Annotated in this window: 111 protein-coding genes, 1 tRNA gene and 3 pseudogenes (2 of these 115 cut by a window edge); 23 read left to right on the forward strand and 92 right to left on the reverse strand. The window is 43.5% G+C overall.

Annotated features, from left to right (window positions below):
- The 6 genes and pseudogenes from sacB to NSQ09_RS02105 form a co-directional block, all read left to right on the forward strand.
- On the forward strand, positions 1-198 hold the final stretch of the coding sequence (sacB, locus tag NSQ09_RS02080; protein ID WP_001022105.1) for a levansucrase. The gene continues 1,224 nt to the left of window position 1, outside the view; only the last 198 of its 1,422 coding nucleotides appear in the window; the start codon falls outside the window, past its left edge; it ends in the stop codon at positions 196-198.
- 73 nt (positions 199-271) lie between these two features.
- Positions 272-1,822 (forward strand): 2,6-beta-fructan 6-levanbiohydrolase, encoded by a 1,551-nt coding sequence (levB, locus tag NSQ09_RS02085; RefSeq protein WP_341030501.1) that lies wholly within the window; start codon positions 272-274, stop codon positions 1,820-1,822.
- Between the two features lie 107 nt (positions 1,823-1,929).
- Positions 1,930-3,493: pseudogene (gene aspP, locus NSQ09_RS02090) on the forward strand (aspartate/proton symporter AspP).
- Between the two features lie 94 nt (positions 3,494-3,587).
- Positions 3,588-4,172, forward strand: coding sequence for a TetR family transcriptional regulator (locus NSQ09_RS02095; protein WP_003228226.1), 585 nt, complete (start codon positions 3,588-3,590; stop codon positions 4,170-4,172).
- An 82-nt stretch (positions 4,173-4,254) separates the two neighbouring features.
- Positions 4,255-4,590 (forward strand): SMR family transporter, encoded by a 336-nt coding sequence (locus NSQ09_RS02100; RefSeq protein ID WP_014480966.1) that lies wholly within the window; start codon positions 4,255-4,257, stop codon positions 4,588-4,590.
- On the forward strand, positions 4,590-4,910 hold the full coding sequence (locus NSQ09_RS02105) for a QacE family quaternary ammonium compound efflux SMR transporter (protein ID WP_003228222.1): 321 nt from the start codon (positions 4,590-4,592) through the stop codon (positions 4,908-4,910). Before NSQ09_RS02100 ends, NSQ09_RS02105 begins: the two co-directional genes overlap by 1 nt.
- A gap of 35 nt (positions 4,911-4,945) precedes the next feature.
- Here the strand turns inward: NSQ09_RS02105 and NSQ09_RS02110 are convergent.
- Both NSQ09_RS02110 and NSQ09_RS02115 read right to left on the reverse strand, forming a co-directional pair.
- Positions 4,946-5,454: pseudogene (locus NSQ09_RS02110) on the reverse strand (DUF3231 family protein).
- Positions 5,455-5,612: 158 nt separating this feature from the next.
- Positions 5,613-5,688 (reverse strand) — tRNA-Arg (locus tag NSQ09_RS02115).
- 269 nt (positions 5,689-5,957) lie between these two features.
- On the opposite strand from NSQ09_RS02115, the gene clpP reads away from it, so the two are divergent.
- A complete protein-coding gene (clpP, locus tag NSQ09_RS02120; RefSeq protein WP_003228214.1) occupies positions 5,958-6,551 on the forward strand; it encodes an ATP-dependent Clp endopeptidase proteolytic subunit ClpP in 594 nt (197 codons plus the stop codon).
- 62 nt (positions 6,552-6,613) lie between these two features.
- On the opposite strand, the gene pgmB is transcribed toward clpP, so the two are convergent.
- From pgmB to NSQ09_RS02170, 10 genes are all read right to left on the reverse strand, one after another.
- Positions 6,614-7,288, reverse strand: coding sequence for a beta-phosphoglucomutase (pgmB, locus tag NSQ09_RS02125; RefSeq protein ID WP_017695258.1), 675 nt, complete (start codon positions 7,286-7,288; stop codon positions 6,614-6,616).
- A complete protein-coding gene (malL, locus tag NSQ09_RS02130; protein WP_041055123.1) occupies positions 7,285-8,970 on the reverse strand; it encodes an oligo-1,6-glucosidase in 1,686 nt (561 codons plus the stop codon). Before malL ends, pgmB begins: the two co-directional genes overlap by 4 nt.
- Entirely contained in the window at positions 8,963-11,236 is a 2,274-nt protein-coding gene (gene mdxK / locus NSQ09_RS02135) for a glycoside hydrolase family 65 protein (protein ID WP_213382063.1), read from the reverse strand. Before mdxK ends, malL begins: the two co-directional genes overlap by 8 nt.
- Positions 11,214-12,098 (reverse strand): DUF1189 domain-containing protein, encoded by an 885-nt coding sequence (locus NSQ09_RS02140; protein ID WP_341030503.1) that lies wholly within the window; start codon positions 12,096-12,098, stop codon positions 11,214-11,216. Before NSQ09_RS02140 ends, mdxK begins: the two co-directional genes overlap by 23 nt.
- 5 nt (positions 12,099-12,103) lie before the next feature.
- Complete coding sequence (mdxG, locus tag NSQ09_RS02145; protein ID WP_015251161.1) at positions 12,104-12,940, reverse strand: maltodextrin ABC transporter permease MdxG; 837 nt, start codon at positions 12,938-12,940, stop codon at positions 12,104-12,106.
- Positions 12,941-14,248, reverse strand: a complete 1,308-nt coding sequence (gene mdxF / locus NSQ09_RS02150) for a maltodextrin ABC transporter permease MdxF (protein WP_014478063.1) — start codon at positions 14,246-14,248, stop codon at positions 12,941-12,943.
- A gap of 40 nt (positions 14,249-14,288) precedes the next feature.
- The gene (mdxE, locus tag NSQ09_RS02155) at positions 14,289-15,542 is read right to left on the reverse strand and encodes a maltodextrin ABC transporter substrate-binding protein MdxE (protein WP_017695263.1); all 1,254 of its coding nucleotides are present in this window, start codon (positions 15,540-15,542) and stop codon (positions 14,289-14,291) included.
- Positions 15,543-15,637: 95 nt separating this feature from the next.
- Positions 15,638-17,407 (reverse strand): maltogenic alpha-amylase, encoded by a 1,770-nt coding sequence (mdxD, locus tag NSQ09_RS02160; protein ID WP_129137955.1) that lies wholly within the window; start codon positions 17,405-17,407, stop codon positions 15,638-15,640.
- Positions 17,408-17,519: 112 nt separating this feature from the next.
- Positions 17,520-18,470: a LacI family DNA-binding transcriptional regulator gene (locus NSQ09_RS02165; protein WP_041333265.1), complete on the reverse strand. Its 951-nt coding sequence runs from the start codon at positions 18,468-18,470 to the stop codon at positions 17,520-17,522.
- 204 nt (positions 18,471-18,674) lie between these two features.
- Positions 18,675-19,250: an LOG family protein gene (locus NSQ09_RS02170; RefSeq protein ID WP_033883475.1), complete on the reverse strand. Its 576-nt coding sequence runs from the start codon at positions 19,248-19,250 to the stop codon at positions 18,675-18,677.
- Positions 19,251-19,366: 116 nt separating this feature from the next.
- Here NSQ09_RS02170 and NSQ09_RS02175 point away from each other — a divergent pair, with 116 nt between their 5' ends.
- Both NSQ09_RS02175 and NSQ09_RS02180 read left to right on the forward strand, forming a co-directional pair.
- Positions 19,367-19,687: a MazG nucleotide pyrophosphohydrolase domain-containing protein gene (locus NSQ09_RS02175; RefSeq protein WP_015251156.1), complete on the forward strand. Its 321-nt coding sequence runs from the start codon at positions 19,367-19,369 to the stop codon at positions 19,685-19,687.
- 121 nt (positions 19,688-19,808) lie between these two features.
- The gene (locus NSQ09_RS02180; RefSeq protein ID WP_014478984.1) at positions 19,809-21,161 is read left to right on the forward strand and encodes an IS1182 family transposase; all 1,353 of its coding nucleotides are present in this window, start codon (positions 19,809-19,811) and stop codon (positions 21,159-21,161) included.
- 126 nt (positions 21,162-21,287) lie between these two features.
- Here NSQ09_RS02180 and NSQ09_RS02185 read toward each other — a convergent pair whose 3' ends face one another.
- Positions 21,288-22,880 carry a SulP family inorganic anion transporter gene (locus tag NSQ09_RS02185; RefSeq protein ID WP_017695267.1) on the reverse strand — a complete coding sequence of 531 codons (1,593 nt, stop codon included), beginning with the start codon at positions 22,878-22,880 and terminating at the stop codon, positions 21,288-21,290.
- Positions 22,881-22,898: 18 nt separating this feature from the next.
- A complete protein-coding gene (locus NSQ09_RS02190; protein ID WP_213382022.1) occupies positions 22,899-23,492 on the reverse strand; it encodes a beta-class carbonic anhydrase in 594 nt (197 codons plus the stop codon).
- A gap of 382 nt (positions 23,493-23,874) precedes the next feature.
- On the opposite strand from NSQ09_RS02190, the gene NSQ09_RS02195 reads away from it, so the two are divergent.
- A complete protein-coding gene (locus NSQ09_RS02195; RefSeq protein ID WP_341030508.1) occupies positions 23,875-24,852 on the forward strand; it encodes a 2-hydroxyacid dehydrogenase in 978 nt (325 codons plus the stop codon).
- A 37-nt stretch (positions 24,853-24,889) separates the two neighbouring features.
- Here NSQ09_RS02195 and psdB read toward each other — a convergent pair whose 3' ends face one another.
- From psdB to psdR, 4 genes are all read right to left on the reverse strand, one after another.
- Complete coding sequence (gene psdB / locus NSQ09_RS02200) at positions 24,890-26,830, reverse strand: lantibiotic ABC transporter permease PsdB (protein ID WP_026113625.1); 1,941 nt, start codon at positions 26,828-26,830, stop codon at positions 24,890-24,892.
- Positions 26,805-27,584 carry a lantibiotic ABC transporter ATP-binding protein PsdA gene (gene psdA / locus NSQ09_RS02205; RefSeq protein ID WP_017695271.1) on the reverse strand — a complete coding sequence of 260 codons (780 nt, stop codon included), beginning with the start codon at positions 27,582-27,584 and terminating at the stop codon, positions 26,805-26,807. Before psdA ends, psdB begins: the two co-directional genes overlap by 26 nt.
- Before the next feature lie 82 nt (positions 27,585-27,666).
- The gene (gene psdS / locus NSQ09_RS02210) at positions 27,667-28,737 is read right to left on the reverse strand and encodes a two-component sensor histidine kinase PsdS (RefSeq protein ID WP_017695272.1); all 1,071 of its coding nucleotides are present in this window, start codon (positions 28,735-28,737) and stop codon (positions 27,667-27,669) included.
- Positions 28,731-29,444, reverse strand: coding sequence for a two-component system response regulator PsdR (psdR, locus tag NSQ09_RS02215; protein WP_017695273.1), 714 nt, complete (start codon positions 29,442-29,444; stop codon positions 28,731-28,733). The genes psdS and psdR overlap by 7 nt, the downstream gene beginning before the upstream one ends.
- A gap of 146 nt (positions 29,445-29,590) precedes the next feature.
- Between psdR and NSQ09_RS02220 the strand changes: the two genes are divergently transcribed.
- Positions 29,591-29,800 carry a hypothetical protein gene (locus NSQ09_RS02220; RefSeq protein WP_017695274.1) on the forward strand — a complete coding sequence of 70 codons (210 nt, stop codon included), beginning with the start codon at positions 29,591-29,593 and terminating at the stop codon, positions 29,798-29,800.
- A gap of 35 nt (positions 29,801-29,835) precedes the next feature.
- Here NSQ09_RS02220 and NSQ09_RS02225 read toward each other — a convergent pair whose 3' ends face one another.
- From NSQ09_RS02225 to NSQ09_RS02325, 21 genes are all read right to left on the reverse strand, one after another.
- Positions 29,836-30,600 carry an arylamine N-acetyltransferase family protein gene (locus NSQ09_RS02225; protein WP_015251150.1) on the reverse strand — a complete coding sequence of 255 codons (765 nt, stop codon included), beginning with the start codon at positions 30,598-30,600 and terminating at the stop codon, positions 29,836-29,838.
- Positions 30,601-30,858 (reverse strand): HPr family phosphocarrier protein, encoded by a 258-nt coding sequence (locus tag NSQ09_RS02230; RefSeq protein WP_003219835.1) that lies wholly within the window; start codon positions 30,856-30,858, stop codon positions 30,601-30,603.
- Positions 30,859-30,881: 23 nt separating this feature from the next.
- Positions 30,882-31,832, reverse strand: coding sequence for a DNA-binding protein WhiA (gene whiA / locus NSQ09_RS02235; RefSeq protein ID WP_003228147.1), 951 nt, complete (start codon positions 31,830-31,832; stop codon positions 30,882-30,884).
- Between the two features lie 22 nt (positions 31,833-31,854).
- Positions 31,855-32,808: a gluconeogenesis morphogenetic factor gene (gene mgfK / locus NSQ09_RS02240; RefSeq protein ID WP_003244450.1), complete on the reverse strand. Its 954-nt coding sequence runs from the start codon at positions 32,806-32,808 to the stop codon at positions 31,855-31,857.
- Position 32,809: 1 nt separating this feature from the next.
- The gene (gene rapZ / locus NSQ09_RS02245; protein WP_003243903.1) at positions 32,810-33,697 is read right to left on the reverse strand and encodes an RNase adapter RapZ; all 888 of its coding nucleotides are present in this window, start codon (positions 33,695-33,697) and stop codon (positions 32,810-32,812) included.
- 24 nt (positions 33,698-33,721) lie between these two features.
- Positions 33,722-34,198: an 8-oxo-dGTP diphosphatase gene (locus NSQ09_RS02250; RefSeq protein WP_014481002.1), complete on the reverse strand. Its 477-nt coding sequence runs from the start codon at positions 34,196-34,198 to the stop codon at positions 33,722-33,724.
- Between the two features lie 318 nt (positions 34,199-34,516).
- The gene (gene trxB, locus NSQ09_RS02255) at positions 34,517-35,467 is read right to left on the reverse strand and encodes a thioredoxin-disulfide reductase (RefSeq protein WP_017695275.1); all 951 of its coding nucleotides are present in this window, start codon (positions 35,465-35,467) and stop codon (positions 34,517-34,519) included.
- A gap of 205 nt (positions 35,468-35,672) precedes the next feature.
- The gene (gene cwlO / locus NSQ09_RS02260; RefSeq protein WP_014481004.1) at positions 35,673-37,082 is read right to left on the reverse strand and encodes a peptidoglycan DL-endopeptidase CwlO; all 1,410 of its coding nucleotides are present in this window, start codon (positions 37,080-37,082) and stop codon (positions 35,673-35,675) included.
- Between the two features lie 380 nt (positions 37,083-37,462).
- Positions 37,463-38,917: a tetratricopeptide repeat protein gene (locus tag NSQ09_RS02265; protein ID WP_122894759.1), complete on the reverse strand. Its 1,455-nt coding sequence runs from the start codon at positions 38,915-38,917 to the stop codon at positions 37,463-37,465.
- 125 nt (positions 38,918-39,042) lie between these two features.
- Positions 39,043-40,812 (reverse strand): multidrug resistance ABC transporter ATP-binding protein/permease BmrA, encoded by a 1,770-nt coding sequence (gene bmrA / locus NSQ09_RS02270; RefSeq protein WP_341030511.1) that lies wholly within the window; start codon positions 40,810-40,812, stop codon positions 39,043-39,045.
- A gap of 166 nt (positions 40,813-40,978) precedes the next feature.
- Entirely contained in the window at positions 40,979-41,332 is a 354-nt protein-coding gene (locus tag NSQ09_RS02275) for a hypothetical protein (protein WP_014481007.1), read from the reverse strand.
- Between the two features lie 14 nt (positions 41,333-41,346).
- Complete coding sequence (locus tag NSQ09_RS02280) at positions 41,347-43,257, reverse strand: DUF6792 domain-containing protein (protein WP_341030512.1); 1,911 nt, start codon at positions 43,255-43,257, stop codon at positions 41,347-41,349.
- 1 nt (position 43,258) lies between these two features.
- Positions 43,259-43,984, reverse strand: coding sequence for a hypothetical protein (locus NSQ09_RS02285; RefSeq protein ID WP_041338853.1), 726 nt, complete (start codon positions 43,982-43,984; stop codon positions 43,259-43,261).
- A 244-nt stretch (positions 43,985-44,228) separates the two neighbouring features.
- Positions 44,229-44,858 carry a bifunctional phosphoribosyl-AMP cyclohydrolase/phosphoribosyl-ATP diphosphatase HisIE gene (hisIE, locus tag NSQ09_RS02290; RefSeq protein WP_015251143.1) on the reverse strand — a complete coding sequence of 210 codons (630 nt, stop codon included), beginning with the start codon at positions 44,856-44,858 and terminating at the stop codon, positions 44,229-44,231.
- Positions 44,855-45,613 (reverse strand): imidazole glycerol phosphate synthase subunit HisF, encoded by a 759-nt coding sequence (gene hisF, locus NSQ09_RS02295; protein ID WP_015384749.1) that lies wholly within the window; start codon positions 45,611-45,613, stop codon positions 44,855-44,857. The genes hisIE and hisF overlap by 4 nt, the downstream gene beginning before the upstream one ends.
- Positions 45,610-46,347, reverse strand: coding sequence for a 1-(5-phosphoribosyl)-5-[(5-phosphoribosylamino)methylideneamino]imidazole-4-carboxamide isomerase (gene hisA, locus NSQ09_RS02300; protein WP_017695280.1), 738 nt, complete (start codon positions 46,345-46,347; stop codon positions 45,610-45,612). Before hisA ends, hisF begins: the two co-directional genes overlap by 4 nt.
- Positions 46,344-46,982, reverse strand: a complete 639-nt coding sequence (gene hisH, locus NSQ09_RS02305) for an imidazole glycerol phosphate synthase subunit HisH (RefSeq protein ID WP_015251140.1) — start codon at positions 46,980-46,982, stop codon at positions 46,344-46,346. The genes hisA and hisH overlap by 4 nt, the downstream gene beginning before the upstream one ends.
- On the reverse strand, positions 46,983-47,567 hold the full coding sequence (gene hisB / locus NSQ09_RS02310; RefSeq protein WP_041333294.1) for an imidazoleglycerol-phosphate dehydratase HisB: 585 nt from the start codon (positions 47,565-47,567) through the stop codon (positions 46,983-46,985).
- Entirely contained in the window at positions 47,564-48,847 is a 1,284-nt protein-coding gene (hisD, locus tag NSQ09_RS02315) for a histidinol dehydrogenase (protein ID WP_041351748.1), read from the reverse strand. The genes hisB and hisD overlap by 4 nt, the downstream gene beginning before the upstream one ends.
- Positions 48,844-49,485 carry an ATP phosphoribosyltransferase gene (gene hisG / locus NSQ09_RS02320; protein ID WP_015251138.1) on the reverse strand — a complete coding sequence of 214 codons (642 nt, stop codon included), beginning with the start codon at positions 49,483-49,485 and terminating at the stop codon, positions 48,844-48,846. The genes hisD and hisG overlap by 4 nt, the downstream gene beginning before the upstream one ends.
- Entirely contained in the window at positions 49,478-50,653 is a 1,176-nt protein-coding gene (locus NSQ09_RS02325; RefSeq protein ID WP_014481016.1) for an ATP phosphoribosyltransferase regulatory subunit, read from the reverse strand. Before NSQ09_RS02325 ends, hisG begins: the two co-directional genes overlap by 8 nt.
- Before the next feature lie 250 nt (positions 50,654-50,903).
- Between NSQ09_RS02325 and NSQ09_RS02330 the strand changes: the two genes are divergently transcribed.
- Together NSQ09_RS02330 and pelC are read left to right on the forward strand one after the other, a co-directional pair.
- On the forward strand, positions 50,904-51,656 hold the full coding sequence (locus tag NSQ09_RS02330; RefSeq protein WP_326233806.1) for a C39 family peptidase: 753 nt from the start codon (positions 50,904-50,906) through the stop codon (positions 51,654-51,656).
- Positions 51,657-51,896: 240 nt separating this feature from the next.
- Entirely contained in the window at positions 51,897-52,562 is a 666-nt protein-coding gene (pelC, locus tag NSQ09_RS02335) for a pectate/pectin lyase PelC (protein WP_015251135.1), read from the forward strand.
- A gap of 19 nt (positions 52,563-52,581) precedes the next feature.
- On the opposite strand, the gene hprF is transcribed toward pelC, so the two are convergent.
- Genes hprF through hprK form a run of 5 tightly spaced genes read right to left on the reverse strand, consistent with a single transcriptional unit; the run spans position 52,582 to position 56,468 of the window.
- Entirely contained in the window at positions 52,582-53,100 is a 519-nt protein-coding gene (gene hprF / locus NSQ09_RS02340; RefSeq protein WP_003228107.1) for a heptaprenylglyceryl phosphate O-acetyltransferase, read from the reverse strand.
- A 3-nt stretch (positions 53,101-53,103) separates the two neighbouring features.
- Entirely contained in the window at positions 53,104-53,754 is a 651-nt protein-coding gene (gene ppaX, locus NSQ09_RS02345) for a pyrophosphatase PpaX (RefSeq protein ID WP_014481021.1), read from the reverse strand.
- On the reverse strand, positions 53,751-54,689 hold the full coding sequence (locus NSQ09_RS02350) for a nucleoside recognition domain-containing protein (RefSeq protein WP_017695286.1): 939 nt from the start codon (positions 54,687-54,689) through the stop codon (positions 53,751-53,753). Before NSQ09_RS02350 ends, ppaX begins: the two co-directional genes overlap by 4 nt.
- Positions 54,690-54,712: 23 nt before the next feature.
- Entirely contained in the window at positions 54,713-55,522 is an 810-nt protein-coding gene (lgt, locus tag NSQ09_RS02355) for a prolipoprotein diacylglyceryl transferase (RefSeq protein WP_029725975.1), read from the reverse strand.
- A 13-nt stretch (positions 55,523-55,535) separates the two neighbouring features.
- On the reverse strand, positions 55,536-56,468 hold the full coding sequence (hprK, locus tag NSQ09_RS02360) for an HPr(Ser) kinase/phosphatase (RefSeq protein ID WP_003228097.1): 933 nt from the start codon (positions 56,466-56,468) through the stop codon (positions 55,536-55,538).
- A gap of 181 nt (positions 56,469-56,649) precedes the next feature.
- Between hprK and nagA the strand changes: the two genes are divergently transcribed.
- From nagA to nagR, 3 genes are read left to right on the forward strand one after another with little or no spacing between them, the layout of a single operon-like run.
- Complete coding sequence (gene nagA, locus NSQ09_RS02365) at positions 56,650-57,840, forward strand: N-acetylglucosamine-6-phosphate deacetylase (RefSeq protein ID WP_029725976.1); 1,191 nt, start codon at positions 56,650-56,652, stop codon at positions 57,838-57,840.
- On the forward strand, positions 57,837-58,565 hold the full coding sequence (gene nagB, locus NSQ09_RS02370) for a glucosamine-6-phosphate deaminase (RefSeq protein WP_029725977.1): 729 nt from the start codon (positions 57,837-57,839) through the stop codon (positions 58,563-58,565). Before nagA ends, nagB begins: the two co-directional genes overlap by 4 nt.
- A 17-nt stretch (positions 58,566-58,582) precedes the next feature.
- A complete protein-coding gene (nagR, locus tag NSQ09_RS02375) occupies positions 58,583-59,314 on the forward strand; it encodes an N-acetylglucosamine utilization transcriptional regulator NagR (RefSeq protein WP_029725978.1) in 732 nt (243 codons plus the stop codon).
- Between the two features lie 21 nt (positions 59,315-59,335).
- Here the strand turns inward: nagR and NSQ09_RS02380 are convergent, their stop codons facing one another.
- Positions 59,336-63,205, reverse strand: a complete 3,870-nt coding sequence (locus NSQ09_RS02380; protein WP_341030517.1) for a metallophosphoesterase — start codon at positions 63,203-63,205, stop codon at positions 59,336-59,338.
- Positions 63,206-63,271: 66 nt separating this feature from the next.
- Between NSQ09_RS02380 and NSQ09_RS23060 the strand changes: the two are divergent.
- Positions 63,272-63,383: pseudogene (locus NSQ09_RS23060) on the forward strand (MarR family transcriptional regulator); the annotation flags it as partial.
- A gap of 17 nt (positions 63,384-63,400) precedes the next feature.
- Here the strand turns inward: NSQ09_RS23060 and NSQ09_RS02385 are convergent.
- From NSQ09_RS02385 to yvlA, 4 genes are read right to left on the reverse strand one after another with little or no spacing between them, the layout of a single operon-like run.
- Positions 63,401-63,760 (reverse strand): phage holin family protein, encoded by a 360-nt coding sequence (locus tag NSQ09_RS02385; protein WP_003228066.1) that lies wholly within the window; start codon positions 63,758-63,760, stop codon positions 63,401-63,403.
- 1 nt (position 63,761) lies between these two features.
- Positions 63,762-63,959 (reverse strand): PspC domain-containing protein, encoded by a 198-nt coding sequence (locus NSQ09_RS02390; RefSeq protein WP_003228065.1) that lies wholly within the window; start codon positions 63,957-63,959, stop codon positions 63,762-63,764.
- A gap of 4 nt (positions 63,960-63,963) precedes the next feature.
- Entirely contained in the window at positions 63,964-65,061 is a 1,098-nt protein-coding gene (locus NSQ09_RS02395; RefSeq protein WP_341030518.1) for a DUF4097 family beta strand repeat-containing protein, read from the reverse strand.
- Between the two features lie 24 nt (positions 65,062-65,085).
- Positions 65,086-65,412 (reverse strand): protein YvlA, encoded by a 327-nt coding sequence (gene yvlA, locus NSQ09_RS02400; RefSeq protein WP_003244375.1) that lies wholly within the window; start codon positions 65,410-65,412, stop codon positions 65,086-65,088.
- Between the two features lie 217 nt (positions 65,413-65,629).
- Between yvlA and NSQ09_RS02405 the strand changes: the two genes are divergently transcribed.
- On the forward strand, positions 65,630-65,860 hold the full coding sequence (locus NSQ09_RS02405; RefSeq protein ID WP_003235419.1) for a hypothetical protein: 231 nt from the start codon (positions 65,630-65,632) through the stop codon (positions 65,858-65,860).
- Positions 65,861-66,058: 198 nt separating this feature from the next.
- Here the strand turns inward: NSQ09_RS02405 and hag (NSQ09_RS02410) are convergent, their stop codons facing one another.
- The 4 genes from hag (NSQ09_RS02410) to NSQ09_RS02425 form a co-directional block, all read right to left on the reverse strand.
- A complete protein-coding gene (gene hag / locus NSQ09_RS02410; protein ID WP_341030519.1) occupies positions 66,059-66,880 on the reverse strand; it encodes a flagellin Hag in 822 nt (273 codons plus the stop codon).
- 337 nt (positions 66,881-67,217) lie between these two features.
- A complete protein-coding gene (gene uvrA / locus NSQ09_RS02415; RefSeq protein WP_341030520.1) occupies positions 67,218-70,091 on the reverse strand; it encodes an excinuclease ABC subunit UvrA in 2,874 nt (957 codons plus the stop codon).
- 7 nt (positions 70,092-70,098) lie between these two features.
- Entirely contained in the window at positions 70,099-72,084 is a 1,986-nt protein-coding gene (gene uvrB / locus NSQ09_RS02420) for an excinuclease ABC subunit UvrB (RefSeq protein ID WP_003228054.1), read from the reverse strand.
- Positions 72,085-72,269: 185 nt separating this feature from the next.
- Entirely contained in the window at positions 72,270-72,500 is a 231-nt protein-coding gene (locus NSQ09_RS02425) for a CsbA family protein (protein WP_003228053.1), read from the reverse strand.
- Between the two features lie 446 nt (positions 72,501-72,946).
- Between NSQ09_RS02425 and NSQ09_RS02430 the strand changes: the two genes are divergently transcribed.
- The 3 genes from NSQ09_RS02430 to NSQ09_RS02440 all read left to right on the forward strand — a co-directional run bounded on the left by NSQ09_RS02430 (position 72,947) and on the right by NSQ09_RS02440 (position 77,452).
- A complete protein-coding gene (locus tag NSQ09_RS02430; protein ID WP_341030521.1) occupies positions 72,947-75,442 on the forward strand; it encodes a PEP/pyruvate-binding domain-containing protein in 2,496 nt (831 codons plus the stop codon).
- A 75-nt stretch (positions 75,443-75,517) separates the two neighbouring features.
- Entirely contained in the window at positions 75,518-76,087 is a 570-nt protein-coding gene (locus NSQ09_RS02435; RefSeq protein WP_088272537.1) for a TetR/AcrR family transcriptional regulator, read from the forward strand.
- A gap of 30 nt (positions 76,088-76,117) precedes the next feature.
- Positions 76,118-77,452: an MFS transporter gene (locus tag NSQ09_RS02440; protein WP_121591197.1), complete on the forward strand. Its 1,335-nt coding sequence runs from the start codon at positions 76,118-76,120 to the stop codon at positions 77,450-77,452.
- Between the two features lie 47 nt (positions 77,453-77,499).
- On the opposite strand, the gene minJ is transcribed toward NSQ09_RS02440, so the two are convergent.
- The 30 genes from minJ to degS form a co-directional block, all read right to left on the reverse strand.
- A complete protein-coding gene (minJ, locus tag NSQ09_RS02445; protein ID WP_003228042.1) occupies positions 77,500-78,693 on the reverse strand; it encodes a cell division topological determinant MinJ in 1,194 nt (397 codons plus the stop codon).
- A gap of 78 nt (positions 78,694-78,771) precedes the next feature.
- Positions 78,772-79,125, reverse strand: coding sequence for a swarming motility protein SwrAA (gene swrA / locus NSQ09_RS02450; RefSeq protein WP_015251121.1), 354 nt, complete (start codon positions 79,123-79,125; stop codon positions 78,772-78,774).
- A 382-nt stretch (positions 79,126-79,507) separates the two neighbouring features.
- Entirely contained in the window at positions 79,508-80,950 is a 1,443-nt protein-coding gene (gene ctpB, locus NSQ09_RS02455; protein WP_088327067.1) for a carboxy-terminal processing protease CtpB, read from the reverse strand.
- A gap of 139 nt (positions 80,951-81,089) precedes the next feature.
- The gene (ftsX, locus tag NSQ09_RS02460) at positions 81,090-81,980 is read right to left on the reverse strand and encodes a permease-like cell division protein FtsX (RefSeq protein ID WP_015251119.1); all 891 of its coding nucleotides are present in this window, start codon (positions 81,978-81,980) and stop codon (positions 81,090-81,092) included.
- Positions 81,973-82,659 (reverse strand): cell division ATP-binding protein FtsE, encoded by a 687-nt coding sequence (gene ftsE / locus NSQ09_RS02465; RefSeq protein WP_003228039.1) that lies wholly within the window; start codon positions 82,657-82,659, stop codon positions 81,973-81,975. Before ftsE ends, ftsX begins: the two co-directional genes overlap by 8 nt.
- 233 nt (positions 82,660-82,892) lie before the next feature.
- Positions 82,893-83,231, reverse strand: a complete 339-nt coding sequence (gene cccB, locus NSQ09_RS02470; protein ID WP_003242725.1) for a cytochrome c551 — start codon at positions 83,229-83,231, stop codon at positions 82,893-82,895.
- A 48-nt stretch (positions 83,232-83,279) separates the two neighbouring features.
- A complete protein-coding gene (locus NSQ09_RS02475; protein ID WP_003242677.1) occupies positions 83,280-84,125 on the reverse strand; it encodes a YitT family protein in 846 nt (281 codons plus the stop codon).
- Positions 84,126-84,290: 165 nt separating this feature from the next.
- Positions 84,291-85,392, reverse strand: a protein-coding gene (gene prfB, locus NSQ09_RS02480; RefSeq protein WP_010886623.1) for a peptide chain release factor 2 whose coding sequence is annotated in 2 segments (ribosomal slippage) — positions 84,291-85,319 and positions 85,321-85,392 — 1,101 coding nt in all. Because the reading frame shifts where the segments join, the coding sequence is not laid out codon by codon here.
- Between the two features lie 69 nt (positions 85,393-85,461).
- Entirely contained in the window at positions 85,462-87,987 is a 2,526-nt protein-coding gene (secA, locus tag NSQ09_RS02485; protein WP_003228033.1) for a preprotein translocase subunit SecA, read from the reverse strand.
- A 167-nt stretch (positions 87,988-88,154) separates the two neighbouring features.
- On the reverse strand, positions 88,155-88,724 hold the full coding sequence (gene hpf / locus NSQ09_RS02490) for a ribosome hibernation promotion factor (protein ID WP_003228031.1): 570 nt from the start codon (positions 88,722-88,724) through the stop codon (positions 88,155-88,157).
- A gap of 190 nt (positions 88,725-88,914) precedes the next feature.
- Complete coding sequence (locus tag NSQ09_RS02495; RefSeq protein ID WP_003244377.1) at positions 88,915-89,292, reverse strand: hypothetical protein; 378 nt, start codon at positions 89,290-89,292, stop codon at positions 88,915-88,917.
- Positions 89,293-89,301: 9 nt separating this feature from the next.
- On the reverse strand, positions 89,302-89,643 hold the full coding sequence (gene fliT, locus NSQ09_RS02500; RefSeq protein WP_014481040.1) for a flagella biosynthesis regulatory protein FliT: 342 nt from the start codon (positions 89,641-89,643) through the stop codon (positions 89,302-89,304).
- Positions 89,640-90,041, reverse strand: coding sequence for a flagellar export chaperone FliS (gene fliS / locus NSQ09_RS02505; RefSeq protein WP_017695301.1), 402 nt, complete (start codon positions 90,039-90,041; stop codon positions 89,640-89,642). The genes fliT and fliS overlap by 4 nt, the downstream gene beginning before the upstream one ends.
- A gap of 21 nt (positions 90,042-90,062) precedes the next feature.
- Complete coding sequence (locus tag NSQ09_RS02510; protein WP_341030522.1) at positions 90,063-91,559, reverse strand: flagellar hook-associated protein 2; 1,497 nt, start codon at positions 91,557-91,559, stop codon at positions 90,063-90,065.
- A gap of 17 nt (positions 91,560-91,576) precedes the next feature.
- The gene (flaG, locus tag NSQ09_RS02515; RefSeq protein ID WP_017695303.1) at positions 91,577-91,906 is read right to left on the reverse strand and encodes a flagellar protein FlaG; all 330 of its coding nucleotides are present in this window, start codon (positions 91,904-91,906) and stop codon (positions 91,577-91,579) included.
- 233 nt (positions 91,907-92,139) lie between these two features.
- Complete coding sequence (gene hag, locus NSQ09_RS02520) at positions 92,140-92,961, reverse strand: flagellin Hag (RefSeq protein ID WP_017695304.1); 822 nt, start codon at positions 92,959-92,961, stop codon at positions 92,140-92,142.
- A gap of 143 nt (positions 92,962-93,104) precedes the next feature.
- Positions 93,105-93,329 (reverse strand): carbon storage regulator CsrA, encoded by a 225-nt coding sequence (gene csrA / locus NSQ09_RS02525; RefSeq protein ID WP_003219727.1) that lies wholly within the window; start codon positions 93,327-93,329, stop codon positions 93,105-93,107.
- Positions 93,323-93,754 (reverse strand): flagellar assembly protein FliW, encoded by a 432-nt coding sequence (fliW, locus tag NSQ09_RS02530; RefSeq protein ID WP_003228007.1) that lies wholly within the window; start codon positions 93,752-93,754, stop codon positions 93,323-93,325. The genes csrA and fliW overlap by 7 nt, the downstream gene beginning before the upstream one ends.
- A 20-nt stretch (positions 93,755-93,774) precedes the next feature.
- Positions 93,775-94,350, reverse strand: a complete 576-nt coding sequence (locus tag NSQ09_RS02535) for a DUF6470 family protein (RefSeq protein WP_003243053.1) — start codon at positions 94,348-94,350, stop codon at positions 93,775-93,777.
- 46 nt (positions 94,351-94,396) lie between these two features.
- On the reverse strand, positions 94,397-95,293 hold the full coding sequence (gene flgL / locus NSQ09_RS02540) for a flagellar hook-associated protein FlgL (RefSeq protein WP_129137965.1): 897 nt from the start codon (positions 95,291-95,293) through the stop codon (positions 94,397-94,399).
- A gap of 10 nt (positions 95,294-95,303) precedes the next feature.
- Positions 95,304-96,827: a flagellar hook-associated protein FlgK gene (gene flgK, locus NSQ09_RS02545; protein ID WP_003228001.1), complete on the reverse strand. Its 1,524-nt coding sequence runs from the start codon at positions 96,825-96,827 to the stop codon at positions 95,304-95,306.
- Between the two features lie 18 nt (positions 96,828-96,845).
- Positions 96,846-97,328 carry a flagellar protein FlgN gene (flgN, locus tag NSQ09_RS02550; protein ID WP_003227999.1) on the reverse strand — a complete coding sequence of 161 codons (483 nt, stop codon included), beginning with the start codon at positions 97,326-97,328 and terminating at the stop codon, positions 96,846-96,848.
- 15 nt (positions 97,329-97,343) lie between these two features.
- Entirely contained in the window at positions 97,344-97,610 is a 267-nt protein-coding gene (flgM, locus tag NSQ09_RS02555; protein ID WP_003227997.1) for a flagellar biosynthesis anti-sigma factor FlgM, read from the reverse strand.
- 80 nt (positions 97,611-97,690) lie between these two features.
- Positions 97,691-98,110: a TIGR03826 family flagellar region protein gene (locus NSQ09_RS02560; protein WP_041351272.1), complete on the reverse strand. Its 420-nt coding sequence runs from the start codon at positions 98,108-98,110 to the stop codon at positions 97,691-97,693.
- 73 nt (positions 98,111-98,183) lie between these two features.
- Positions 98,184-98,906, reverse strand: a complete 723-nt coding sequence (gene comFC, locus NSQ09_RS02565; RefSeq protein WP_210215985.1) for a comF operon protein ComFC — start codon at positions 98,904-98,906, stop codon at positions 98,184-98,186.
- Positions 98,870-99,166 carry a late competence protein ComFB gene (gene comFB, locus NSQ09_RS02570; RefSeq protein ID WP_003227989.1) on the reverse strand — a complete coding sequence of 99 codons (297 nt, stop codon included), beginning with the start codon at positions 99,164-99,166 and terminating at the stop codon, positions 98,870-98,872. Before comFB ends, comFC begins: the two co-directional genes overlap by 37 nt.
- Before the next feature lie 59 nt (positions 99,167-99,225).
- Positions 99,226-100,617, reverse strand: a complete 1,392-nt coding sequence (gene comFA / locus NSQ09_RS02575) for an ATP-dependent helicase ComFA (protein ID WP_003243962.1) — start codon at positions 100,615-100,617, stop codon at positions 99,226-99,228.
- Positions 100,618-100,722: 105 nt separating this feature from the next.
- Complete coding sequence (locus NSQ09_RS02580; protein WP_003244125.1) at positions 100,723-101,568, reverse strand: DegV family protein; 846 nt, start codon at positions 101,566-101,568, stop codon at positions 100,723-100,725.
- A gap of 97 nt (positions 101,569-101,665) precedes the next feature.
- Positions 101,666-102,355 carry a two-component system response regulator DegU gene (gene degU / locus NSQ09_RS02585; protein WP_003219701.1) on the reverse strand — a complete coding sequence of 230 codons (690 nt, stop codon included), beginning with the start codon at positions 102,353-102,355 and terminating at the stop codon, positions 101,666-101,668.
- 82 nt (positions 102,356-102,437) lie between these two features.
- Positions 102,438-103,595, reverse strand: coding sequence for a two-component sensor histidine kinase DegS (gene degS, locus NSQ09_RS02590; RefSeq protein WP_003227983.1), 1,158 nt, complete (start codon positions 103,593-103,595; stop codon positions 102,438-102,440).
- A 216-nt stretch (positions 103,596-103,811) separates the two neighbouring features.
- Between degS and NSQ09_RS02595 the strand changes: the two genes are divergently transcribed.
- Positions 103,812-104,465: a YigZ family protein gene (locus tag NSQ09_RS02595; RefSeq protein ID WP_121591204.1), complete on the forward strand. Its 654-nt coding sequence runs from the start codon at positions 103,812-103,814 to the stop codon at positions 104,463-104,465.
- Positions 104,465-105,640, forward strand: coding sequence for a polyisoprenyl-teichoic acid--peptidoglycan teichoic acid transferase TagV (tagV, locus tag NSQ09_RS02600; protein ID WP_129137968.1), 1,176 nt, complete (start codon positions 104,465-104,467; stop codon positions 105,638-105,640). The genes NSQ09_RS02595 and tagV overlap by 1 nt, the downstream gene beginning before the upstream one ends.
- A gap of 72 nt (positions 105,641-105,712) precedes the next feature.
- Here the strand turns inward: tagV and NSQ09_RS02605 are convergent, their stop codons facing one another.
- The 9 genes from NSQ09_RS02605 to NSQ09_RS02645 all read right to left on the reverse strand — a co-directional run.
- Positions 105,713-106,789, reverse strand: a complete 1,077-nt coding sequence (locus tag NSQ09_RS02605; RefSeq protein WP_043858787.1) for an MraY family glycosyltransferase — start codon at positions 106,787-106,789, stop codon at positions 105,713-105,715.
- Positions 106,790-106,933: 144 nt separating this feature from the next.
- On the reverse strand, positions 106,934-108,127 hold the full coding sequence (tuaH, locus tag NSQ09_RS02610) for a teichuronic acid biosynthesis protein TuaH (protein ID WP_072557276.1): 1,194 nt from the start codon (positions 108,125-108,127) through the stop codon (positions 106,934-106,936).
- A gap of 28 nt (positions 108,128-108,155) precedes the next feature.
- On the reverse strand, positions 108,156-108,914 hold the full coding sequence (gene tuaG / locus NSQ09_RS02615) for a teichuronic acid biosynthesis protein TuaG (protein WP_003242619.1): 759 nt from the start codon (positions 108,912-108,914) through the stop codon (positions 108,156-108,158).
- 23 nt (positions 108,915-108,937) lie between these two features.
- Positions 108,938-109,618, reverse strand: a complete 681-nt coding sequence (gene tuaF, locus NSQ09_RS02620) for a teichuronic acid biosynthesis protein TuaF (protein WP_017695313.1) — start codon at positions 109,616-109,618, stop codon at positions 108,938-108,940.
- Between the two features lie 28 nt (positions 109,619-109,646).
- Positions 109,647-111,113 (reverse strand): teichuronic acid biosynthesis protein TuaE, encoded by a 1,467-nt coding sequence (gene tuaE / locus NSQ09_RS02625; RefSeq protein WP_144458808.1) that lies wholly within the window; start codon positions 111,111-111,113, stop codon positions 109,647-109,649.
- Positions 111,114-111,197: 84 nt separating this feature from the next.
- Entirely contained in the window at positions 111,198-112,583 is a 1,386-nt protein-coding gene (gene tuaD / locus NSQ09_RS02630; protein ID WP_033880429.1) for a UDP-glucose 6-dehydrogenase TuaD, read from the reverse strand.
- Between the two features lie 61 nt (positions 112,584-112,644).
- Positions 112,645-113,814, reverse strand: a complete 1,170-nt coding sequence (gene tuaC / locus NSQ09_RS02635) for a teichuronic acid biosynthesis protein TuaC (protein ID WP_017695316.1) — start codon at positions 113,812-113,814, stop codon at positions 112,645-112,647.
- Positions 113,811-115,262, reverse strand: a complete 1,452-nt coding sequence (gene tuaB, locus NSQ09_RS02640; protein ID WP_026113630.1) for a teichuronic acid biosynthesis protein TuaB — start codon at positions 115,260-115,262, stop codon at positions 113,811-113,813. The genes tuaC and tuaB overlap by 4 nt, the downstream gene beginning before the upstream one ends.
- Before the next feature lie 55 nt (positions 115,263-115,317).
- Positions 115,318-115,343 carry the final stretch of a sugar transferase gene (locus NSQ09_RS02645; RefSeq protein WP_003242561.1) on the reverse strand. Its footprint extends 634 nt past the window's final position, so only the last 26 of its 660 coding nucleotides appear in the window; its start codon lies beyond the right edge, outside the window; its stop codon occupies positions 115,318-115,320.

Genomic DNA, 115,343 nt, shown 5'->3' on the forward strand with positions numbered 1-115,343 from the left:
TTTACTTACTCACACTTCGCTGTACCTCAAGCGAAAGGAAACAATGTCGTGATTACAAGCTATATGACAAACAGAGGATTCTACGCAGACAAACAATCAACGTTTGCGCCAAGCTTCCTGCTGAACATCAAAGGCAAGAAAACATCTGTTGTCAAAGACAGCATCCTTGAACAAGGACAATTAACAGTTAACAAATAAAAACGCAAAAGAAAATGCCGATATCCTATTGGCATTTTCTTTTATTTCTTATCAACATAAAGGTGAATCCCATATGAACTATATAAAAGCAGGCAAATGGCTAAGCGTATTCCTAACCTTTTTAGGAATATTGCTGTTTATCGACTTATTTCCAAAAGAAGAACATGACCAAAAAACAAAATCAAAACAGAAGCCGGACTACCGGGCGGCATATCATTTTACGACGCCGGATAAATGGAAAAATGACCCTCAAAAACCGATCTATTTTGATGGCAAGTATCATTATTTCTATCTATATAACCGGGATTATCCAAAAGGCAACGGCACAGAATGGCGCCATGCCGTCTCAGACGATTTGGTGCACTGGACCGATGAAGGCGTGGCGATTCCGAAATATACAAACCCGGACGGTGATATTTGGACCGGTTCCGTCGTGGTGGATAAAGAGAACACAGCCGGCTTCGGGAAAAATGCGCTTGTCGCGATTGTGACACAGCCCTCAGCCAAAGACAAAAAACAGGAGCAATATTTGTGGTACAGCACAGACAAAGGAAAATCATTCAAATTCTACAGTGGCAACCCCGTTATGCCTAATCCGGGTACAGACGATTTCAGAGATCCGAAAGTCATATGGGATGACCAAGATAACAAATGGGTCATGGTCATGGCTGAAGGATCAAAAATCGGCTTTTATGAATCCGATAATCTTAAGGACTGGCATTACACAAGCGGATTCTTCCCAGAACAGACGGGAATGGTGGAATGTCCCGACCTCTACATGATGCGGGCAAGCGACGGAACGAATAAGTGGGTTCTCGGTGCCAGCGCGAATGGCAAACCGTGGGGCAAACCAAATACGTACGCCTACTGGACCGGAAGCTTCGACGGAAAAGAATTCAAAGCGGATCAGACTGAAGCCCAATGGCTTGACTATGGCTTCGACTGGTATGGCGGTGTGACGTTCGAAGACAGCAAAAGCACAGATCCATTAGAAAAGCGGTATGCGCTTGCCTGGATGAACAATTGGGATTATGCCAACAACACCCCGACAATGAAGAACGGCTTTAACGGCACAGATTCTGTCATACGCGAAATCCGGCTGAAGGAGCAGGATGGAACATACAGCCTCGTCTCACAGCCGATTGAAGCTTTGGAGCAGCTGACTGTTTCAACTGACGAAATAGAGGATCAGGATGTGAACGGATCAAAAACATTGTCGATAACAGGTGATACGTACCAGCTTGATACGGATCTTTCTTGGTCAGAGCTAAAGAATGCAGGCGTCAGGCTCAGAGAATCAGAAGACCAAAAACGCCATATTGATGTCGGTATTTTCGCTGAAGGCGGCTATGCTTATGTCAATAGAGCAGCCACAAATCAGCCTGACAAAAGCAATACCTATGTCGAAAGCAAAGCTCCTTATGATGTAAGCAAACGTAAAGTGCATTTGAAAATACTTGTCGATAAAACAACGATAGAAGTATTTGTTGGCGACGGGAAAACCGTTTTTTCAAATGAAGTCTTCCCAAAGCCTGAAGATAAAGGAATTACCCTTTATTCTGACAGCGGCACAGCCTCCTTCAAAAATATAACAGTGAAACACTTTGATTCGATTCATGAATAAAAACAGGGGCGGCGCAGGCTGCCCCTGTTTTTTTATTAGGAGCGGTATTCTCTGTTACATATTGGGCATTGTAAGAAATATAAGGCTGGTTTCAAAGGAGGAAGCGAATGTCTAAACAAGGAAATTTTCAAAAATCAATGTCGCTGTTTGATCTGATTTTGATTGGGATGGGAGCCATCTTTGGATCAGCGTGGCTGTTCGCTGTCAGTAATGTCGCTTCAAAAGCAGGGCCCTCCGGCGCTTTTTCCTGGATCCTCGGAGGAGCCATTATTTTGTTAATCGGGCTCGTATATGCAGAGCTCGGAGCCGCTCTGCCCCGTACCGGAGGCATCATTCGATACCCCGTTTATTCACATGGCCACCTTGTCGGCTACTTAATTTCGTTTGTCACGATTGTCGCTTATACAAGCTTGATTTCAATTGAAGTGACAGCTGTGCGCCAGTATGTGGCCTATTGGTTTCCCGGCCTGACCATTAAAGGGTCTGATTCGCCGACCATTTCCGGCTGGATCTTGCAGTTTGCCCTATTATGCTTGTTTTTCCTGCTGAATTATTGGAGCGTCAAAACCTTCGCTAAGGCGAATTTCATCATATCGATTTTTAAATATATTGTGCCGATTACCATCATTATTGTGCTGATCTTTCATTTTCAGCCGGAGAATTTATCCGTTCAAGGATTTGCACCGTTTGGATTTACAGGTATTCAGGCTGCCATCTCGACAGGCGGCGTCATGTTTGCGTATCTCGGCCTGCACCCGATTGTATCTGTAGCAGGTGAAGTCCCAAAATCCAAAACGCAATATCCCGATCGCTTTAATCATTTGCATCATCGTTTCAACCATCATTTATACTGTTTTGCAGGTCACCTTTATTGGTGCAATCCCGACAGAAACACTGAAACATGGCTGGCCGGCAATTGACCGGGAGTTCTCATTGCCGTTTAAGGATATTGCGGTCATGCTCGGGTTAGGCTGGCTTGCAACGCTTGTCATTTTAGACGCCATTCTGTCTCCCGGAGGAAACGGGAATATCTTTATGAATACGACATCCCGCCTTGTTTACGCCTGGGCGCGTAACGGCACATTATTTGGCATATTCTCAAAGGTCAATAAAGATACGGGGACACCCCGCGCTTCGCTTTGGCTTTCGTTTGCCCTGTCCATTTTCTGGACACTTCCCTTTCCTTCGTGGAATGCGCTCGTCAATGTCTGTTCAGTCGCGCTCATTCTTTCATATGCGATTGCACCCATTTCTTCAGCTGCGCTGAGGGTCAACGCGAAGGACTTAAACAGGCCGTTTTATTTAAAAGGAATGAGTATTATCGGGCCGCTTTCCTTTATATTTACAGCGTTTATCGTGTACTGGTCAGGATGGAAAACAGTCTCCTGGCTGCTCGGTTCACAGCTCGTGATGTTTTTGATCTATCTCTGTTTCAGCAAATATACGCCTAAAGAAGATGTCAGCCTCGCTCAGCAGCTGAAATCAGCCTGGTGGCTTATCGGGTTTTATATTATGATGCTGATCTTTTCCTACATCGGTTCTTTCGGACATGGTTTAGGGATTATCAGCAATCCCGTCGACCTCATTTTAGTCGCGATCGGCTCACTTGCGATTTATTACTGGGCAAAGTATACCGGGCTCCCAAAAGCCGCCATTGATTACGATAAATAAAGAAGCAACAGGTTTTCTTGCTTCTTTATTCTTTACAAACATACATTCACGCGATAAAATGAATGAGAGTCAGTCATTATTGGAGGTGTTCCTCATGCCAAAACAAACATCGGGCAAATATGAAAAAATTCTGCAGGCTGCCATAGAAGTGATTTCTGAAAAAGGCCTCGACAAAGCATCTATTTCTGATATTGTCAAAAAGGCCGGCACTGCCCAAGGAACATTCTATTTGTATTTTTCATCTAAAAATGCCCTCATACCGGCCATTGCAGAAAATCTTCTCACCCATACACTTGATCAAATCAAAGGTAGGCTGCATGGGGACGAGGATTTTTGGACCGTTTTAGATATATTAATTGATGAGACATTTCTCATTACAGAACGCCATAAGGATATTATTGTCCTCTGTTATTCCGGGCTTGCGATCGACCACTCCATGGAAAAATGGGAGACGATCTATCAGCCTTATTATTCCTGGCTTGAACAAATCATCAACAAGGCCATTGCAAACCATGAGGTAACGGAAGGCATCAATTCAAAATGGACGGCCAGAACGATTATCAACTTGGTCGAGAATACTGCAGAACGATTCTATATCGGATTTGAACAAGATGAAAATGTTGAAGTGTATAAAAAAGAAATCTTTACTTTCTTAAAACGGAGCTTAGGTACTGCTTAAAAAATGACTGGGTAACACCGCTCATTTTTTAATGTTCTAAAAATGACTGACGTTCATTCATAAAAATAGAGAGGTGTTTCATTTGAATTGGGTTCTTGTTTTTATTGCAGGGCTTTTAGAAGTTGTTTGGGCCTCTTCCCTCAAACATGCCGATTCGCTTTTGGATTGGATCATCATTTTTATCTTAATCGCGGTCAGCTTTATCCTGTTGATCCGCTCTTATCAAAAAATCCCGATGGCCGCGGCGTACACTGTGTTTGTGGGAATCGGAACCGTCGGAACATATCTGACTGGAATTGTTCTGGGCGAATCCTTCTCAGCAGCCCAAATGTTCTTTTTAGCTTTATTGCTGGCTGGCATTTTAGGAATGAAATTATTTACGAAAGAAAGCAAATCTCAGCCGGGAGGTGAACAATAATGGCATGGTTTTTATTAGTGATTGCCGGCATAGAAGAAATTATAGCTGCCATTGCCATGAAATATATAGACGGAACAAGAAAAAAATGGCCAATCATTGTGATGACTGTTGGATTCGGCTTATCCTTTTACTGCCTGTCCCAAGCGATGATCGTCCTGCCTGCCGGAGTTGCATATGCCGTCTGGACTGGCATTGGAAGCATTGGTGTTTCGGCGGTCGGGCTCATCTGGTTTAAGGAGCGGTTTCAGCTTTCACAGGTGATTTCACTTTGCCTTATCCTAGCTGGCGTCATCGGCCTGCGTCTTACGTCATCTTCATAAAATCAAGGCATATACAGCTGTATATGCCTTTGCCATTAAGCTTCGTGATGTTTTTGAAGATGAAGCGGCGGCGGGATGAGCCAGCCTTTGTTTTTTAGCAGCCTTAAGTATTTTGCGCCTGTTGCCGCTTTCGACATATGAAATTGCCCAAACATCATGGCAATATCCTCACGAATCGATTGCCCCATCATTTTGCTGCATGTCACAAGACCTGCAGCATTTTGTGCTGCCGCGGAGGCCGCCACATCCGGATCGAGAAACCGTGCGCCAGGCGGAATATCGTTAAGATCTGCTGTCGGCGGTTCAGGAGAAGCCGGCGGCAGCGCCACCCCGTTTTCTTTCAGGATCGTGCTGACCTGTTTGATTTCATCTTGGCATTTCTCAATAGACTCACGAAGCAGCTTCTTCAGGTCGTCATCACCGACATGATTCAATAGCATCTGGTAATTGCCGACCATTTTAGTGCCCGCCATCACATCTACAAGCCGAATACCTCACCGTAATGCATCGGTTCATCCTGCGGATTCCCGCTTAAAATACCCATGTTCATCCTCCTCCCATATTCAATATTGCACATTTCATAACGTGCCCAAGCGGAGGAACATTTATGTTTCAGCGAAAAAGATTTATGAAATGAAACAAAACAAAAAAGACAAGAGTGGCAAGTTGCCAAACCCTTGTCTTTCCTGTTGTTCTATTGGACGCGCTCGGAGGGATTCGAACCCCCGACAGACGTGGTACCGGAAACCACCGCTCTATCCAACTGAGCTACGAGCGCATATAGACTGCGTTATGAGAACGTCAGCACAACTAATTATACGATAATTCAATTAAAATAACAACCCTCTATTTCGAGAGGCCGTTTTTTAAATAGACACAGCATCTTAATTGGAAATCTGACATACGATGGTTTGAACCCATGTATTTTTGGGGAAAATGGGGAAAAGAGACGACTTTGCATATCAGGCCAGCTTTTTGTTTGACCTTTATTGACCAAAAATGTATCATGTAACTACATACTTACCTAAAAGGTGAAGGAGGAGCATTATGAATTTAATACCTACAGTCATTGAACAAACGAACCGCGGGGAAAGAGCGTATGACATTTATTCTCGTCTATTAAAGGATCGTATCATCATGCTTGGATCTGCGATTGATGACAACGTTGCGAACTCCATCGTGTCACAGCTTTTATTCTTAGCAGCAGAAGACCCTGAAAAAGAAATTTCTCTTTACATCAACAGCCCGGGCGGCTCTATTACAGCCGGTATGGCGATCTATGATACCATGCAGTTTATTAAGCCGAAGGTATCTACAATTTGTATCGGCATGGCTGCGTCAATGGGCGCGTTCCTGCTTGCAGCCGGCGAAAAAGGCAAACGCTATGCGCTTCCAAACAGTGAAGTCATGATTCACCAGCCACTTGGCGGTGCGCAAGGTCAGGCGACAGAAATTGAAATTGCCGCGAAACGCATTCTCTTGCTTCGCGACAAACTAAACAAAGTCCTTGCTGAACGTACTGGCCAGCCGCTTGAAGTGATCGAACGCGACACAGACCGTGATAACTTCAAGTCTGCTGAAGAAGCGCTTGAATACGGCCTGATTGACAAAATTTTGACTCACACAGAAGACAAAAAGTAATAACACAACCTGCAAGAGCTGCGTCTCTTGCAGGTTTTTTTCATTTCAAGGATTTGACTCCCTTAAACACTTTTTATTCTATACTGCTCCCATTCCTCATGTAACAGCTCAAGCGTCAAATCATTCGTCTGCCTCACAACCAGATCAGCACCAAGCATCGGCTGTCCTTGACCTACACCAACCGCAAACATCCCCGCAGATTTGATTGCAGAAATGCCTGCTTCTGCGTCTTCTATTGCCGCGCAATCAGCAGGGGAAACATCGAGCAGCGCTGCAGCTGTTAAAAAGATGTCAGGATCAGGTTTCCCCTGCGCAAGAGTCGTCGGATCAACAATGGCATCAAAATCATCGATAATTGCCAAACGTCTTAAAATCTTAGGAGCATTGCGACTTGAAGATGCTAACCCGATTTTTATATTTTCGTTTTTCAATTGACATAGGAGCCTGCCAATCCCCGGTAAAAGATCTTCCGGCGTCAATTTGCTGATCAGCGTTTGATAATCATGATTTTTCCGATGCATAAGTTCTTGTTTCTCCGCATTTGTATACTTTGTTTCCGCACCGCCAGAGATCAATATGCTTTCAAGTGACTCTTCTCTGCTGATTCCTTTTAGCCTTTCATTCATGTCTCTGTCAAAGGGGATATTGATTTGTTCTGCGATGTGCTTCCAAGCGAGAAAATGATATTCAGCAGTATCTGTTATCACTCCGTCTAAATCAAAAATGACCGCTTTCATATACTAATGCCCATCACAGCTTCATAAGGTTTGAGGCTAATACTCTTTAAGTCAGCCCGCTCCTGCGGATAGTTTGAAATCAGCACTTTCCAACGCTCATGAATCAGTTCTGGAGGCGCTTCGAACAGAGCCTTTTCTTCCGATAAATTCACAACGACAAGAAGCTTTTCCCCTTGATATTCTCGAAGGTAAGAAAAGACCTGCGGATCATTCTCCTGCAACAGCTGATAATCGCCATATATCATAATCTTATAGTGCTTTCGTAATTGAATGAGCTTCTGATAGTAAAAGAAAATCGAATCTTGATCTTCCAAAGACTCTTTCACATTGATATCTTGATAGCGGGAATTTACCGGTATCCACGGGTCTCCGGCTGTGAATCCCGCATGTTTTCCGGCATCCCACTGCATCGGTGTTCTCGCATGATCCCTTCCTTTTATCATCACGGCTTTGACAAACTCTTTTTCTGACATCGTTTTGTTTTCGACGATTAGTTCACGATATGCATTCTTTATTTCAAGATCATCATACATCTCCAGCGGCATATCGCTGTTGACCATGCCGATTTCTTCTCCCTGGTAAATAAACGGCGTTCCTTTCATGCCGTGCAGAACCGTTGCAAATGCCTTCGCACATTCCTTACGCAGCTTCCCGTCATTGCCCCAGCGGGAAATAACCCTCGGCTGGTCATGGTTCTCAAAATACAGGGTATTCCAGCCGACATTCATTAACCCGGTCTGCCACCTTGTCATCGTCTTTTTTAAAGCAATCAAATCAAACGGCTTGATCTGCCATTTCCCATTTGGCGAGTTTTGTTCAGTATCAATATCCATATGTTCAAATGTAAAGATCATATTCAGCTCTTGCCTGCTTGCATCTGTGTACTTTTTCGCCTCTTCAATATCAGAGCCGTTTGCCTCTCCAACTGTCATGCAGTCATAATGAGAAAGCACTTCCCTGTTCATCTCTTGAATAAACTCATGAAGACGGGGGCCGTTAGAGTGATAACGGCCGACAATATAGCTGCGGCTGTGATCCGTTTCGTAGTCCGGAAAATCGGTGTATTTAGAAATAGAGCCGATCACATCCATCCGCCAGCCGTCAACGCCTCTATCCATCCAGAATCTCATTACATTATAAACTTCCCGGCGAACGGCTTCGTTTTCCCAATTTAAATCAGGCTGTTTTTTCGAAAAGTAGTGCAAATAATACTGCCCTGTTCCTTCATCGTATGTCCACGCTGAGCCTGAAAAGATCGATCCCCAATTATTCGGCTCTGAGCCGTCCGGTTTAGGATCTTTCCAAAAATAATAATCCCGGTAAGGATTGTCCTTCGACTTGCGGCTTTCAGCAAACCAAGCATGCTCATCTGATGTGTGGTTCACGACCAAATCCATGACGATTTTCATTCCGCGTTTATGGACTTCATCAATCAGCTGAAACATATCTTCATTTGTCCCAAACTTTTCATACATGTTTTTGTAATCGCTGATATCATATCCGTTGTCATCCTGCGGGGAATCAAATACCGGGGAGAGCCAGATGACATCCGCCCCGAGATTTTTGATGTAATCCAGCTTTTGAATCACACCTTGCAAATCCCCGAATCCATCTCCATTGGCATCATAAAAACTGCGCGGGTAAATTTGATAAACGACAGCTTCTTTCCACCATTCACTCATTAGGCGTTCTCCTTTCACATCGTCCCTGTAGGACAACTGGTTCCTCATAAACGTTCATGTGCAGCGGCTCGCCTTTTACAAGCTCAAAAATAACGCGCTTTTCGTCAACCGTCACATTGATTAATCGGTTTCGATAATTGATGTTGAATGAATATTCGTCCCATTCTTTCGGCAAAAACGGAGCAAATGACAGCGTCTCATTCGCGGTGCGCATGCCTGCAAAGCCATGAACGATTGTCAGCCAGCTACCCGTCATTGAAGTAATATGCAAGCCTTCTTCCGTATCATGATTGTAATTATCAAGATCAAGCCTTGCTGTGCGCTTATATAATTCGAGCGCTTTCTTTTCCAGCTTGAGTTCGGCTGCGAGAATCGCATGGACAGAGGGCGATAGGCTTGATTCATGGACAGTCATCGGCTCATAAAATTCAAAATTTCGCCGTTTTTCTTCCATTGTAAAACGGTCATTAAAAAGATAAATGCCTTGGAGAACATCTGCCTGCTTAATAAAATTGGAGCGGAGAATCTTGTCCCATGACCAATTCTGATAAAGAGGCCGTTCCGCTGGATCTAATTCGTTAACTGCTTGCAGGTCTTTGTCCAAGAACGTGTCATGCTGAACGAAAATTTGCAGTTCTTCACTAAATGGATAGTACATGTGCTGGATGATTTCTCTCCAGACTTTCAATTCTTCTTCCTGTACATCCAGAAGGCGGCGTTTCTCCGCTGAGATACTTTCGAGATTTTGTAACGTATACTCCAACGTCCAAGCCGCAATGACATTCGTATACCAATTGTTGTTAACGTTGTTTTCGTATTCATTGGGCCCTGTGACGCCATGGATCATATACTTATTTTTTCGTTTCGAGAAGTGAACACGGTCGGCCCAAAATCTGCTGACTGCCACAAGTACGTCTATCCCGTATTCTTCCATATAGTCACGGTCGCCTGTATAATTGATATAATTGTAGATCGCATAACAGATCGCGCCATTGCGGTGAATTTCTTCAAAGGTGATTTCCCATTCGTTGTGGCATTCATCACCGGTGAACGTCACCATCGGATAAAGTGCCCCCTTCATCCCCAATTTTGCGGCGTTTCGTTCGGCAGCCTCCAACTGATGATAGCGATACAAAAGCAGGTTTTTCGTCACCTCCGGCTCGGCTGTCGCCAAATACATCGGAACGGCGTACGCCTCAGTATCCCAATATGCGGCACCTCCATATTTCTCGCCAGTAAATCCTTTCGGCCCGATATTCAAACGGGCATCGCCCCCGTAATATGTCGAGAATAACTGAAAGATATTGTAGCGGATTCCTTGTTGTAGCTCCTCATCTCCTTTAATCTCAATGTCCGCTTTTGCCCATCTTTCCTTCCATCGATCAGTGTGCCTCCGTTTTGCTTTTTCATAGCCGTTCTCAACCACATCCGCCAAAAGCTCCTTGGCTTTCGTTAAAAGCTCTTCCTCCCGAAAATCACGGGAAGTCGTGACAATCACAAACTTTTTCAATGATGCCTTCGTTTGATAACTGTAGCGATTCTCGACATACATTTCAGTCGTTTTAAAGCTTTCATGGACAAAGCTCTCCGTCTCGTTTGCCATTGCGGCTAAAACCGTGAAGCGCGGTGTTCCAAATGGATTTTCGATCGTTTTTGCCGCTAAATGGCCGCTGTGAGAATCAGCACCTTTCGCTTCCTCCTGCCAAAACTGTTCTTGGTAGTTAGAATCTTCATTTGCCACGTTTCCATCCAGGTAAGGAACAAGCGTAATGACAGCATCTCCCGTCAGGCACTCCGCTTCATAATGAATCGCACAGAGTTCTTTTACAGCAAGGCTAAGAAACCGCTCTGACCTGATTCTGACGGATTTACCCTGAATGCGGACAACAGCGCTTCGCCGCAGAATCCCCTCTTTCATATTGAGTTCTACCTCAAATGATTCGATTGGGTTTTGATGGAGATCGATTTTTTCACCGTCAACATATAAGCCTATGCCCATAAAGTTCATCGCATTGATCACTTTTCCGAAATATTCTGGATACCCGTTTTTCCACCAGCCTACTCGCGTTTTGTCGGGGAACCACACACCTGCAATATATGTGCCTTGGTGACTGTCACCTGAATAGCCTTCTTCAAAATTCCCTCTGACCCCCATATAGCCATTGGCAAGAGACGTCAGGCTTTCCAGCAGACGTGTATGCTCCTTATTAAATGTATTTGTTTTGATTTTCCATTCATCAACCTCAAATAACCGCTGATTTATCATCATTTCCTCCCGAATGTAAGTTTCCATTATCACGGCGGGTTTTGGTTAAATATCTAAATGCAAAAGAGATCATCAAAGTAACGCCACACGAATGGATCATCAATACAGTAATCAAATCAAAATGAACCATGCCGATAGCAGCTGCCGCAAATGCCGGCAGTGCCGAGGCGCAAATCGCCGTAGATACTGCTTCCTTGAATGACGCAATAGAGATCATGTTTGATATTTTTGTGATCCAGAGGCCACCTGCAAGAACAAACGTTAACAAAAGCTGGATCATAAAGATTACCGCATATGCCAGCATCATGATCATCGGCTTATACTGTGCCAACCATAAAGTATCGATCAAAACCTCTACATCATGGGCTTTTGATTTCTCGAGCTTAACGTCCATTTTCGCATAGCCAACAGAAAACCCAGTTTCGTTTTGATCGGTGATCACCAGTTGATCAGGTTGAAATATGATGGCGTTTTCAAATCCAGTTACTTTCAATCGCCCATTTTCACCGCTTGTCTCATATTCATGCTTCATATCAACTGCCATCACATTCTGCCCATCTTCAATCCTCTCAGAGCTCTTCCCGCCTGTTAGTTTTCCGTTCCTGATTTGAAAACCCTGCAATTGATCAGCAAATTGATCATTAACCCCTTGAATCGCTGACGGCATAAAAGATGCAACGCTGAAGCGATCCATTTTCACAAACGAAACCGCTAACGGCGCCATTAAGCAGGCCGTTAAAAACATAAAGAGAAAAGAGAGCTGCAGCCAGCTGAAGGTATTCCCATAGCGGCAAACTCCTGATGGAGATGCAGCCGCCTTCAGGCAGCGGATGATAAAGCTTTTATTCTCCAGATTCTTCATTGGCATTACCCCTTTGTTCCGCCGGCTGTCAAACCGGACACAAAGTTCTTTTGGAGAAAAAAGAATAAGACGCATATCGGCAGTGCAGCTAGAATGGCACCAGCTGCAAATAGAGCTACTTTTTGCTGCTGCGGATTAGAAATAAAGGATTGTAATCCTACAGCGATGGTCAGCCTTTCCGGTGAGCGAAGCAAAAACTTTGCCAGCAAATAATCGCCAAACGGTGCCATAAATGCCCAAAGCGCTTGCACCGCGAGCATTGGCTTAACAAGCGGCAGAACAATTGAAGCGAAAATCCTCAGATGTCCCGCTCCGTCAATTCGCGCGGCTTCATCAATTTCTCTCGGCACAGTATCAAAATAACCTTTCATCAGCCACGTGTTCATCGGAATTCCGCCGCCGATATAGATCGCTGTTAAAAACCAGTATTGATCGAGTGCGCCTATCAGCATCGCCAAGACATAAAAAGCAGTCAGCGCCGCCATTGTCGGCACCATTTGAATGATTAAAAAGAATATCAGGCTCTTTTTTCTGCCTGCAAACCGATAGCGGCTGTACGAGTACCCGGCAAGTGTCACGATTGTAACCTGCAAAACCATGACCGATAGCGCGATGACAAGTGTATTGCTGTACCAATTGAGATAAAGCGTTTCGTCAAATAGCCGCTTAAAATGATCCAACGTCCAAGAACCCGAAAAATCGAGCTGAAAAGCCGCCGAATTTCCCACACGGAAGGCTGATGATGCCGTAATCAGCAACGGATATATAATGACGATACTTAAAAGCGTCAAAAATAAATACGTACAGATTTTATTAAGCATTCTGGCAGTGCTCGCGTTCACCTACATAACCTCCTCATTGCCAAAAGCATTCGATTTTTTGAAAGCAATCAGTGAAATTCCAATGACAATGAAAGAAATTAACAGTGTCACAGCCGCCGCAACGGAATATTGGGGTGATGTGCCTGTTGTCAGTTTATAAATCCACGAAATTAAGATATCGGTCGATCCGGCCCCGGCTCCCGCACTGCCTGGCCCTCCCTCATTAAATAAATAGATGATCGAGAAATTATTGAAATTAAACGTATACTGAGTAATCATCACGGGTGCTGTGGCAAATAAAATCATCGGGAATGTAATATGCCGAAAACGCTGAATAAAAGTGGCCCCGTCAATCTTTGCCGCTTCATACAGTTCACCTGGAATCGCCTGAAGCACTCCCGTTACCATGACATATATATATGGAAAGCCGAGCCACGTCTGAATCATAATGAGGGCTGTCTTTGTCCAGAAAGGATCAGTCTTCCACGCGATCGCAGGCAGCTCAACAAACGGCAGGTGATTGAATAGTGGAATCACCTGTGCATTCACCGCTCCTATGCTGTCGTTAAACATGTTGGAAAAACTCATGATTGTAATAAACGCCGGAACAGCCCATGGAAATAAGAAAATCATTCGAAATATCCGCTTGCCTTTTATAAAATCCTGATTGACGAAAAGGGCCGTCACAATACCTAAAATGATTTGCAGCGTTGTTGCACAGATTGTCCAGATAACCGTCCAGCCCAGTACATTCACAAATGTTTCACGATAGGAGCCAAGGAAAAAAATATTTAAGAAATTTTTAAACCCGACCCAGTCAATCAGACGATTAGGCGGAATATGATAAAAATCATAGTTTGTTAATGCAACAAACAGAGTCACCAAAACCGGAAAAATAATCACAAACACCATCATGATATATGCCGGAAGTGTAAATAGATATGGAAACCCTTTATCGCCCGCATGACAGATCATATCCTTGGCTGTTGTATTGACTTCCAAACCCGCCGCTTTCATAGCGGCGGTCTTACGCGAATCATGGATATTAAAGATATAGAACATGAGGAAAATCACCGTCACGATCAATTGCAGCGTGCCTTCAATCAGCATAAACAGCGAGTGATCTTCACCGGGAACACTTCCCAATGTCATCAATCCGGTTAGCGCCTGTATACCGAAAACGCATAATTCAAAAGCAAACAAGCCTGTGATGGCAAGAAATAAGAGCCCCTTTGACAATTGCTGATTCGCAATCTGCCCAAGTCCTGGAATGATCGATAAAAGCCCTGCCTTTCGTTTTTGCTTTGCAAGTGTGTGATGTTTATTCATTTTTTCCGCCCTCTATTCTTCCGGACGCTATCCCGCCGTTTTATTTCACATACTTTTCTTTAATATTTTCCTTTATGACGTTTACAGCATCATTCGCTGATGTTTGTGTCGATTTTTTTCCTGAAGCTGCATCAAAAATTAAACTTTCCGCTCCTGTCCATACTTCAGCCATTTCCGGAATATTTGGAGTCGGCGTTGCTGTTTCATATTGTTTAATTACAGCTGACGTCAGTTCATTCTTTTGCTCATCGGCTTTCTTCCTTGCAGCCGTGTTGGCCGGAACTTCGTTTGTATCCTCATAAAAAGCGTAAGCATTGGCATCATTTGCAGCATACTCAAGCCATTTTTCAGCCAGCTCGGGCTCTTTTGTATATTTCGAGGCAACCCAGCCCTTCCCGCCGGCAAAAGGGGCGTATTCTTCTCCATTTGGCAATGTCGGAATGGGAGCCGCTCCGTAGTTCAATTTAGCCTCTTTATAGTTGGCAGCTGACCAAGGACCGCCAATGATCGCAGCCGCTTTGCCTTCTAAAAACATCTGCTGAATAAAGTCGTCTGCGCTTGAATTGTCTTGCATTCCTTTCGGCCAATAGGTTTTAAACCATTTCTCCGCATATTTCACGGCTTCCACAGCACCTTTGTTATTCAGGCCGATGTCCCCGGAATCTGTGCCGTTTTTTCCAAACACATATCCGCCGTATCCAGCCAATAAGCCGTACGACATATAAAAGTCAGTCCATTTTGCTAAAAATCCGGTTGATTTTCCTTTTTCCGAAGCAAACGCGAATCGAGGATCTTCCGTTAACTTTTCAAGGTCTTTAAATGTTTTTGGCGCTGTTTTTAAAAGATCTTTGTTGTAATACAAAATAAGTGTCTCAATGACTAGCGGCATTCCGTACACTTTGCCGTCAACTGTCACCTGCTGCATTTCTTTATCACCAAAGCTTTTTGTATGAGATGGCTTAATGTCAAGCAAATGTCCTTGCTGTCCCAAACCGCCGATCCGGTCATATGCAGCCAGCATAACATCAGGCGCATTACCCGCCGGGCCATCAAGAGGAAGCGCCTCCAACTGTTCGAACATTTGCTTTTCAACAATTTTTACTGTGACGTCATTCTCTTTTTCAAACTTTGTTTTTATGCTTTCAATGTATTCTTTATACGTTTCTTCGACAGACACAGTCAGCACCTTTTTGCCATCAGCGCTTGCTGGATTTTTTGAACTTGAGCAGGCGGCAAGGCCGATTGCCAGAAATGATGCCGCCAATATGGCGAACCCCTTTTTTAAAAGAACCATCTCTTTTCCCCCTTCTATTTACGAAACTATAACAATTGTATTGTCCTATAGAAAGCGGTTACAACAACTTTCGATTTGTTACCGATAACAGAATGTTATACAGGGGCAGCAGCACTCAAAATCAAAAATTCTCCCGGCTGAACGGCAATGACATCGTGATGATGAAGCGGCTGCTCTGTCCATGCATCACAGATTTTCTTATTCCTATCAATATTCAACTCTCGTAAACTGACGTGTTGAACCGCATTCCCTTGATTAAAGAAATAAATCAGTATTTTTTCATCAAGAGTCCGCGAAAAGCTAATAAAATCATTTTTGTCGTCCAGCAGATTCCACTCAAGATGTCCTTCAGTCAATAAAGTGTTTTCCTGCTTGCGTAAAGCAATTAACCGTTTCATAAATTGCAGCATGTCTTGGTTTTGCTTCTCTTTTTCCCAAACCATACATTTCCGGCATAATGGATCATTTTCGCCGTCCAGCCCGATTTCCGTCCCGTAATAGATGCATGGTGAGCCTGTCTGGGCAAACATAAAGGCCAGCAATGCGCGTGCTTTCTTCTCATCATTGCGGCATCTGGTCAAAAGGCGCTTTGTATCATGGCTATCCAGTAAATTAAACATCACCTCATTGGCCTGCTTCATTCCATTCATCAAATGTGCATTGACACGGTAGGCCATACGTGAGGCTGAGATCGTCCGGTCAGCAAAATATTCAATCATAGGCTCTGTAAAAGGGTAGTTCATCGCCGCATGAAATTCATCCCCTCTAAGCCAGGGTTCGGCAGAATGCCAGATCTCACCTAAAATATAAACATCGGGCTTTTCCGCTGATACAGCCTGCCTGAATGTCTTCCAAAAAACGTGATCCACTTCATTTGCGACATCCAAACGCCAGCCGTCAATGCCAAATTCACGAATCCAGTACAAAGCAATATCAAGCAAATATTTTTGAACCTCGGGATTAGCCGTGTTTAGCTTCGGCATATCAGCTGTAAAAGCAAATCTGTCATAATTGTCGTCTGTGACGGGAAAAGAGTGAATATGGAACCAGTCCTTATAGCGGGATTGATCTCCGTTTTTGACGACATCCTGCCATTGCGGAGACGCGCTTCCTATATGGTTAAAAACCGCATCAAGCATAATTCTCATCCCCCGCTGATGCAGCTGGCTGACCAATGTACGAAAAAGCTCAGGATCCCCGAAATGCGGATCAATAGAAAAGTAATCCAGCGTGTCGTATTTATGATTAGAAGGCGCGGAAAAGATCGGCGTCAGATAAATGCCGTTCACCCCTAAATCCTCTAAATAATCAAGCTTGTCAACAATTCCTTGTAAATCCCCTCCAAAAAAATCATTGACGTCCGGGTCCTTGCTCCCCCACGGCAATGCATTCTTCGGTGACAAGTCTTCTCTTCCATTTGCAAAACGCTCCGGAAAAATTTGATACCAAACCGTTGACTTGACCCATTCAGGCGCTTGAAATGTATCAGCCTCGTGAACAAACGGAAATTTAAAGTAATAATGAATCGTTTCCAGTGTTTTTTCGTTATAAGGGCATACACCCGAACTTCCGAAAAAGATGTCTTCATGATCGTCTGTTACAACAAACGCATATTGTAAACGCCTAAATGGCGGCACCACTTCAGCAAACCAATAGTCATGCATTTCTGTAGCAGCAATTTTTCTCATCGGCTGCTCGTTTGCCGACCATTTGCCGTCGTTGTACTCATAGGGATCACCCCAAATGAATCGAATGTGATCTGCATCACCTTTTTTCGTCCGAATCTTGATATGCACAGTCCGCCCATCATAAGAATAAGCATCTGTGCTGAATGGCTGGTGGTGAATCGCTGCATATTCCATCATGTTTCCCCCTTTGATTTCCGTTTTATTGAAGCCGGCTCATAGTTTGAAAGTATCATGATGAAATTGCGGGAACAATCCTTTTCACCCTGTTACCGATAACAGAATAAGGCGCTTACAGCGTTGATTCTCGTACAATTAACTCTGGTTCAAAAAATAGACTTCCTTGTGCAGCACCGTCTTCATTCATTTTTTTCAGCAACATTTTCGCACAGGCTTCCCCCATTTCAACAACAGGCTGTCTGACCGTAGTCAAGCGCGGCGAGGAGATGCGATCAAGAAACACACCGTCATTCCCGGTAACCGCAACGTCTTCTGGAATTCTCTTTCCAAGGGATTGCGCCGCACGAATGACGCCGAGCGCGATTCGATCAGATGCGCAGACAAATGCGGCTTGATTGTCCATGGATTTCAGCAGTTCTCTTGCAAGGCCTTCACTTTTCTTAGAACTGTTGTCGATCCGAAACATATTTGATTTTTTAAAGCTTTTATTCATCGCCCGTATATACCCCTGTTCTCTTGCACGTTCGAAAGGCTCATCTAAATCAATGCCAAAAAAGACAACTTCCCGCTCCCCAAGCCCCATAACATGGCGGGTTGCCATAAAAGTGCCTTTCTCGTTATTCACATCGATAAAGTCATAGCCCATTTCATTTTGCCCAAATACGACGAGCGGCTTCTCAAACGCTTTTATTACACCTTCAAAATCGTTCTTTCTCAAGCCGGTGGCAATAATGCCGTCACATTGGCCAATATTAAGAGAATTTCTTGTTACAAGCTGGAGAGCATAGTGATTGCGATCCAGCTCCCTGCTGATTCCTGTCAGCAGGTTCATGTAATATGGTTCTGTCGTATCCATTTCCTCAAGTATCAATAGTTTCACAACCTGTGTTCTGTTTTGCACGAGCGCTCTCGCCGCATAATTAGGGATGTAATTCAGCTCTTTCATCGCAGAATGAACAAGCTTTTTCAATTCCTCCGTCACCGTCTCAGGGTGATTGATCACTCGTGATACCGTCATTTTCGAAACATTTGCTTTTTTCGCCACATCTGACAATGTTGCCATTTTCATCCCCTCCTTATCTGTGCTTATTATCCAAACTAGTGATAAAGTCCTCTATTACTGCTAAATATACGATGCAGGCAAAAGAGAAATAAAAAAGAGATTTCCTTAAGGAAACCTCACTTTGTTAAAAACACTCGATTTTTCATGAATTCATACGCTAGGTTGCTGACTCATTCTCTCCACTTCCATGAGAAAGTCTCTTTTTTAAATTTCTGTCCACTTTTTTTCTAAAATCGGATAAGAATAAGTTTGCATTTGCTCAATTAACTCATCCGGCCGTGACGAGCTGTGAATCAGTTTTAGGTGCGATTCGTTAGAAAACCCTTCTTGAATGCTGTATTTCACCATTTTCATCATTGGTTCAAAATATCCGTTTACATTATACAGTCCGATTGGCTTTTGGTGGATGCCGATCTGTGCCCAGCACAGCACTTCAAATAATTCTTCATATGTACCGAAGCCGCCCGGCATCGAGATAAAGCCGTCCGCCAGCTCGCTCATTTTAGCCTTTCGTTCATGCATCCCGTTTACTTCAATCAGCTCAGTCAGGTTTTGATGGACAACCTCCCCGCTGAACAAACCGCTCGGCATGACCCCGATTGCAGTTCCGCCGTTTTCCATAATCGCGTCGGCAATCGTGCCCATCAAGCCGACGCGGGAGCCTCCATAGACAAGGCCGATTCCCTGCTCAGCCATGTACACGCCAAGCTCTGCCGCTTTTCTTTTATACGCTTCATTTCCCCCAGGGTTTGATCCCGCAAATACACAAATGGTTTTCATCTTGTCATCTCCGCATCTATATATCGTGTTAAACATTCAAAAACACACTATATATTGTCCCATCTTCATGTGATAATATCAATATGAAATACATAAAGAATGCAGGAGTGATGAGGTTGGAGCTGGCTGATGCAGAAAAATGGATGAAAGAGTTTTACGAAAAAAGAGGCTGGACAGAATACGGACCTTTTATTCGCGTCGGCTTTTTAATGGAGGAAGCCGGAGAACTGGCCCGGGCTGTCAGGGCGTATGAAATCGGCAGAGACCGGCCGGATGAGAAAGAATCGTCACGCGCTGAGCAAAAACAAGAATTGATTGAAGAAATGGGAGATGTCATCGGAAATATCGCCATTCTTGCTGATATGTATGGTGTCTCTTTAGAAGACGTCATGAAGGCCCACCAAGAAAAACTGACAAAACGATTTGAGCATGCATAAAAAAGCGGCCGTGATGGCCGCCAGGCTGTCGAGAAAATCTCGTCAGCCTTTATTTTTCCTTAAAATATCCATTCTTCTGTAATAAAATAAAAGAAAGACTTAAAAGGACGGTGTCTTTCTCATGTTCCACACAAGAAACTCTTCTCAAAACACAGCCGAATTTGTTCTGCTTGACCAACTCGTTGAAGAGGATCACCTGCTTCGGAAAATTGATAAACACATAGACTTCTCTTTCATCATTGAAAAGGTGAAACCTTACTACAGTGAAAACAAAGGCCGCCCCTCACTTGATCCGCTTATTTTATTTAAAATGATGTTTATCGGATACCTCTATGGTATCCGTTCAGAAAGACAGCTTGAAAAAGAAATTTACTACAATATGGCGTACAGATGGTTTCTCGGATTGAACATAAACGACCCGGTTCCACACCACTCCACCATCAGCTGGAACAGACGCACACGCTTTAAAGATACAACCATCTTCCAAGACATTTTTGATGAGATCGTTCTTCAGGCCATCAATCATGACATGGTGGGCGGACGAGTCCTATTCACCGACTCCACACACCTTAAAGCCAATGCCAACAAGCATAAATACACAAGAAAAACAATTGCGCAGGATACCCAAAACTATATCAAGGATTTAAATGAAGCCATTCAAGAGGATCGGGAGGAACACGGAAAAAAACCATTAACAGCCAAAGAGGAGGTGAAAGCTGAAAAAGAGATCCGCCACAGTACAACCGATCCGGAAAGTGGCTATCTGTATCGTGAAAACAAACCAGAAGGTTTTTTCTATTTAGATCACCGCACAACAGATATGAAATACAACATTATCACCGATGCCTACGTCACACCTGGAAATGTCCATGATTCTGTGCCTTATCTTGACCGATTAGACCACCAAATCGCACGATTTGGTTTTCAAGTAGAAGCCGTCGCCCTTGATTCCGGATATTTAACGACTCCGATCTGTAAAGGATTATCTGACCGCCAAATCTTTGGTGTCATCGCACATAGACGTTATCACCCTATCCGAGGCTTGTTTCCAAAATGGAAATTTCATTATGACAGTGAACAAGACAGATACATTTGTCCAAATCACCAAACACTTACATACTCAACAACTGACCGAAAAGGCTACCGGTCATATAAATCAAATCCTGAAATATGTTCCTCATGCCCACTGCTTGAAAACTGTACAAAATCAAAGAATCGGCAGAAAGTGATTACTCGACATGTATGGGAAGATCATAAAGAAAAGGTCAGACAAAATCGCTTGTCTGTTTCAGGAAAAAACCTCTACAAAAAAAGAAAAGAAAAAATAGAGCGAAGCTTTGCAGATTCAAAACAGCTGCATGGGCTTCGCTATTGCAGGTTGAGGGGAAAACGAAATGTGAGTGAACAAGTTCTCCTCACAGCCGCATGCCAGAACATGAAGAAGATTGCCACATACCTAGCCAAGCAAGGCTAGGCATGTGGGAGCGCTTTTTCTGCATCTGAAACCTGGTGAATATCTAAAGAAACAGTATAAAACAAAAAAGCTTGTAGAAAAAACATCGTTTTCTCTACAAGCTGGCGGCCGTGATGGCCGCTTTTTTTAACCTGTGATTTCATCATGGTGATCAAAGAAATGCTGCTTTCCTATTTTGTGAAAAAGGCCTGTTTTATGCAGCAGCTCCTTCGGCTGCGATTGCAATCCTACAATCATCAGCTTTCCATTGTGGCGTTTAATTCGATTCATAATGTTCCCAAGCACCGCTTCAGCTGACGTATCCATATAGTGCACCTTATTCATGAGCAGAATAAGGGTTTTCGGTTTTTTCTGTACATGCTCCAGCAATGACGATTCAAGGGAATCAATTGATCCGAAAAACAGCGGCCCTTCTATGGCATACATGCTGACAGATGGATCTTCTCTCTTCGCCAGAACAGGATGCGATTCCTGATTGTGGATGCGGGTCGCTTCGCTCATTCTTCTGATAAAGAACACGAATGCAAGCAGCAATCCGGTTGCCACACCGATGATTAAGTCAAAAAGAACCGTAAGGGCGAAGGTCGCCGCCAAAATAAAGGAATCAGCATTTTTCAGTCTCAGCATGTTTGCGACTTCCTTGCGCTCACTCATATTCCATGCGACCACCATGAGAATCGGTGCCATACTGGCGAGCGGCACATGGGACGCATAAGGCGCAAATACAAGCAGGACAAGGAGAACGACTACGCCGTGAACGACGCCGGAAACTGGGGAAACCGCTCCGTTTTTTATATTGGTCGCCGTTCTCGCAATCGCTCCTGTAGCCGGGATTCCGCCAAACAGGGGCGCTGCCATATTCGCAATCCCCTGGCCGACAAGCTCCTTGTTGCTGTCATGCTTTGAGCCCTTCATGTTATCAGCGACCATTGCGGACAAAATCGACTCAAGTCCTCCAAGAAGCGCGATGACAAGCGCAGCCGGAAACAGCATAACCATTTTATCCAAAGTAAGCTCAGGAAACTGAAATTCCGGCAAATGGCGGGGGATTTCTCCATAAGTTGACCCGATCGTTGCCATGCGGTCAGGGAAAAAGACAACCGCGACCACTGTGGAAATAAGAAGCGCCAACAAAGCGCCCGGCACTTTAGGCATCACCTTGGCGGATACAAGCAAAATGACGAGCCCGATCACAGCTGTCAAAATGGCATATACGTTAAAGGTGCCGAGCTGCTGCACAATTTCAAACATGTTGTGATGAAAGTTCTCATGTTTTTCAACATTTCTCAATCCGAGAAAATTAGCGATTTGTTCCGTAAAGATCAGCACGGCAATTCCGGCTGTAAAACCGACGATAACGGGTTTGGGCACGAATTTCATTATTTTTCCGAGCTTAAACAGCCCAAACAGCACCAGCATCACTCCTGCCATAAACCCCGCAATCAGCAGATTTTCCAAGCCGTACTGCATGACAATGCCGAATAAAATCGGGACAAAGGCGCCCGTCGGACCGCCAATCTGATATTTTGATCCTCCAAACAAAGAAATACAAATCCCTGCTATAACAACAGTGTACAGCCCATATTCAGGCTCGACTCCCGAGGCAATGGCAAACGCCATTCCTAAAGGAATTGCCACGACACCTACTACGATACCTGCAATCAAGTCTTTCTGAAATTTCTGCAAATTGTATCCCTTGAATCTCCCTGAGAATCGCATATTTTATTATAACCTCCCTTATGAGTGATTGTTTATAAGCTCAGTTTCATAACCGTTAATGACCACATCAAGTTTTCCTGTTTCAGGATGAATGACAAGTCCGTGAACCGGCACTTTTTTCGGAAGCAGCGGATGATTCTTAATCATGTTCACACTGTGGGAAACGCTTTCTTCCACGCTGTCAAAACCAGTCAGCCACGTTTTCAAATCGAGTCCGGCGCTCGTCAGCAAATTCAGGCAGCTATCCTCCACCCCGCGTTCCTTTGCTTTCTCAAGAATCGAGGACGCATTCAGCCCTGACATTCCGCATTCATGATGGCCGACAATGCATACCTCTTCAGCCTGCAATTCATAAATCGCGACCAGTATGCTTCGCATCACGCTTCCAAATGGGTGAGAAACGATGGCTCCCGCGTTTTTTACAATTTTAGCATCACCGTTTCTAAGCCCCATTGCTTGCGGAAGAAGTTCTGTAAGCCTTGTATCCATACAGGTGACAATGACGAGCTTTTTCGAAGGAAACTTTGTCGTTTTGTACGGTTCATACTTCTTCTCACTGACAAACCGCTGATTGTGTTCCAAAATTGATGTTAAAGAAACCATTTGATTCATCTCCCATCCATATGATTTTGCAAGCCTTCTTACCCAGCTTACAGTAAGGAATTATAGCATAGGAATAAGCCAAGAAAAGGATTTCAAAAAAAGACACTATAATTGGACTGTATAATCAAAACATAAACATTTATATCTTTCAAAGATAATAAAATTTATATTTAATGAATCCTATAATCCGGCTGCAGTTCGTATATCGATGATTTGTCTGACAAAAAATATGGGTGAATTCTGATAATTAAAAAACTTTTTTAAGCAGATTTAGCTGTTCTATCTTCATTTTAAGTTCAAAAGAACCAGAAATTAAAAAAACGCAGCTATATTTTTAACATCTATTTATTTCCGATATAATGAAATAGACAACAGCCATAAAGGGGGAGCCTTGTTGAAACCATTTGTATTTATCACAAAACCGATTCCTGAAGAGATTGAAGCATTCATCGGAGAACATTGCCGTTATGAAGTATGGCAGGAGGATACGCATCCGAGTGACGTGCTATTTGAAAAATTAAAAGAAGCGGAGGGACTTTTAACATCAGGGACGTCCGGGCCGTCAATCAATCGTGAGTTGCTGGAACACGCGCCTAAGCTCAAAGTGGTCAGCAACCAATCAGTAGGCTACGATAACTTCGATATAGAAGCAATGAAAGAAAGAGGAGTCGTCGGGACTCATACACCTTATACACTGGATGACACAGTTGCAGATCTGGCTTTTTCACTGATTCTGTCTTCCGCCAGACGTGTTGCCGAACTGGACCGTTTTGTCAGAGCAGGAAAATGGGGAACCGTGGAAGAGGAAGCGCTTTTCGGAATTGATGTTCATCATCAAACGTTAGGCATTATCGGCATGGGCAGAATTGGAGAACAAGCAGCGAGACGCGCCAAATTTGGTTTTGATATGGAAGTGCTTTATCATAACCGACATCGCAAACAAGAAACAGAAGACAGCATCGGCGTTAAATATGCAGAGCTTGATACATTGCTGGAGCAATCTGATTTTATTCTTCTCATTACGCCGCTGACTGATGAAACCTATCACATGATAGGAGAACGCGAATTTAAGTTGATGAAGGATTCAGCAATTTTCGTCAATATTTCCCGGGGAAAGACAGTTGATGAAAAAGCACTGATTCGCGCTCTTCAGGAAGGCTGGATCAGGGGAGCCGGCTTAGATGTATACGAAAAAGAGCCTGTCACCCAAGATAATCCGCTCCTGCAGCTGGATAATGTCACGCTGCTTCCTCATATCGGTTCAGCAACAGCTAAAGTGCGCTTCAACATGTGCAAACAGGCCGCCGAAAATATGATCGCAGCCATTCAAGGACAAACACCGAAAAATCTCACAAGAGAATTTCAATAAATCAAAAATCCGGTCTGATAACAGACCGGATTTCATATTACATACGCTGAAGAACAGCACGCTTATAAATATGGCGGGTGACGATATAATAAACAGCCTGGAATACAAAATAAATGAAGATGACAATTACGGCCTCAAGAAATAAATTGGAATTCAGCATATTACTTAACGCTGCATACGCAAAGCCCGCGTGAATCGTACCTGCGATAAATGGGATGAAGAATAAAAATCCTATTTGCTTTCCAAGGATCGAGTGAATCTCTTTGTCCGTAACCCCTATCCTTTTTAAGGCTAACACCTGCACTCTCGTATCTTCTATTTCCGTAAACATCCGCAAATACAGCATGCTTCCTTGCACGATAAAAAACAGCACGCTGACAAACAGACCAATAAACAGCATTAATGCAACTCCCTGCTTCACAATTTGATAACTAGGAGCACGTGTTTGAAAATCAGATGTATGTTCTTTCGGCACCATGTTTTCAAGCTTTTCAGAGACATCCACCGTCTCCTGCCAATGCTCAAGCTCATAACCTACCATTCTCATCTGTTCCTTCAGCGGCACATCCTGTGACAGACTGTCAAAGCTCTTTTCGCTGACAACCAATAAACGGCTGACTCTATCGACAGACATCAATATCCCTTTGTTTTGCTGCTTTTTCATGACGTAGGAAAGGGTTTTTCCTGACTTCATATGAAATGCTGCTGTTTCCCCTTCTCCAAATGTGTCTTTCACCATCATTTGAAAAGAAACATTAATAAATGCTTCATTTTCTTGTAAATGAATAACTGGGAACCCTTTTTCCTTTGCGACTTGATTATAGACTTTTTCTGAAATCAGCAGAGCTTCCGCTTCCATCTTCTTATTTCCATACGGCAAGTCTGACTGAAAAGTGACAGGAATCCCTGTGGCATCCACCTTATACTTGATAACAGCATGAGCTTTTTTCAATGTATTCTCAGCTGTCTCAGGCTTCATGACCTGAAAGCGGGAAGCATCCTTTTCCACCCAGGAAACAGACTGAGGAATGCTTTGCTCCTCCTGCCTTTGTAAATCGGAATAAAACATATAGATGACACCTGTAGCTGTTAATATGACCGCTGTAATGACAGAGGTTAAAAACAGCATGCGTGCATGATCCTTCAGCCTGAATATCATGTTGGAACGCACAATGATATTCGTGCCTTTGTAGAAGCTGTGTTTCTTTCGGTACAGCATGCGGAAAAACGCCACACTGCTTTGTGTAAAAAAGAAATACGTGCCAATTAACACTAAAATCAAAATTGGAAATACCCGAAACATCATGTCAATTGCATTGGCTGTTGCAGATAGATAATAACCGCTGCCAAGACATAGCAAAGACAATACAGTGAGCCATTTCGAATAAACCGGCAAGCTTTTCGGCTTTTTGGCCGATTTAATCAGTTCAATGATTTCCAGCTTCCGAATCCGTCCCAGTGATAAAATGAGCAGCGTCTGAAACAGGATGAGAAAGCCGGCAATTGTCATCACAAACGCTTTCGGCACAATGGCAAACGAAATCGGCACCTTCACGCTGAGCATCCATGTCATAATCATAAAAAACAGTTTTGAAAATAACAGGCCTGCTCCAATGCCGGCCGCAATCGCCGCAAGAGAAATAAGTGACTGCTCATAATAAATCATCTTGCGAAGCTGCTGCTTTGATGTGCCAAACAGTGTCAGCAGCCCAAACTCTTTCTTTCTTGCCTGCAAAAACGCTGAATTGGAATATGTGATGAAAAATATACAAAACACAATGATGACGACAAGAGCTGCGCTCAAGCATGTTTTGACAAGGCTTCCGCCATATATATTGTCTTCATTGACATCAGGATGAAAAATAAATGATGTGAAGACAAAAAACACCGAAACGGCAAACACACAGCTTAAAAAGTAGGCCACATACCGTTGCAGATTCCCAAGAATGTTTTTACGGGCGATAGTTCTCAAATTGATGAAAATCGCCTCCCAACACACTCAAGGTATCCAATATACTTTGATAAAACACCTGCCTGTTTGTTCCTCTGTGAATCTCTGAAAAGAAACGTCCGTCTTTAATAAAAACAATTCGTTTACAGAAACTTGCTGCTGTGGCATCATGCGTAACCAACAGAATCGTCGCTTCCTTTTCCTCATTCAGCTGAGCCAGTGTGTCCATCACTTGCTTTGCCGATTTTGAGTCGAGGTTTCCTGTCGGTTCATCAGCAAGAATGAGCGCTGGATTGTGAATAATCGCTCTGGCACAGGCTGCCCGCTGCTGCTGTCCGCCCGACACCTCATATGTGCGGTGATCGAGAATGTGCTTGATTTGCAGCGTATCCGCCAGTTCATCCAATCGGGCTTCCATTTCTCTCAGCTTTACCTTATCCAATGCGAGCGGCAAGAGAATATTTTCACGAATCGTCAGCGTATCAAGCAGATTAAAATCCTGAAAGACGAAGCCGAGTTCTCTTCTGCGAAACAAAGCCAGCTCTTGGTCCTTTAACGTTTTCGGCTGAATGCCGTTGATCATCATCTCGCCCTGGGTCGGCTTATCAATGGTAGCCAGCAAATTCAAAAGCGTGGTTTTTCCGCTTCCCGACGGCCCCATAATCCCGACAAATTCTCCTTTTGACACACTGAGATCAAAGGCGCTGAGCGCTTGGTATGATATTGTTCCTTTATTTGAATAGTACGTTTTCGATAGGTTCGTTGTTTGCAACACGTTCATGTTCTGCTCCTCCTTTTTCTTTATTATAAAAAGGAAGTCAGCATCCTCCCATCGAACTTTCTTGCAATTCCGCTCCCCAACCTTACAATGCTGTCACATTCACGAGGGTGTCACTTGAAAACACGATGGTCATCACAGTGCCAGCCCCTTCTTTTGATTCCGCATACAGTTTATGGCCGAGACGGCTGCACACCTGTTTTGCTAAATAAAGGCCCATTCCAGTTGCCTCTTTCATGGTTCGTCCGTTTTCTCCGGTAAAAAACGCGTCAAAAATCCGCGGCAGATCCTGCGGCGGTATACCGATTCCTTCGTCGGCAACCGACAAGCGCGTCTCATGTCCCTGTGTTTCAATCCGGATTGTAATAGGGTCTCCCACACCTTGCTTTGAATATTTTAAGGCGTTGAAAAGGATTTGCTCAACAACAAAGGAAAGCCACTTTTGATCACTGGAAATCTGAACGGCATTTGGCGGCACATGTAATGTTGGAAAAAGGCGCCGCTTGATAAACTGACGTTTTTCCTGATTGATCAGTGAACGAACCATTTCTGCCAAATCAAAGGTTTGCGGCTTTACATCAAATGCAAATTCCTCCAGCCGGGCCGTTTGCAGCATCATCTCAAGACCGTGGCGAAATCTCTCATTCTCATCCTCCAGCTCCTCTAAAAACGTCGAAAAAGAGGATGAGGTTCCGTTTTTTCCTTCCTGAATCATTAAGGATATGACGGATACCGGTGTTTTCATATGGTGGACCCATTGGTTGGTGAAGGTATAATGCTGTTTTTGCTGATTGATATATTGTGAGAGCCTGCTTTCGTATTGCTGCCCGAGTGCGTTGATCATTTTCGTCCAAAGCGCTTGCTCTCCTGTTCTTGGCTTTCGGGCTTTCAAAGACTGTCCGATGTCATTCGAAGAAGAGGCTTGTTCTGCAAGCTTTTTAACATATGTGAGAAAGGAAAATTGCCGAACATAATCAGCAGCAAAACCTGCGGCTAAAAGAGTACCGGGCAAAATCCATATGTACATCATATTTTCTTTGGAAGGTTCTGCGCCGCTCTCTACAATGCTTAAATACGCAATCAGCATGGCGGACCCTATCCCTAATAATGAAAATAGAATAATGGCTAAGCGGTCGATGAGATAAGTCTTTAACACTCCGCTTCATCCTTCCGATTGACTTGAAATTGATAACCTTGTCCTCTGATTGTGGAAATGCAATCTGTCAGTCCTGCATTCTCCAGTTTTCTCCGCAGCCGGTTGACATTGACCGTTAACGTATTGTCATCGACAAAATCAACGTCATCCCATAACGCCTCCAATAGTTCATCACGAGAAACAATTTTTTTATGCTCCCTCACAAAAATAGAGAGAAGCTGAAATTCTTTTTGGGAAAACAGAATACGGGAGCTGTTCCATTCGGCCTCATTTTGATCAGGATAAATCGTCAGCCCGCCAAGCTCCACTATTCTAGATTCCTGCGGCAAAGAGGGCGAGTATTCACCATATGTGCGGCGCAGGACGCTTTTGATTTTGGCCATCACTACCTCTAGATGGAACGGCTTTGTGATATAATCATCGCCGCCATTTTCAATCGCCATTACCTGATTCAGCTCATCGGTCCGTGCCGATATAAAGATAATCGGCGCATTGGAAATGGTACGGAATTGCCTGCACCAATAAAACCCGTCAAAAAAAGGCAGGTTGATATCAAGCAGCACAAGATCAGGCTTCATTTCTGCAAATTCCAATTTTATATCATTCAGCTGTTCAGCAATTTTCACTTCATATCCGTATTTTTGAAGATGACCGCCCAGCAAAGAAGCAATCCGCTCATCATCTTCCACAAGCAAAATCCGATACACGTTGATCCCCCTTATATGTACATCACGATGGTTTTTCTAGAAGATTCCAAAATTATTATAGCATGTGCGGAAAAGCAAATCGGACTTTTTCTTTTTGTTATAATAGAATGATAAAGGTAAAATTTTCATAATAGGCAGGTGTCGTGATGAAGAAAATCATGCTGTTTCTGGCAATGACGTCAATTCTTTCAGCATGTCAGCCCAACTATACCGGGAAATACATAGAAATTGGGGATACACTAACTGACTATACCAAAGAGTGTTTTATAGAGAATGAAATTCCTTATAAATACGAAAAGGGAAAACTGTATATCCCAGAAGATGCATTTGATACAGCAATCTACACTTGTTCATAAGAAAAAGCTTGCAGATAACCTGCAAGCTTTTCACGTTACAAAAAATGAGTATTTAATTTCTCTTCAAATTCTGAAGGGCCAATGTCACTTTTTTGAATGTCACTGCCGTTTTCATGAATCGTAAAATGGCGCTCTGACATGACCATCCTTCCGCTCGGCGTCAGCTTTGAGGCAAGCGGGGATTTGTTAAAAGGAGATTTTTCATGAGAGTGAATGATGTCCTTCATGTTATCTAAATCACCGAGATCACTCTCTTCAAGAGTAAAGGCGTACCCGATTTGCCAGCCTTCTCCCTTGTCCATCAGCAGAACATGGCTGCCCTTTTCTGTCTCTTCTCTTTTGATTCGGAATGACCCGACTGGTGACTGTACCGTTTCTCCGGAAAGCGGTATCGGCTGGAGCGCCAGGTTGATGCCGAAGCCGATATCAACGAGGTAATCGCCGTTTTCCGCAGACAGCCATACAGCAGCATGCGTCCCTTCTAGTGCCCATCCCTCTTGATCGCCTGCATAAACCGTTCCTCGAATGAGCTTCACATGAAACCCAGCCTCACGCAAGACAAAATAAAGAAAACCATTTAAATCGTAGCATAGGCCGCCGTGCTGATCTTTGAGCAGACGTCGCCATAGCTCTTCTTTTGTGATCTTATAATTCTCTTTTGCAAGTACGGCACGGTTTTCGAATGGAAAACGGTATGCCATTGCTTTGAGAAAAAGGGGAAGATCGCCGAAGCTGACATGGTCTTTCTCCCAGCCGATTTTCTGAAAGCAGTCTTTTAGAAAGTCACTCATTTTTATCACCTAAACTTCTTCTTGAACGTAAGCAGCCAGCTTCTCCAGCGCCTCTTGTTCATCTTCTCCCTGGGCAATCAAGGTAACCTCAGTGCCTGTGCTTACCGCCAGGCTCATCAGTCCCATGATGCTTTTGGCGTTTACTTTTTTCCCATCCTTCTCAAGAAACACATCTGACGTAAACCGGTTTGCTTCTTGTACAAACAAAGCAGCAGGACGTGCTTGCAGTCCTGTCTTTAATCGAACTTCCACTTTCTGTTGAACCATAAGATCTCCCCTTTTCTTTACGGTTATTTTAAAGTGACGGTTTGCCCAGTCCGCAGCTGTTCTGCGATTTCGTCAAGTTTTCTCAGCCTGTGATTGATTCCTGATTTGCTGATTTTCCCGCTTGCTACCATTTCCCCCAGCTCTTTCAGCGTCACTTCCTGATAATCAATCCGCAGCTGCGCAATTTCCCGAAGTTTTTCAGGCAGCGCCTCCAGGCCGATTCTTTCATCGATGTATTTAATATTTTCCACCTGTCTCAGCGATGCGCCGATTGTTTTGTTTAAGTTGGCTGTTTCACAATTGACGAGGCGGTTGACCGAATTTCTCATGTCCCGGACGATTCTGACATCCTCAAATCGCAGAAGCGAATTGTGAGCGCCAATTACGTTCAGAAACTCTGTAATCTTTTCAGCCTCTTTTAAATAGGTAATATAGCCTTTTTTCCGTTCAAGCGTTTTGCTGTTTAACTGAAACTCATTTAACAGGTCACATAATGAATCGTTATGCTCCTTATAAAGAGAGAAGATTTCTAAATGATACGAGGAGGTTTCCGGGTTATTGACCGAACCTCCTGCCAAAAATGCTCCTCTCATATAAGAACGCTTGCAGCATCTCTTTTTGACCAGCTCTTTCGAAATACTTCGTTCAAACACAAAATTCTCCCCGAGTATTTTTAAATCCTCTAAGATCGTTTTTGCATTTTCTGAAAAACGCACAATATAGACGTTATTCTTTTTCAGCCGCATTTTCTTTCTGACCAGAAGCTCGACCGACACATCATATTGTTTTTTCAGCAATGTATAGATGCGGCGGGCAATCGCCGCGTTTTCGGTTTGAACATCGAGTACGAGATGGCGGTTTGTAAATGATAAAGCTCCATTCATCCGAATGAGTGCAGACAGCTCGGCATTAATGCAGCAGTCCTTCACTTCCAGATTCGTTAATTCTTTTTTTGTTTCTGATGCAAATGACATATAGCCACCTCATTTCAAGGCTTCATTCTTTCAGTAAATCAACAAGAAGAGAGGCCACTTTATGTGTATCGTGACGTATTACGTCATTTTTATACGTTACAATTTGATCTCTGATGACTTCAAGCCCCATCGCTTTCAGCTCTTCGATATCAAAATCAACAGGACGCGCCGATTCCATTTCGTACTTACGTTTTATTTCGTCGGGAATGTCTTCACTGTTCACTAATATCGTATCAATAAAACCGCAGCCCATATGCTGATTGAGCGCTTTCACATGATCAGCAGCGGTGTAATGGAGCGTTTCGCCGGGCTGAGTCATCACGTTGCAAATGTATACTTTTTTCGCCGGCGCCTTTATCACTTCTTCCCCGATTTTTGGGACGAGCAAATTGGGCAGAATGCTTGTATAGAGACTTCCCGGGCCGATAATAATCAAATCCGCTTCCCTGATTACGTCTATTGTTTCCGGCAGCGGATCAATCTGTTCAGGCGTGAGAAAAACACGCTTAATGCGCTGTCCGTATTCTGGGATCGTTGACTCGCCTGAGACCACGCGGCCATCTTCCATCTCAGCATGCAAAACGACACTGGCATTGGCAGCCGGCAAAACCTTTCCTCTGACATTCAGCACCTTGCTCATTTCTGTGACAGCGTGAAAAAAATCACCGGTTATATTTGTCATCGCTGCCAAAATCAAATTCCCGAGAGAATGGCCTGTTAAGTCATTCCCTTTATTGAAGCGGTGCTGAAAAAGATCTTCAACAAGCGGCTCCACATCGGATAAAGCGGCAAGCACATTTCTGATGTCTCCGGGAGGCGGAATTTTCAGTTCATTCCGCAGACGGCCAGAGCTTCCCCCATCATCGGCAACTGTTACAATGGCCGTGATGTCAACGGGTTTATGCTTTAGGCCCCGAAGCAATACAGAAAGACCTGTACCGCCGCCAAAGATTGCGATTTTCGGCTTTTGTCCCATCTTATTTCCGGCTTCTCTTTTCAATGTCCCGGTGAGTAACATGAGTATAGTAATCCTTTTTGAAATAATCAGCTAAATTCTCGGCTAATGTCACAGAGCGGTGCTGGCCCCCTGTGCAGCCGATCGCAATGACAACCTGGCTTTTTCCTTCTCTTTTATAAGATGGAAGCATAAAGCTCAGCAGATCAATTAATTTCTCATTGAACTTTTGTGTTTCATTCCACTTCATGACGTAAGAGGAAACCTCTTTATCCTTGCCAGTCAGCGGCCGCATGCTTTCGATATAGTACGGATTCGGCAAAAATCTGACATCAAAGACGAGATCTGCATCAATTGGAATACCGTATTTAAAACCAAATGACATCACATTTACGGTAAATGTCTCTCCTTGGTTTGTCGCAAAGTGCTTCACGATTTTTTCACGCAAATCACGCGGCTTCATGTCAGACGTATCGTAAATGATTTGAGAGCGGCCTTTTAATTCCTCAAGCAGCTCTCGTTCCAGCGCGATGCCTTCAAGCGGCAGGCCAGTCGCTGCCAGCGGATGCGAGCGTCTCGTTTCTTTATATCTTGTGACGAGAATGGAATCCTTCGCGTCCAGGAATAAAATTCGCGGTGTGATCCACGGATTTTCGGCCATTTCATCCAGCGCTTCAATCAGCCGGTCAAAAAATTCGCGGCCACGCAGATCCATCACGAGCGCAACTTTGCTCATTTTCGAATTTGATTCCTTCATCAGCTCTAAAAACTTCGGAAGCAATGAAGGCGGAAGATTATCGACGCAGAAATAGCCGAGATCTTCAAAGCTTTGAATCGCGACAGTTTTCCCCGCTCCCGACATTCCGGTTATAATGACAAGCTGAATATCATGTGATTCACTAACACTCATCTTTCTCCCCCCTGACTTATCTTTCTATTTGATGTGCTGCGGGTCTAAACGATAACTGAGCAGCTCAAAGTCCGGTGTATACGTAAATGTGCCGTGCAGCAGCCCTTGTCCCTTCATCATAAAATCAAGGATATGGCCGTCTCCAGGGGCCATAGGCAGGTTCTGAATGTCATTGACATCGTGCCACTGCAGTTTCCCTTCCTCCGATTCTGATACATTTTGTCCTGTATATGAATCAGCGACAAACGTAAACATCATCCACTCGGAGACAATGTGGTCACCGTCTTTAATAATAAAGGTAAAAACGCCTTTTAATTGAGGATTTATGATATAGATACCAGTCTCTTCTCTGTACTCTCTGATGACGGAGTCTCTGACTGATTCTCCGCTCTCCATCTTGCCGCCCGGCGCGACCCACCAGCCGCGTCTCGGCTTTTGAAGCAGAAGAACTTTGTCATCCGTCTGAAGCACACAATTTGTCACTCTTTGCAAGTACGTCACCTAACCTTCGTCCTGTCATCGTCTCTTTATTATACCGCTTCAAGATGCCTCCCACAATGAAGATACATTGACAATCTTTTCTTCTATTTTACAGCATATTCATTCCTTAATTCAGATGATTTTGCTGTAACTGGCATTCATCTTTTATTTATGGACAAAAAAAGGACACGGATAACTGGAGAATCCGTGCCAAAAAAGTGTATTCATTATAAAAAGGGGGTCAATTACTTTATTAATCATAACCGAAAAGCATTACACATGTGTTACAGCGGAATTAAAACCCAGTAACGTAATGTGAAACTCGTATGACAGCCCTTTTTATTTTAAGGTTTTCAGCGTTTCTTGAAGCTCTTCGACATAATGCTGTACGCTTTGTGCCGCAATACTTCCGTCTCCTGTAGCCGTTACGATTTGGCGCAGTGATTTTTCGCGAATGTCTCCGGCAGCGAAAATTCCTTCAACCTTTGTCTCCATGCGTTCGTTTGTTTCGATGTAGCCTTCTTCATTCGTAATGCCCAGATTTTCAAACGGTTTAGACAGAGGAAGCATGCCGATGTAAATGAATACGCCGTCTGTTTTGAATTCACTTTCTTCACCGGTTACCGTATCGACAAGCGTTACGTTACCGACTTTGCCGTTTTCCTCATGAATTTCCTTCACGGTTTTGTTCCATAGGAAGTCAACTTTTTCATTATCAAATGCTCTCGCTTGAAGAATACTTTGAGCACGGAGTTTATCACGTCTGTGAACAATCGTTACTTTTGAAGCGAAACGAGTCAGATACACGCCTTCTTCAACCGCGGAATCTCCGCCGCCAACAACGACTAGTTCTTTGCCTTTAAAGAAAGCGCCGTCACATACTGCACAATAAGATACACCGCGGCCGCCCAATTCTTTTTCGCCAGGCACGCCGATTTTTTTATATTCCGCACCTGCAGCAATGATGACAGCACGCGCTTTATATTCCTTTGAACCAGCTTTGACTACTTTGTACTCTTTGCCGTCAACGACTTCTTTAATATCGCCATAAGCGTATTCAGCGCCGAATTTTTTCGCGTGTTCAAACATTTTGTTAGAAAGCTCAGGCCCAAGGATACTTTCGAATCCAGGATAGTTTTCTACATCTTCCGTATTGGCCATTTGTCCGCCAGGAATTCCTCTTTCAATCATTAATGTTGATAAATTCGCTCTAGATGTGTATACAGCGGCCGTCATCCCAGCAGGGCCCGCGCCGATTATAATCACGTCATAAATTTTTTCTTCTGACACACCATTCACTCCTTAAACCATCTTTTCAAGTTGGGGCTCTTTCTTATAAGATAAGAATCCCCATCAAACGTATTCCTTACCCATATCCTATAAAATCTCATGGTGATACGCTATTTTTTTGCTCAACACGATTAAATGTATTCGAAAAGGGTATATGTTAATAAAGAAAGAGCCTTCTGTTTATAGAAGGCCCTTGTCATATTTATTATTGAACAACACGTCTTACAACGCCTTTAAATGCTTTTTTCCAGTAAGGATTGCTCATAGAGTCAACAGATACGCCATGAGATGTATTGTCGTTTAGGAAAGTACCGTTTCCTAAGTAGATTCCTACGTGTCCATTTGTTTTGTAAGTGTCAAAGAACACAAGGTCTCCGCGTTTCATTTCAGACGCGCTGACAGCTTGTCCTCTGCCAACTAACGTATCAGTAGTTGTTCCGCCTACAGGTCCAAGGTTAACACCTGCAGAAGCGTATGCCCAGCGTACGAATGATGAGCAGTCAAAAATACGGTTGTTGATATCAGATTGGCTGCGTCCGCCGCCAAACTTGTACGGAGATTGTCCTACAATGCTTGAACCAACGCTGATCGCGCCTTCAATTCCGCCGGAGTTGCTGATAACAGTGCCGCCTGAATTGCTGTTTGAGCCGCTGCTCTTCTTAGAAGATGAGCCATTAGACGAACTGTTTGATGAACCGTTAGAAGAATTATCTGAAGAATCATCAGATGAGCTTGCTTTTGCTGATTCAGTTGTAGCCGTTTGGCTGTCATCTGTTTGTGTTTCATCAGATGCTTTTTGTGCTTCTTCCTGCTTTTTGATCAAAGCAGCCGCTGCTTCTTGTTCTTTTTTGATGCGTGCTTGTTCCGCTTCAGTATTTGCTTTTTGATTTGCAAGTTCAGACGCCTCTGATTTTAATTCAGAAATCGCTTTAGCCGTTTTCTTCTGGCTTGCTTTTGCTTCGTCGAAAAGCTTGTCTTTTTCATTAAGCTGTTTATCAAGGTCTTTTTGCATTGTTTCTAGTTTAGCCAATGCAGCTTGAACTTCTTTCAGCTTGTCATTCAAATCCGCTTCAGAATCTTCGAGCTTCGCTTTATCCTGCTCTTGCTGTTTGATTAAATCTTTGTCTGCGTCCACAATAGATGAAACCGCAGTCGCACGAGAGATAAAGTCACCAAAGCTTGTTGATCCTAAAAGAACATCTATGTATCCTTGAGATCCGCCGCTTTCCTGTAAAGAACGAACGCGTTTTTTCAGGATTTCATTGCGTTTTTCAATACGTGCTTCTGTTTCTTTAATCTCTTTTTTCAGTTTTTTGATTTCTTCTTTTGTTTTATCATTTTCTTCTTTTTTATCTTCGATCTTGTTGCTTGTATCAAGCGCCTTAGCGTTAATGTCTTTCAGTTCTTTTTCAATCTTTGATTGATTTTCCTGAAGCTCAGTTAATTCTTTTTCCTTCGCTTCAATGCTGGAAGCAACCTCAGATTGCTTGCTTTCGATTTTTTGCTTCTTTTCATCTAATGTTTCCGCCGATGCAGTTTTACTTGTAAATGGGATCAAAAAACTGCTTGTCCCGATGACGGAAGCCAAACCAAGTGTAATTAAACTCTTTCTCACTTTTTATATCCTCCCTTTTACTGTGAACCTGTCCTCATTTGGAATCGTATTTTGAACATCAAGTTTCGTTCCTCATACTCTACGAGGAATGATGGTTGTTTATGGTTAATTATTCTGTGCATCTCTTATTCTGGTTGTATAGCGTTTATTTCACATCATATGTAAAAAACACTAATTCCTTATGTACGAGAATCATTATACCATCAAGTTTCGACAAATTAGCGATAAATTTTATTACATTTATGTTTCAAACAGATGTCAAGTCACACATCATTTGTCATTTTTCTTAAGCGTGTAAAAAAACTGTCGATATTATTTTCTTAATATAATCTATCAAACAAAAAAAGAGTCGATTAAATAAATCGACTCTTTAAAATTTACTATTCTAGAATATCATCAATATATTTCATATATTTCGTCAAAGTTGCCGGAGAGATGCCGAATCGGGACGCTGTGTCTTTTTTCGTGTCTTGCTTGCCATGGGCTTCTTTCCAAATATAACAGATGGCTGCTGCCCAGCCTTTCTCATTCTTCAACGGAGCAGCTGCACGAATTTGCTGGATGACATGGAAAACCCAGCAGCTCATGACTTCTGTTTTCATCTCTTCTTTTTCAGCTTGCTCTAATAGTTTGACCGTTTGATAAGCGAAAAGTGCATCCTCTGAAACGTCAGCAGCAGCAGAATCTCCATTCAGAAGCAGCTTTACAAAATGATTTTCAAAAGGAGCGGTAATTCTCTTTGAGCGTATCACCGCTTCAAGATGCTCTGTTTCTCCCTTTGTGCTGCTGATATAATAGGCTGCGAGACGCTGCTCCACAGATGAAGGAAGAGCTTCCCTCCGCTCAATCCAAGGCGCCGGGCGGTCTTCGCCGGGATATTGCGACTCGACTTTTCTCCAGATCGTCTCGGCAAAGTCGGTATGTCCCGTAAAATAAGCAGAGCAGGAAAGCCAGTAAAAGAAGGTGTCGTCACCTTCAAAGCCGGTTTTATATAATGATTTGAGCCATTTATATCCGATCTCGTAGCGGCCGACAAGCGCCAAAGTAGCACCCAATTTATAACGCTGCTCCAATAGCATCGGATAGACATTGGAGAGCTGATCACTCAATTCCGCCACTTTTACGTCTTCTCTTTCATAATAGTAGAAAACGAGAAGATTGCATAAGGCGTGAAGATTTCCTTCATTATGAGAAAGCACTTCATAAGCGGTTTGCTTCGCTTTTACAACGTTTCCTGAATAGAAATAGGCAAGCGCGAGATTGTTGTATGCTGACCAAAGCTCCGGATATTCAGCTGTGATTTCCTCAAGCGCCGCAACCGCTTCAGCAAGCTGGCCGCTTTCCAGCAATGACTTTGCCCGATCCTGTTTCACCAGCAGTTCATCCTGATCATACAACGAATCCTCAATGCCGTCGTCTCCTAAATCGAGCAAATCAAGCAGACTATCGTTTTCTTCGGCGAATTCACCATCCGGGTCCGCATCAGAATAAGCGGCCGCTTCTTTATAAGCTTCCTGGAAGAGCCCCAGATGGGCAAAGTTATTCGCTTTAAAGTAATGGCACTCCGGCATTTCGGCCTCCAGATTTGCCATGATATAGTCAAGAAGATCGTTCGACTCTTGATATTGGCCCATTTCCGAATAAATGACCGCAAGCTGTGAAAGCATCTCTGAATCCTCCGGCTCCAAATGAACCGCGCGCTGAATCAGTTTGCTTGCCCGTTTTAGATTGCGCTCTTTATACGCTTTCAAGCCTTTATGAAAAAAATATTGTCCATCTTGAAGCAGCTGGACAATTTGTGCGTGATTTTTATGTTCAGAAGTGTGTTTTCCCACAACTACCCTCCGTTTTATACAATATTACCGTCAGTAGTATACCATAAATCGTAAGCCCCTCAATAGTTCAAAAGGAAGGATTGGGAAAATCCCTCCTCTTTTTTATTGGCTGATTCGACCAAAATTTACCCGGCTTTGTTTTCTAAGTCCGCATTCATTTTCAGCTGCTGTTCAGCAAAATCCCGATAAAGATCATGGGAAGCCATTAACTCATGGTGTGTTCCACGACCGGTAATTTCGCCTTTTTCAACAAACAAAAGCTGGTCCGCATCTACAACGGTAGATAGGCGGTGAGCGATAACAATTGTTGTGCGGCCCTCCATCAGCACCTCCAGCGCCTGCTGAACTGACTTTTCAGATTGGCTGTCGAGACTTGAGGTCGCTTCATCGAGCATAAGAATGCTTGGGTTACGGAGAAGCGCTCTCGCAATCGCGATTCTTTGCCTTTGTCCGCCTGACAGCATAATGCCGCGTTCGCCCACTTCTGTATCAAACTGATTCGGCAGCTCCTTTATAAAATTGTGCGCATATGCCATCTCCGCGGCTTTTTCGATCTCAGCATCCGTCACATCTCGTTCTAACCCGTAGCAAATATTTTCTCTGATTGTCCCGGACATTAACGGGCTTTCCTGTGATACATACCCGATGTGCTCCCGCCACGATTCAAGCGAATAAGTATCAATCGGCTCGTCCCCCAGCCGAATGGACCCTGCAGTCGGAGAATAAAAACGTTCAAGCAGCTTAAACAGCGTCGTTTTCCCCCCGCCGCTCGGACCGACAATCGCTGTGACTTTACCTGCTTCAATGACAGCGCTGACCTCTTTTAAGATCAGCTGATCAGGCTTATATCCAAAAGACACGCGATCAAGCTGGATAGGCAGATGCGCATTTTCAATTTGTTTTCCTGTCACTGTATCTTCCTCTTCCTCTGCCAAAATCTCAATCATTCGTTCTGTTGCACCGATTGATTTTTGCAGCTGTGTGAAAAACGTTGTAATCTGGCCCATCGGCATAATAATTTGAAATAAATATAAAATAAAAGCCACGAGCGCTCCGGCTGTGAGCTCGCCTGATGAGACCTGCATGCCGCCATATCCGATCACTGCGACAAGCGCTGCCATTAACACGAGTGAAATAAGCGGGCCGACAAGCGATTGAACCTTAGCTTCACGAACGCCAAGCTTAAATAATGAGGAAATCCCCATCTTCCCGCGACCATATTCGACATCCTCCGCATTTGAAGCCTTGACGAGTCTGATTTCCGGGAGAATTTGATTCAGCAGGCCTGTAAAACGAGCCGTTTCATCTTGCGTTTCCCGTGAAATGGAGAACATTTTCCGTCCAATCGGCACCAAAATAAGAGCAGCCAGCGGAACGACCACTAACACAAGCAGCGTCAGCTTCCAGTTCATAATAAACAAGATTGTCAATGATCCAATGACAGAAATGATGCCTGTAATAAACCCGCTGATGTGGGTTGTAATCAGTTCTTTGACCACCATCGTATCATTCGTTACACGGCTGACTGTTTCTCCGGAAGCATTTGTATCGAAATAAGAGACAGGAAGCTTAATTAATTTCTTCCATAATAACTCCCGCAGTCCGGAAATGATTTTTTGTCCATTATAGTTAAGCGCATAGGTGGCATAAGCGCTTAAACCCGCCTGAACGAAAAACACCAGCGCGATCAAACCGATTTGCGTGCCTGACAGATTTGACATAGAAAAACCATCGACAAGCTGCTTCGTTAATAATGGAATGAGCAGGCTGACCAGTGTGGTTACAACACTGAGGGCAAGCGCAAAGGCGAGCTTTCCATAAGAAGGATTGGTACGTCTTACTAAGGCATAAAAGGGTTTCAATTTACTTTTAGATTTTTGTTTCTGGTTTGGCATATATTTTCCTCCTGTTTCAGCGTTCAGAAAGGTGAAATGTCATAGCAAAAGGATGATTTTTACTCTTTCTCAATCATATCAATGGAGAAAGACTTTTTCAGTATATTTTTGCCGTGATGAAAATAAAAGATCTCCCACTCATTGTTTGAATAGGAGATTTTTTATGTTAGAGCACTGGCTTCTTTTTTCTGTAAGTCAATGTTACATCCTGCTGCCGCAGGTCTTCTATTATCATTTTGTACCGATCAACTTTTGCGGTATGTTCTTCTTTTATCATCTCAAGGGCAGCTTTTCGTTTTTCGCTATTAGACTCAAGCTCTTTTTTTATTTTTTTTACAATCAACCCTTTTTGCCCTTTGATTTCCTCTTTTAATGAAGACTCAAATTTCTTTGTCAGGCTGAGAAAGTCGTTGATCGGTTGATTGAGGGTGCCCGCTTTCCCCTTCATTTCATCTTGGGTCAGAAACATATAGGTCGTTGATACAATTTCTGTTTCACTTTCTGAAAATAAGGAAGTCACTCTTCATATTCCTCCTAAGGCTGAAAATCAAATAACTGAGAAATCATTTCTTCTTTTTCAAACAGCTTTTCAATACTCTCGCGGATATTTTTGATAAAATCTCTTTTTTCTGTTGTCTGTTTTTTTAATTCAGCAACAATTCCATCATTAGCAGGAAGCGCACCTGTGTGGAATGATTCATGAACTGAGATTTTCTCCAATTTATCGAATGTGTGGCTGAAACCAGCTGCAAGCCGGAATTGAAGATCGAAGGCATAATGCGAAGGGTTTTCTTCCATATGATGAATCGCCGTGGTGATCGCCTGCTTTTTGTCTATGAAATCTTCATCGATTTCCTGACTGTAAACCTTCTGGTACTTAGAAATCGCATCTTCCATATCTTCAACGATTTTCATACCGTTTTGATAGATTCTGACAGCGGATGAGAGATTGACTTGAATCGTTTCTCCCGAGCCGCTCTTGCCTGTAAAGTAAATATCGGAGCCTTTATAGCTGAAGCCTTTTTCCTTCGACAAAGCGTTGAGCATTTGAACGATGCTGTGGCCGTCGACGATGAGTTTTAGTGCGTCTTTTGTTTCTGTGTCGAGTGTTTTCAATGAGGACAGAATTGATTTTACATAGTCCACTATTTCACCAACGTCTTTTAAAGCTTGCATAAATTGGCCATGCTTTAAATGGTCAATGAAATGTTCGTACCGTGATTCTATGCCTCGCATACTCGCATTAATATTCGTTAATTCTTTTTTGATGACTTTCTTTTGCGTTTCATCAATATAACCGTTTTCAGCTAACTGATTTACGACCGGTCCGCTGTTTCTCAACAAGGTATGAAGAAAACCTAAAAACGACGGCAGTTCCTCTTTTATTCGGCCATACATTTGCTTAACATCATCAAAATGCTCATATAGGACACTTACTTTCTTTAAAGCGCCGTCTGTGTTTTTCACTTTTTCAATCAGGTCTATGTCTATCCCGCTGGCTGCCTTTATAAAACCGTTCAAGCCGTCTTTTTCATAGTCATCCTTATATTTTTGAAGGAATTTTTGAATTGACCTCACATCTTCATCAGGAACCCCATCCATAATGTTTCGGATGCCTTTTACACTTGTATTTGTATCTGCCATCTTCACATCACCGAATGTAATGAAATCGGCCTTGCCGCTGACTCCATACAGCGGGTCATCTTTTGAGATGCGCTGAGTGATGTTTGCTGTTACGCCTTTGTCTTCATAATATTTTTGGATTTCTTTTTTTAACTTTTCTGGCGGGATGGAATCTATATCTTCATATTTATAACTAAATTTCCTAATAACATATCTATATAAACTTTCATCAGTTTCAAGTAATTGATCAATATTGACTTGAGCTCCATTTACCCCATAAACTTCATCATATTCTCCATCAATCAATTGCACCATAACTTGGTTATTATTTGCAAGTGAATGTCCTAAGGCGAATGTTTTTAAATCCTCAGAGTTACCTGCTGCTTTCTTTGCTTTGTTAGTAAACTCCTTTGTAGCCTCATACTGACTATGATCAATTCCTAAAAAAAGACCAAAAAAGTTATATGACCAATCCTTATTATCGGCACTACCTTCTGAAATAATCTGAAGCTGATCAATATGTTTTTTCTCATCTATTATATGGATTGCCGTTCCATCGTAACCTGATTCTCTGGTCGAACTTTGTATACTTGTATTCTGATTTACAAGTTCATTGGAGGTGTAAATTTCAATTTTCATATTCTCAGGAAGATCGTGGTGGGTTTCCTCTTTATAAATTCTGCGTATATCTGCTTCGAAATCCTTCTTAGCTTTCTTAACTTCACTATCAATAGTTGAGGCAAACTTTTGTTTATAGTCATATTCTAAATCAATTAGCCTTAACTTTACGTTCTCATTCTCAAATACATTTTTATTTCCCATCTTATTTCTCCTTTTTATCTATTAAAAAGGTGATAGAATTAATTAATTTCTCAACTTTATTTTTAGCCTTTTCTTCATCTAAGGAGCATGGTTGATTTTCATTTTTGCATCCAAGAGTAAAGGCGTATTCTACTCCTAAGTTATCTTCTTCTGTAGACTTAACATATCCAAAATAACTGTATGAATAATTATATTTTCTATCAATATCGTCAAAGATGTCTTTTTTCTTGGCAGTGTAAATATCCGTTTTATTTTTGCTGCTTTTTTTGTATTCGCCTTTATAATCATTTTTTCCACTAACAATATCTAGCATTGTCTTAGGTTCATTCACAAAACTTTCTTCTTTGTAATATGTTACATGGCCATCAAACATTACATTGGTGTCTTTATCATAACTATTAAATCCAATACTTTCTTTGTTTTTCCCGGTTAACGATGATCTTCTTGATAGATACTTCCCATCCTCCGGAAACAACATCCTAAACCCTTTCAGCTTAGATTCCAGCAAATAATATCCTGGTTCCTCTTCTTTTGTTGACACCATGTACTCTCTCGTTTTCTCGTCCTGAAACGCAGGTACTTGAGGCAGATCCTTGGGATCCATGTCTTTTGGTTTTACCGCTTCTGTTTTATTGTCATTTGTGGTGTTTTTATCATTGTCATTCATACTGCATCCTCCTGTCAGGGCAAGTAATAAGCTGAAGCAAATAAAGATGATCTTTTTCATTACGAACCTCCACGGGTTTTGTGAGAATAGTATTCTATTTTATATCAAAAATAATTCTATTGACCTGGTTAAGAGATGAATATTTCATCCTTTTTCATGTTACATCATGGCGGAATTTGGATAAATAGGAAATGAGACTCGGTTTTGATCTCCTTTTATTAACTAATCATATATAACACCTAATATAAATCTAAATACCTATTACCTTTTTCACAAAACAAAAAGAGCCGTATCATACGGCTCTTTACTCTTCTTTCTCAGAATGGCGTTTTTTCAATACGTCAAGCACATCATCCAGCGGCAGGGATTGTTCTCTGAGCAGGACAAGCAGGTGATACAGCAGGTCTGCCGCTTCCCATTTGAGTTCCTCATGATCCCGGTTTTTCGCAGCGATGATGACTTCGGATGCTTCTTCTCCGACTTTTTTCAAAATCTTATCGACGCCTTCACGGAAGAGGTACGTGGTGTAAGCTCCTTCAGGCATTTCCGCTTGGCGTTCCGCGATCACCCGCTCCAGTTCGTTCATGATGCCGAATCGGTCCGCGGCCTGTTCTTCTGTTTGTTCCTTTGTAAAACAGCTGTAGCTGCCAGTGTGGCATGCCGGGCCTGACGGTTCTACGAGTACGAGCAGCGCGTCTTGATCGCAGTCATACCGGATACCTTTGACGGCTTGCGTGTTCCCTGAGGTTTCTCCTTTATGCCATAACGCTTGGCGTGAGCGGCTGTAAAACCATGTTTCCTTCGTTTCCAGCGTTTTTTCGTACGATTCCTTGTTCATATACGCAAGGGTCAGCACTTCTTTGCTTGCCGCATCCTGCACGATGGCAGGAATTAATCCGTCCTCGTTAAAACGCAGTTCATCTGCCTGTTTCATCTCACATTCACCCCGTACTCTTTCAAGTATGATTTCACTTCTTTAATCGATGTTTCTTTATAATGAAAAATTGAGGCGGCCAGCGCGGCATCGGCTTCTCCTTTTGTAAAAGCCTCAAGCATATGCTGTGCGTTTCCCGCGCCTCCCGAAGCGATAACAGGGACGGGGACAGCTTCGGAAACAAGCTTTGTCAGCGTGTGGTCGAAGCCTTTTTTCTCACCGTCGGAGTCCATGCTTGTCAGCAATATTTCTCCTGCCCCGCGTTTGACGCCCTCTTTTGCCCACGCGGTGACCTCCCAATCTGTTTTCTTTCTGCCGCCGTGCGTGTAGACCTTATATGTGTCAGATTCTTTGTCATACTTGGCATCAATGGCAAGAACGATGCATTGAGAACCGAAAAACTCGGCTCCTTCTGCAATCAGCTCAGGGCGGAGAACAGCTGCCGTGTTCACCGACACTTTGTCCGCTCCGGCACGCAGTATCGTTTTCATATCACTGAGCTGATTGATGCCGCCGCCGACTGTAAACGGAATGGCAAGCTTCGCGGCAACCTGCTCCACAACGTCAACCATCGTCTTTCGTCCTTCGTGCGAGGCGGAGATATCAAGGAAAACAAGTTCATCCGCACCTTCCCGGTCGTACACTTCAGCGAGTTCAACTGGGTCACCTGCATCCTTCAATTCGAGAAATTGAATTCCTTTGACAACGCGTCCTTCTTTGACATCAAGGCATGGAATAATCCGTTTTGTGATCATTTGCGCTTCACCCTTTCAAGCGCCTCACACAGCGTAAACTGATTGGTATACAGCGCTTTTCCGATGATCGCTCCAGAGACGCCGTCCGCCTCATAGCGGGCGAGAGCTTCGAGATCCGCGACGGAGCTGACTCCGCCGGAAGCGATCACCGATTTCCCCGTTTCCTTAGCAAGCTCGACCGTGCTTTTAACATTGGGGCCTGACAGCATTCCGTCTGTCGCGATGTCAGTAAAAATAAAGACTTCCGCACCTTCATTGGCTAGCTCTTTGCCCAGTTCAGTTGCCTTAAGGGTTGATGTTTCCAGCCATCCCTCTGTTGAAACAAAACCGTTTCTCGCATCCAGTCCGATTGCAATTTTCTCGCCATATTGTTTCAGCATTTTTTTGACAAACGGAGGGTTAGAAACTGCTGAGCTTCCCAGGATCACCCGATCGACTCCTGCTGATAAATATTCATAGACGTCATTTTCGGAACGGATCCCGCCGCCGATTTCGACTTTCAGGTTCAGCTTTTGCGTAATCTCAATCACATGGCGGTCATTCACTCTTTTCCCTTCTTTGGCCCCGTCGAGATCAACGAGATGGATCCATTCGGCACCCTCTTTCGCAAATAACTCAGCCATGTCGTACGGTGAATCGCCATATATCGTTTCCTTATTGTAATCCCCTTGAACAAGGCGGACACATTTGCCGTTTCTCATATCAATTGCCGGATATAATGTAAAAGCACTCATTTTTTCACCTTCTGTTCTGCTGCCATTTTCGTAAATTGAGTTAAAATAGACATTCCGACCGTGCTGCTTTTTTCCGGATGAAATTGGGCGCCGAAGACGTTTCTTTTTCCGACTACAGCAGGCACTCGCACACCATAATCGGCGCTTGCCAGAAGCGCGTTCTCCTCCATCCCGTCAATGTAATAGGAATGAACGAAGTAAGCGTAGCCTTGTTCTGTTTTAGTCAGCAGCGGAGATTCATTATGAAAAGAAAGACGATTCCAGCCCATATGCGGAACCTTCAGCTTGTTTCCTTTTTCATCTTCTGCTTTCAGCCTGACTGCTTTTCCTTTTAACAGCCCGAGTCCTGAAGCGGTGCCGTTTTCTTCGCTTTCTTCAAATAAAAGCTGCATGCCTAGGCAGATCCCTAGAAGCAGTCTTCCCTCTGAGACCATATCGTGAATCAATTGATCAAGCTTCGTGTAGCGCAAATTGTCCATCGCGTCTCCAAATGAACCGACTCCCGGCAAAATGAAGGCATCAGCTTCTTTCAGCTCCTCCGGCTTTTCAGAAACAAAATACGGCACGCCGACACGTTCAAGCGCCTTTGAGACACTGTATAAATTCCCCATTCCGTAATCTATCACGCCGATCATTTACAGCATCCCTTTCGTTGACGGTATTCCTTTAACTCGCGGATCGATCGTTGTCGCTTCATCAAGCGCACGTCCCAGTGCTTTAAAAACGGCTTCAATCATGTGGTGGGTGTTTGTGCCATAATGAACGATGACGTGCAGGTTCATTCGAGCTTCGAGCGCCAGCTTCCACAAAAATTCATGTACAAGCTCCGTATCGAAAGTTCCGACTTTAGCAGCCGGGAAATCAGCGCGCATTTCTAAGTGCGGCCGGTTGCTTAAATCAATCACAACTTGAGCAAGTGCCTCATCCATCGGCACAAACGCCGATCCGTAGCGTTTGATTCCTTTTTTATTGCCCAACGCTTTGAGCAGCGCCTGCCCTAAGCAGATGCCGATATCTTCAGTCGTGTGGTGATCATCTATATCAACATCGCCTTTTGCGTTAATGGAAAGATCGAATTGGCCGTGTTTCGTGAATAAATCCAACATATGTGTCATAAACGGCACATCTGTTTTGATATCCGCTTGTCCCCCGCCGTCTATTGTAAATGCCAGTTCAATATCTGTTTCGTTTGTTTTCCTGACGCGTTCCGCTTTTCTCATTTAGAAATCCTCCGTTCTCTCGCTTCAATTGATCTGGCATGGGCTTCTAACCCTTCCAGTCTGGCAAAAGCCGCGATGCTTTCGGCATGTTCTTCAAAGGCTGATTGACTGTAAGAAATAATGCTCGATTTCTTTTGAAAATCAGTTACGTTTAATGGACTTGAAAATCTGGCTGTTCCGTTTGTCGGAAGCACATGGTTCGGTCCGGCAAAATAATCACCGACAGGCTCAGGGCTGTATCTGCCTAAGAAAATTGCACCCGCATGTTTGATACTGCCAAGCAAAGCTTCCGGAGACTGTGTTATGATTTCTAAATGCTCTGGCGCGAGTGTATTGACAGTATTAATCGCTTCCACCATTGTTTCCGCCACATATATACAACCGTAATCTCTCACTGAAGTTTCCGCTATTTCTCTTCGCGGCAAGGTTTTCAGCTGCTTACTCACCTCGGCTGAAACCGCCTCGGCCAGCGCCATGGAATCTGTGACAAACACACATGAGCTGAGCTTATCGTGTTCCGCCTGTGACAGCAGATCGGCTGCAATTTCGCTCGGAATCGCTGTTTCATCAGCCAGCACGACGATTTCACTAGGTCCGGCAATCATATCGATATCGACATCGCCGAACACTTCTCGTTTGGCAAGCGCGACATAAATGTTGCCCGGACCCGTGATTTTATCCACCGGCTCAATGGTTTCTGTTCCGTATGCTAACGCCGCAATCGCCTGAGCGCCGCCCATTTTGTAAATGTCTTTTATGCCCAGCTCGGAAGCAGCAACCAAAACTCCAGGAGACAGCAGACCGTCTTTTCCCGGAGGCGTGACGAGAACGATTCTTTCAACGCCCGCTACAAGCGCCGGAATCACATTCATCAAAACAGATGAAGGATATGCGGCCGTTCCCCCCGGCACATATACACCCGCGGAATCCAGCGCCGTCACTTTCTGCCCCAGCATTGTGCCATCCTTTCTGTGATAAAACCAGGAGGATTGCAGCTGTCTTTCGTGATATTCCCTAATATTTTCGATTGCCTGCCTAATCACCTGAAGAAGACGTGAATCCAGTGAGGTGTATGCCTCCTCAAATTCTTCTTTTGTGACCAGCGGGCTGTCTATTTCGATGCCGTCAAATTTCGCCGTGTAGCTGCGAACCGCCTGATCACCGTTTGCTTTAACATCTTCAATAATGGACCGGACCGTCTTTCTTTGTTCTTCCGTTCCGGCATCGCTGGAACGCTTGAGAGAAAGCCGTTCCGTTCCGCTGATGGTTTTGATCTTCATTTTGCCGTCTCTCCTTCCACAACGAGAGATAGGCGGGATGCCATTTCGTCAATCACATCGTCTTTCATGCGATAGCTTACCGGGTTGACAATAAAGCGAGAGGTAATGTCACAAATGTGCTCCGTTTCAACAAGCCCATTTTCTTTCAGCGTCTGTCCTGTGGAAACAATGTCCACTATCCGATCTGCAAGCCCAATGAGCGGAGCCAGTTCAATTGAACCGTTGAGCTTAATGATCTCGACTTGTTCTCCCTGCTCTCTGAAATAACTGGAAGCCACATTCGGATACTTTGTCGCGATTCTTGGCGCTACGCCGCTCCAGTCTGTATTCGGAAGTCCGGCGACAGCTAAGTGGCATTTGCTGATTTTTAAATCCAGTACCTCATACACGTCGCGTTCCTCCTCCAGCATGACATCCTTGCCCGCAATTCCGACGTCTGCCACGCCATGCTCCACATACGTGGTTACGTCCATCGGCTTCGCTAATATGAAACGAAGATTTTCCTCCGGCACATCGATGATCAGTTTTCTCGAATCTTCAAACTCCTCAGGGAGCCTGTAGCCTGCCTGCCTCAGCAGCCCTGCCGCTTCTTCAAATATCCGGCCCTTTGGCATCGCCATTGTGAGTAACTTACCCATTTTGCTCTTCCTTTCTGGCACCGATAAAATAAGTGACGTTTGCAAAAGATTTTGTCATCTGGTCGATATTTTCTATTCCCGATAAATCTTGAAGAACTACTTTGTTCCCTTTCATGCGTTCTTCATTCGCATAAGCGATAGCTTGCGCCCGCTGCTCTTTGCTGAAAATAACAGCGTCTATATCACATGGTTCTTCTTTCATATGAAGGGCTTCAATCAGCCGGTCGATCCGAAGCCCGAAGCCTGTTGCCGGTGCAGGTGAATCAAAATGGCCCAGCAGCTTGTTGTAACGGCCGCCGCTTCCAATGACAAAACCGACATTCTCGGCGTACACTTCAAATAAAATCCCTGTGTAATAGCTCATGTGGCTGACCATATTCAGATCCAGGCGGACATTTTCCGTACATCCGTAATCCTCAAGAATGTCCCACAGCGCCTTCAGCTCATCAACCACGCTTTTTCCTTGTGCAGAATCGACGATTTCCTCAGCACGTCCGCATACTTCTATGCCGCCCCGCAATTCGAGGAGCTCAAGCAGTCTGCTTTTATCAATGGAGGAAAGCGGGAGAGACTTGACATGCTCTCTGTAGCCGACGTAGTTCTTTTCATATAAGAACCTCCGCAGCACATCAGCTCGTTCAACGTTTCCGAGCACCTCAACAAACAAAGCATCCGCAATGCCGGCATGGCCGATGGCAATTTTAAAGGATGCCAGCCCAGCGTTTTTCAATGCCCCGACGACTAAAGCAATGACCTCCGCATCCGCGCTCGTCGTGCCGTCACCGATTAACTCCACTCCGACCTGCTCGAACTCAGCCGGACGTCCGCCTTCACGCTCCTGAGCCCTGAATACATTTGCCGCATAGCCGACTCTTAGCGGATGACCGTGTTTCAGAAGCTTCGATGCCGCCACCCTTGCAATCGGCCCCGTCATATCCGGGCGAAGCACCAATGTCTTGCCGTCCTGATCAAGTAGCTTAAACAGCTGCTGCTCTTCAATTGCTGACTGGACGCCAACCGTATCGTAAAACTCCAGTGTCGGCGTTTCCATAAATTGATATCCCCATTTATCAATCAAATCGGTTAACGATCGTCTCACCTTTTTTTTCGTTTCGTATAAACCGGGCAGTGTATCTCTCATGCCGTGCGGTTTTTCAAACATAAACATCAACCCGAGCACCTCCGCTGTTATCTTATGAAGGAAAATTCCGAATCCTTTAGTTCGCTAATATGATAATATGTTAGCAGATGAAAGAATGAAAATCAACGCTTAACTTCAGTAAGGATATTTTTAGTTCAAATATCCTTCTCCTCATTATGAAAAAATCATGAATAATGTATTAAAGGTACGTAATATCTCAAATTCTTTATGTTTGGCATGCTATAATACAAATCAAATAGAGAACAAGGAGATAAAGATGAAAACACTGCGAACTCTATGTGTCCTGATGATTCTTTCAGGCGTTATTTTTTTCGGACTTAAAATAGATGCAAAAGATATAGATATTCCTTTTTTGAACAGCCTTAAAAAAGTGGTTTCTGATAGCGATACAGATACAGGTGCGAATAGCAAAAAGGAGCTGAAGGGAAGCGCAAAACCGCTGGATGTCATCCTTTACAATCAAATGGACGCACCCCGGCTCTATAACGGCTGTGAAGTAACAAGCCTTGCGATGGTGCTGAATTACGCAGGATACGACGTGACAAAAAACACCCTGGCAAATCAGGTTGCCACAGTGCCTTTGACATACAGCAGCGGATTAAAGGGTGATCCGAATGACGGATTTGTCGGGGATATGGTGAATGGCCCTGGTCTCGGTGTCTACCATCGACCGATCTATCAGCTGGCGAAAACCTATGCGGGAGACAAAGTGTCTGATCTGACTGGAAAAAGCATTTCTGCTGTTTATGAACAGCTTGAAAAAGGCAATCCAGTTTGGGTTATTACGACAGCCAACTTTACGCCAGTTGACAACATGCAGACATGGAAAACACCAAACGGAACGATAGAGATTACGTACAGCGAACACAGCGTCGCCGTTACGGGATATGATGATAAATATGTGTATCTCAATGATCCGTATGGCTATAAAAACAGAAAAACCGATAGAACAAGCTTTGAAAAAGCGTGGAAACAAATGGGCAGCCAGGCCGTGGTTATTCAAAAGTAAACGCCTGAAAGCCGCACTATGCTCTATCCTGAGCAAATACGACAATATTCATGCTTTTTGTTTCAATCGGTAAGATCGATTCATTTTCCATTTATCATCCAGAATTATCTTTACTTTCAGGCTGTCTGTTTTTATGATTAAAGCAGATTCAGCCTTGCCCCGATCTATGTGAGAGAAGCCGGTGCAAGTCGCTGACGCTTCTCTTGCAAAAAATGAAAGATATCCGGGGAGGATCTATCATTGAAAAAATTCGTGTCTATCCTATTTATGTTCGGTTTGGTTATGGGGTTCAGCCAGTTTCAGTCATCAACCGCTTTTGCAGCAGACAAAGTGGTGCACGAAACAATTATCGTACCAAAAAATACAACATATGACGGGAAAGGACAGCGGTTTGTGGCAGGGAAAGAATTAGGCGACGGAAGCCAGTCAGAAAACCAAGACCCTGTTTTTCGTGTGGAGGATGGTGCAACCCTGAAAAATGTGGTGCTTGGCGCCCCTGCCGCTGATGGAGTACACACTTATGGAAACGTTAACATTCAGAATGTGAAATGGGAAGATGTTGGTGAGGATGCGTTAACGGTGAAGAAGGAAGGAAAAGTGACGATCGACGGCGGTTCTGCTCAAAAAGCGTCAGATAAGATATTCCAAATCAATAAAGCCAGTACATTCACAGTGAAAAACTTCACGGCGGACAATGGCGGAAAGTTCATAAGACAGCTTGGCGGTTCAACCTTCCACGTTGATGTGATCATCGATAAGTGCACCATCACAAACATGAAGGAAGCGATATTCCGGACGGACAGCAAAACAAGCACGGTCAGAATGACAAATACACGCTACTCTAATGTCGGTCAAAAATGGATTGGTGTTCAGCATATTTACGAAAACAACAACACTCAATTTTAACCAAAAAAGTCCGCTGATGTTATTCAGCGGACTTTTTCAATCTTTCTTGCATTTCTTCCTTCGTATAGATGATCCTCATCGGATTTCCGCCGACAAATGCGCCGGCAGGCACGTCTTTATGGACAAGTGTTCCGGCGGACACAACTGCGCCATCTCCTATTTTCACCCCGGGCAGAATGGTCGTGTTGGCACCAATCATCACTTCGTCTCCGATCAGAACTGTGCCGATCCGGTATTCGTGAATCAAATACTCATGGGCCAGAATGGTCGTATTGTACCCGATGATTGTATTTGTTCCGACTGAGATCTTTTCCGGAAACATGATATCTGGCATCACCATGAGGGCAAAGGATGTCTGATTTCCAACCTTCATCCGCAGAAATGTACGGTACAGCCAGTTTTTCATCCCTATAAACGGCGTATATCTCGCAATTTGAATGACAATGAAATTTTTGACGACCTTTAAAAAAGGTACCGTTTGATAGACATGCCACAGTGAGTTGGCCCCCGAGACCGGATGACGATCTGTTTTTCTCACAGATTACTTCACTCCAACGATTTGTAATAGATCACTCATTTTCTCAAGCATAAAATCAGGCTCATGCTTCGCCAGCATTTCCGGCCCTTTAATCGTCCATGCGACTCCTGCCGTTTTTGTACCGGCGTTTTTGCCTGCCAGCACATCGTGGTAATTATCTCCGACCATAATGGCTTCCTCGGGCTTGCTTCCTAACTGTTTCAGCGCTAACAGCACAGGCTCGGGATCAGGCTTTGCATTTGTCACATCATCAAGGGTGACAACTGTTTCAAAGAATTCGCCGATTCCCGTGAGCTTGAGGCCCATATTGACAGTATCTCTTAATTTTGTTGTCACAATTCCTAATGTAAAGCCGGCTTTTTTTAATGCATCCAGGGTCTCATATACCGTTTCATATTCAGTCACGAGTGAATCATGCATGTCATGATTGTACGCTCTGTACATAGCGATCATATCCTCGCATTTATCAGGGTCCATCGAAGAGAACGTTTCAAAAAGAGACGGCCCGATAAATGCAAGGACATCTTCTCGTTTATACTTGCTCGGATAATAATGCTCCAGTGTATGCAAAAAGGACGCGATAATTAATTCATTCGTATTAATAAGCGTTCCGTCTAAATCAAACAGAATCGTCGTTACTTGTTTGTCACTCATATTGCTTCCTTTCCAACCGCTGAGGGTTTCCATTTTTTCCACGTGTGCGCAATAGCCATTGTCAGCAGAACTGCTGTGGTGACACGAATCAAAAGAAGCGGCCAGACTGGTATGCCGAGCGGAATAAAGACAAGTGTATCTTCCACGACCGCGTGGCAGGCAACGAGAAATATAAATGCCAATGTCATATCCCGCTTGCTCACGCCGTCATCCTCGACAGCTTTGATCATGACACCCGCTCCGTAGGCCAGACCAATCGTCAGTCCCGCCACCATCGTCATAGACGTATTTTTATTCATGCCAAGCAGCTGCGTAAACGGCGACAGCCACCTGGAAAACCGATGCAGCCAGCCTAAATCTCTTAAAAACTGGATGATAATCATCAGCGGGATCACTATTGCCGCCAGCTGCAAAACACCAAGTCCGGCTTTCGTTAATGCTTCTGCCAACATTCCTAGCCAGCTGTCTGGCGCCGCGCTCTTCGCAGCGATAAAACCGTACTGCGCCGTTTCCTTTCCGCCATGCCAAATGAGGTTGATGACGATGGCTGACACAGCGGCCAAACCGATGCGCACGGCCAATATGACGCCAATTCTGATACCAACCTTTGCGGCAACTGTCGATTCGATAATCAAGTTATGACAGAAAGAAAGCATAACAGCTAAAATAAAGACTTCTTTCACAGATAAATCCAATGTTAAAATCCCGGCAATTCCCGCATACAGATTCAGCATATTTCCCAGTACAAGCGGAATGGCCGCTTCACCAGAAAGCCCGAAGAGACCCATTACCGGTGTGATCAGCCGTACAAGCCAATCCATGACAGGGGTATGCTGAAGCAAAGTGACCAATAGCGTTACCGGGAAAATCACTTTACCCAGCGTCCATGTTGTTTGAAAACCTGCTGCAAGACCGGCCAGAAAGATCTTCTTCATCCCTCATCCCCCTTTGTTGACGTCTACTCCGCGTACCGCTCCTTCGAATATCCCTTGACGCGTCTGAAGATGATGGCTGCCACAGCCAAAACAATCAATACGATTGAAATCACCTGAGCGATGCGAAGTGAATCAGTCAGCATTAAGCTGTCAGTCCGCATTCCTTCAATAAAGTATCTTCCGATTGAATACCAAATGATATAGATCAAGAACATCTCGCCTCTACGCAAATTCACTCTGCGCAGCAGCAGTAAAACAATGACGCCGACAAAGCTCCATAGTGATTCATATAAAAAAGTAGGATGATAATATTGCCCATTGATATACATTTGATTGATGATAAATTCAGGCAGGTGCAGGTTTTCTAAAAAGGCTCTGCTGACAGCCTCGCCGTGCGCTTCCTGATTCATGAAGTTCCCCCAGCGCCCGATCGCCTGGCCGAGCAAAATGCTGGGCGCGGCAATGTCCGCAAGCTTCCAGAACGAAAGTTTTTTCACTCTCGAAAACACATAACCCGTTAAAATGGCGCCGATTAATCCGCCATGAATGGCAATGCCGCCCTTCCAAATCTTAATGATTTCTCCCGGATGTGCCGCATAATAGTCCCATTCAAAGGCAACGTAATAAATTCGCGCGCAAATAATCGCAATTGGAATGGCAAACAGGACAAGATCAATAAACGTATCTTTCTGCAGCCCCCGTTTTTCACTTTCCCTCATCGCAATCCACAGCCCGAGCAAAGCACCGAGACCGATAATGATTCCGTACCAATGGACGGCTAACGGCCCCAGCTGAAATGCTATCGGATTGAGTGGTTCTATCGCTTCATTCATTTAACGCCAACTCCTATTCTTCTTGTTCACCGTCTTCAATGACGTCCGCCAGCTTGTTGGTAAATTGTTCAGCGGCATTCAGCCCCATCCGCTTCAATCTGAAGTTCATTGCTGCCACTTCGATGATGACTGCAAGATTTCGGCCTGGGCGGACGGGAATCGTCAGTTTTGTAATTTCTGTATCAATGATTTTCATGGTCTCTTCCTCAAGTCCGAGCCGGTCGTATTGCTTGCCCTGCTCCCAGAGTTCAAGATTCATGACAATCGTGATTCGTTTATTGCTTCTGACCGCGCCAGCGCCAAATAGCGTCATCACATTGATAATGCCAAGGCCCCTGATCTCAAGAAGGTGCTCAATTAATTCCGGAGCGTTTCCCACAAGAGTATCCTGATCCTCCTGCCGTATTTCAACGCAATCATCGGCAACAAGGCGATGCCCTCTTTTCACAAGCTCCAGCGCTGTTTCGCTTTTTCCGACGCCGCTCTTTCCTGTGATCAGCACGCCGACACCATATATATCGACTAGAACGCCATGAATTGCTGTGGTAGGCGCCAGCCTGCTCTCAAGGAAGTTGGTTAAACGGCTTGACAGTCTTGTCGTTTTCAGCGGCGATCTGAGGACAGGCACCCCATTTTTCTCGGAGGCGTCAATCAGCTCCTGCGGGATGGGCATATCTCTAGAAAGAATAATAGCTGGTGTTACATCAGTGCACAGAGAATCCATTCGCTGTTTTTTCTCCTCTTCAGGAAGCTGTTCAAAGAAAGAAAGCTCTGTTTTTCCGAGAAGCTGCACGCGCTCTCTCGGGTAATATGTAAAATATCCGGCAATTTCAATGCCTGGTCTTGATAGGTCACTCATTGTAATCGGGCGGTTAATTCCTTCTTCTCCGCTGATTAATTCCAAATTGAACTGTTCCATTACGTCTTTTGTGCGAACCTTTGCCACGATATGTTCCTCCTGTTCCGGGCTGCCCCGAGCTTGCTCACAATACTTTCATTTTATCACTTTCAGGCTTGAACCTAAAACAGATTTTATAAAAGGCGGGAAAACACCTCAGCTGGTCTAGATCACTAGTCTGAAAAAGAGTAAAATAAAGGTATTCAAATTCCAGAAAGGCGGATCATCTATGGCAGAGAGTCTTCTTATCAAAGACATTGCGATCGTGACAGAAAATGAAGTAATCAAAAACGGCTATGTCGGAATCAATGACGGAAAAATCAGCACAGTCTCAACAGAACGGCCCAAGGAGTCATATTCAAAAGAAATTCAAGCACCTGCGAATTCCGTTTTGCTTCCCGGCATGATTGACATTCATATCCACGGCGGCTATGGTGCAGATACGATGGATGCAAGCTTTTCTGCGCTCGACATCATGTCGTCAAGACTGCCCGAAGAAGGCACGACGAGCTTTTTAGCCACAACGATTACCCAAGAGCATGGGAACATTTCTCAAGCTTTGGTGAACGCAAGAGAGTGGAAAGCGGCTGAAGAGTCCTCTTTATTAGGTGCAGAACTGCTCGGCATTCATTTAGAGGGCCCCTTTGTTTCGCTTAAAAGAGCCGGAGCGCAGCCAAAGGAGTGGATTAGGCCTTCGGATGTTGCGCTTTTCAAAAAGTGGCAGCAGGAGGCAGGCGGACTGATCAAAATTGTTACACTTGCGCCGGAGGAGGATCAGCATTTTGAACTGATCCGCCATTTGAAAGACGAATCGATTATCGCATCCATGGGGCACACGGATGCCGATTCCGCATTGCTGTCGGATGCCGCAAAAGCAGGGGCGAGCCATATGACCCATCTGTACAACGCGATGAGCCCGTTTCATCACCGAGAGCCCGGAGTGATCGGAACGGCGCTGGCCCATGATGGGTTTGTGACAGAGCTTATCGCCGATAGCATTCACTCCCACCCTTTAGCTGCAAAGCTTGCTTTTTTGGCGAAAGGCAGCAGCAAGCTCATTTTAATTACCGATTCCATGAGGGCAAAAGGCCTGAAAGACGGCGTATATGAGTTCGGCGGCCAAAGTGTGACGGTAAGAGGACGAACAGCTCTTCTTTCAGACGGAACCCTTGCCGGTTCGATCCTCAAAATGAACGAAGGCGCACGGCATATGCGTGAGTTTACAAATTGCTCTTGGACGGATATAGCTAATATAACTTCTGCAAACGCGGCCAAACAGCTGGGCATCTTTGACCGAAAAGGCAGTGTGACTGTGGGAAAAGATGCAGATTTGGTGATTGTCAGCAGTGATTGCGAGGTGATTCTCACCATTTGCCGCGGAAACATTGCATTTATATCCAAGGAGGCTGACCAGATATGAAAGTAATGGAATGTCAAACGTATGAAGAGCTAAGCCAAAAAGCAGCCAGAATAACGGCAGATACAATCAAAGAAAAACCTGATGCCGTTCTCGGGTTAGCGACGGGCGGCACACCGGAAGGCACTTATCGCGAGCTGATCCGCCTGCACCAAACTGAGAATCTCTCATTTCAAAACGTCACTACAGTTAATTTGGATGAGTACGCCAGACTTTCAAGCAATGACCCGAACAGCTATCACTTCTATATGAATGACCGTTTATTTCAGCATATCGACAGCAAGCCTAGCCGGCATTTTATTCCGAATGGAAATGCAGACGATTTGGAAGCCGAATGCAGACGGTATGAACAGCTAGTCGAGTCCCTCGGCGGCACTGACATTCAGCTTCTCGGCATCGGCCGAAACGGACACATCGGCTTTAACGAACCGGGAACCTCTTTCAAGTCGCGAACTCATGTTGTGACATTAAATGAGCAAACCCGCCAAGCGAATGCCAGATATTTTCCTTCCATAGACAGCGTTCCGAAAAAAGCACTGACAATGGGAATTCGAACGATTCTCTCAAGCAAACGCATTCTGCTGCTCATTTCTGGAAAAAGCAAAGCGGAAGCTGTTCGTAAGCTGTTAGAAGGAAACATAAGCGAAGATTTTCCCGCATCTGCTTTGCACCTGCATTCCGATGTTACGGTTTTGATTGATCGTGAAGCCGAGTCATTAAGACCTTGAAAGGAACATGCTGACTTATGAATATCAATAAACAATCGCCTATTCCGATTTACTATCAGATTATGGAGCAATTAAAAACCCAAATTAAGAACGGAGAGCTGCAGCCGGATATGCCTCTTCCTTCCGAGCGCGAATATGCCGAACAATTCGGGATCAGCCGGATGACAGTTCGCCAGGCGCTTTCTAATTTAGTTAATGAAGGCTTGCTCTATCGCCTGAAAGGACGGGGCACCTTTGTCAGCAAGCCAAAAATGGAACAAGCACTTCAAGGGCTGACAAGCTTTACCGAGGATATGAAAAGCCGCGGGATGACACCGGGCAGCAGGCTCATTGATTATCAGCTTATTGATTCAACTGAGGAGCTCGCGGCTATATTAGGCTGCGGGCACCCCTCCTCTATCCATAAAATCACTCGGGTGCGGCTGGCAAATGATATTCCAATGGCGATTGAGTCCTCACATATTCCGTTTGAGCTTGCGGGTGAATTGAACGAATCGCATTTTCAGTCGTCGATCTATGATCATATTGAAAGGTACAACAGCATACCGATTTCCCGTGCAAAACAGGAGCTTGAGCCAAGCGCTGCCACCACGGAAGAAGCGAACATTCTTGGTATTCAAAAGGGAGCGCCGGTCCTATTAATCAAACGAACAACATATCTGCAGAACGGAACTTCTTTTGAGCATGCAAAATCTGTATACAGAGGCGACCGTTATACATTTGTCCACTATATGGATCGTCTTTCATAAAAAAAAAGCCTCCAACCCTTTTTAAGGATTGGAGACATGGCGAAAATCAAACTGGTCTGGTGCCGGACGATATGTCTCTTTTTTCGTCTTGAACTTCCAGATCGGTGATTTCGTTTTGCCATTAAAACTGTCTTCCACTATAATGTACCAATAATAAACAGACTGCGGTTCAAGATGATCCCAGCGGAATTCAGCTGTATCCCCGCTCTTCACTTGCTCCCGTTTTCCGAGCTCTTCATTGGTATATACGTTACATTCAAAATAATCGGTTTCCACCTTTTTGATTCTTGGCTTCAAATCAAGCGAAAGGGAAAATTCATCCTTGTTGCCATAGGTATCCGTATCATAGTAATTCTTATCCTTTACATACGGAGAATACGTCGATACGTGCACCATGTCATTGGCCTGGTCAAATTGAAGCAAACGCAAATACCCTTGACCGCCTTCTGGCCCGCCCTGATAATCGGCCAGCATTTGATGCACAAGACGATCCGGCTTCCCATCACCATCATCATCCAGCTCATCTGTTTTTCTCATCGCACTATGATAATGCCCGCTCAATACCATCACGACATTCGGGTTCGGCTTTACGATTTCTTTGAATATTTTCTCTCCGATTGGGCTTCTGTTTCCGCTGACCAGCAAATACTCATGAAAAGCTAAAATGGCCATCCGGTCAGGGTGTTTCTTCAGCACCTGATTCATCCACGCGATGTCTTCATCCGTAATGCCCCATCCCATGTACAGCATGATATAATCATTGCCGTTGCTAGAAATCAGGTCATAATGTCCGCGGTTATTTTTATAGGAACCGCCATAATGCAATTTTTTATCAAAACGATCGCTGCCAAAATATTTGCCAAACGCCCTGTAGGAGCCGTCCTTATGTCCGACATCGTGATTGCCGGCCAGCACGCCGTAAGGAATTCCGCTCTTATCCAGAACGGACATTGACCGATCAGCGTTTTTCCACTGTCTGATATCGGCGGAATCATCTACAATATCACCCGTGTGGAACACATATTTGATATTGAGCTGCTTTTGATTATCTTTTATCCATTCGGTCTGTTTATCAAAAATATGCGGATAGCTTTCGGCGTAATACTGTGTATCAGACATCCAGACAAATGTGTACATATCCTTCGCAGGAGGAATTTCATCCTGTACAATCACATTCATTTTCGACTCCCGTACAAAATCGGCGGCAATCACAGACGCTTTCAGCGTAAACGGTTTGTCATCCTTCGCGACGAAGCTGTCAACAGGCTGCCATTCGTTTGTCCGATAATTCCAAGCATACATCGTCACCTTTCTCCCCGGCAAAGAACTGCCCTTCCAGACTGCTTCTGCCAGATCATTCTCATCAATTGATGGATCAACCGTCACTTCAAAGCGATGATAAGGGAAAAGCTCTTTGTTTTCTGTCGATACTGTTTTTCCATCAGCAGCTGATACCCGCTCCAATTCTTTATTCGTAAATGGGGTCTCCCTTTCCGGCACAAAGCTTTTCGGCGGTTCAGTCAGTGACGCGTGCTTAAATATTTTCACATGATTGCGCGCTGTATATTGAAATCCCCTATAAAAACCAACATCCATGGCATCATTCGTCGGATCTTTCACCCGTACAGAAATCTTGGCCTTATGCGTGTCGGCTTCGCTGTCTATAACCTCCGGCTGGTCCGGATGCTCTCGTTCGGTTTTAAATATCCTCTCAATCACTGTTTTATTGCCCGCGAGATCCGTTGCTGTCACTTTTAGAGAATGTTTTCCCGGCAAAAGGTCAGAAGATGACGTATGATATGGGAGTGTAATGCTTTCTCCATCTAAAGACGCTTCCGCTTCCTCAATTTTGCTCCATTTATCACACATATCCGCCTGCAGGATAAGGTTTCCTTTATACGTTTGCCCCTCGGTGATATTCGGCTCAATGTGAGGTCCTGAATTATCTACCCGTACAACCAGGCTGACATTTTCCTTGCCGTCGCTTGCTTGAATATGGTGAGCGCCTTCAGAAAGCTTTGATGTGTCCCACTCCAGCAGCTGTGATGTAAATAGTCCGTCAGGCAGATTGAACTGAAATTGCCAGCTTTTATTCGAGCGCTTATTATCGCCAATAAAGAGTTCCTTCTCAGGGGACACCCTCTGATCCCTGATCACCGTTCCATCCGATAACACCAATCGGGCGTTTTTGACTAAGAAGTCATCACGGTTTTCAGCCGTATCAAACGGAGACACCTTCGAACCCGATCGTATTGTAATACGCTGCAGCTGCTTCCCTTTCCGAAGCAGTGTCTCTGGCAACGGAACAGAATAGGTGCGGTATTTATTTATTGTATCATCGAACACCTTCAGCACTTTGCCTTCCATCGTTACCGCGTTTTTAAAATAAAGGTTCGTTTTCCTCGTGTCGAATGCAAAATATACTTCTTTTTCCATTGCGGGCTCTGTCACTTGTTTTTTCCCGTCAATCCACAGCTTAATGCGGTCAGTTCGCCCTTCTGTCGTGGCTTTGAGAAATTGAGTTCCCGACAGCGTGTCTCTGTTTTCAATATTCATCCGCAGACCGTGCGACTTGCTTGTTTGTTTAATATCAATCATTTTGACCGGCGTTCTCGCTTCATTGATCCCGTCCCCGGCCGCCACATAATACTCTAGCTGATCCTTCCCGATCAATTCAGGCGAATACACAATATAATGGTAGAGATTATCGTTGCGGTCTTTTTCAGCAAGAATTCGCTTAAACGGTTTGTTCTCATCCGTCCGGTAGTAAAAGGCCGCTGTTTTCACTAGACTTCGGTCCCGTATGTCAGCCCGCAGCTCAATGCTTTCAGCAGGGCGGACAGGCTTGCGGTCAGTCAAATCCTCAATGACCGGCTTTTCTTTATCGAGCTTGATTTTCCGTTTCTGCTCGGGCACCTGTGCCTGTAATACGGTTCCGGGAGACGGATTCTTTTCCCCGATTGAAATGTTCAGAAGTTCTGCGGTTCCGTTCAACGGATACTTATAAAGCACTGATGACAGCCGGCGCAGCGCATGTTTCCGATAATGCGCAACCGAAATGTCCTTTCCTGTATTCGTTGATATCACAACGGCCCGCGGCCTCGTATTGGCCATACCCTCTGTCTCGTCTATCACCGCGAGATTTTTTCCTTCTTTTAGTTGTGTCTGATAATAACGATTGAAATCCTCTGACGTCAATTCTGGATGCCCGGCAGGCTTCAGCCAGACGACAAACGTTTCGCCGGATGGTATCAAGATCCTTTCATCAGGTCTCCAAATCAGATCGGAGTCAGGCCCTTCTTTTGGGTAGCGGTAACGGATATGGTAGTCTTTAAAATCAATCGTTCTGTCAGTCGTATTAAAAATCTCAATAAATTCATAACCGTCTGCGCGTCCTATATTCTTCGTATCAACCGCCAGCTCTGTGATCAGAAGCTCCGGAATATGGGCAAGGTCAGCCTGGTATCCTTCAAGCTTCAGTTTCTTCGTCTCCGACTCAACCCGCTGCTTCCCATTCGACATCACAATGTAATACTCAAGCTCGCTGTTCCAAATCAAACGTTTCGGAATTTGTGCCAAAAACTTGCGGACCGCTCCGGGGGTCGGGTCCATCGGCACCATTTTGTAGCCCAGCTCATTACTTTGTTTATAAAAAAGAAAGGCGGAAAATGCTTGATACGAATTATCGCGAACTTGAGCCTCAATCATTAGATTGCTTCTCATTTCAGCTTTCACATCAATTTGAGGAGGATTTTCAAGCAAGGGTATGTAATGAGGCGTTTGAAATAGTTCCTGCTGTACAACAGGAAAAGCTTTCGATTCATGATGGCCGCCAGACAAAACGGAAAGAAAAGACAGTAATATAGAAGCAATAACCGTGTATTTCCTCATCAAAGCACCTCCCTTTTCATGTATTTTGCGTCTGAACAGGGAAGCTTATGAGTTCATTTTTAAACAATATCCAATCTGACAAAGCAGATGGTATACGACATATACGCGGGACTGCTGACAAAAAGCGAACACTTCACAATTTTTTAAGGAGGCTGCAGAACATGTAAAAAAGCTGCCTTTGCGGGCAGCTTTTTTTTATTTTTTTCTAAGCGGCTCTAAAATGCCTTTTTGAATCAGCAAATGGAAGACCGACAGGATAACGGATGCCCATATCGCTGTGCCGAAGCCGTCGATTTGAAAGCTGTCACCCATAATGGACGCGGTCATCATAAGCGTGATGGCGTTAATCACAAACAAGAAGAGTCCAAGCGTCACCATGGTGACCGGCAGTGTAAAGATAATTAAAAGCGGTTTAATCAGCACGTTTAAGATCGATAAAATGAGGCTGGCGATAATCGCTGCCCCAATGCTGCTGATATGGATGGAGTCAATATATCCATCAATGACGATTAATAACAATGCATTGACTAAAATGCTGACTGCCCATTTTACCATGTCATTTCATATCCCTTTCTGACGGGACGATAAAAATCCAAATGATATAAATGAGCAAAACCGGCAAGACACTTGTCATAATGGCTAAGATGACAGTTATGACTCTGAGGAGTGATGCGTCCCAATTGAAATATTCCGCGAGACCTCCGATAACACCGGCGATTTTCTTATTTTTTTCTGAGCGATAAAGCTTATTCATTCGATCACCTCTGTGAGTACTTTAGTTTGATGGCGCCTGTTAGTGATTCTGAGAAGACGGTGATGTTTTGATCATGTGCCTGATTTGAAGTGAACATCATTTCTTTTTGAATGGTATCATTTTTTTCCTTCAGCATCTCAACATCCATTAATTCATGGGACAGCGAACCAAGATTGCTTTTCAGCTCTGCCTTCACTGCGAGATCGTCCGGAATCGCAAGCTCCACACTTCCAGTCGTTGTTTTTGCATAAATGGAGCGGCAGTCTGATTCTGTTACGTTAATCGCAATATTTCCGTTAAAGCTTTGAACGTCAATGGATTCGCTTTTCCCTCGGAGATCGATCAATCCGTTAATGGTTTCCGCTTCTATCGTTCCGCAGCTGTGGCTGGCGAGTTTAATTTGCCCGTTGGCCGTTTCAGCTATGGCTTTTTCGGCTGTTAAGTGCGAGAACGACAGCACGCCGTTTGTCGTTTTCGCTGAGAACTCTTTTACATGTAAATGTTCCCCTCTGACCGGACCGTTAAACAGCTTCACCCGAATCTTATCATACTCCTTCTGAGGAATATACAAAGTGACATTCGTTTTCATCGTCTTTTTCTCAGTACGGATAAAAAATTTATTTCCTTTGATTTCACATTCAATATGCTGAAGAAATGCGTGTCTCGCCGCATCCTGGCTGTCAGCGCGATATACCTTCGCCTGGCATTCCGCTCTGATATCGTCATCTTCCCAAGGGACGATATTCACGCTGCCATTCGCAAATTGCAGCTCAACACTGGAAAAGTCAGTATCTTTAAATTGAAAAATGTGCTGAACATCATACGCATGGCCAAAGTTTAAATCAAGGTCAACTTCCTTGACCTTTTTCACAGCAGAATCAATCCAGTCAAACAGCTTGGCTCCTAAAGACGGCTTGCCGCTTTCTTTTTTTGCCGTTGTAAATGGCTCTTCCTCGTCATGAACGTGAACTGAGAGCGCTGTGATTTTCTCTTCTTTTTCCTTGTAGTCGCTGTCAAGCTTTTCAATCAGTGTCAAAGCTTCTTGTGCTGTAAGCTTTCCTTCCTCAACAAGCTTAAGGATTCGTTCCTTTTCTTCCATCATTACGATCTCCTCCCCATTGTCTACTTATGCTGCACGCAGGACCTTAATGCCCTGAATCACATTCCAAATGATAATGCCAATGACAACCAAGAAATAAATAACCGCTCCCCCAATGATTACAAATACAGGAAGCAAGCTGTCTCCATCAATCGCAACGGCTCCGCCAAGTAAAGCAATAAAAAGGAACAGCCAGCCGACAAACGGAACTATGTGAGAAATAAGAGAGCGTATCGCATGGCGTTTTGTTTCTTTCTCATTTACAACAAAATAAGCGACAATCGGCACAATGATTGGCGCAATAAACACACTGAAATAACAAAGTGATGCAATAATAGCTTGATTACGGTTCAATTCATTCCACACTCCTATTGTGAATTGTCCATGACAAAAGATCAGGGACGTTTTACTTATTTATACGTTTAAAATCTCTTCAGGTTTCAAATTCATTCTTTAGACATGCTCCGATTTACGGAAATTGGATTTTAAAAAGTTTTAGAAGTAGAATCTTCCGGCTATACCGATTACAATATGTAAAAAGCTTACGGCAACCAAGGAGGCTGGACAAGCAATGGAGAAAGATCCCAGTGACTATACAGTAACACAAGAATCAGTGTTAAAGCTGATTCATGAACAAAAAAGAATGAATCGTGAAATGATCGCCGAGCTTGAGCAGATTCACGGACCCTTCCCGATCTCTCACGATATCCAATATATAAAAGTGCTGCTCGACAGCAGCAACACGCATATTGTTCAAGATTTAATGAGTGTAAGTAAGCAGCTGTATAAGAAGACTTTGTAATTGCGGAAAACATATCATTCATTATAACTGAAACAAAGCTAAAGGTTAGATGACAATATCTTGCCTTTTTTGTTTTGAAAAAACAAGTGATTCCCTGGCTGTCACAAAATGATTGTAACAAAAAAAGCCTGCCGGCACATCCAGTTAATGGACTCTGTCGGCAAGCTGTAACTATCAGAAAGAGATAGCCGTTCAAAATTAACGTAACAATTGAAGCACGTTTTGCGGCTGTTGGTTTGCTTGAGCAAGCATCGCTTGAGAAGCTTGAGAAAGAATGTTGTTCTTTGTGAAATCGCTCATTTCTTTCGCCATGTCAACGTCACGGATGCGAGACTCAGCAGCTGTCAAGTTTTCAGAAGAAGCACCAAGGTTGTTGATTGTGTGCTCTAGACGGTTTTGTACCGCACCAAGTTTAGCACGTTGGTTTGAAACACTTGTAATTGCACTATCGATTTTAACAATCTCAGTGTCAAAACTAAAATCATCTGCTGAAACATCGATACCTTTTACTCCTAAAGTTGTTGCATCCATGTTACCAATTGTGACATTAATATTTTGGCCAGCATTTGCACCAATTTGGAATGTAAATCCTGCTGTTTCACTACCGTCTAAAAGTTTTTTTCCGTTAAATTCAGTACGTTGAGAAATTCCATCGATCTCTTCAGTTAAAGCATCCATTTCATCTTTAATTGCAGTTAAATCTTCAGTTTGCTGTGTACCTGTGTTTCCTGCTTGAACAGTAAGTTCACGCATACGTTGAAGGATTGCATGGGTTTCAGTCAATGCACCCTCAGCTGTTTGGATAAGAGAAATTCCGTCTTGAGAGTTTTTAGAAGCCATTTCAAGACCTCTGATTTGTCCTCTCATTTTTTCAGAGATCGCTAGACCCGCAGCGTCATCTCCCGCACGGTTGATGCGAAGACCTGAAGAAAGTTTCTCCATGTTTTTTGAGCTCGCACTGTTGTTTGAAGACAAACGGTTTAATGTGTTAAGCGCTGCAATATTGTGGTTGATTATCATGTGAAAAATACCTCCATGTGTATATGTTTTTGAAATCAAAGACTTCCTTTTCTTTGATTTCTGGCGTATCAGATTCCAATAAAGCTTCTAACCTATGTAGATTCAGTTATTGCTTAAGGATGCCTTTAAGCTCCTTAATAGGGTTTGTCTGCTTAATTTGGAAATCATCATCCGCCTTTCAATTCATATATCGACAGCAATTTGTAAATGTTTAGGCGTTTTCCCAAAGAAATTATACCAAAGACGAATCTAAACCTATTATGCCGTAAAGAAAAAGCTTGCCTGCTAAGCCCTAGGATGGACTTGCTGACAAGCTGTCCCCTCTTAACAGAGGGTTTTAAGATGTAGCTGTTTCTTTCGCTTTCAAGAGCGATTTCATGCGTGCTTTGTCACGTTCGATAACAGGCTTCAAATAACGGCCTGTATACGATTCTTCAACTTCAGTGATTTCCTCAGGCGTTCCAGACGCGACAATGGTTCCGCCCCCGGCTCCGCCTTCCGGGCCCAAATCCACAATGTAATCGGCCGTCTTAATGATATCAAGGTTGTGCTCAATAACCAGTACAGTGTCTCCGTTGTCTACCAACCGTTGCAGCACGACAAGAAGCCTGGCGATATCGTCGACATGCAAACCTGTCGTCGGCTCATCTAAAATGTAGAGCGTGCGTCCGGTCGAGCGTTTGTGCAGCTCTGACGCGAGCTTCACGCGCTGCGCTTCTCCGCCTGACAAGGTCGTCGCCGGCTGGCCGAGCGTAATATAACCTAAACCAACATCATAAAGGGTTTGGAGCTTGCGTTTGATTTTCGGGATATTTTCAAAGAAAGGAAGAGCATCTTCAACCGTCATATCAAGCACATCAGAGATGCTTTTTCCTTTGTACGTCACTTCAAGCGTTTCACGGTTATAGCGTTTGCCGTGACACACCTCGCATGGAACGTATACGTCAGGAAGGAAGTGCATTTCAATTTTAATAATCCCGTCTCCGCGGCAGGCTTCACATCGTCCGCCCTTCACGTTGAAGCTGAAACGGCCTTTTTTATAGCCGCGGACCTTCGCTTCATTTGTCTGCGCGAATACATCACGAATGTCATCAAATACACCGGTGTATGTCGCAGGGTTGGATCTCGGCGTTCTTCCGATTGGCGCCTGGTCAATGTCAATGACTTTGTCTAAGTGATCCAAACCTTTAATCTCTTTATGGCTGCCGGGCTTCGCTTTCGCTTTATGAAGCTTTTGCGCCAGCGCCTTATGCAAAATTTCATTAACGAGTGTACTCTTTCCTGAACCGGAAACACCTGTAACTGCTGTAAACGTCCCAAGCGGGAACTTGGCATTCACTTTTTTCAGGTTGTTTTCTGAAGCACCTTTAATTTCAATGTAACGTCCGTCCGGCTTTCTTCTTTCAGGAGGCAATGGGATAAACTTTTCCCCTGATAAATAGCTGCCCGTTAATGAGTTTGGATCTTCCATCACTTCTTCCGGCGTACCCGCAGATATCACCTGTCCGCCGTGAATGCCGGCTCCCGGTCCAATGTCTATTAAATAATCTGCTGCCATCATCGTGTCCTCATCATGTTCGACAACAATCAGCGTGTTCCCGAGGTCTCTCATATTTTTCAGAGCGCTGATCAAGCGGTCGTTATCACGCTGATGCAGACCGATAGACGGCTCATCTAAAATATAAAGCACACCGGATAAACGCGAGCCAATTTGTGTCGCCAGCCTGATGCGCTGCGCCTCTCCCCCGGACAATGTACCCGCTGCCCTGCTCAATGTCAGGTAATCGAGGCCGACTTTGTCCAGAAAGCTTAAGCGCTCCACAATTTCGCGCAAAATCAAATTGGCGATCTGCATATCCTTCTCAGAAAGGGTGAGATCTTTAAAGAAGACAAGTGCGTCGGCGACAGACAGCTCGGTAATTTTTCCAATGTGGCGGCCGTCAATCAGTACGGCAAGCGCCTCTTTCTTTAACCGATAGCCTTTGCACGTCGGACAAGATTTCTGAGACATATACTGCTCCATTTGCTCACGGATGAAATCGGAGCCTGTCTCCTTATAGCGTCTTTCAATGTTGCGCAATACGCCTTCAAATTGAATTTCACCTTCGCGTATTTGTCCAAAATCATTTTCATATCGGAAATAAATCAGGTCATCCCCGCTGCCGTACAGCACTTTATCCAGTTGATGCTTCGGCAAATCTTTGACCGGCACATCCATATCAATCCCGTAGTGGGTGCAGACTGCCTCAAGCAGCTGAGGATAATATTGTGAGCTGATCGGTGTCCAAGGGGCGACCGCATTCTCCTTCAATGACAAATCTTGATTGGGGATGACAAGATCGGCATCCACTTCAAGCTTCATTCCGAGACCGTCACACGTCGGACACGCCCCGAACGGACTGTTAAACGAAAACACACGCGGCTCAAGCTCACCAATTGAAAATCCGCAGTGCGGACAGGCATGATGCTCGCTGAACATCAGCTCTTCCTCACCGATGACATCGATCATAACCCGTCCTTCACCTAAACGAAGCGCCGTTTCCAATGAATCTGACAGCCGGGCTGCCACGCCTTCTTTCACCACAATCCGGTCAATGACAACCTCAATGGAATGCTTCTTGTTCTTTTCTAATTCGATATCGTCGGAAAGCTCAGCCATCTCGCCGTCAATTCTGACTCTGACATAGCCTTGTTTTCTAATCTGTTCAAGCACTTTGACATGAGCGCCTTTTCGGCCCGAGACAATCGGCGCCAGCACCTGAAGCTTCGTCCGTTCCGGGTATTCCAGAATTCTGTCCACCATTTGCTCGATGGTCTGGGATGTAATCTCAATTCCGTGCTCCGGACAATGAGGCTTCCCTACTCTCGCATATAAAAGACGCAGATAATCATAAATCTCAGTTACCGTACCGACAGTAGACCTCGGATTGCGGCTCGTTGTTTTCTGATCAATGCTGATGGCGGGAGAGAGCCCCTCAATTGCATCCACATCCGGCTTATCCATTTGCCCTAAAAACTGGCGGGCATAGGCAGACAGCGACTCGACATACCGTCTCTGTCCTTCAGCATATATCGTGTCAAAGGCAAGGGAGGATTTACCTGATCCGGACAAACCCGTGACAACGACAAGCTGATCTCTCGGAATCGTTACATCTATATTTTTCAGGTTATGCGCCCTGGCTCCCTTCACCTCTATCCGATCCATAGCCATTTGTTCATCATCCTTCCGCTTTTAGCTCTAAAAGTAAATCGCGAAGCTCCGCGGCTCTCTCAAAGTCAAGCGCCTTGGCGGCTTCCTTCATTTCATGCTCCATCTGTTCAACGACTTTCTGGCGTTCTTTCTTCGTCATTTTCGACAGCTTCGGCGCGGCTTTTGTTTTGTATTCCGCTTTATCCTCAGCTGCTACTGTGGCACGAATGACATCGCGAATTTCTTTATTTATCGTTTTCGGCGTAATGCCGTGCTCTTCGTTAAACCGCTCCTGCTGCTCGCGGCGGCGTTTTGTTTCATTAATCGCAATTTCCATAGACTTCGTTATTTTATCGGCGTACATAATGACGCGGCCTTCCGCATTTCTCGCTGCCCGTCCGATGGTCTGGATCAGCGACCGCTCCGAACGAAGGAAACCTTCCTTATCCGCATCCAAAATCGCAACAAGGGATACTTCGGGAATGTCCAAACCTTCCCTCAGCAGGTTGATGCCGACAAGCACATCGTACTTGCCAAGGCGCAGGTCGCGGATAATTTCAATCCGTTCAAGCGTCTTGATCTCAGAATGCAGATAGTTTACTTTAATGCCGATTTCCTTTAAATAATCGGTCAGATCCTCCGACATCTTCTTCGTCAAAGTTGTCACAAGCACCCGTTCATTCCGCTCGATTCTTGCTTGAATTTCGCCGATCAAGTCGTCAATCTGACCTTCGATTGGACGGACGTCAATAAGCGGGTCAAGTAGCCCCGTCGGACGAATGATCTGTTCGACCATTTCATCTGTATGTTCAATCTCGTACGGCCCTGGTGTTGCTGATACATACACGATATTGTGCATATGCTTTTCAAATTCCTCAAAACGAAGCGGACGGTTATCAAGCGCTGATGGAAGCCGGAAGCCGTGATCCACGAGCACCTGTTTCCGCGCCTGGTCTCCGTTAAACATGCCGCGCACCTGGGGAATTGTCACATGCGACTCATCCACCACGATCATAAAATCGTCTGGGAAATAATCAAGAAGCGTATACGGCGTTGAACCTGGAGGCCGCAGAGTCAAATGTCTTGAATAGTTCTCGATGCCGGAGCAGAAACCCATTTCACGCATCATTTCAAGATCATATCTTGTCCGCTGCTCTAAACGCTGCGCTTCAAGGAGCTTTCCGTTTTCATGCATGACCTTCAGCTGCTCCTCAAGCTCCTTCTCGATATTTTGAATCGCCTTCTCCATTTTCTCGGCCCGCGTTACGAAGTGGGATGCCGGGAAAATCGCAACATGATCTCGGTCGCCGAGAATTTCTCCTGTCAGCGCATCCACTTCCCGAATCCGTTCGATTTCGTCACCGAAAAATTCAACTCTGATACAATGCTCATCACGGGATGCCGGAAAGATTTCCACTACATCCCCGCGCACACGAAATGTACCGCGCTGAAAGTCGATATCGTTGCGGGCATATTGGATGTCTACAAGTTTTCTGAGCAGCTCGTTGCGCTCAATTTCCATTTCAGTCCGCAGTGACACGACCATTTCCCGGTATTCCTCAGGCGAACCGAGGCCGTATATACAAGACACACTCGCAATAATAATGACATCTCTGCGCTCAAACAAAGCTGATGTGGCGGAGTGTCTCAGTTTATCAATTTCATCATTAATACTAGCGTCTTTCTCTATAAATGTATCCGTTTGAGGCACATACGCCTCCGGCTGATAATAATCATAGTAGCTGACAAAATACTCGACAGCATTGTTCGGAAAAAATTCCTTGAACTCACTGTAAAGCTGTCCAGCAAGGGTTTTGTTATGGGCAATCACGAGAGTCGGTTTATTGACTTCTTTAATCAAATTGGACACCGTAAATGTTTTCCCAGTTCCTGTCGCACCCAGCAGAGTCTGATGCTTCTTGCCCTCCTGAATTCCTTTTACAAGCTTTTCAATGGCTTTCGGCTGATCTCCCTGGGGCTGATATTTCGAGACTAACTCAAAGCGATCTTTCACAAAAATAAGCCTCCGTTTCTTTAACGAAATCTTCCTATAGATATAGTAACACAATGGAAAGCAAAATCACTAAAAATACGAACTAAAGTTCGGTGGTTTTTTATTTCCAGCTGTTTTTGTGTATAAAAAACCTGCTTTTAAAACGTAAAAGCAGGTATTCAGTCTTTATATTCATTATGTCCGATTTATTCTTCTTTTTTCTCTGCAGCTTTTTTGGCCATATACAGTCCGCCAGCCACAAGAGACACAACATCCAATCCTACAATAAAATACGTTTCTGTATAGCCTTTTAAATAAGAGGCAAACAGCAATGCAGCTGTTAAAGCGATCGCCACATAATGATTAAAGGTGACTCTAGTAAATAAAACAACAAGCATAAAAGGGAAAAACAATGCAAAAACGGCTTTTGTAATCAACAAAAACCCTCCTCAGGGATTCTTCATCTGATCTGATTATAGTAAAAAATGAAGAATCGGACAATCGTGCATTCGCTCCCTCTCCTACACCATACCCCTTTTCAGCCAAAATCAATCACCATATTTGCATTTTGGTGCCGGTCAAAACTTATTCCATGGTGCCGCTGTTCTAATCAGCGGCACTTTTTTTATTACATCATCAAGTCCGCCACCAGATTCCGAGAATAAAAGAAAATAGGCATAGAGTACCAGTACGGCCGAATTTTTCAGGATAATATAACCAACTTAACTATTCATTTTATTTAGGACTTTCTGCGTTTGACAGCATTTTCCTGAAAACCTACAATTGAATGATAGTGTTTACTATCATTTTTTAAAATATAGGCTCCGCAATAAAAAGACTAGAGAGAAAAACAAAATGAATGAAGAAAAGAGGGGTTTCAAATATGTATTCTGTTTTATTTCGCCAGGCAGAAGAGTCCAGCCAGTTGGCTGGAGCAAAAGGAATGAATTTGATTAAATTGACCAAACACGGTCTTCCTGTTCCGGACGGGTTTATTATTCAAACGAATGCGCTCGCACGTTTTATGGAGGACAACCAGCTTCAAGAGACTAGTGAAAACGTCGAAAGCGGGATCATTTCCGGAACATTTTCGGATGAGCTGAAAGATGAGCTGACTAGTTCCTTTTATAAGCTTAGAGAATCATATCGATCCGTAGCCGTGCGTTCTTCGTCTGCCTCGGAAGATTTAGAAGGCGCCTCATTCGCGGGTCAATATGAAACCTACTTAAATATCAAAACAGAGGAAGAGTTTCTGGCTAAAGTGAAAGAATGCTGGGCCTCATTTTTTTCTGGGCGGGTCAGCAGCTATAAGAAAAAAATGAACAATCAAATCGCAGAGCCGTTAATGGGAATAGTCGTTCAGGGGCTGATCGATTCAGAAATGTCAGGTGTTATCTTCAGCCGCAACCCTGTTACCCATGATGATAGAGAGCTTTTAATCAGCGCCAGCTACGGGTTGGGTGAAGCTGTTGTTTCAGGAAGTGTTACCCCAGACACGTTCATTGTTAATAAATCTTCGTTTGAGATTCAGAAAGAAATAGGTGCAAAGGAAATCTACATGGAGTCTGCGGCAGAAGGAATTGCTGAAAAAGAAACGAGTGAAGACATGCGCAGCCGTTTTTGCCTTACAGATGAACAAGTGATTGAATTGGCTGAAATCACAAAAAAAACCGAAGACCTGTACGGATATCCTGTCGATATAGAATTTGGAATTGCTGATCATCAAATATATCTTCTGCAAGCTCGTCCGATTACAACCATTGATCAGGACAAAAAGGCGGCAGAAGAAAAACGCAGCTTCATGATTACCGACACTGATATGAATGATTTCTGGCTTAACATGGAGTCTAATATTGAAGGTCCGGTGAGTCCGTTATTTTCATCCTTCATCGTGCCGGCATTGGAATATGGCTTGAAGAAGAGCATGCAAAAGTTTCCGATTGGTGTAGTTGTTGATGAAGTAAAACTTTATCGCGGACATATTTATTCCAAAAACCAAGGCGGACAGCAGCCTCCTTCTGAAGACTGCGGCAAAGAGCTTTTCCCGATTTTATCGGAGCATATGTATGACATCATCAATCACACATACCTCCCTTTTTACCGGACACTGGACCAGCTCGCACAAACTGAGCATACCGCAGAAAGCGCACTGGAAGCTTTTCAAAAACTAAAGGCCTTTTATCTCACGGCTTATGAAGAGCATTTTAATATCGTTTTCCCGCAAATCCTTTTAACAAACAAACTGCAAGCGATGTATCAGGACATTCAAGGAGAGTCCGAAAACGCTCATTTTTACGAGATGCTGACAGGAAAAATGAACAAATCACTGGAAACGGACCGTTGCTTATGGCTATTTTCTGTGGAAGTTCAGGAGAACCCGAACCTTCTGGCCATTTTTGAAAACAACAAGCCTGAACAGCTCCAGGAGAAATTGGAACAAGTAGATGAGGGAAGACACTTCCTGAAGAACGTCCATGAATTCTTGCAAGAATACGGATGGAGATCTGTTAAAAGTCATGATCTGATTGAACAAATCTGGGTGGAAAATCCGTATTTCGCTCTGGCCAATATTCAAAATTATGTCCGTAATGGCTATCATTTTGACAATGAATTTCAGAAAACGAAAGAAAAACGAGAGAAATTATACAATGAATTCTTGGAAAGCATAGAAGATCCCGGTTTGCGCACCGAATTTGATCGCTATTATCAATGGACACTGAATTCTGCAAATATAAAAGATGATCACCACTTTTATATTGACGCCATGCTGGATGCCAAGGCGAGAATCTTTCTGCTGAAGATAGGTGAATTGCTGGCGGAAAACGGTGTCATTCAAGATCGTGAGGACCTTTGGTTCTTATATGACGACGAAGTGGAACAAGCGCTTCTTCACCCTGTATCCCTGCAAGAAAAGGCTGAAAAACGCAGACAGATTTTTCATGAGTATGAGCTGGCCCAAGCCCCGGCCTACCTCGGCACCCCGACAAAAGAACAGCTCAAAGCTGCTGAAGAAATTGTCGGCGCTGTGATAGAGGATGAAAAAAACACAGAGAATCATATTTTTGGCATTGCGGCATCAAGCGGCATTGCGACAGGTCCGGTGAAAATCATTCGGGACGCCAATGAATTTTCTCAATTCGCGCCTGGAGACGTACTCGTTTGCAAAATGACCACACCGCTATGGACCAGCCTGTTTCAAGACGCCAAAGCGATTATTACAGACACAGGCGGCATTTTGTCTCACGCTGCGATTATTGCCCGTGAATACGGCATTCCAGCCGTTCTCGGCACACGCACGGCAACCGAAAGACTGCGAGACGGTGACATCATCACTGTTGACGGAAGCAGCGGCAAAATCACAGTTGTCAGCCGGTCCTGATGCGTCCCCCTCTTTCTTATACAAGCGGGGCGGGTGTATACTTGTCCTGCCAGTATATTCGTGAGGTGAAACGTATTGAGACCGACAAACAAGAGAATCCTTGATGCTGCCATGCAGCTGCTCGTCAAAAAAGGATATCGCGCAACGACTACAAAAGAAATTGCAGAAAAAGCAAATGTAAGTGAAGCGACGATTTTCAGGAACTTTAAAAACAAACAAGGACTAGTTGAGGCTTTGCTTTCTCAGCATTCTTCAAACAGAGGCAGCATTTTGGAACAAACAGAAGGGGATTTGTACAAAGACCTGCTTCATATCGGAACCTGTCTCTTGGAGGAGCTCGAACATAGAAAAGATATCATTAAAATCAGCTTTCGTGAACCGGCCATGTTTCAGGATGTCATTAACCACGTCACTGAATATCCCCAATCTATGAAACAGCTATTGGTTGATTATCTCAAATCGATGGGTGAGAAAGGGGTTATTCAGACAGGAAATGAAGCGGAGAATTCCGACGTATTCATGTCGATTATCTTCGGTTATTTCATTCACCGTCTCCACTTAGGAGACAGGGTCATATCAATGCCCCAGGAAAAAATGCTGGAGCACAGCACAGCTCTATTTGTCAAAGGAATTTCTGCTGATTAACTCCTTGGCATAATAAAAAGGAGGATCCCAATGAGCTCAAGAAAAGAATGGGCGCTGATCGTCTCGCTATTATTGGGGGCCATTCTGGTTCCCATTAACTCAACGATGATCGCGGTCGCGCTCTCATCTATTTCCCATACGTATAACGAGTCCATCGCAAGCATCACTTGGGTGGTTACCGTTTATTTAATCGTGATGGCAGTCACACAGCCGATTGCAGGGAAGCTCGGTGACATGTACGGCAATAAAACAATGTACTTATGGGGAGTCGGCCTTTTTCTAATCGCATCTCTAGGCTGCGCCCTTTCACCGAGTCTGCTCCTGTTAATTGTCTTTCGGGCATTGCAGGCTGTCGGCGGGGCATTGCTTACGCCAAACAGCATTGCCATTATCCGGCATGTTGTTTCTGAAAAACGCCTACCGAAAGTGTTTGGATTTTTCGGACTGGGCGCAGGACTTGGTGCAGCACTCGGGCCTTTTATCGGCTCTATACTGATTGACAGCTTCAGCTGGCATTCGATTTTTTGGGTCAACATCCCGTTCCTCGCCATTGCTTTATTTACGGCATTAACGATGTTTCCTCAATATAAAGAAAATAAATCTGACGCGCCGCTGGATATCATCGGCTCTCTCTTGCTTGCAGGCAGCATCGTTTCAATTATCCTGCTGACGAAAAATGAGGCTCCATGGGGATATGCGGTATACAGTGTATTGATACTTCTTTTTGTTCCGCTTTTTTTCAGAAGAGAAAAACGTACCAAGCACCCTATCATTGACTTTGCACTGTTTAAAAGCTCAACCTTTACAAATGCGAATCTATCAGTCTTGTTAAGCAATTTGATGATGTATGCCGTCTTATTGATTATGCCGTTATTTATGACGAATCAATTTGGGCTTAATACATCTAACAGCGGGATGGCGCTTTCTGTATTTTCGATCTTCATGTCAGCCAGCAACTGGGTGGGCGCGCAGCTCCATCACAAATGGGGAGCCAAAAAAATCATTTTTCTTTCATTTGCCATGATGGCTGGTGCGAATCTATTATTTTTGCTGTTAAGCAGCTCGCATTCTGTCTTGTTCCTCATGCTCTCTCTTATCCTTGGCGGGCTCGCTTCCGGAGTCGGTCTGACCAGCATGCAGGTTTCATCCCTTGCCACAGTAGACCCCGGAATGTCAGGAGTGGCATCCGGGATTTTCTCGACCTTCCGTTATTTCGGAAGCATCATTTCATCAGCCTTAATTGGCCTGATTTCGGGATATCACACCCTATTTATGATTCTCTTTGCTGTATCCATCATCGGCGTTTTTGTTTCATTGGGCATCAAATCTGATGAAACGGCACGGATAGAAAAAAACTCAGCGTAACACAAAACAGCCCGGCATCGCATCTTCCTGCGGTGCCGGGCTGCCTTTTATGATCCAGAAGCGGCTGCTTCGTCTTCACGGTCATCCTTTACGAAGAGGATGCCCAATTCATGATGTTCTCCTTCATAAGAAGCTCGCTGGTCAAAACGAATTTCTCCATTCAAACCGATAATTTCAAGCTTCACGTATGCACGGTTATGCTGGAGCGCTTCATAGAAATCAGAAACGTTCTTAACCGGTATACCATTGACTTTCGTTATGATTTCCCCGATTTTCAATTCCAGATCCTCAGCCGGCGTATTGGGGATAATCCCAAGCACCATTAAGCCCTGATCCCTTTTCGAGAAATAAAACGGAGCCGCGTTATCATTCACTCTTTGCTTTATGGACAGAAAAATACGCCCTAACAAAGCAGTACAGACCGCTGCACCTGCAAGCGGCGTCCACAGTAAGCTCGCTGCACCGAGAACTGCGACGGCAAGACCGAGAATACAAACGCGTTTCGCTGTGATCCTTATACTCGTTTCAGGCAGCGATCCCTGTACCCTTTGTCCAAATCCGACAAAGTAAGGAATCCATAGAAAATGGAATGAGCCGCCGGGAACCGTAAACACGGGCCACCAGCTAAGGTGCGATTCTAAACCATTACCGGGCACGAGAAGGAACAGCGGCAAAAGCCAAACCCGGTTTGCCAGCTGCTGTCCGATCGGCAAACCGCGGCTGCTTACGACAAGTGCCGGTGATGTTCTCACATGCGCAGAACGATAAGCAACCGCTCCTTCAGTGATAATCAGCAAACCTAGAAACACAGCCACAGCCGGCCAAACAACTGCAAATCCTTGCGGAAATCTCTCTAGGAAGGGCTCCGCCTGATATATTTGCAGTCCAAAACCTATCAGCATACTCACACTGACGATATATGCAGCAGACATCCAGTTTGCGCGAAGAGTGAACGCTGCCGCTGCAGTGATAACGGCAATAATCGCAAGTAAACCGAGAGGAATCGATATTCCGAGTCCACCTAAAATAACTGACAAAAGAAGACCTGGAATCAGTCCCTTTGTATATGTAAATTTCAGATCATCATAAATATCTGCTATTCTTGTATGAAAGGTTTTTCGTTCCCGTTTGATTCTTACATAGCCGAAAGCCAGGGTTATGATGATAAAAAACCAGAAAAGCGGGTGTAAGAAGAACAAGCCCGCGCTTTTTAACAGTTCAATTCCCCATTGAACAGACACTATCTCTCACCGCCTCAAGCCAAACATGTTACTCATATTCTATCAAATATTAAATGGCTTGGATATCCTCAGGAGAGTTTATCTCTCTTGCGTCATCCACAGCGTGACATTCGATAGTGAAAAATCCTTTAAATAGTGGTTTACATCCACATCCAATAACCCGCTGATTAGATGCATCGACCTTTTTATATCTGTCAGATTAATTCCTAATCGCTTATGGTTTTTCATTAAGTAGTTAAAATAATGTTTGGCGCATTCCTCATTAATGTCATTTACTGATTCGACATTGGTGTAATTGACCAAATATCTGCTGAACAGCATAAGAAGACTTAGTGCTTTTGTAGCTGAAAATGTTACGTCTTGTGTTCTGTCTTTTAATTGTTCCACTAATTCATAATATTTTTTTTCACGCACAATACTTGCCCTCTTCAATTGTGAACCCCCATTTTCTTTATACAGATAAGCACGGGCCAGTATAAGCAGCAGTACTGGAGTGCTAACAAGCATTCTCGCTAACGTTACTCTTTAAATACCTGTCGTTCAGCTGCCATTAACCTGATTACTGTTCTTTTTAGAACCTTCTTATATTGTATGAAGTAAACAAAGACTAGGCAACTTGCAAAAGTTTCATTTTAAATGCATATTAACTCGTTAGAAAGTCTCTCTCATATATTGATATCGGGTAATAACAGTCCTTTATAAATGTTTATTTGTGAAAATTTTTTTAATTTCTTGTCAAAAACTCATTTTTATGTGACTTATGATCCATAATCTCTTTAAGTACAAAGAAACAGGAGATGGAATACCATCTCCTTTAATTGACAAATAATGATTTCAATGCTGTTTGAAGCTGCAAATCATTTTTTTCATCTGATTTTTTCTTTTCTATCTGCTGATTTAATGTCTCTGCAGTGCGAGTGTCGATCACACCGGTTTTATTCAGCTTGTTTTGATCCTGAAAAGCCATAACCGCTTTTTTCATGTCTTTGCTGAAATAGCCATCCTCACGTCCCGGATCAAAGCTGAGACCTTTTAACAATACCTGCGCATGCTTGACGTCTTCATTGTTCATGTCCACTTTAAGCGGCTCTTTCAGCTGTAAAGGCCCGGCGGAAAAATAATCGGGCTGCTTAATCGCAATGGTCGGTTCAATTCCTTTCTTATGAATCCAGTTTCCATTTGGCGTCAGCCACTTGTAAAGCGTTAATTTGATGTTGCTGCCGTCCCCCATTGGCACAGCCTGTTGAACCGTTCCCTTTCCAAAAGACGTATCGCCTACAACATCATAATGGCCAGCTTCCTTTAATGCGCCGGCAAGAATTTCTGATGCAGAGGCACTTCCTTTATCCGTAATCACATTGACAGGGTACGCTTTTTTATGGGTCAATGTTGAAAAATAACGTTTTTTATCCCCATTGCGTTCAGCAATCTGAATATACGGCTGATCCTTTGTAACGAAATGCTTAAGAATTTCTTCCACACTTTGAAGATATCCGCCCGGGTTGCCGCGTACATCAATGACAAGTCCTTCTATTTCTTTTTTCTCAAGCTCCCTCAGCGCTTTTACAAAATCCTCTGCGGTGTGCTCAGAAAAAGTAGAGATGGCAATATATCCGACAGAATGCCCCTGTACTTTTTTCTCTGATGCAAAAACCGTTTCGAGCGGAATCTCAGCTCTCTTGATCCGGAATGACAGCTGCTTCTTCGTTCCAGGCCGCTGAATCTTCATTGAAACGCTGGACCCTTTTTTTCCTCTTATTTTTAACACAGCGTGGTTTAAATCCTTGCCGGCCATCGATTCTCCATTGATGCTGATAATTTCATCATTAGGCTTCAACCCGGCTTTTTCCGCTGGCGATTTCTTGAATGGAGAAACAATAATAATTTTGCCGTCTTCCATTCCAACCTCAGCCCCGATGCCTTCAAATGAGGAATCAAGAGAATCAGAAAATTGCTTAGCTGTCTGCTTGTCCATGTAAACAGAATAAGGATCATTTAGCGTAGACAGCATTCCCTGGATGGCTCCCTCGAGCAGCTTTTCTCTATCTACTTTTTCTACGTACTCATTCGAAATTAACTCATACGCTTTTTCGATTTTGTCCATAGCTTTATCCCGTTCAGAGTCAGCTTGTGCCGTCGCGGGAACTGCTGCAGTCTGGGGCTTATCCATCTCAAGCAGGTTGATTCCCGCATATACACCGGCGCCTCCGAACAGCATGCTCCCTGCTGCTATCACAGCCATTATTTTTTGATTCATCCTTTACTCCTCCTGTATGCCAGACTGTCTTTACCAAAACCTAGAGATAGTATATGTAAAGGATGGAGATTTCATGTAATCATAGAAGAAAAAGAAGGCAAATGAAAAGCCGTCCCGAAAACGGAACGGCTTTTTCACTTTATACTCGCAGAAACTTGCGGATGGAAGTCAGACTTCCCCATACTCCAATTACTGCGCCGATTGCAATCAGCACTAGCGAAACTTGGAATACAAATGGATTATAAGGAAGAAGAGAGACAAATGATCCTTGAACCTTTGGAACGACCCATCCGATGACGTATTGGTAAGTGCTCAGCACCAGTGCAATCGGAATCACAGAACCGAATACGCCTAGCAGCAATCCTTCAAGGAAAAACGGCCAGCGGATAAACCAGTTTGTCGCGCCGACAAGCTTCATGATTTCAATTTCTTTTCTTCTTGCGAAAATTGTAATTTTAATGGTGTTGGAAATTAAGAACATCGCCGTAAATACCAGGCCGATAATTAACGCGATTCCGATGTTGCGGGAAACGCCGACCACTTTAAACAAACGGCTGACCTCTTCTTTTCCATAAGTGACTTTATAAACATGATCCATTTTTTCGATCTTTTTCGCCACGTTCGGCGTATCATGCGGATCTGTCGTTTTGACGACAAACGCATCATTAAGCGGGTTTTCCTGATCCTTCATTGTCAGGGATTTTCCGCTGTCACCAAAACTGTCAACCAGCTGGTCAAGCTCTTTTTCTTTAGATGAAAAAGTGACACTCTGAATGCCCTTCAGTTCCTTAATATCGTTCTGAAGCTTGTCCTGTGCCTTCTGATCTGCAGTCAGATCAACCAGCACTTTGATTTCGACTTGTTTTTCTGCATTCGTGGCCATGTTATTCAAATTCAGCATAATCACTAAAAACACGCCGACTAAAATCAGCGTAACGGTTACAGCACTAATGGATGCAAATGTCATCCATGTGTTTCTCCCGAGAGATTTAAAACTCTCACGCAAGTGGCGCCCGAGAATTTTAATCATATGAACCATACTCCCCTCTTGACTCATCACGCACAATGATACCATCTTCGATTGCAATGACACGTTTCTTCATGGTGTTTACGATTTCTTTATTATGTGTCGCCATCACGACTGTTGTCCCGCGGTTGTTAATTTCCTCCAGCGTCTTCATGACTTCCCAAGACGTATCCGGATCAAGGTTTCCTGTCGGTTCATCAGCAATGACAACATCAGGGTTGTTCACAATTGATCTTGCAATAGATACACGCTGCTGCTCCCCGCCTGAAAGCTGGTCAGGAAATTGTCGCGCTTTATGCTTCAGCTGCACGAGATCAAGCACTTCAAGCACCCGTTTCTTAATGACAGACGGCTGTTCTCCAATCACTTCAAGGGCAAATGCCACATTTTCAAAAACAGTAAGTTTCGGAAGAAGCTTGAAATCCTGAAAGACAACGCCTATTTTGCGGCGCACAAAAGGGATCTCTTTTTCTTTAATTGTCGCAAGATCTTTATGATTGATTAAAATTTGTCCTTTTGTCGGTTTTTCTTCTCTGTAAATCATTTTAATAAAAGTAGATTTACCTGCTCCGCTCGGACCAACAACATACACAAACTCGCCGGGATGAATGGTAACAGAAATCCCATTGAGCGCTTTTACGCCGTTCGGATAGGCTTTATATACTTCCTTCATCTCTATCATGAAATCACCTAATCTTTTATATCATTTTATCTATCACACGGTCATACTCTTCGAATGCATTCGACAATTTATGACCCATTCATTTGTAAAAAGATGAAAAATCTGAAAGTTCCCTTTTTCAATACACTTCATTATACGTCAAATTTAGACATAATACTATTACAGTTTCTTTTCATTCATATTGTCAAGGCATAAAAACATCCTTGCCGGCACTCGACAAGGATGTTTTTATCTTACTTTTTTTCTGACAGCCATTTGGCAATAACAGCGGCTTCGTTATCATCTACAAGCCCCTTTGGCATATTGCCGCGGCCGTTTTTAATAATGCTTTCAATTTTGTGTTCATCGTATTTGCCTCCGACCTCTTGGAGATTAGGCCCTGACACACCTTCTAAATCCTTGCCGTGGCAGCCTACGCAGCTTTGCTGATATAATTCTTCCCCTTCAGATGCAGTGGCTTCCGTCTTGCTGCCAGTGTCTGTCTTCTCTTCTTTTGCATCGTTTGATCCGCAGGCAGCCAACAGAACAGAAAGCGCAAATCCAATCATTAGTATCGATAACTTTGATTTCATGTTGAGAAGCACAACTCCTTTACGATCTCTTCCATATTATAACCTCGTTTAAGCGCGTTTGAAACCCTCGCCCAGCACCTCGCTCGCGTCTGCTACAATTACAAAAGCTGACTCATCAATCTGTTTGACGATTTGTTTCAATTTGGTGAATTCAGTTTGCCCAACCACGCACATTAAAATCGGACGGTCATCGTCAGTATATCCGCCGACTGCAGAAATTTTTGTCACGCCTCTGTCAATCTTCTGTAAGACAGCCTCCTTGACAGCCTGCTCCTGCTTTGTAATGATGAGCGCCATTTTTGAACGATTAAAGCCGACTTGCACAACATCAATGGTTTTGCTGGACACATAGACGCCAAGCATGGCATATAAGCCTTGCTCAATATTAAATACAATCATAGCCGTAACAACGATCATTCCGTCAATGATGGCGAGACACTTCCCCAATGACAGACCGGAGTACTTATGAATGATCTGTGCAGCCAAGGCTGTTCCTCCCGTCGATCCTTTCCCTAAGTACACAATACCAATTCCGATACCTATCCCGACACCGCCAAAAATCGCCGCCAAGAGTTCATGATGAGTGGCGGGCTGAATATCCCTTGTCAGAAACACTACTAGCGGCAAAAACACAGAACCTGCAAGCGTCTTTAGTCCAAATTTCCCGCCGAGCAAAATGACGCCAGCAATAAATAAAGGGATATTAATAATCCACTGTACATACGCTGCTTCAAAACCATATGATTGTAAAATCGTACTGATCCCGCTGACACCGCCGGCGGCAATCTTGTTCGGAAGCAAAAATACATTAAAGGACACGGCCGTAATCGCTGCTCCTATCAATATGTATACATAATCCCGCAAAATCCACAATGTTTTATTCCGTACGTCCATCATATATCCTCCGTTTCTTCCAATGCTCTCCGATAGCATTTTAATCCTTCCCTGATTAGATGTAAATAACACCCAAATACAGTGGTAATATGCTAAAGCAGCAGTGAAATCAAGGATATAAGAAATAAAAAAACACACCCGTATGCATCAGGTGTGTTTTTCAGCTTATGAAAGCTTAGAACGCAGGTAGGCATCAATAAACGTATCAATGTCACCATCCATTACAGCTTGAACGTTCCCCATTTCTGTATTGGTCCGATGGTCTTTTACCATGGAATACGGATGGAATACATAAGAACGGATTTGGCTGCCCCAGCCGATTTCTTTTTGTTCACCGCGAATTTCATCCAGCTCTGCCTGCTGCTCTTCAATTCTGCGCTGATACAGCTTGGCCTTCAGCATTTTCATGGCTCTTTCACGGTTTTTAATTTGTGAGCGCTCCGTTTGGCATGTCACAACTACGTTCGTCGGCAAGTGAGTAATCCGAACGGCTGAATCCGTCGTATTGACGTGCTGTCCGCCCGCGCCGCTTGCACGGTACGTGTCAACTTTAATATCCTCCGTACGAATATCAATATCAATTTCATCGTTAAATTCAGGCATGACTTCACATGAAACGAAAGATGTGTGGCGGCGGCCTGATGAGTCAAATGGTGAGATCCGCACAAGACGATGGACACCTTTTTCTGCTTTGAGATACCCGTAAGCGTTGTGTCCTTTGATGAGCAATGTCACTGACTTGATTCCCGCCTCGTCACCTGGAAGGTAATCGAGTGTTTCTACTTTAAAGCCGCGGCGCTCTCCCCATCTTGTATACATTCTAAGAAGCATAGAGCCCCAGTCCTGTGACTCTGTACCGCCAGCACCAGGGTGCAGTTCTAAAATCGCGTTATTTTTATCATACGGCTCGCTGAGAAGAAGCTGAAGCTCAAACTCATTGAACTCTTTTGTTAATGATTTTAGTTCTTTTTCAAGCTCAAGCTGGAGATCAGTGTCCGGCTCTTCTTTCAAAAGATCATGAGTCATTTGTAATTCTTCGTGGGATTCATTCAATTTTTTATACGAATTGACATAATCCTTTAAACCGTTTGCTTCATTTATAACCGTTTGAGCTTTTTGCTGATCATTCCAGAATTCCGGATCAGCCATTTGTTCATCTAGCTCAGCAATGCGGGCCTCCTTTGATTCGAGGTCAAAGAGACCCCCTAAAGTCCGCTAAACGAGAAGCCATATTTTCGAGCTCTGCTCTAATTTCTGATAATTCCATTTCATTCACCTCATTAAAAGATCCGCAGGCGCCTGCAGGCGCCGCGGTCAGTAAACTTGCCGGGGCGAACTATTCAGTACGGCCGCAGCAATTTTTATATTTTTTCCCGCTTCCGCAGTGGCATGGGGCATTTCGTCCGATATCAACCACTTTGCGAACCGGTGCTTTCTTTGCTTTTTTGTTATCGTCGCCTTCTTGCGGCTGATGAGCTGTTGTTTGACCTTGTACAACCTCTTCACGCTCCAGATTGTTTTCAATCTCAGCTTTCATCACAAATTTTGCGACTTCGTCCTCAATTGATTCAATCATATGCTCAAACATCGCAAAACCTTCCATTTGATACTCACGAAGCGGGTTCGTCTGCGCGTAAGCACGAAGGTGAATCCCTTGGCGGAGCTGATCCATCGCATCAATATGATCCATCCATTTAGAATCAACGGCACGAAGAACGATAACTTTTTCGAATTCGCGCATTTGCTCTTTGCCGAATTGCTCTTCCTTCTCATTATATTTTGTGATGATGCGATCCATAATGAGCTCAAGCATTTCATCCGGTTCTTTGCCGAAGATATCGCTCTTCTCAAGTGCACCTTCATCAAGATAAGTTGTGTTGATAAGATCAACTAGACCGTCAAGCTTCCACTCCTCAGGAAGCTCTTCTCTTGGCGTATAGGCTGCAATTGCGCGTTCGAGAGAAGACTTGATCATATTTTCAACGATTTCACGCAGGTTTTCAGAGTCAATGACTTCAAAGCGCTGCTTATAAATGACCTCACGCTGCTGGCGGAGAACATCATCATATTGCAGAAGCTGTTTACGCGAATCGAAGTTATTGCCTTCGACGCGTTTTTGAGACGATTCAACCGCGCGAGATACCATTTTGCTTTGGATTGGAGTAGAGTCGTCCATGCCGAAGCGGTCAAGCATCGCCATTGTCCGCTCAGCTCCGAATCTGCGCATCAATTCATCTTCCATAGAAAGATAAAATTGAGTAATCCCCGGGTCTCCCTGACGTCCGGAACGACCTCGAAGCTGATTGTCAATCCGGCGTGATTCATGTCGTTCTGTTCCGACTACAGCGAGCCCGCCAAGCTCTTTTACACCTTCGCCAAGCTTAATGTCCGTTCCGCGCCCCGCCATGTTAGTCGCAATCGTAACTGCGCCTTTTTGGCCGGCCTCTTCAATGATCTGCGCTTCACGTTCATGGTTTTTGGCATTTAACACTTGATGCGGAATTCCTTTGTTTTTAAGCAGCTTAGAAATCAATTCAGATGTTTCAACGGCAACCGTACCGACTAGAACAGGCTGTCCCGTCATGTAACGCTGTGCGACATCCTCCGCAACTGCCTTAAACTTTCCTTCCATCGTGCGGTAAATTAAATCCGGGCGGTCATCACGGACAACAGGCCTGTTGGTAGGGATCGTGACAACCTGCATGTTGTAGATGTTGCGGAATTCTTCTTCCTCTGTCTTAGCTGTACCCGTCATACCGGCAAGTTTTTCGTACATTCGGAAGTAGTTTTGGAACGTAATCGTCGCCAAGGTCATGCTTTCGTTTTGAATCTCAAGCCCTTCCTTTGCTTCAATCGCTTGGTGAAGCCCCTCACTGTAGCGGCGGCCTTTCATCAGACGTCCCGTGAAGGAATCAACAATAACAACCTGTCCGTCTTCCACTACATAGTCAACGTCCTTTTGCATCGCAACGTGAGCTTTTAAGGCCTGGTTGATATGGTGGTTGAGCGCGACATGCTTCACATCAAAGAGGTTATCGATGCCGAACGCTTTTTCCGCCTTCGTCATTCCTTCTTCAGTAAGCTGTACAGCTTTTGTTTTGATATCGTACGTGTAATCCTTCTCCGCTTTTAACGTGCGGACAAAAGCATTTGCCTGTACGTACAGCTTAGTGGATTTTGCAGCTTGTCCAGAAATGATAAGCGGTGTTCTCGCTTCATCAATTAAAATAGAGTCAACTTCATCTATTACCGCAAAATGAAGCGGGCGCTGAACCATCTGCTCTTTATAAAGAACCATATTGTCACGCAAATAGTCGAAGCCAAGCTCGTTGTTTGTGGAGTAAGTAATATCAGCGGCATAAGCTTCCCTTTTTTCGTCTTTTGACATTGAGTTTAAATTCAAACCGACAGTCAAACCGAGAAACTCGAAAATTTTCCCCATTTGCTCAGCGTCACGGCTTGCCAAGTATTCGTTGACAGTCACGACGTGTACGCCTTTACCGGTTAACGCATTTAAATAAACAGGCAAGGTAGACGTTAATGTTTTCCCTTCCCCCGTTTTCATTTCCGCTATATTTCCGTCATGAAGCGCCACGCCCCCCATGAGCTGGACTTTAAACGGAAACATGCCTGTTACGCGGCGTGAAGCTTCTCGAACAACAGCGAAAGCTTCAACAAGAAGATCATCCGTTGTCGCCCCTTTTTCAAGACGCTCTTTAAATTCAATTGTTTTATGTTTCAATGCGTCGTCAGAGAGATTTTCATAGTCTCCGCGAATCGCATCAATATCGTTAGCAATTTTTTCGTATCTATTCAGCGTACGTTTTGTTGGATCAAACATTTTATTTAAAATTCCAAGCATTTATAACGCTCCTCTATCATCACATGCCTATTTTAGAGGCATGTATAAATAATTTACTAGTCCATGTATACCTCTCATTATCATATCATACCTTATGTTATTTCCAAAGAATTTGCAAATAAGAAAAACAAAAACCTTCCGCGGACATCACGGAAGGCTTCTCTTCATTATTCAGTCGGTTCAATTAAGCCATATTTCCCGTCATTTCTGCGGTACACGACATTTGTAAGGTTTGTTTCCGCATTTGTGAAAACAAAGAAATTATGGCCGAGCATATTCATTTGCAAGATCGCTTCTTCACTATCCATCGGCTTTAAATTAAAGCGTTTCTGACGGACGATGTCCAAGCTCTCCTCCTCTTCTATGTCATCCTGAACCGCAATATCTGTATCAGAGCCAAGGCCGTTTGCCAATAAATATTTTGGAGAGCCCTGCTCACGGAATTTACGGTTTACTTTCGTTTTATGCTTACGGATTTGACGTTCCAGTTTGTTTGTTGCGAGATCAATTGCGTTGTACATATCCTCGTTATGCACCTCGGACCGAAGCGCCAGATCTGTCATCGGAATCGTAACCTCAACCTTAGACTCCTTGTCATTGTAAAACTTCAAGTTGACGTTCACATCAGCATCCACGCTATGGTCAAAATAGCGCTCCAGCTTGCCGATCTTCCTCTCGACATGATCCTTTAACGCGGGTGTCACTTCAATATTTTCTCCTCTGATGTTATAGTTCATCAAAGAACGCCTCCCTTTTATTAAGGATATGTATCTATTTCTCTTTTACCCTTTACAATTCCTGCTGAAACATAAATCTTTTGTGAAAATTCAGTGAACTTTGTCGAATTTTGTTTGTATTTGCTCTGTTATTGGCGGTTCGGGGGTATATGTATATGCTGATTGAACGAAACAAATACCTCACACACGCCTAATTGATTAAAAAGGGTTCCATACATTGATGAATAGACAGCATCCATTTTCTATAATGAATCAGAAAATGTTCCTTTAAATACTCACAGAACTCATGAGAGGGAAAAGAGAAAGAGACCAATTGATCAAACTCCGCAAAAATTTGGTCAAATGCTTTCACACAAATTTCAGCACACCGCGAATCCATAATGAAGAGAAGTGTTGAATGTGTTGAATCCAAATAAAAAAAGGCTTGGATCAGATCTTGGTAGATCCGATCCCCTTCTGTTTTTGATAAATTCTCTTCAGCCTCTATCAAATAACACAACCCTTCTTCAATGGTAAAAAGAAGATGATAATAAGCTGATAAAAGCGTATAATCTTCAATGCTCTTCAAGGCACTCACCTATTTACGCTTGTCATAATATGTGCCGTCAATCGTAATGTTGTTATAAGGGTTTAAATACGTCGTATGCATCACACGTTTTCTTTTCATCTGCTGAAGTTCTGCTGCGATTGACTGCTTCAGTCGTTCCATTTCCTTCACAATAAGCTGATCCCATGTCAGCACTAGCTTCATCTGCTTTCGCTCTTCTTCTGAAAGCGGCAGAGATATCTCCTGAATCAGTTCAGACCGTTTAGCCACAAAGTCTTCAATTTGTTTTAAAAGCTCATCGCTTTCCGGCGTATTTTGTATGTGTGACAGCATACTCTTCGTCTCAGTGTATAGTTGATCTATGTTATTCATGCGATCCCGCCTGATCCGTGCCGGTCCTTCCGTTCACTTTGAATGGCTTGTTTCCAAGCATCGCGAAAATCTGTTACATAGCCTTCAACCTCAGCCAGCATGCCCATATCATTTTTAATATTTGCCTGTACCAATCTGCGATACATATAATCGTACATCGCACCCATAGAAGCGGAAAGCTCTATGTTACGGTTAAGTGTAAAATTTAATTCCTGAATAATATTTTGCGCTTTAATCAGATTTTCATTTTTACGTTCCATATCATCATTCTCAATGGCCTGAGCGGCAAGTCTTATAAATTTCAAACAGCCATTATACAGCATAAGCGTCAGCTCACCGGGTGTAGCCGTATTCACTGAATTTTGCTGATAGGCTGTATAAGGATTTTGGATCGCCATGTGTCATCCTCCAAATTACATTTATTGTGCTAGAAGCTGTGATAAATAGGACGATTGTTCGTTCATTTTTTGAATCGCAGAATCCATTGCACTGAATTTTGTATAATAGCGGTTTTCTATTGTGGTCAACCGGTCCTGCATTTTGGTGATATCAGTGCTGATCGTGTTTAAATTTTTACCGATTGAGTAGTCATTGGTTCCCATTGTCGAGTTACCGGCTTTTGCTTCAATGCTTTTCACCGTACTTTTCAGTGTGTCACCGATGCGTTTCATAATCCCTTTATCACTATAAGCACTGCTGTTCGACCCGCTTGTAAATAAGGCGGCAACACTTTGCGGATCTTCTTGTATTTTAGCTTTCAGTTTGTCTTCATTAATTTCTAGATGTCCTCGCATTTGGTAAGCACCAGACGTTGTGATGCCAAATTCAGTTAATTGATAGGTTTTTCCATCCGCACTAACTTGAGAATAAAAATCAGTCCGCATTTGATTCGTGCCGGTGCTGATGCTGGTATCATTTTTCAGCAAACCGCTTTTTGCCTTCTCTTCCCAGAGTTCTATCTCTTTATCGGACATGGCTTCTTTTTGTTCACTCGTCAGCGGCGCATAGTCTCTGTATTTTTCTTCTTTCAACTTTTCATTCAGGCTGTCAACCAGTTCATTGTATTTATTCACAAACTCTTTAATTTGGTTGTAAATCCCGTCAACATCAGTAGATACAGATGTGGTAACAGGGCCTGTGGCTGCAGTTGTATTTTTGATCGAATAAGTAACGCCATTCACTGTGAAGTTGTTTGACAGCTTCTCCATTTCAAAGCCGTTGATGGTGACTTTTGCATTCGTTCCTTCTTTGTAAGCAGTAATCTTATTATCAGCGTCCAAAGAAAAACCTAGCTGGCCAGACATAAAATCTGCTGTAGCAGAGTCTGCTGCTTGTATACTGCCTCCTGCACCTGTTGCTTTAGAAGAAAACGCAATGGTTTCCACATACTCTGTACCATTCCAAATTTTATCTTTAAAAGCTGATACTCCTAGATCTGAGCTGTTAAGTTTAGAAATCACATTATCAATCGTATCAGCACTCGTCACACTAATGTTCACTGTTTTTGCGGCTGTCTCACCAGGCGCAAAAACGTTAAATGCCAAATTATAATCGCCTTGTGTGTATCCCGTATAATTGTTTGCCTTATACGTTGCTGCAGTTGCCAAGCTCGCCACTTCAACAGTAGACGAAGAATTTGGCGCACTTACGCTTCCTGTAGCAGTTAACACAGACTCATTAGAGCTTGTCACAGTTTTGCTCTGATACGTGCTCGGATATGTCAACGTATTTTTAGACATATAATCTTGCAATTCTTTTATTTTTGAGTTTACTTCACGATAGCTGTCACGCTGCCATTCAAGAGTCTGCTTTTTTTGTGTCAGCTTATCAAGCGGCGCTCTTTCTGTCTGCATCAGCTTTGATACAATATCATCTATATCCATTCCTGACGCCAGACCTGTTATTCTCGTGACCATTTCAAACCACTCCTAATCTACTTTTTTTCATCTACAAATAACCCAAGAAATTCAGTCATAGCCGCATAAAAATCAAGCCACCGTTTTGGTGGAATTTCGCGGATCACTTCATTTGTAGAGTCCTCTATTACCTTTACATAGTATTCATTTAACTTGTCATGAAGCTCGAACTTCAGATGAACTTGCGAAGGTTCCAAAAACTTGTTCATTCCCTCTACCATTTCAGCAAGGTCGGTATATGAAACTTGATGAACAGGAACCTCACTCTCATGATCTTTCTGATTATGTATTTGAGTATCATAACGATCCCAAACAGGTTGTAACGTAGTGAGCCTTTCAATGTTCAATTGATCATCCCCTATGCCCCAATCTATCGTTTATATCGACTAAATGGAGATAAGATTACACATATTTTTGGAAAAAATCTCATCCGTTTTAGATTTCTTAGTTTGGAAATACGTTTATAAAAAGTAAGTGGAGAATCCGGTTATTATATCATGATTTAATAACAGCAAGTGGAATGATTCGGAGTTAGAAATATAAATAAAAGACCTTGGCAACGCCAAGGTCCTCTCTAAAATTAACGTAACAATTGAAGTACGTTTTGCGGCTGTTGGTTCGCTTGAGCAAGCATCGCTTGAGAAGCTTGAGAAAGAATGTTGTTCTTTGTGAAATCGCTCATTTCTTTCGCCATGTCAACGTCACGGATACGAGACTCAGCAGCTGTCAAGTTTTCAGAAGAAGCACCAAGGTTGTTGATTGTGTGCTCTAGACGGTTTTGTACCGCACCAAGTTTAGCACGTTGGTTTGAAACACTTGTAATTGCACTATCGATTTTAACAATCTCAGTGTCAAAACTAAAATCATCTGCTGAAACATCGATACCTTTTACTCCTAAAGTTGTTGCATCCATGTTGCCAATTGTAACATTAATATTTTGGGTAGCATTTGCACCAATTTGGAATGTAAATCCTGCTGTTTCACTACCGTCTAAAAGTTTTTTTCCGTTAAATTCAGTACGTTGAGAAATTCCATCGATCTCTTCAGTTAAAGCATCCATTTCATCTTTAATTGCAGTTAAATCTTCAGTTTGCTGTGTACCTGTGTTTCCTGCTTGAACAGTAAGTTCACGCATACGTTGAAGGATTGCATGGGTTTCAGTCAATGCACCCTCAGCTGTTTGGATAAGAGAAATTCCGTCTTGAGAGTTTTTAGAAGCCATTTCAAGACCTCTGATTTGTCCTCTCATTTTTTCAGAAATCGCAAGACCCGCTGCGTCATCTCCCGCACGGTTGATGCGAAGACCTGAAGAAAGTTTCTCCATGTTTTTTGAGCTCGCACTGTTGTTTGAAGACAAACGGTTTAGTGTGTTAAGCGCTGCGATATTGTGGTTAATTCTCATTTTTATTTCCTCCCTGAATATGTTGTTTAGGCACGTCCTTGTGCCTCAATTTTGTAATCGGCGGAGCCATTTGTGCCCTCTCCCGGCTACATCATTAATATCGGATTGTCTCTGATTTTGTTAATACAAAAATAAAAAAATCCTCACTTTTTTTGTGAGGATAATGCGGAGATCACATCGCTGGATAACGCTGCTGCACGGTTATTTTCTTCCTGAATGGTCAAGTAAATTTCTTTCCTGTGAATATCAATATGCTTTGGGGCGTCAATTCCAAGCTTCACTTGATCCCCTTCAACCGCAATCACTTTTACTTCAATATCAGCACCTATTTGAATCGCTTCGTTTATTTTCCGCGATAAAACTAGCATGATTCTCCTCCAATCGGATGCTTTGTCGTATATGAGGAGTCGTGTAAAACGACTTGCTTAGCCATCATGTTCTTGCGATTCACAATAATGGGAGCCAATAAATTCGCAGTAGACTTTTCAAATGGCTCTGCCATAGTCAATATTGTCATGACTTCTACGTCTTGAATATTATCGATATCCAAAAGTTCAGCAGTTGATTCATCAAGATCAAATTCATAATTCTTAAAAAAGATAAACGGACTTACGACGATAAACGCAAGATTTTCTGAAGTGACGGACTGCAGTGCCACGAATGGAGAGTCTTCTGAAAGCGGAAGTATGACGAACTGTTTTTCTTCTAAAAAGCCTGGAATCCCGCTTTCAAAAAGAATGATTTGTTCTTCTTTTATGTTCATTTGGCCATGGTACTTCGTATGAATGATCATTGTTCACGATCCTTTTCTTTTTACTTTTCGGGTGATTCTTTCGGGTATTCTACATCTATATTTAAATCAGGGTATTGAAGCATGTCAACCTTAACATTTCCTGGCGTATATTCAACAATTGGCTTATGCGGCTCAGCCTGAATAACAGGCTTTCGCGGCGTAATCTGCACATCAAGCTGTGACGGAGTATATTGTATTTTCACCCTCGAAAGAGAAGGAGCATAATTTTCGCCTAATTGAATTTGGTGCATTTCAGAGTTCCTCCTTGCTTGTGAAGCGATTGGGTTCCCCTTATTTTCAATCTTCATAAGCTCGTCGCCTTCTTCTGCAGTGCGTGCTATTCCCTCCATTACATCCTCATGCCCTTGTTGGGCGGCTTCTTCAATTCTCTTGAAAACATGCTTTCTGTCTAATTCTTCCCATGCTTGTGTCTGGTCAATCGTGAGTTTTCCAGGTGTCACCGATATTTCCATTTCCGCACTCGGCTGTTCGATCTCTAGATCAGCTTGAGGCTGCTCCATTTTTAAGCTGGCAGGCGTCGTTGTTAAACCAATTTTTCCTTGAACACTATGCATAATCAATCTGGGAATCTGCATCACTCTACCTCCTGAACTATAAAAAAAGCGAACTCCTAAGAGCCGCTTACTTTAAAAAGTCAATCAATGTAGGCTGAACAATTTGCGCATTAACGGCCAGAGTAGCCCTGTGCACACTTTGCTGCGCAATAAATTCAGTTATTACTTCTTCCAGTTCTACATCTTCATTGTCTGATAACACTTTGGTAGCTGTTTCTTCTTGCGCTGACAGTCTTGTATTAACCAGTTCAAGACGATTATATCTCGCTCCAAGATCAGATCGTTCAGCGCTCATGCCGTCAGAAAAATGATCAATATCATTTAAAACACTGTCCATGCCATCTAGCGAACCAGAATTTAGTGCTTTCTCAAAAGAATCAAGCATTTCAAATACATTCTGCCCGCTTTCAGAAGTGCCTCCAAAAGCTGACTTTGGATCTGAATTCACTTTCAATGACATATTATTTGATATATTGACTACGATATCAGCTGTATCAGAAATTGTATAAGTTCCGTCTCCGTTATCTGTAACCGGAGGCTTATCTGAATTTGTGCCATTAAAGATATATCTGCCGTTCACTTGTGTATTCGCAATATTTAAAAGCTGTTCCTTTAACTGCTTTACCTCTACGCCAATCGCTTGCCGCTCCGGCTCGCCGTTTGTATCATTTTGAGCTTCAACCGCTAATTCTCTGACCTTTGACAAGATGTCAATTCCTTCTGTAATGTTTGTTTCTGTGTTTTCGAGCCAGGTAAAGGCTTGAGAAGCATTGCTTTTGTACTGCTGCACTTGAGACAGTTGCGTATTATACTTTAAGCTTTTCATTGCTACTACAGGATCGTCGGAAGCTTTTGAGATTTTTTTTCCTGAAGAAATCTGCGACTGGAGTTTATCCAGCTTCGAGTAGCTCGAACCGATATATCTCAGTGAGTTTTGCTGTATCATGCCTTGTGTTACTCTCATGTGACTCTACCTACCTTCCTCCAACACCCATGCCGTTGATCACTTTATCAAGCAATTCGTCTTGTAAAGTCACCATTCTTGCAGCTGCATTGTATGCGTGTTGGAATTGAATCATATTCGTCATTTCTTCGTCTAAAGAAACTGCGCTCATTTGCTGACGGTTTATGTCAGCATCATTCAGCTGTGTTTCTGTATTAGACGCCAGTCGATTAGCCTCTTGAGCTTCGATCCCTAGCTCGCCAATCAGACCCGCATAATAATCTAAAACACTAGTTTCTTTACCGTTAATGGTTATTTTACCGGTTAAAACATTTGCTAATTTTGTAGCATTTGCGTTATCGTTGGCTGCGCCAGTCAGTGAGAAAGCAATGTTTGCGCCTTTTGAATCTATTATGCTGTCAGCCACTTTGATCTTGCCCGCCGCGCCCTTGGCAGGTTCAGTTTCACCGCCAGTAAAATCAAAAAAGTCTCCGCCTTGTTCACCGCTCTTGGTCACACCATTTCTGTGCACTTCATTGAAAGCTTTCGCGAATTCAAGCGCCATATTGTCAAGATCAGAAAGCATTTCCGGGTATACGCCCTTTTCTTGGCCATCTGCTGTTATATACCCATAAGACTCTATAAACCCTAAAAGGGATCCCTTGCTGCTAAAGGACTCCGCCTGTACAGCTGTATCCCCGATTGAAATACTTGATACTAACCCAGTTTCATTATCATAGTTGGCTGCAAGTTCTGAAACCTCGTAATTTTTACCGTCCAAAACAGTTCCTAGCGACTGTTTATTTTTATCAAGGATTTCAATTGATACAGTTCCTTCAGCAGATGCAAGTGCATTCCCGCCTGATTTGTTGTAGCTGACTTTGATATCAACCATTGAGGATAATTTATCGATCAGCAAATCTCGCTGGTCATATAAGCCATTCGGAAGAAGCCCGACCGGCTCTACTTGTGCAATTTGCTTATTTAAACTGTTTAACTGAGAAAGCAGAGAATTGACATCCAACACAGTTGTATTTAGCTCTGCTTTTAAATTCGATTGGACATTTGTAAGTGATTCAGAAATATAATTAAACGTTTCAGCTACAGCTTGTCCTTTTCGAGCAACAACAGAACGTGCACTTTCTTCATTTGTATTATTCGATAATTCCTGCAGGGAATTCCAAAACGAATTGAGCACACTGTTCAAGCCGCTGTCATCCGTTTCATTTAAAACGCCTTCCATTTGGGACAGCGCTTTTGCCTTCGTGTCATAGTATCCGGCACTGTTGTTTTGAAGACGGTATTGGTAGTCAAGAAAGATATCTCTTATTCTCTCAACTGATTTTCCTTGAACGCCCGTACCCATTTGTCCCGCTGTTTTTTCTGCATTTTTAGATACAGCAGGGAAATAGTCAGTTGCCTCCAATGAGACCCGCTGTCTTGTATAACCATCAGTATTGGCATTTGCCACGTTATTTGCAGTAGTGCTTAACGCTGCCTGCTGAGCGCTTAACGCCCGCCTTGCAGTTTCAAGCCCCATAAAGGTAGATGTCATTTTCTGAATTCCTTTCTGCTAAGCTTTTGAATCAAACAGTTTCATTTTGCTACTTTTCGGCAGCTCAGCTTTAATTGATTTGCTGTAATTGAAGTTATTTTCCTTAGGAACCAGCATATCGTACGAAATAGAGATGAATTGCAGCGCGTCTCTTGTCAGCTGCCTATTCATCTCATTTACTTTTTTCAGACGTCCGAGAACTTGAGAAAGAGATTCGTATAGTTGTTCCAGCTCTTCCTTTTCACTGCCTGAGGTTTTGGCGATACATGCGGAAATAGTATTATTTTCGCTATATCCGAGAAAGGCCGAAGTTGTTTTGATCCGGTCATCTTCTGTCTGCGTGATTGCTTGAATATATTTTTGCTCTTTTGTCAAAATGTTAGAAAGCTCTTTTGTTTTGCCGGCTTTGAGCGCTTCCGTCTTTTCTTCAGACAGCGTGAGCAGGTGCTCATGCAGAACGCAAAGTCGCTTCAATTGTTCAATAATTGCCTTCGCTGACATGGGCTTTCTCCTTTTTTATTGCTTTTTATAAAAATTAATCATATTTTTCGCAATATGATTTGCGTCTACTTTGTATGACCCGTTTTCAATTTGCGCTTTAAGCTGCGCAATTTTTTCCTGTCGTGAACCAGTGACTGCGTCGGATGCATGTTGCATTTCTTTAGCCTGTGATGAAATTTCAATTTTATCTTGAGGCTGTGCAACAGTTTTTTGCACCGCTTGCTTATCATAATTTTTTTGATATGGATTAACGGATTGTGTTCCAAATTGATTGATTTTCATAGGATTCCTCTCGCTTTCCGTTGCAGTCTTTAAACAATCTTAACCCTTTTATCGACTGCGTTTTCAGTTAGTTTAGGGAATCAGCTGTTTTTGGTATTATAGGCATAGTATGTGTCTTTTTTACTATTTTCTTTCTCGATTTTCAGAGCATCCTCGTGGTTCAAATGATCCATTTGATCCTTAATATCGGACTGGCAAGCCTTGCAGAACTTGCCTTCTCTAATCGATGTCCCGCACCTTTCACAAGGGTATGCCAAATTAGGAAGATGAGTGATCTGAATTCGCTTCTGCCTGATGAATTTCAATATCAGCTCTTCTTCCACACCTGTTTCCTCAGTTATCCGGCTCAAAGTTGATTGCCGGTTTTCCTGTTTTCTTAAAAATTTATAGACAGTCTCAAATGATTTTACTTCTTCCTTAATACACGCCTGACATACGGTTTGCAGCTTTGTTTTTAAAAATAAAGCATTGCATTTCGGACAATTAGCCAGTTCTCCCATCTTTTTTTCTCCTTATTAGATAATATGCCTGTGTCAATTTCTAGTGATTATATCGGCATAAAAACAGAATCATTTAGCTTCTGATCAAGGTAAAAGATGACACTGAAGCGGCTTTTCCTTTTTCTAATAAGCAGCGGGCTGCGAAGTGCAAGGTGGCGCCTGTTGTATAAAGATCGTCTATTAAAATGATATTCATACCTTCTGCTGAATTATTTTTTGTATCAAAAATGCACTCTGACAGCAGGCGTTCTGTTTTCTTTTTCTTTGACTGTTTCTCATTATTCAGGCGAATGAGGGGATGGTGGGAAGGCCGGTCTAAACATTCTGCCAAGAGATGTGCCTGGTTAAATCCGCGCTCTTCTTCCCGTTCCTTGCTCAGCGGAATAGGTACAAGAACAAAATGCTTATCGGGGTAAACCTTAGAAAAGGTTGAAGAAAAATCACTTTTAAATGCATTTATGATTTCTGCATCTCCTCTAAATTTAAAACGGGAGAGCGTTTCTTTCATCATATCATTATATGTGTAAACTGAACGGTTTTGACGCAATAGCAAACTGTCTCTGATCCTTGTTCTCCACACCTCGCAATCCCTGCATACGGCATGAACAGATTGAGGTCTGCCGCACAGGGGGCAGATATGTCCTGTGATTTTCTTTAATTTGCTTCTGCAAGAATAACAAACCTTTTCATCAGGCTTTAGTAAAAAAAGGGCTCTCCATGTAATATCTTGAGAAAATTGCGAATCACATAATAAACAGATCAGTTTATGAATGCCTCCTCCTGCTTCGTTTGACATAAATCGCTTGGACTCTCTGAAACTACTGCAGCAGATTCAGCCAAAATGACAAGCATTGCTGTGTTTTTTTGTTTATCTACCAGCTCAGCTTTCGTATATGCGATCTTTTTAAAATCAGTAACGTAGGATGGACTCACTTTGTTTAAAGAAAGTGCCAATACATCGTTTTGGCATACTTGGCAAGTACAGGCCATATGAAGCTGGTCCATATATCGGTCGAGCAGTTCTTTCATTACGATTTCTTTTGAATTGACAAGCATTTTTACAGCTCCTCATCATCGGTTATATGAGTATACTGTACCACGTTTTCAAATAATGGCTAGTCTGTACATTCAACTTTTGCTGCCAATTCATTCATTTCTTTTATATGCTTTCTTGCATCGAGCATACTCTTTGTTTTGCCGAAGTGAAAGTAAATGACATCGCCGTCCGCATATTCTTTATGCCGGCCGGTTCTTCCTGCAATTTGAACAAGTGCGCTTTCAGTAAAGATAGACGATTCCGCTCCTAGTACACCCGTTTGCACCTTGGGGACTGTGACGCCTCTTTCCAGTATTGTTGTTGTGATTAATAGATCGAGCTGACCATCTCTGAATTGCTGCACTTTCTCCTTTCTATGCTTGTCTTCCGCGTGCACAGATGCGGTTCGGCAATGAACACCTTTAAAGCACGCAGCAGCCTTTTCCAGAATAGAAACGGAAGGAACGAATAAAAAAACAGGCCTCCCTTCTTTTACATGAAACTCTATCCATCTTTTCACCGCTGGCGGAATTTTATTTCGGTTTAATTTCTTCTTCCAGTTTCCACACCATACAAAGCGCGGTTCGGGTAAAGGTTTCCGGTGGTGTCTTGCGGGGATGCGAACTGAATGTAACTGTCCGTTCAGTGCTTTTCTTTTTAATTCTTTAGGAGGTGTTGCACTTAAATAAACGAGGGTGCTGTTTTTCTTTCTTGCTTTTTGAACAGCGAATTGAAGGGTTTGATCAGCAGAATATGGAAAAGCGTCAACTTCATCAATGATCATAACATCGATTGCATCTTTATATCGCAAAAGCTGATGCGTAGTGGAAATCATAAGCGGAGATAGCCGCCCTTTGTCATCGCTTCCTCCGTAAAGCGCTGAAATGTCAGCACCCTGAAAGGCAGCCTTGAGTCTTGGAGCAAGCTCTAATACAACATCGGTGCGAGGTGTTGCAATACATACACGCAGTCCTTGATTTAACGCTGATTCTATACCAGGAAACAGCATTTCTGTTTTGCCAGCGCCGCAAACCGCCCAGATGAGGAGCTCTTCTTTTTTTGATATTGCTTCAATTAAAACATTGGCGGCTTTTTGCTGTCCGCTTGAAAGCTTGCCATCCCATGTCAGCTTAATAGACTTCCAGTTTGATTCATTTTCCTCTTTCCATGAATATAAAGGAACCTCCTCACTCACTCTGCCCATCATGACACAGGAACGGCAATACAGCTTATTCTTTCCAGATGAGTGATAAAAAGAAAAATACCGCTGATCAGTTTGTCCGCACCTATTACATCTATATCTCCGTTTATTTATGGATATAGAATTTTCAGCAGTGATATATCCATTCTTGATATGCCATTCAATCATCTCATCGGAAAATGAGAGCTCAGTCCTGAGCAAATGACGGCTTCGAAGCGTCTGCTGCAATTCTTTTGAAAAGGAACTGTTTTTTTCAACTGGCACATTCACATAGCACGCCTCCTTTCGAAACAGTATGCCTGAATGAATATTTTCTGTCCAACTATTAAAATAAGAATATAAAAAAATCTCCGCTCTAAAAACGGAGATTTGGCCTTATTTAAAACACCAGCAAATTCCTAACGCACCTTCACCCAAATGAGTGCCGATTACCGCGCCAAAATAGCTGTTATAAAATTCAACATGAGGATATTTTGCAGAAAGCTCTTCAATGATTTTCGCTGCTTCTTCCTCTCGATTAGCGTGGATAACAGCAGCTCGCATAGGCAACCCTTTACTCGCATCTTCGTCTAAAAGCTCATAAATTCGCGAAATTGCTTTTTTACGTGTGCGAATCTTCTCAAAAGGCACAATTACCTTATTGTCAAAATGAAGGATAGGCTTTACCTTTAGAAGACTACCAATGAAGGCTTGGGCGCTGCTTAATCGCCCGCCGCGCTGAAGATGGGCTAAGTCATCTACCATAAAATAAGCTCGAACTGTTTTTTTCATTTCTTCCAGTTCTTTTATAATATCTTCCGGCGATGATGCTCCGTTTTTGATTAATTCAGCAGCTTTAAGGGCATAAAAGCCTTGAGCCAAGCAGCTGATCTCTGAGTCAAATGGATACACATCAATATTGTCGACCATCGAATCAGCCGCTGCTGCACTGCTGAATGTTCCGCTGATCCCGCTGGAAAGATGGATACTGATAACCGCATCATAAGACTTGCCAAGCTCTTCATACAACGCAACCAGCTCGCCGATTGGCGGCTGAGAAGTCGTCGGGAGCTCATTATGTTTTTTCACTTCTTCATAAAAGCTTTTCCAGTCCAACTCAATTTCTTCACGGTAAGTCTCCTCCCTAAAAACAACCTGGAGAGGGATCATATGTATCTGATGTTGTTCACGCATTTCTTTCGGAATATATGCCGTGCTGTCTGTTACGACTGCAATATTCATAGCTTCGATACCTGCCTTATTGCTTTATAACTCTATTGTAAGGGAAACGGCAGCCTAAAAAAAGACCTGCCTAGTAAAAGGCAAGTCTCCTATTATACTATCTCATTTCTACCCAGCCATTTTTAATGGCGACCACAACGGCTTGCGTCCGGTCGTTTACATTCATTTTTTGTAAAATATTGCTGACATGGTTTTTAACGGTTTTCTCACTGATAAACAATGATTCACCAATACCGCGGTTGCTTTTTCCGTCTGCAAGCATCTGCAGCACTTCACATTCCCGCCTAGTTAAAATATGTAATGGTCTGCGGATTTCAGGGTAAACCTCATGTTGAGGGTGTGCAGAAACTCCGCTTGTTGCAAGGCGGCGGAATTCGTTAACGAGGTTGTGAGTAACCTTCGGATGGAGGTAAGATCCGCCCTCAGCCACTACTTTAACCGCTTCAATTAATGTATCAGCATCCATCTCTTTCAGCAGATAACCTCTTGCACCTGTTTTCAGGGCATGTGTTACATAATTTTCGTCATCGTGAATTGATAGAATAATTACTTTAGATTCAGGATACAGCTCTACAAGCTGTTTTGTAGCTTCCACACCATTTACGTTTGGCATATTGATATCCATGATCACAACATCAGGATGATAGTGCTCAACAATACGAGCCGCTTCGTCTCCGTCATCACCTTCGGCTACCACTTCAAAGGTAGGTTCAAAATCCAATATCCGTTTAACACCTTCACGAAATAACTGATGGTCGTCGATAATAACAATGTTTACTTTAGTCACAAGCCACGCCTCCTTGTATTATTGTTCTATATACTCTAGCATTCGGTCAATATGCCTTTTGGCTCTATTTTACAAATCATAGTCAAAGAGATAACGGAACCTTAATCATAATAAATGTCCCAAGACCTATTTTCGAATCTATTGTCATCGTTCCTTCCAATAAATCTACTCTTTCTTTCATGCCCAGCAAGCCGAATGATTTGTTTTTCTTCTCTTTCGCTTCCTTCAGGTCGAACCCTTTACCGTTATCTTTTATCATTAAAATCACAAAATCCTTTGTGATCTCAACTTTGACTGTAATTTCTTCAGATTCAGAATGCTTTAGCGCATTAGACACAGCTTCCTGTGCGAGCCTGAAGAGCGCAACCTCAAACTGAGGCGCTAGCCTCTGATCCTCTGTTTCTCCAATGCACTGAAAATGTATTTTGACCTTCCCGTTATATTCCTCGGTTGTATATAGATATTTTCTTAAAGTTGGAATCAGGCCTAGGTCATCAAGGGCCATCGGTCTTAAATCATATATAATCCTTCTCACTTCGTAAAGGGCATTCCGAACATTTTGGCGGAGATTTTTAATTTCTTGGAATCCGTCCTCTGCGCCCCGGTCACGGAAAATCCGCTCGATTAATTCCGATCTCATCATAACATTCGCCAGCATTTGAGCGGGTCCGTCATGGATTTCTCTTGAGACTCTTTTTCGCTCTTCTTCCTGCGCCTCAATAATTCTTAAGCCGAAATCCTGTTTTGCCTGAGCATCAGCAAGAAGCAGTCCAACTTCGCGCAAATCCTGATTCAAGTAGTTGAGCACAACTGTAATTTGGCTTACTAATGATTCTGACCGCTCAATGATTTCCTGAAGCCCTAGCAATCTGCGCTCCAAATCGTCCCGCCGTTCGCGCAATTGCTTCTCACGCTGCTGGATCATCGTCAATTCTACCTGCAGCTTATGGGCTTTTTCATAAGCATTGCGGATTTCCTCTTCACTGAATCTATGAAAATTACGGCTGACCTCGGATAAACGGTTTCTCGCATGGCGAGTTTGCACTTCAAGTTTATCGCCAAGCTCAATCACTTCATACACCTGCTGTTTAATTTGTTTCAGTTCTTCGACCAGCTGTTCATACTGCTGGCGTGACTGCTCCCCGATTTGAAAAACCTCGTCCTTGCTCCCGTCAACGGTTTTCAGCATCTTCATCAAAATAGAATCCAGCACTTTGGAATCCATCTTTGTTTTATTCATAATTTCCCTCCGTCACGGCGTTGTCATATATTTTTATTATAAATGTAATTGATCTGCAAATTATGTCGAATTATAATGAAAGAATGCGTATATTCTAGAAAAAAACATTTTTATATACTATCTACTCTTTATGATACCAAAATACGCACAAAAATTCTAAAGACTGTACGAATTTGTATAGGCAGTCTTTTATGCTTAGCAGGAGGGTCAGCTAGCATGCTGCACAGCTATTTTACTGTGAAAGAAGCAGGAGAACACGAGATTGTTATAGAAAAATCGCGTTTTATCTGTCATTTAAGCCGTGTTTCTACCGAACAAGAGGCACAGGAATTTATACAGAAAATAAAGAAACAGCACTGGAATGCGACTCATAATTGCTCGGCTTATGTTATTGGCGAGAATGATCATATCCAAAAAGCCAATGATGACGGAGAACCAAGCGGTACAGCGGGAGTGCCGATGCTCGAGGTTTTAAAAAAACGCAAACTGAAGGATACTTGCGCCGTCGTTACACGCTACTTCGGAGGCATTAAGCTTGGTGCTGGCGGATTAATTCGCGCTTATGGGAAATCAGTGTCTGAAGGATTAAATCATATAGGTGTTGTAGAACGGAAGCTTATGCGAATCATGCATACTTCTGCAGATTACACATGGCTTGGCAAGATTGAAAACGAATTAAGGGAGTCACAATTTCTGTTAAAGGAAATCCATTATTCAGAAAATGTTGAATTCGAAACATACGTGGAAGAAAAGGAAACAAATGCTTTTTCTGAATGGATGACAGAACTGACAAATGGAAAGAGTGATATTAAAGAGGGAGAGTTGACGTATCTTGAAAAAGCCGTCAATCACATAAAGGAGACTGAATAATGGCTGAACGCGTTAGAGTGCGTGTGCGAAAAAAGAAAAAGAGCAAACGCAGGAAAATTATAAAAAGAATAATGTTATTGTTCGTCCTCGCATTATTAGTAGTTGTGGGGCTTGGCGGATATAAACTTTATAAAACCATAAACGCTGCGGATGAATCGTACGATGCCCTATCCCGCGGGAATAAATCAAATCTTCGCAACGAAGTTGTAGACATGAAGAAAAAACCGTTTTCTATTTTATTTATGGGAATAGAGGATTACGCGACTAAAGGACAAAAAGGGAGATCAGACTCTCTTATTGTTGTTACCCTGGATCCCAAAAATAAAACCATGAAAATGCTGAGCATTCCGCGTGACACACGTGTGCAATTAGCTGGTGACACAACGGGAAGCAAGACAAAGATCAATGCCGCTTACAGCAAAGGCGGTAAAGATGAAACAGTTGAAACTGTTGAAAACTTCTTGCAAATCCCGATCGATAAATATGTCACAGTTGATTTTGACGGATTTAAAGATGTGATTAATGAAGTCGGCGGTATTGATGTAGACGTGCCTTTCGATTTCGATGAAAAAAGTGATGTAGACGAAAGCAAACGGATTTACTTCAAAAAAGGCGAGATGCATTTGAACGGCGAAGAAGCCTTAGCATATGCCCGGATGAGAAAACAGGATAAACGCGGAGACTTTGGCCGTAATGACAGACAAAAACAAATCTTAAACGCGCTGATTGACCGCATGTCAAGTGCAAGCAACATTGCTAAAATTGATAAAATCGCAGAAAAAGCCAGCGAAAACGTTGAAACCAATATTCGCATTACTGAAGGTTTAGCGCTTCAGCAGATTTACAGCGGCTTTACCAGCAAAAAAATCGACACATTGAGCATTACAGGTTCTGATTTGTATTTAGGGCCTAACAACACATATTACTTTGAACCTGATGCTACAAATCTCGAGAAAGTCAGAAAAACGCTTCAAGAGCATTTAGATTATACTCCTGATACAAGCACTGGCACTTCCGGTACCGGAAGTGCAACAGACGGGACTGACAGCTCAAGCAGTTCTGGCAGAACTGGCACAACAACTGACGGGACGACGAGCGGAAGCAGCTATTCGAATGACAGCAGCACAAGCTCAAACAACAGTACAACGAATTCAACAACTGATTCATCCTATTAAAAAATGCCCGGTCCTTTTAGAGGATCGGGCATTTTTGCGCAGAAAAAAACTCCGGCACATAAGCCGGAGTTTTTAATTCCTTTTCACCAGCCGTTTATAAAACTTTGTAAACGGCTTAAATTTTTCATTCACGAGTCCTGTCACTTCTGCTATGATTTCCATAAAAATAATTAAAATGAAGATAATAAACAAAGAAAGCCAAATTGTGGCACTTTTAAGCACAATCGCACTGATACTGAAAATAAATCCAATTAAATAAATAACTAAGACCGACATCCGATGTGAAAGGCCAAAGGCCATCAGTCTATGGTGAATATGCGACTTATCAGGCGCTGAAATCGGCTGTTTGTTTAATATTCTCCTGATGATAGCAAAAGTTGTATCAAAAATCGGTACGCCTAATATAATAATCGGGATAACGATACTGAACAATGTGACACTTTTATACAGGCCTAATAATGAAAGAATCGAAATACTATACCCTAAAAAAAGTGATCCCGTATCTCCCATAAAGATTTTAGCCGGGTGGAAGTTGTAAAACAAAAACCCCAGCGTGCTGGCAATAACGACTAATGAGAGTGACAGAATGAGCACTTTTCCGCCGGATAGCGCCATGACAGCGATCGTTGACAGGCCGATAACAGAAAGACCGGCAGCAAGGCCATCCAATCCATCAATCAGGTTAATTGCGTTCGTGATGCCGACAATCCATAATACCGTCAGCGGATAAGCCATCCATCCTAACTCAAATCGTTCTGTTAAAAAAGGTACTGAGAAAAAGTCCATTTTTAAGCCAGTGCTTACAATCATAATGGCTACACCTAATTGAATCAAAAACTTAACTTTTGCACTTAATTGATATTTATCGTCAAGAATACCTAACACAATAATGATGAATGCTCCGACTGTAATTGCCGTCATCCTTGTTTCTGTGTAAATACCGGATGCAAGCACGCCTGCAACCACCCCGATAAATATGGCCAGCCCGCCCATGCGGGGCATGATTTTGTCATGTACTTTTCGATTGCTGGGCTGGTCAACTGCACCTATTTTAATCGCAATCCTTTTTACGATTGGGGTTATGATTAAAACTGTCAGCAGCGAGACAATAAACGCAACAACAATGCGAATCATGCGTTCGTCAAGCATAAAGAAGTCTCCTTTGGAATTAAATGAAGTCTTTATTTATATAGAGAACCGTTCCTTCCATTATACCTTCTCCTTAGTTATTATAACAAGCTTCATCAAAAAGAAACACGTATAATCAAAAAACGCGCATCCCAATTTATAGGACTACGCATGTTTTTGAATCCCTGTATATTTCATAATTTGTCTAAATAAGCAATTCCAATCTTGTGTGCGAGCGATGTTTCGGCGCATTTCTTTATAGGTTTCGTCTCCGTTTTGTTCGAGAACTTTTTCACAAGCTGCTATAAAATCAATTGGATGATCACCTTCTACATATTCGTATACATACGGCTTTTGCATTTTTGAGGTTGACGGAAGATTAGAGCCGACGACAGGTTTTCCTGCCGCTAAAAATTCAAATAGTTTCAGTGGAAACACAGCTTGATTATACGGTGATTTTTTATAAGGCATGATGCCAATGTCGATAAGCTCCATAAAATGCGGAACTTCTTTCGGATCCGCCGGGCCGGTCCATATGACATTTGGAAGCCTCAGCAGCTCTTGAAACGAAACGTCACCATTGGTGGCATCCGGGCCAACCCATAAAAATGTCCAATCAGGCTTTTGCAGGGCGGCTTCTTCAATCATTTTAAAATCGAGCTTCGGTTTAATTCCGCCGATAAAACCTAACACTGTTCCTTCTCTCCCCTGCAGTATACTGCGATCGGGAGCTTGTTTATTTGCAGAAAACAGCTCATACTCCACACCGTTTTCCACAGTATGAACCTTTTCTCGTCCTGCAGTCAGTTTTTTGTCTACTTCCTTGTGAAGATAATCTGATGAACAGGTTATTGAATCTGCTCGTTGTATAATTCTCAGCTCTGCCGATTTAATGACTTTTCGCCGGAATTCAGACAGCAGATTTGATCGGCCGCTGATCGGCGCAGCCCATAGGTCACTGCAGTCATAAATGACCTGATCCCAAGAATACAGCGAAGACAGCAGCGGGAATCCGGGAAACGTGTACCATAAACAGCAGCGTTCACCGTTTGCAGAAGCAGGTGTAAGCTCATCGAGTAATGGGGAGAGCTTATGTCTGTAAAAGACATCTGTATATCGTCCGAAACGAAACATTTTTTTCTGCAGCAGGTCTTTGACAGCGAATTGCCTGATGCCAGAATGGACTTCCTGAAACTCTTTCCCTTGGGCACGCGGAGCCGGACATACCCAAATAACTTCCTTCGTTTCCTCCTGAGCAGCTAAAAATTCTGCCAGCCGGTGCCTTCTGTATCTCAATTGGTCTTTTCCCCATTCAGCAGTGGCAACGATGACATGAATGATTGCTTCTTTTGTTTCCACCTTCATCACCTTTTCTCTCTGTTTGCAGCTATAATCTTTTTTTCACCGCGTTTTTTGCATATTGAACAAAACACCATGTTGCTTTCATAAAATGAAGCCGTTCGATCTCCCTGTAGACAAACCACGTTTTTTTCGCAGCCTTCCATTTGTTGCTGGAAATTGAATTATTGACAAGCCGATATTCAGCCAGGCATTCATTCATTCCATAGGCAGTAAATCCTTTTTTTAAAAGAGACAGCCATGTGGCTAAGTCCTGTCTCGTTCTGATATTCGGCATTTGGATCTGTCCCGTTTGCTCCCTGTCAATCATCACCGTCAAGCAGCCGATAATTGTATTTTTCAGGGCGTCATCGTACGTCAGGCTTTCCGGCGCATGAATAAATTTATCGAGCGGGGTCCCGTCCTGCGCCATTAAGCTGTAGCCCGTGAAAGAGAACGCACAGGAGCGCTCCATCATAAACTCAAGCTGCTTTTCCAGTTTGTCTTTTTTCCATTTGTCATCACTGTCCAAAAATGCTACGTAGCGCCCTTGAGCGCGTTCCAACGCTTTGTTGCGAGCAACAGCAGCTCCGGAGTTCTCTTCCAGATACACCACATGAATTCTTTCGTCTATTTTTTCATACTGCTGTAAAATGTCGCGGGTCCCATCCGTTGAGCAATCATCCACGATAATCATTTCCCAATGAGGATGGCTCTGATCTAATACCGAATGAACCGTGTCTTCAATATAGTCACGCGCATTATAGGAAGGTGTAATGACAGATACGAGAGGTTTCCAATTGGTCATGATCACATCTCCATCGTATGATTTTAAAAGGATTCTCTGAAAAATTCAGGAATGACAACGAACATAAAGGCAATCGTAAGGCCAATCATAACGCCGAGAACTGCTTTCTTTTTCGGAGACATACCGCCGCCTGCTGTCTCACTTACGGTTTCGGAATCAGTAACACTTGCCGCTTTCAGGTTAAGCTGTGTGTTTTTGAGTTCATATAAAAATCTCTCTTTATCCACTTTGGAATCCTCGCTCACCGACTCGCCTTCAAGCGCGTCTATGCTGCTGCGGATGACGGCTTCTCTTTCTGCATACAGCTTTTGATCGTTTTTGAGGAAGGTGGAGGATATGGCGTTTAAGACAGATTCCGTTCTATCCTTATCCTCGTCACTATAGCTTAAAGTCAGTAACGATTTGGATTCCGTTTTGATTGTAAGCTTCTCTTTGATCTCTGCTACATCTTCATCCTTTTCATCAGGAAGCGCCTCCTTCAAAAAAGAGTCGCTCTTTAGCAGAAGCGGAATCTCTTCTGTGCTGTTATAAACCGGATGATCATAGCTCCCCACAGCCAAAGTATCTTCAGCTGTATAGCTCTTTTGATCAGCGATCTGTGACGGCAGGATATACCCCGCCGCACCTAATATAATTGGCACCGCTATGATCCAAATGATATTTTTTTTTATGCGACGGGCTATTCTTATCAATATATCGTTCATATAAGTCTCCCTGCTTTTTGTAGTCTGTTTATCTGTACATCGGCTCAGGCATTTGTCTGGATCGCCTTAACACATTCACGGCTGCGATGACGAGCGCCATAAACACCCAATGGAAAAATAAATTTGAAACAGAGCTTGGGCTGATACTTGATACCAGGAAACTGACCATAGCGGTAATAAGTCCTTCTGTGATCAGTTTTGACTGATTTTCTAATTTTCTTTCATAAAACTTGTAAAACACCCATATGAGGTAGGCATAAATGGACAGATATCCCAGCATGATGAACAAGCCAAAATTAGCCAGAATTTCAACAAGCCAGTTATGCACCTCTGCCACATTGTCAGTATCATATACAGCATAATGCTCAAGATAATAGGATACATTTCCTGCTCCGACTCCGAATCCGTATGAATCAAGGAAAAAATGCCAAGCGTTTTTCAGCAGATTTGCCCGAGCCACATTTGATGGAAGCCTGTCATGAAATGAATGCAGCGTCTGCGGGGCCAGAAACAGCTCCCAAAACTTTGAATAGATTTTGCTGGCGAAAAGAACTGCGAAAAGAGCAATTCCCGCCGCCGACAGCCATATAGCCATTTTCTTTAAAACAGGCGGCAATACAATGAAGATGTAGACAGCAATACCTGCAAAAATACCCAGAAGGCTGGCTCTTGAACCAGTGGCAAAAATTAAATACAACGCACAGAGCGAGAGCACAAGGCCAATTGCCTTGATGTATCCATTCTTAATGTTTTTCATCATCGTGATGTAAAAAAAGAAGCTGATGGATAAAAAGGTCGCAAAGTCATTTTGATTAAAAAAGACCGATGTCGGATAATGCTGCTTATACTCCGGTCCGCTGTACAATGTGGAACTCGCAAGATGATGGTGGGTGATATGATTGTAAAAACCAATGATCATCAGAAATACCGTCATCACCAGCCAAATGGCATAAATAATCATCAGCCGCTCCATTTTTTGCACGTACATGACAATAAGATAAATGAAGGAAATTCCCATTGCCAATAAGGCTAAATATTTGAGGCCGGCTGTTACCGACTTGGCCCACAGCAAAGAAACAAGGCCATATATAAACCAAAAGGCGAAAAAGAGCAATATCCCTTTTACTTGCAGCCCATGCCATCTTTCAATATGGGTTCGATTCCGAACCATGCCGAAAATATGAAGGCAACCCGCTGCAATGAGCAGAAGCCGATAAAGGAACAAACTGAAAAATCCAAGATGAATGGCGAAAAATGCATTATTTAAAAAAGTGCAGGCGATCAAAATATAGATTACAGTCATAAAGAGCCGTTCTTTTGTTGTAAATGCGGTTGCAAGAGTCAGTAAAAACAGGCCAATTGCCAACACCGCAAGCACAGCAGCCATCTGCATGAAACCTATATCTTTATGGATGGCTCCCAGCAATAGGACGACTCCAAATATAGCAGCGGCCAGTAACGCTAGCGTATGGACCGCTGATCGTTTGATACTCACATGTTTAACCCCTTTCCTGATGTTTCAGGAGCCGGCGGCCGAGCCTAGCAGCCGGCAGCTTCAACCAAGTAACACTTTTTCTTTTTATAAATTGACGCTTCCCAAGTCTTTAGCCAATTCTTCAAGCGGCAAGCCCGGAAAATACTTGTCAGAGGGTTCCGTTCCCCGAACAGCGGGACGGCCGATAGAGTGATAAATGTATCCGGCTGCCTGCATCTCTTCAAGTGAAAATAAATTTCTGCCGTCGATAATGACTGGCTGTTTTAAGAGGTTTTTTACTTTTACAAGCTCCATTTCTTTCACTTCCGGCCAATCCGTTAAAATCAGGCATGCCTCAGTGTCTTCAATCGCAGCATACACATCTGTGTAATACTCGACCTGTTCGCCAAGGATCGCTGAAGCTTCAGGAATAGCAATCGGATCGTATGCTTTTACATGGGCGCCCAGCTGCTGCAGCATTGGGATAATATCAAGCGCTGGAGCGGATCTCACATCGTTCGTATTCGGTTTGAAGGCTAATCCCAGGACTGAAATGGTTCTCCCTTTGACGCTTCCCATAACAGTCAAAAGTTTATCTACAATATGAACACGCTGCTTTTCGTTCGTTTCAATGACAGCTTCGATGAGCTTGAATGGATAGCCTGCCGATTTTGCGATTTGAAGCAACGCGGTTGTATCCTTTGGAAAACATGAACCGCCGAATCCAATACCCGCTTTAAGGAACTTTCTGCCGATACGGCTGTCAAGACCAACACCATCAGCAACTTTTGAAACGTCTGCGCCGACTCGCTCACAAATGTTTGCGATATCGTTGATAAAGGAAATCTTTGTCGCCAGAAATGCATTCGCGGCGTATTTAATCATTTCTGCACTTTCTAGGTTTGTTTTAATGACAGGAGCATGGAATGGCTGATGAAGTTCCTCAATGATGGCAGCGGCTTTATGACTTGTTGAACCAATCACGGCACGCTCCATATTCATCGTGTCATGAATCGCTGACCCTTCCCGAAGGAATTCAGGGTTAGATACAACATCAAATGAGTATCTCCCCTTTGAGGCTTTTTGAACGATAGATTGCACCAGTTTCCCTGTTCCAACCGGGACTGTGCTTTTATTTACGATCACTTTGTAGCCGTTAAGATGCTCACCGATTGTTTTCGCCGCCGCTTTGACGTACGTTAAATCAGCTTCACCTGTTTTGGACATAGGCGTTCCGACTGCAATATAAATAATATCTGAGGCCCGAATGGCGGACGGGATATCGTTCGTAAAGGTCAAGCGCTGATCCAGCACATTTTTTTCAACTAAGTCTGCAAGCCCTGGTTCATAGATTGGGATTACCCCATTTTTCAGACTTCTGATTTTTGATTCATCGATATCACAGCAAACAACTTTATTGCCAATCTCCGCAAAGCAAGTGCCTGATACGAGTCCTACATAACCTGTTCCAATGACAGCTATTTTTTTCACAGCGCTCAACCCTCTCCTGTAAAATGATCTTCCTATTTATAATGGTCGCAGTGTCTTATGATTAAACGGATGTTTTCGTGACCGTCTGATACTGATGATGCAAGGCCTTGGCGTTTTTTCCTGCGTCAAATTGAGCCTGCACGGTTTCATACAAGTCATCTGCTACTTCCGGCTTCCATATTTGCTCATGTTCGTACCGAGTGATCGCTTCTGCCAAGGCTTGAGCGGATTTCGGTTTAATCAGCAGATGTTGGTGCTTTCCGAATAAAGACGACACTCCGCCAACATCCGTACAAATAACAGGAACCCTTAGCGCCAGGGCCTCAATCACAACAGTCGGCATCCCCTCACTGTAAGAAGGAAGTACGAATAGATCTGCCGCAAGTAAATAGTCTCTTACCTGATGATTCGGGACTTGGCCTGTGACAATATGCCCCTTCTGCGTCAGCATCGATTTTGCGGGACCATCCCCGACAAAGACTGCCTTAGGAGAGTCCTGCAGCGATTCGATCGCTTCAGACAGTTCAAAAATGCCTTTCTCTCTGACCAGCCGGCCGACATAGACAGCCAGACGCTGATCGAGCGGGAGTCCGAGTCTTTTTCTGATTTCCTCTTTCGTCTCCTCATTCTCCTGAAAACGGCTGAGCTGTATGCCGATTGGCAAAACCGAGCTGTCAAAGCCCGAAAGCTTTTTGGCTTCTTCCTGAAGCTTGTGGCTGACTGCTAAAACAACTGATGCAGAACCTACGGCACGCTTGAAGGCTTTAAACGCACCTTTGCTGTAATGCGGATAGACATTCACATCACTGCCATGCAAGGTCAGAACATAAGGAATTTGCGTGGACTCTGACACGACTGCCGCAGCCCCGCCCGATGGCATGGCAAAATGCGCATGGATCAGATCCGGATATAGGTCGCATTGTTTCATGGTTTTTAAAACGGCTGAGGCGATTCTCCGATGAGGCTGCGCCCACTTCAGCTGGCCGGGAACTGCCCGATAGAAAGGCCGGTAAACCGGTATTCCCTTTCTAATCTCATACTCCGGTCTGGCATCCTTTTTTCGATATGTCTTTTTCAGCATGCGGACAGGCGCTGAATGAAAAGGCCGTGGGCATATCACAGTGATATCAAGCCCGAGTTTTTGCAGCTCTTGCACCTGTGTCTCATGAAACACACCCTCACCGGGTTTCATACTGCTCGGATATACGCTTGTGATCCACAAAATCTTCATGACAAACGTCCTTTTCTTAGTAGTTTGCTTTTCGTTTGAGGGTACGCTTTTACCAAAAGAAAGAGATAGCACAGCGCCCCGGCCGCAATTGAAATGGCCAGCCGCATTTCTGCCTGCATACTGAAGTGTTCGGTACTGAGGCTTACACCAAACGCGATGATGCCCATCGCCGCAGTAATCAGAAATGGCTTCATAATCGACTGGAAATAAGCTGAAAGGTTAAGCTTGATGACATATGCCAAAAGCCAGCGCCCGATCAGAAAATTAACAACGCTGATAATGGCATACACCCATGCGACTGTCAGCAGGCTTCCCGTCTGTACAGCTGCAAACAGTGATAATCCGTACAGCAGCAGCACGCCGGAATCCCAATAAAACGCTAAGTCAGCTCTTCCTTTAGCCAGCAACACAGATCCATTTGGATTCATGAGCACTCTTAGTATTCCGACAATCGCCAGAACATTTAGGATCGGAACAGCAGCAAGCCATTTTTCTCCGAAAACCGCTGTGATAAAGGCGTCTGACACAGACACGAGCCCGATTAATAGCGGAAACGAAACAAGCGCCAGCATTTTTGTCATATTCAGAAAGCCTTCTCTGATCACGCTGTTTTCATATTTGTTTTTTGCGAAAACAGGGAATGCCACCCGTGTGACAATCGGATTGATCTTCAAAACAGGAATGGTGACAATCTGATAAGCGAGGTTATAAATCCCCAATGCTTCAGCACCAATAAACCGGCCGATCAAAATCATGTCGATATTTGCTCCCAGCCTGTTCACAAGACGGGATGAAAGCTGAAAGGCTCCAAAAGAAAAGAAATCCTTCATACCTCTCAAATCAAAAACAAAAGCAGGATGCCACTTTTTTCGGTATACAGCCCAATATAAAATCCCTTTACTGGACTGCAGCAGGACTTGAGAAATCACGTACGCCAAAATCGCATCCATCATAAAAACCGCTATCGCTAAATATCCGAATGACAATACATTTGAAAAAATCTCTATTTTGCTTAACGTATTAAAATGCAGCTGCTTTTGCAGCATATACTGATATTGCTGTCCAATTGGCGCGATCAAAAACATAATCGCCAGAATCCGAACCAGAAACACCAGCTCTTCTCTTTGATAAAATCCCGCAATGACAGGACTGCTCACATATAAAAGAACAAACAGCAAAACGCCCGTCATAATGTTAAGCCAATACAATGTTGACAGCTGGCGCTCCGTCGCGTCGTCTCTCTGAATTAATGCTGCGCCAAAACCCATATCGAGCACAATCTGGGCGAAAACTGTAACTGTTGTAATCATGCCGACAAGCCCAAATTCTGTTAAGGTCATCATATTTCCAAGCAGGGCAAACTGAACAATTTGTATGATTGTAATACACATGGTTGAAATACTTGTCCACTTTGCACCGCTCATGATTTGTTTTGTAATACTTGGCATCATATTCCCTACTTCTTTTTAAGCTCAGATTGATGGTGAATAATGGAATTACGTTTTATCTTGCACCATCACCCGTCCAAA

This window comes from Bacillus sp. FSL W8-1202 (assembly GCF_038006165.1).
In the GTDB taxonomy this organism is placed as follows: domain Bacteria; phylum Bacillota; class Bacilli; order Bacillales; family Bacillaceae; genus Bacillus; species Bacillus subtilis.

What these genes read in the sequence shown, in the direction of transcription:
- levB (WP_341030501.1), top strand. Translation starts at nt 272, where the DNA reads ATGAACTATATAAAAGCAGGCAAATGGCTAAGCGTATTCCTAACCTTT.
- NSQ09_RS02095 (WP_003228226.1), top strand. Translation starts at nt 3,588, where the DNA reads ATGCCAAAACAAACATCGGGCAAATATGAAAAAATTCTGCAGGCTGCC.
- NSQ09_RS02105 (WP_003228222.1), top strand. Translation starts at nt 4,590, where the DNA reads ATGGCATGGTTTTTATTAGTGATTGCCGGCATAGAAGAAATTATAGCT.
- clpP (WP_003228214.1), top strand. Translation starts at nt 5,958, where the DNA reads ATGAATTTAATACCTACAGTCATTGAACAAACGAACCGCGGGGAAAGA.
- pgmB (WP_017695258.1), bottom strand. Translation starts at nt 7,288, where the DNA reads ATGAAAGCGGTCATTTTTGATTTAGACGGAGTGATAACAGATACTGCT.
- malL (WP_041055123.1), bottom strand. Translation starts at nt 8,970, where the DNA reads ATGAGTGAATGGTGGAAAGAAGCTGTCGTTTATCAAATTTACCCGCGC.
- mdxK (WP_213382063.1), bottom strand. Translation starts at nt 11,236, where the DNA reads ATGATAAATCAGCGGTTATTTGAGGTTGATGAATGGAAAATCAAAACA.
- NSQ09_RS02140 (WP_341030503.1), bottom strand. Translation starts at nt 12,098, where the DNA reads ATGAAGAATCTGGAGAATAAAAGCTTTATCATCCGCTGCCTGAAGGCG.
- mdxF (WP_014478063.1), bottom strand. Translation starts at nt 14,248, where the DNA reads ATGAATAAACATCACACACTTGCAAAGCAAAAACGAAAGGCAGGGCTT.
- mdxE (WP_017695263.1), bottom strand. Translation starts at nt 15,542, where the DNA reads ATGGTTCTTTTAAAAAAGGGGTTCGCCATATTGGCGGCATCATTTCTG.
- mdxD (WP_129137955.1), bottom strand. Translation starts at nt 17,407, where the DNA reads ATGATGGAATATGCAGCGATTCACCACCAGCCATTCAGCACAGATGCT.
- NSQ09_RS02165 (WP_041333265.1), bottom strand. Translation starts at nt 18,470, where the DNA reads ATGGCAACATTGTCAGATGTGGCGAAAAAAGCAAATGTTTCGAAAATG.
- NSQ09_RS02170 (WP_033883475.1), bottom strand. Translation starts at nt 19,250, where the DNA reads ATGAAAACCATTTGTGTATTTGCGGGATCAAACCCTGGGGGAAATGAA.
- NSQ09_RS02180 (WP_014478984.1), top strand. Translation starts at nt 19,809, where the DNA reads ATGTTCCACACAAGAAACTCTTCTCAAAACACAGCCGAATTTGTTCTG.
- NSQ09_RS02185 (WP_017695267.1), bottom strand. Translation starts at nt 22,880, where the DNA reads ATGCGATTCTCAGGGAGATTCAAGGGATACAATTTGCAGAAATTTCAG.
- NSQ09_RS02190 (WP_213382022.1), bottom strand. Translation starts at nt 23,492, where the DNA reads ATGAATCAAATGGTTTCTTTAACATCAATTTTGGAACACAATCAGCGG.
- psdA (WP_017695271.1), bottom strand. Translation starts at nt 27,584, where the DNA reads ATGAACGTGTTGCAAACAACGAACCTATCGAAAACGTACTATTCAAAT.
- NSQ09_RS02220 (WP_017695274.1), top strand. Translation starts at nt 29,591, where the DNA reads ATGAAGAAAATCATGCTGTTTCTGGCAATGACGTCAATTCTTTCAGCA.
- NSQ09_RS02230 (WP_003219835.1), bottom strand. Translation starts at nt 30,858, where the DNA reads ATGGTTCAACAGAAAGTGGAAGTTCGATTAAAGACAGGACTGCAAGCA.
- whiA (WP_003228147.1), bottom strand. Translation starts at nt 31,832, where the DNA reads ATGTCATTTGCATCAGAAACAAAAAAAGAATTAACGAATCTGGAAGTG.
- mgfK (WP_003244450.1), bottom strand. Translation starts at nt 32,808, where the DNA reads ATGGGACAAAAGCCGAAAATCGCAATCTTTGGCGGCGGTACAGGTCTT.
- rapZ (WP_003243903.1), bottom strand. Translation starts at nt 33,697, where the DNA reads ATGAGTGTTAGTGAATCACATGATATTCAGCTTGTCATTATAACCGGA.
- bmrA (WP_341030511.1), bottom strand. Translation starts at nt 40,812, where the DNA reads ATGCCAAACCAGAAACAAAAATCTAAAAGTAAATTGAAACCCTTTTAT.
- NSQ09_RS02280 (WP_341030512.1), bottom strand. Translation starts at nt 43,257, where the DNA reads ATGGGAAATAAAAATGTATTTGAGAATGAGAACGTAAAGTTAAGGCTA.
- NSQ09_RS02285 (WP_041338853.1), bottom strand. Translation starts at nt 43,984, where the DNA reads ATGAAAAAGATCATCTTTATTTGCTTCAGCTTATTACTTGCCCTGACA.
- hisIE (WP_015251143.1), bottom strand. Translation starts at nt 44,858, where the DNA reads ATGAAACAGGCAGATGAACTGCGTTTTAACGAGGACGGATTAATTCCT.
- hisF (WP_015384749.1), bottom strand. Translation starts at nt 45,613, where the DNA reads ATGATCACAAAACGGATTATTCCATGCCTTGATGTCAAAGAAGGACGC.
- hisA (WP_017695280.1), bottom strand. Translation starts at nt 46,347, where the DNA reads ATGAGTGCTTTTACATTATATCCGGCAATTGATATGAGAAACGGCAAA.
- hisH (WP_015251140.1), bottom strand. Translation starts at nt 46,982, where the DNA reads ATGATCGGCGTGATAGATTACGGAATGGGGAATTTATACAGTGTCTCA.
- hisB (WP_041333294.1), bottom strand. Translation starts at nt 47,567, where the DNA reads ATGAGAAAAGCGGAACGCGTCAGGAAAACAAACGAAACAGATATTGAA.
- hisD (WP_041351748.1), bottom strand. Translation starts at nt 48,847, where the DNA reads ATGAAGATCAAAACCATCAGCGGAACGGAACGGCTTTCTCTCAAGCGT.
- hisG (WP_015251138.1), bottom strand. Translation starts at nt 49,485, where the DNA reads ATGGGTAAGTTACTCACAATGGCGATGCCAAAGGGCCGGATATTTGAA.
- NSQ09_RS02325 (WP_014481016.1), bottom strand. Translation starts at nt 50,653, where the DNA reads ATGTTTATGTTTGAAAAACCGCACGGCATGAGAGATACACTGCCCGGT.
- NSQ09_RS02330 (WP_326233806.1), top strand. Translation starts at nt 50,904, where the DNA reads ATGAAAACACTGCGAACTCTATGTGTCCTGATGATTCTTTCAGGCGTT.
- ppaX (WP_014481021.1), bottom strand. Translation starts at nt 53,754, where the DNA reads ATGAGTGACAAACAAGTAACGACGATTCTGTTTGATTTAGACGGAACG.
- NSQ09_RS02350 (WP_017695286.1), bottom strand. Translation starts at nt 54,689, where the DNA reads ATGAAGAAGATCTTTCTGGCCGGTCTTGCAGCAGGTTTTCAAACAACA.
- lgt (WP_029725975.1), bottom strand. Translation starts at nt 55,522, where the DNA reads ATGAATGAAGCGATAGAACCACTCAATCCGATAGCATTTCAGCTGGGG.
- nagA (WP_029725976.1), top strand. Translation starts at nt 56,650, where the DNA reads ATGGCAGAGAGTCTTCTTATCAAAGACATTGCGATCGTGACAGAAAAT.
- nagB (WP_029725977.1), top strand. Translation starts at nt 57,837, where the DNA reads ATGAAAGTAATGGAATGTCAAACGTATGAAGAGCTAAGCCAAAAAGCA.
- nagR (WP_029725978.1), top strand. Translation starts at nt 58,583, where the DNA reads ATGAATATCAATAAACAATCGCCTATTCCGATTTACTATCAGATTATG.
- NSQ09_RS02380 (WP_341030517.1), bottom strand. Translation starts at nt 63,205, where the DNA reads ATGAGGAAATACACGGTTATTGCTTCTATATTACTGTCTTTTCTTTCC.
- NSQ09_RS02385 (WP_003228066.1), bottom strand. Translation starts at nt 63,760, where the DNA reads ATGGTAAAATGGGCAGTCAGCATTTTAGTCAATGCATTGTTATTAATC.
- NSQ09_RS02390 (WP_003228065.1), bottom strand. Translation starts at nt 63,959, where the DNA reads ATGAATAAGCTTTATCGCTCAGAAAAAAATAAGAAAATCGCCGGTGTT.
- NSQ09_RS02395 (WP_341030518.1), bottom strand. Translation starts at nt 65,061, where the DNA reads ATGATGGAAGAAAAGGAACGAATCCTTAAGCTTGTTGAGGAAGGAAAG.
- NSQ09_RS02405 (WP_003235419.1), top strand. Translation starts at nt 65,630, where the DNA reads ATGGAGAAAGATCCCAGTGACTATACAGTAACACAAGAATCAGTGTTA.
- hag (WP_341030519.1), bottom strand. Translation starts at nt 66,880, where the DNA reads ATGATAATCAACCACAATATTGCAGCGCTTAACACATTAAACCGTTTG.
- uvrA (WP_341030520.1), bottom strand. Translation starts at nt 70,091, where the DNA reads ATGGCTATGGATCGGATAGAGGTGAAGGGAGCCAGGGCGCATAACCTG.
- NSQ09_RS02430 (WP_341030521.1), top strand. Translation starts at nt 72,947, where the DNA reads ATGTATTCTGTTTTATTTCGCCAGGCAGAAGAGTCCAGCCAGTTGGCT.
- NSQ09_RS02440 (WP_121591197.1), top strand. Translation starts at nt 76,118, where the DNA reads ATGAGCTCAAGAAAAGAATGGGCGCTGATCGTCTCGCTATTATTGGGG.
- ctpB (WP_088327067.1), bottom strand. Translation starts at nt 80,950, where the DNA reads ATGAATCAAAAAATAATGGCTGTGATAGCAGCAGGGAGCATGCTGTTC.
- ftsX (WP_015251119.1), bottom strand. Translation starts at nt 81,980, where the DNA reads ATGATTAAAATTCTCGGGCGCCACTTGCGTGAGAGTTTTAAATCTCTC.
- ftsE (WP_003228039.1), bottom strand. Translation starts at nt 82,659, where the DNA reads ATGATAGAGATGAAGGAAGTATATAAAGCCTATCCGAACGGCGTAAAA.
- cccB (WP_003242725.1), bottom strand. Translation starts at nt 83,231, where the DNA reads ATGAAATCAAAGTTATCGATACTAATGATTGGATTTGCGCTTTCTGTT.
- NSQ09_RS02475 (WP_003242677.1), bottom strand. Translation starts at nt 84,125, where the DNA reads ATGGACGTACGGAATAAAACATTGTGGATTTTGCGGGATTATGTATAC.
- secA (WP_003228033.1), bottom strand. Translation starts at nt 87,987, where the DNA reads ATGCTTGGAATTTTAAATAAAATGTTTGATCCAACAAAACGTACGCTG.
- hpf (WP_003228031.1), bottom strand. Translation starts at nt 88,724, where the DNA reads ATGAACTATAACATCAGAGGAGAAAATATTGAAGTGACACCCGCGTTA.
- fliT (WP_014481040.1), bottom strand. Translation starts at nt 89,643, where the DNA reads ATGAATAACATAGATCAACTATACACTGAGACGAAGAGTATGCTGTCA.
- fliS (WP_017695301.1), bottom strand. Translation starts at nt 90,041, where the DNA reads ATGGCGATCCAAAATCCTTATACAGCCTATCAGCAAAATTCAGTGAAT.
- NSQ09_RS02510 (WP_341030522.1), bottom strand. Translation starts at nt 91,559, where the DNA reads ATGGTCACGAGAATAACAGGTCTGGCGTCAGGAATGGATATAGATGAT.
- hag (WP_017695304.1), bottom strand. Translation starts at nt 92,961, where the DNA reads ATGAGAATTAACCACAATATCGCAGCGCTTAACACACTAAACCGTTTG.
- csrA (WP_003219727.1), bottom strand. Translation starts at nt 93,329, where the DNA reads ATGCTAGTTTTATCGCGGAAAATAAACGAAGCGATTCAAATAGGTGCT.
- fliW (WP_003228007.1), bottom strand. Translation starts at nt 93,754, where the DNA reads ATGATCATTCATACGAAGTACCATGGCCAAATGAACATAAAAGAAGAA.
- NSQ09_RS02535 (WP_003243053.1), bottom strand. Translation starts at nt 94,350, where the DNA reads ATGCAGATTCCCAGATTGATTATGCATAGTGTTCAAGGAAAAATTGGT.
- flgL (WP_129137965.1), bottom strand. Translation starts at nt 95,293, where the DNA reads ATGAGAGTAACACAAGGCATGATACAGCAAAACTCACTGAGATATATC.
- flgK (WP_003228001.1), bottom strand. Translation starts at nt 96,827, where the DNA reads ATGACATCTACCTTTATGGGGCTTGAAACTGCAAGGCGGGCGTTAAGC.
- flgN (WP_003227999.1), bottom strand. Translation starts at nt 97,328, where the DNA reads ATGTCAGCGAAGGCAATTATTGAACAATTGAAGCGACTTTGCGTTCTG.
- flgM (WP_003227997.1), bottom strand. Translation starts at nt 97,610, where the DNA reads ATGAAAATCAATCAATTTGGAACACAATCCGTTAATCCATATCAAAAA.
- NSQ09_RS02560 (WP_041351272.1), bottom strand. Translation starts at nt 98,110, where the DNA reads ATGGGAGAACTGGCTAATTGTCCGAAATGCAATGCTTTATTTTTAAAA.
- comFC (WP_210215985.1), bottom strand. Translation starts at nt 98,906, where the DNA reads ATGTCAAACGAAGCAGGAGGAGGCATTCATAAACTGATCTGTTTATTA.
- comFB (WP_003227989.1), bottom strand. Translation starts at nt 99,166, where the DNA reads ATGCTTGTCAATTCAAAAGAAATCGTAATGAAAGAACTGCTCGACCGA.
- NSQ09_RS02580 (WP_003244125.1), bottom strand. Translation starts at nt 101,568, where the DNA reads ATGAATATTGCAGTCGTAACAGACAGCACGGCATATATTCCGAAAGAA.
- degS (WP_003227983.1), bottom strand. Translation starts at nt 103,595, where the DNA reads ATGAATAAAACAAAGATGGATTCCAAAGTGCTGGATTCTATTTTGATG.
- NSQ09_RS02595 (WP_121591204.1), top strand. Translation starts at nt 103,812, where the DNA reads ATGCTGCACAGCTATTTTACTGTGAAAGAAGCAGGAGAACACGAGATT.
- tagV (WP_129137968.1), top strand. Translation starts at nt 104,465, where the DNA reads ATGGCTGAACGCGTTAGAGTGCGTGTGCGAAAAAAGAAAAAGAGCAAA.
- NSQ09_RS02605 (WP_043858787.1), bottom strand. Translation starts at nt 106,789, where the DNA reads ATGCTTGACGAACGCATGATTCGCATTGTTGTTGCGTTTATTGTCTCG.
- tuaG (WP_003242619.1), bottom strand. Translation starts at nt 108,914, where the DNA reads ATGACCAATTGGAAACCTCTCGTATCTGTCATTACACCTTCCTATAAT.
- tuaF (WP_017695313.1), bottom strand. Translation starts at nt 109,618, where the DNA reads ATGAACGATATATTGATAAGAATAGCCCGTCGCATAAAAAAAAATATC.
- tuaC (WP_017695316.1), bottom strand. Translation starts at nt 113,814, where the DNA reads ATGAAGATTTTGTGGATCACAAGCGTATATCCGAGCAGTATGAAACCC.
- tuaB (WP_026113630.1), bottom strand. Translation starts at nt 115,262, where the DNA reads ATGCCAAGTATTACAAAACAAATCATGAGCGGTGCAAAGTGGACAAGT.